Origin of the sequence: Streptomyces sp. NPDC048462 (assembly GCF_043200175.1) — a bacterium.
In the GTDB taxonomy this organism is placed as follows: Bacteria; Actinomycetota; Actinomycetes; order Streptomycetales; family Streptomycetaceae; genus Streptomyces.
In genome coordinates this window covers 167,424-282,766 of sequence record NZ_JBICXG010000007.1, presented here as the reverse complement: position 1 = coordinate 282,766, position 115,343 = coordinate 167,424, and the positions used below count along the sequence as shown (strand labels likewise).

96 protein-coding genes and 3 tRNA genes (1 of these 99 only partly in view) are annotated in these 115,343 nt (G+C 71.5%); 33 read left to right on the top strand and 66 right to left on the bottom strand.

The annotated features are described in order from the left end of the window. On the bottom strand, positions 1–805 hold the 5' portion of the coding sequence (locus ACGFU6_RS15560; protein WP_393611224.1) for an EamA family transporter. The gene continues 128 nt to the left of window position 1, outside the view; only the first 805 of its 933 coding nucleotides appear in the window; the start codon lies at positions 803–805; the stop codon falls past the left edge of the window. A gap of 75 nt (positions 806–880) precedes the next feature. Between ACGFU6_RS15560 and ACGFU6_RS15555 the strand changes: the two genes are divergently transcribed. Further along, on the top strand, positions 881–1,756 hold the full coding sequence (locus tag ACGFU6_RS15555) for a LysR family transcriptional regulator (RefSeq protein ID WP_393611123.1): 876 nt from the start codon (positions 881–883) through the stop codon (positions 1,754–1,756). 97 nt (positions 1,757–1,853) lie between these two features. Here ACGFU6_RS15555 and ACGFU6_RS15550 read toward each other — a convergent pair whose 3' ends face one another. The 5 genes from ACGFU6_RS15550 to ACGFU6_RS15530 form a co-directional block, all read right to left on the bottom strand. Continuing rightward, complete coding sequence (locus tag ACGFU6_RS15550; protein WP_393611122.1) at positions 1,854–2,468, bottom strand: class F sortase; 615 nt, start codon at positions 2,466–2,468, stop codon at positions 1,854–1,856. A 61-nt stretch (positions 2,469–2,529) separates the two neighbouring features. Next, a complete protein-coding gene (locus ACGFU6_RS15545; RefSeq protein ID WP_393611120.1) occupies positions 2,530–3,198 on the bottom strand; it encodes a hypothetical protein in 669 nt (222 codons plus the stop codon). Positions 3,199–3,640: 442 nt separating this feature from the next. After that, positions 3,641–3,717: transfer RNA gene (locus ACGFU6_RS15540), tRNA-Ile, on the bottom strand. 223 nt (positions 3,718–3,940) lie between these two features. Next, positions 3,941–4,013 (bottom strand) — tRNA-Asn (locus ACGFU6_RS15535). Positions 4,014–4,018: 5 nt separating this feature from the next. Next, a tRNA-Asn gene (locus tag ACGFU6_RS15530) sits at positions 4,019–4,091 on the bottom strand. A gap of 181 nt (positions 4,092–4,272) precedes the next feature. Here ACGFU6_RS15530 and ACGFU6_RS15525 point away from each other — a divergent pair. The 4 genes from ACGFU6_RS15525 to ACGFU6_RS15510 all read left to right on the top strand — a co-directional run bounded on the left by ACGFU6_RS15525 (position 4,273) and on the right by ACGFU6_RS15510 (position 9,920). Next, the gene (locus ACGFU6_RS15525; RefSeq protein ID WP_393611222.1) at positions 4,273–4,572 is read left to right on the top strand and encodes a YtxH domain-containing protein; all 300 of its coding nucleotides are present in this window, start codon (positions 4,273–4,275) and stop codon (positions 4,570–4,572) included. A gap of 69 nt (positions 4,573–4,641) precedes the next feature. Beyond that, positions 4,642–6,087 carry an FGGY family carbohydrate kinase gene (locus tag ACGFU6_RS15520; protein ID WP_393611118.1) on the top strand — a complete coding sequence of 482 codons (1,446 nt, stop codon included), beginning with the start codon at positions 4,642–4,644 and terminating at the stop codon, positions 6,085–6,087. A 168-nt stretch (positions 6,088–6,255) separates the two neighbouring features. Beyond that, entirely contained in the window at positions 6,256–7,989 is a 1,734-nt protein-coding gene (locus ACGFU6_RS15515; protein ID WP_393611116.1) for an ABC transporter ATP-binding protein, read from the top strand. Continuing rightward, entirely contained in the window at positions 7,989–9,920 is a 1,932-nt protein-coding gene (locus ACGFU6_RS15510; protein WP_393611114.1) for an ABC transporter ATP-binding protein, read from the top strand. The genes ACGFU6_RS15515 and ACGFU6_RS15510 overlap by 1 nt, the downstream gene beginning before the upstream one ends. A gap of 50 nt (positions 9,921–9,970) precedes the next feature. Here the strand turns inward: ACGFU6_RS15510 and ACGFU6_RS15505 are convergent, their stop codons facing one another. From ACGFU6_RS15505 to ACGFU6_RS15480, 6 genes are all read right to left on the bottom strand, one after another. Next, complete coding sequence (locus ACGFU6_RS15505; protein WP_393611113.1) at positions 9,971–11,095, bottom strand: RNA polymerase sigma factor; 1,125 nt, start codon at positions 11,093–11,095, stop codon at positions 9,971–9,973. Positions 11,096–11,288: 193 nt separating this feature from the next. After that, positions 11,289–13,205 (bottom strand): DNA primase, encoded by a 1,917-nt coding sequence (dnaG, locus tag ACGFU6_RS15500; protein ID WP_393611112.1) that lies wholly within the window; start codon positions 13,203–13,205, stop codon positions 11,289–11,291. 271 nt (positions 13,206–13,476) lie between these two features. Further along, positions 13,477–14,736, bottom strand: a complete 1,260-nt coding sequence (locus ACGFU6_RS15495; protein WP_393611111.1) for an NAD(P)/FAD-dependent oxidoreductase — start codon at positions 14,734–14,736, stop codon at positions 13,477–13,479. Between the two features lie 244 nt (positions 14,737–14,980). Then, entirely contained in the window at positions 14,981–16,318 is a 1,338-nt protein-coding gene (locus ACGFU6_RS15490; protein ID WP_393611109.1) for a deoxyguanosinetriphosphate triphosphohydrolase, read from the bottom strand. 36 nt (positions 16,319–16,354) lie between these two features. Further along, positions 16,355–17,311 carry a sirohydrochlorin chelatase gene (locus tag ACGFU6_RS15485; protein ID WP_393611107.1) on the bottom strand — a complete coding sequence of 319 codons (957 nt, stop codon included), beginning with the start codon at positions 17,309–17,311 and terminating at the stop codon, positions 16,355–16,357. Between the two features lie 89 nt (positions 17,312–17,400). Further along, positions 17,401–18,255 (bottom strand): Cof-type HAD-IIB family hydrolase, encoded by an 855-nt coding sequence (locus ACGFU6_RS15480; RefSeq protein WP_393611106.1) that lies wholly within the window; start codon positions 18,253–18,255, stop codon positions 17,401–17,403. 124 nt (positions 18,256–18,379) lie between these two features. Between ACGFU6_RS15480 and ACGFU6_RS15475 the strand changes: the two genes are divergently transcribed. Continuing rightward, positions 18,380–19,123, top strand: coding sequence for a vancomycin high temperature exclusion protein (locus ACGFU6_RS15475; protein ID WP_393611104.1), 744 nt, complete (start codon positions 18,380–18,382; stop codon positions 19,121–19,123). A 21-nt stretch (positions 19,124–19,144) separates the two neighbouring features. Here ACGFU6_RS15475 and cutA read toward each other — a convergent pair whose 3' ends face one another. Beyond that, positions 19,145–19,534 carry a divalent-cation tolerance protein CutA gene (gene cutA, locus ACGFU6_RS15470; RefSeq protein ID WP_393611102.1) on the bottom strand — a complete coding sequence of 130 codons (390 nt, stop codon included), beginning with the start codon at positions 19,532–19,534 and terminating at the stop codon, positions 19,145–19,147. Positions 19,535–19,602: 68 nt separating this feature from the next. After that, positions 19,603–20,235 carry an NADPH-dependent FMN reductase gene (locus ACGFU6_RS15465; protein WP_393611100.1) on the bottom strand — a complete coding sequence of 211 codons (633 nt, stop codon included), beginning with the start codon at positions 20,233–20,235 and terminating at the stop codon, positions 19,603–19,605. Positions 20,236–20,323: 88 nt separating this feature from the next. Here ACGFU6_RS15465 and ACGFU6_RS15460 point away from each other — a divergent pair, with 88 nt between their 5' ends. The 4 genes from ACGFU6_RS15460 to ACGFU6_RS15445 all read left to right on the top strand — a co-directional run bounded on the left by ACGFU6_RS15460 (position 20,324) and on the right by ACGFU6_RS15445 (position 23,714). Beyond that, on the top strand, positions 20,324–21,124 hold the full coding sequence (locus ACGFU6_RS15460; RefSeq protein ID WP_393611098.1) for an aminotransferase class IV: 801 nt from the start codon (positions 20,324–20,326) through the stop codon (positions 21,122–21,124). Positions 21,125–21,219: 95 nt separating this feature from the next. Then, positions 21,220–21,696: a DUF5990 family protein gene (locus ACGFU6_RS15455; RefSeq protein ID WP_393611220.1), complete on the top strand. Its 477-nt coding sequence runs from the start codon at positions 21,220–21,222 to the stop codon at positions 21,694–21,696. Positions 21,697–22,118: 422 nt separating this feature from the next. Then, on the top strand, positions 22,119–22,991 hold the full coding sequence (locus ACGFU6_RS15450) for a hypothetical protein (protein ID WP_393611097.1): 873 nt from the start codon (positions 22,119–22,121) through the stop codon (positions 22,989–22,991). A 99-nt stretch (positions 22,992–23,090) separates the two neighbouring features. After that, positions 23,091–23,714 (top strand): class F sortase, encoded by a 624-nt coding sequence (locus tag ACGFU6_RS15445; RefSeq protein ID WP_393611096.1) that lies wholly within the window; start codon positions 23,091–23,093, stop codon positions 23,712–23,714. 33 nt (positions 23,715–23,747) lie between these two features. Here the strand turns inward: ACGFU6_RS15445 and ACGFU6_RS15440 are convergent, their stop codons facing one another. Then, entirely contained in the window at positions 23,748–24,536 is a 789-nt protein-coding gene (locus ACGFU6_RS15440; RefSeq protein WP_393611094.1) for a sulfite exporter TauE/SafE family protein, read from the bottom strand. A 322-nt stretch (positions 24,537–24,858) separates the two neighbouring features. On the opposite strand from ACGFU6_RS15440, the gene nirB reads away from it, so the two are divergent. The 3 genes from nirB (at position 24,859) to ACGFU6_RS15425 (ending at position 28,836) form a co-directional block, all read left to right on the top strand. Next, entirely contained in the window at positions 24,859–27,456 is a 2,598-nt protein-coding gene (gene nirB / locus ACGFU6_RS15435) for a nitrite reductase large subunit NirB (RefSeq protein ID WP_393611092.1), read from the top strand. Next, complete coding sequence (gene nirD, locus ACGFU6_RS15430) at positions 27,456–27,827, top strand: nitrite reductase small subunit NirD (RefSeq protein ID WP_393611090.1); 372 nt, start codon at positions 27,456–27,458, stop codon at positions 27,825–27,827. The genes nirB and nirD overlap by 1 nt, the downstream gene beginning before the upstream one ends. 79 nt (positions 27,828–27,906) lie before the next feature. Then, on the top strand, positions 27,907–28,836 hold the full coding sequence (locus tag ACGFU6_RS15425; RefSeq protein ID WP_393611088.1) for an oxidoreductase: 930 nt from the start codon (positions 27,907–27,909) through the stop codon (positions 28,834–28,836). Positions 28,837–28,883: 47 nt separating this feature from the next. On the opposite strand, the gene ACGFU6_RS15420 is transcribed toward ACGFU6_RS15425, so the two are convergent. From ACGFU6_RS15420 to ACGFU6_RS15385, 8 genes are all read right to left on the bottom strand, one after another. Then, a complete protein-coding gene (locus ACGFU6_RS15420) occupies positions 28,884–29,294 on the bottom strand; it encodes a VOC family protein (protein ID WP_393611087.1) in 411 nt (136 codons plus the stop codon). 196 nt (positions 29,295–29,490) lie between these two features. Further along, positions 29,491–30,507: an ArsR/SmtB family transcription factor gene (locus tag ACGFU6_RS15415; protein ID WP_393611086.1), complete on the bottom strand. Its 1,017-nt coding sequence runs from the start codon at positions 30,505–30,507 to the stop codon at positions 29,491–29,493. Positions 30,508–31,083: 576 nt separating this feature from the next. Beyond that, positions 31,084–33,795: a pyruvate, phosphate dikinase gene (ppdK, locus tag ACGFU6_RS15410; protein WP_393611084.1), complete on the bottom strand. Its 2,712-nt coding sequence runs from the start codon at positions 33,793–33,795 to the stop codon at positions 31,084–31,086. Positions 33,796–34,136: 341 nt separating this feature from the next. Next, complete coding sequence (locus ACGFU6_RS15405; protein ID WP_393611219.1) at positions 34,137–34,799, bottom strand: HAD family hydrolase; 663 nt, start codon at positions 34,797–34,799, stop codon at positions 34,137–34,139. A 26-nt stretch (positions 34,800–34,825) separates the two neighbouring features. After that, positions 34,826–35,992 (bottom strand): ABC transporter ATP-binding protein, encoded by a 1,167-nt coding sequence (locus ACGFU6_RS15400; RefSeq protein WP_393611083.1) that lies wholly within the window; start codon positions 35,990–35,992, stop codon positions 34,826–34,828. A 6-nt stretch (positions 35,993–35,998) separates the two neighbouring features. After that, entirely contained in the window at positions 35,999–36,955 is a 957-nt protein-coding gene (locus ACGFU6_RS15395) for an ABC transporter permease (RefSeq protein ID WP_393611081.1), read from the bottom strand. Then, positions 36,943–37,857 carry an ABC transporter permease gene (locus ACGFU6_RS15390; RefSeq protein ID WP_393611079.1) on the bottom strand — a complete coding sequence of 305 codons (915 nt, stop codon included), beginning with the start codon at positions 37,855–37,857 and terminating at the stop codon, positions 36,943–36,945. The genes ACGFU6_RS15395 and ACGFU6_RS15390 overlap by 13 nt, the downstream gene beginning before the upstream one ends. Further along, positions 37,857–39,035, bottom strand: a complete 1,179-nt coding sequence (locus tag ACGFU6_RS15385) for an ABC transporter substrate-binding protein (RefSeq protein WP_393611078.1) — start codon at positions 39,033–39,035, stop codon at positions 37,857–37,859. Before ACGFU6_RS15385 ends, ACGFU6_RS15390 begins: the two co-directional genes overlap by 1 nt. Positions 39,036–39,337: 302 nt before the next feature. Between ACGFU6_RS15385 and ACGFU6_RS15380 the strand changes: the two genes are divergently transcribed. Then, entirely contained in the window at positions 39,338–40,093 is a 756-nt protein-coding gene (locus ACGFU6_RS15380) for a GntR family transcriptional regulator (RefSeq protein ID WP_393611077.1), read from the top strand. Between the two features lie 66 nt (positions 40,094–40,159). Here ACGFU6_RS15380 and dusB read toward each other — a convergent pair whose 3' ends face one another. After that, a complete protein-coding gene (dusB, locus tag ACGFU6_RS15375) occupies positions 40,160–41,308 on the bottom strand; it encodes a tRNA dihydrouridine synthase DusB (RefSeq protein ID WP_393611075.1) in 1,149 nt (382 codons plus the stop codon). 121 nt (positions 41,309–41,429) lie between these two features. On the opposite strand from dusB, the gene ACGFU6_RS15370 reads away from it, so the two are divergent. Next, a complete protein-coding gene (locus ACGFU6_RS15370; RefSeq protein WP_393611073.1) occupies positions 41,430–43,010 on the top strand; it encodes an MFS transporter in 1,581 nt (526 codons plus the stop codon). Here ACGFU6_RS15370 and ACGFU6_RS15365 read toward each other — a convergent pair. Beyond that, positions 42,980–43,942: a helix-turn-helix domain-containing protein gene (locus ACGFU6_RS15365; protein WP_393611071.1), complete on the bottom strand. Its 963-nt coding sequence runs from the start codon at positions 43,940–43,942 to the stop codon at positions 42,980–42,982. The two genes, ACGFU6_RS15370 and ACGFU6_RS15365, sit on opposite strands and share 31 nt — an antisense overlap. 101 nt (positions 43,943–44,043) lie before the next feature. On the opposite strand from ACGFU6_RS15365, the gene ACGFU6_RS15360 reads away from it, so the two are divergent. Beyond that, positions 44,044–45,516, top strand: coding sequence for an MFS transporter (locus ACGFU6_RS15360; protein WP_393611070.1), 1,473 nt, complete (start codon positions 44,044–44,046; stop codon positions 45,514–45,516). Between the two features lie 287 nt (positions 45,517–45,803). Here the strand turns inward: ACGFU6_RS15360 and ACGFU6_RS15355 are convergent, their stop codons facing one another. Beyond that, positions 45,804–46,058 carry a DUF6243 family protein gene (locus ACGFU6_RS15355; protein WP_393611068.1) on the bottom strand — a complete coding sequence of 85 codons (255 nt, stop codon included), beginning with the start codon at positions 46,056–46,058 and terminating at the stop codon, positions 45,804–45,806. A 283-nt stretch (positions 46,059–46,341) separates the two neighbouring features. On the opposite strand from ACGFU6_RS15355, the gene ACGFU6_RS15350 reads away from it, so the two are divergent. Both ACGFU6_RS15350 and ACGFU6_RS15345 read left to right on the top strand, forming a co-directional pair. Beyond that, the gene (locus ACGFU6_RS15350) at positions 46,342–47,367 is read left to right on the top strand and encodes an aldo/keto reductase (RefSeq protein WP_393611066.1); all 1,026 of its coding nucleotides are present in this window, start codon (positions 46,342–46,344) and stop codon (positions 47,365–47,367) included. 77 nt (positions 47,368–47,444) lie between these two features. After that, on the top strand, positions 47,445–48,032 hold the full coding sequence (locus tag ACGFU6_RS15345; protein ID WP_393611064.1) for a TetR family transcriptional regulator: 588 nt from the start codon (positions 47,445–47,447) through the stop codon (positions 48,030–48,032). Positions 48,033–48,148: 116 nt separating this feature from the next. On the opposite strand, the gene ACGFU6_RS15340 is transcribed toward ACGFU6_RS15345, so the two are convergent. Further along, a complete protein-coding gene (locus tag ACGFU6_RS15340; protein ID WP_123526083.1) occupies positions 48,149–48,355 on the bottom strand; it encodes a hypothetical protein in 207 nt (68 codons plus the stop codon). A gap of 91 nt (positions 48,356–48,446) precedes the next feature. Continuing rightward, positions 48,447–49,829: a glycine--tRNA ligase gene (locus tag ACGFU6_RS15335; protein ID WP_393611062.1), complete on the bottom strand. Its 1,383-nt coding sequence runs from the start codon at positions 49,827–49,829 to the stop codon at positions 48,447–48,449. Between the two features lie 157 nt (positions 49,830–49,986). On the opposite strand from ACGFU6_RS15335, the gene ACGFU6_RS15330 reads away from it, so the two are divergent. The 4 genes from ACGFU6_RS15330 (at position 49,987) to ACGFU6_RS15315 (ending at position 53,193) form a co-directional block, all read left to right on the top strand. Continuing rightward, on the top strand, positions 49,987–50,958 hold the full coding sequence (locus ACGFU6_RS15330; RefSeq protein WP_393611060.1) for a metal ABC transporter substrate-binding protein: 972 nt from the start codon (positions 49,987–49,989) through the stop codon (positions 50,956–50,958). 56 nt (positions 50,959–51,014) lie between these two features. Beyond that, a complete protein-coding gene (locus tag ACGFU6_RS15325) occupies positions 51,015–51,797 on the top strand; it encodes a metal ABC transporter ATP-binding protein (protein WP_393611217.1) in 783 nt (260 codons plus the stop codon). Positions 51,798–51,799: 2 nt separating this feature from the next. Then, complete coding sequence (locus tag ACGFU6_RS15320; protein WP_123526081.1) at positions 51,800–52,693, top strand: metal ABC transporter permease; 894 nt, start codon at positions 51,800–51,802, stop codon at positions 52,691–52,693. Between the two features lie 65 nt (positions 52,694–52,758). Continuing rightward, complete coding sequence (locus ACGFU6_RS15315) at positions 52,759–53,193, top strand: Fur family transcriptional regulator (protein WP_393611058.1); 435 nt, start codon at positions 52,759–52,761, stop codon at positions 53,191–53,193. A 44-nt stretch (positions 53,194–53,237) separates the two neighbouring features. On the opposite strand, the gene ACGFU6_RS15310 is transcribed toward ACGFU6_RS15315, so the two are convergent. The 7 genes from ACGFU6_RS15310 to leuA all read right to left on the bottom strand — a co-directional run bounded on the left by ACGFU6_RS15310 (position 53,238) and on the right by leuA (position 61,832). After that, on the bottom strand, positions 53,238–54,056 hold the full coding sequence (locus ACGFU6_RS15310) for an isoprenyl transferase (RefSeq protein WP_393611057.1): 819 nt from the start codon (positions 54,054–54,056) through the stop codon (positions 53,238–53,240). Positions 54,057–54,078: 22 nt separating this feature from the next. Continuing rightward, a complete protein-coding gene (gene recO / locus ACGFU6_RS15305; protein ID WP_393611056.1) occupies positions 54,079–54,825 on the bottom strand; it encodes a DNA repair protein RecO in 747 nt (248 codons plus the stop codon). Between the two features lie 58 nt (positions 54,826–54,883). After that, positions 54,884–55,567 (bottom strand): response regulator, encoded by a 684-nt coding sequence (locus ACGFU6_RS15300; RefSeq protein ID WP_393611055.1) that lies wholly within the window; start codon positions 55,565–55,567, stop codon positions 54,884–54,886. Beyond that, positions 55,564–56,733, bottom strand: a complete 1,170-nt coding sequence (locus ACGFU6_RS15295; RefSeq protein WP_393611215.1) for a sensor histidine kinase — start codon at positions 56,731–56,733, stop codon at positions 55,564–55,566. Before ACGFU6_RS15295 ends, ACGFU6_RS15300 begins: the two co-directional genes overlap by 4 nt. Before the next feature lie 89 nt (positions 56,734–56,822). Continuing rightward, positions 56,823–58,952, bottom strand: coding sequence for an MMPL family transporter (locus ACGFU6_RS15290; RefSeq protein ID WP_393611053.1), 2,130 nt, complete (start codon positions 58,950–58,952; stop codon positions 56,823–56,825). A 161-nt stretch (positions 58,953–59,113) separates the two neighbouring features. Then, complete coding sequence (locus ACGFU6_RS15285; protein ID WP_393611051.1) at positions 59,114–59,818, bottom strand: TerB family tellurite resistance protein; 705 nt, start codon at positions 59,816–59,818, stop codon at positions 59,114–59,116. 217 nt (positions 59,819–60,035) lie between these two features. After that, positions 60,036–61,832, bottom strand: coding sequence for a 2-isopropylmalate synthase (gene leuA / locus ACGFU6_RS15280; protein ID WP_393611049.1), 1,797 nt, complete (start codon positions 61,830–61,832; stop codon positions 60,036–60,038). 293 nt (positions 61,833–62,125) lie between these two features. On the opposite strand from leuA, the gene ACGFU6_RS15275 reads away from it, so the two are divergent. Both ACGFU6_RS15275 and ACGFU6_RS15270 read left to right on the top strand, forming a co-directional pair. After that, a complete protein-coding gene (locus tag ACGFU6_RS15275) occupies positions 62,126–63,202 on the top strand; it encodes a M4 family metallopeptidase (protein WP_393611047.1) in 1,077 nt (358 codons plus the stop codon). Positions 63,203–63,240: 38 nt separating this feature from the next. Beyond that, positions 63,241–63,507, top strand: coding sequence for a protealysin inhibitor emfourin (locus ACGFU6_RS15270; RefSeq protein WP_123526072.1), 267 nt, complete (start codon positions 63,241–63,243; stop codon positions 63,505–63,507). 179 nt (positions 63,508–63,686) lie between these two features. Here the strand turns inward: ACGFU6_RS15270 and era are convergent, their stop codons facing one another. The 5 genes from era to ACGFU6_RS15245 form a co-directional block, all read right to left on the bottom strand. Then, on the bottom strand, positions 63,687–64,661 hold the full coding sequence (era, locus tag ACGFU6_RS15265) for a GTPase Era (RefSeq protein WP_393611046.1): 975 nt from the start codon (positions 64,659–64,661) through the stop codon (positions 63,687–63,689). A 62-nt stretch (positions 64,662–64,723) separates the two neighbouring features. Next, positions 64,724–65,677, bottom strand: coding sequence for a WxL protein peptidoglycan domain-containing protein (locus ACGFU6_RS15260; RefSeq protein WP_393611213.1), 954 nt, complete (start codon positions 65,675–65,677; stop codon positions 64,724–64,726). An 89-nt stretch (positions 65,678–65,766) separates the two neighbouring features. After that, positions 65,767–67,131, bottom strand: coding sequence for a beta-xylosidase (locus ACGFU6_RS15255; protein WP_393611044.1), 1,365 nt, complete (start codon positions 67,129–67,131; stop codon positions 65,767–65,769). A 217-nt stretch (positions 67,132–67,348) separates the two neighbouring features. Further along, positions 67,349–67,702, bottom strand: coding sequence for a cytidine deaminase (locus ACGFU6_RS15250; protein ID WP_393611043.1), 354 nt, complete (start codon positions 67,700–67,702; stop codon positions 67,349–67,351). Between the two features lie 56 nt (positions 67,703–67,758). Beyond that, on the bottom strand, positions 67,759–68,631 hold the full coding sequence (locus tag ACGFU6_RS15245) for a helix-turn-helix transcriptional regulator (RefSeq protein ID WP_393611211.1): 873 nt from the start codon (positions 68,629–68,631) through the stop codon (positions 67,759–67,761). A 122-nt stretch (positions 68,632–68,753) separates the two neighbouring features. Here ACGFU6_RS15245 and ACGFU6_RS15240 point away from each other — a divergent pair, with 122 nt between their 5' ends. Continuing rightward, positions 68,754–70,226 carry an MFS transporter gene (locus ACGFU6_RS15240; protein WP_393611042.1) on the top strand — a complete coding sequence of 491 codons (1,473 nt, stop codon included), beginning with the start codon at positions 68,754–68,756 and terminating at the stop codon, positions 70,224–70,226. 45 nt (positions 70,227–70,271) lie between these two features. On the opposite strand, the gene ACGFU6_RS15235 is transcribed toward ACGFU6_RS15240, so the two are convergent. The 5 genes from ACGFU6_RS15235 to ACGFU6_RS15215 form a co-directional block, all read right to left on the bottom strand. Next, positions 70,272–70,625 carry an MmcQ/YjbR family DNA-binding protein gene (locus tag ACGFU6_RS15235; RefSeq protein ID WP_393611041.1) on the bottom strand — a complete coding sequence of 118 codons (354 nt, stop codon included), beginning with the start codon at positions 70,623–70,625 and terminating at the stop codon, positions 70,272–70,274. Then, a complete protein-coding gene (locus tag ACGFU6_RS15230) occupies positions 70,622–71,917 on the bottom strand; it encodes a hemolysin family protein (RefSeq protein WP_393611040.1) in 1,296 nt (431 codons plus the stop codon). Before ACGFU6_RS15230 ends, ACGFU6_RS15235 begins: the two co-directional genes overlap by 4 nt. Next, a complete protein-coding gene (gene ybeY / locus ACGFU6_RS15225) occupies positions 71,914–72,411 on the bottom strand; it encodes an rRNA maturation RNase YbeY (protein ID WP_207319655.1) in 498 nt (165 codons plus the stop codon). The genes ACGFU6_RS15230 and ybeY overlap by 4 nt, the downstream gene beginning before the upstream one ends. Before the next feature lie 9 nt (positions 72,412–72,420). After that, positions 72,421–74,550: a PhoH family protein gene (locus ACGFU6_RS15220; protein ID WP_393611039.1), complete on the bottom strand. Its 2,130-nt coding sequence runs from the start codon at positions 74,548–74,550 to the stop codon at positions 72,421–72,423. A 133-nt stretch (positions 74,551–74,683) separates the two neighbouring features. Then, complete coding sequence (locus tag ACGFU6_RS15215) at positions 74,684–75,787, bottom strand: carbohydrate kinase family protein (protein ID WP_393611037.1); 1,104 nt, start codon at positions 75,785–75,787, stop codon at positions 74,684–74,686. A 342-nt stretch (positions 75,788–76,129) separates the two neighbouring features. On the opposite strand from ACGFU6_RS15215, the gene ACGFU6_RS15210 reads away from it, so the two are divergent. Then, positions 76,130–77,488: an MFS transporter gene (locus ACGFU6_RS15210; RefSeq protein ID WP_393611035.1), complete on the top strand. Its 1,359-nt coding sequence runs from the start codon at positions 76,130–76,132 to the stop codon at positions 77,486–77,488. On the opposite strand, the gene ACGFU6_RS15205 is transcribed toward ACGFU6_RS15210, so the two are convergent. The 9 genes from ACGFU6_RS15205 to hrcA all read right to left on the bottom strand — a co-directional run bounded on the left by ACGFU6_RS15205 (position 77,452) and on the right by hrcA (position 88,201). Then, on the bottom strand, positions 77,452–78,444 hold the full coding sequence (locus ACGFU6_RS15205; RefSeq protein ID WP_393611034.1) for an adenosine deaminase: 993 nt from the start codon (positions 78,442–78,444) through the stop codon (positions 77,452–77,454). The two genes, ACGFU6_RS15210 and ACGFU6_RS15205, sit on opposite strands and share 37 nt — an antisense overlap. Positions 78,445–78,514: 70 nt before the next feature. Then, on the bottom strand, positions 78,515–79,423 hold the full coding sequence (locus ACGFU6_RS15200; protein WP_393611032.1) for a ribonuclease Z: 909 nt from the start codon (positions 79,421–79,423) through the stop codon (positions 78,515–78,517). A gap of 183 nt (positions 79,424–79,606) precedes the next feature. Beyond that, a complete protein-coding gene (locus tag ACGFU6_RS15195) occupies positions 79,607–79,966 on the bottom strand; it encodes a histidine triad nucleotide-binding protein (RefSeq protein WP_393611031.1) in 360 nt (119 codons plus the stop codon). A gap of 190 nt (positions 79,967–80,156) precedes the next feature. Continuing rightward, positions 80,157–83,384: a S41 family peptidase gene (locus ACGFU6_RS15190; protein ID WP_393611030.1), complete on the bottom strand. Its 3,228-nt coding sequence runs from the start codon at positions 83,382–83,384 to the stop codon at positions 80,157–80,159. Positions 83,385–83,461: 77 nt separating this feature from the next. Further along, positions 83,462–83,971 (bottom strand): hypothetical protein, encoded by a 510-nt coding sequence (locus ACGFU6_RS15185; protein WP_393611029.1) that lies wholly within the window; start codon positions 83,969–83,971, stop codon positions 83,462–83,464. A 133-nt stretch (positions 83,972–84,104) separates the two neighbouring features. Continuing rightward, positions 84,105–84,851 carry a 16S rRNA (uracil(1498)-N(3))-methyltransferase gene (locus ACGFU6_RS15180; protein ID WP_393611028.1) on the bottom strand — a complete coding sequence of 249 codons (747 nt, stop codon included), beginning with the start codon at positions 84,849–84,851 and terminating at the stop codon, positions 84,105–84,107. Further along, a complete protein-coding gene (locus ACGFU6_RS15175) occupies positions 84,848–85,921 on the bottom strand; it encodes a nitronate monooxygenase (RefSeq protein ID WP_393611026.1) in 1,074 nt (357 codons plus the stop codon). The genes ACGFU6_RS15180 and ACGFU6_RS15175 overlap by 4 nt, the downstream gene beginning before the upstream one ends. A 126-nt stretch (positions 85,922–86,047) precedes the next feature. After that, positions 86,048–87,184: a molecular chaperone DnaJ gene (gene dnaJ, locus ACGFU6_RS15170; protein WP_393611024.1), complete on the bottom strand. Its 1,137-nt coding sequence runs from the start codon at positions 87,182–87,184 to the stop codon at positions 86,048–86,050. Beyond that, a complete protein-coding gene (gene hrcA, locus ACGFU6_RS15165) occupies positions 87,185–88,201 on the bottom strand; it encodes a heat-inducible transcriptional repressor HrcA (RefSeq protein ID WP_393611023.1) in 1,017 nt (338 codons plus the stop codon). 186 nt (positions 88,202–88,387) lie between these two features. On the opposite strand from hrcA, the gene ACGFU6_RS15160 reads away from it, so the two are divergent. The 3 genes from ACGFU6_RS15160 (at position 88,388) to ACGFU6_RS15150 (ending at position 92,935) form a co-directional block, all read left to right on the top strand. Further along, on the top strand, positions 88,388–89,110 hold the full coding sequence (locus ACGFU6_RS15160) for an MBL fold metallo-hydrolase (RefSeq protein WP_393611022.1): 723 nt from the start codon (positions 88,388–88,390) through the stop codon (positions 89,108–89,110). Between the two features lie 25 nt (positions 89,111–89,135). Continuing rightward, a complete protein-coding gene (locus ACGFU6_RS15155; protein ID WP_393611020.1) occupies positions 89,136–89,954 on the top strand; it encodes a DUF3097 domain-containing protein in 819 nt (272 codons plus the stop codon). Between the two features lie 116 nt (positions 89,955–90,070). Then, complete coding sequence (locus ACGFU6_RS15150; protein WP_393611019.1) at positions 90,071–92,935, top strand: ABC transporter substrate-binding protein; 2,865 nt, start codon at positions 90,071–90,073, stop codon at positions 92,933–92,935. Between the two features lie 95 nt (positions 92,936–93,030). On the opposite strand, the gene hemW is transcribed toward ACGFU6_RS15150, so the two are convergent. From hemW to lepA, 4 genes are all read right to left on the bottom strand, one after another. Then, a complete protein-coding gene (gene hemW / locus ACGFU6_RS15145; RefSeq protein ID WP_393611017.1) occupies positions 93,031–94,272 on the bottom strand; it encodes a radical SAM family heme chaperone HemW in 1,242 nt (413 codons plus the stop codon). Positions 94,273–94,342: 70 nt separating this feature from the next. Next, positions 94,343–96,250 carry a SpoIIE family protein phosphatase gene (locus ACGFU6_RS15140; RefSeq protein ID WP_393611209.1) on the bottom strand — a complete coding sequence of 636 codons (1,908 nt, stop codon included), beginning with the start codon at positions 96,248–96,250 and terminating at the stop codon, positions 94,343–94,345. 304 nt (positions 96,251–96,554) lie between these two features. Beyond that, positions 96,555–98,444, bottom strand: a complete 1,890-nt coding sequence (locus ACGFU6_RS15135; protein ID WP_393611016.1) for an AMP-dependent synthetase/ligase — start codon at positions 98,442–98,444, stop codon at positions 96,555–96,557. Positions 98,445–98,723: 279 nt separating this feature from the next. Beyond that, a complete protein-coding gene (gene lepA / locus ACGFU6_RS15130) occupies positions 98,724–100,598 on the bottom strand; it encodes a translation elongation factor 4 (RefSeq protein ID WP_393611015.1) in 1,875 nt (624 codons plus the stop codon). 292 nt (positions 100,599–100,890) lie between these two features. Here lepA and rpsT point away from each other — a divergent pair, with 292 nt between their 5' ends. Next, positions 100,891–101,103: a 30S ribosomal protein S20 gene (rpsT, locus tag ACGFU6_RS15125; protein WP_393611207.1), complete on the top strand. Its 213-nt coding sequence runs from the start codon at positions 100,891–100,893 to the stop codon at positions 101,101–101,103. Positions 101,104–101,431: 328 nt separating this feature from the next. On the opposite strand, the gene holA is transcribed toward rpsT, so the two are convergent. Next, on the bottom strand, positions 101,432–102,418 hold the full coding sequence (gene holA / locus ACGFU6_RS15120; protein ID WP_393611014.1) for a DNA polymerase III subunit delta: 987 nt from the start codon (positions 102,416–102,418) through the stop codon (positions 101,432–101,434). Between the two features lie 75 nt (positions 102,419–102,493). Between holA and ACGFU6_RS15115 the strand changes: the two genes are divergently transcribed. Continuing rightward, positions 102,494–102,739, top strand: a complete 246-nt coding sequence (locus tag ACGFU6_RS15115) for a hypothetical protein (RefSeq protein WP_393611013.1) — start codon at positions 102,494–102,496, stop codon at positions 102,737–102,739. Between the two features lie 145 nt (positions 102,740–102,884). After that, on the top strand, positions 102,885–103,412 hold the full coding sequence (locus tag ACGFU6_RS15110; RefSeq protein ID WP_393611012.1) for a hypothetical protein: 528 nt from the start codon (positions 102,885–102,887) through the stop codon (positions 103,410–103,412). A 191-nt stretch (positions 103,413–103,603) separates the two neighbouring features. Here the strand turns inward: ACGFU6_RS15110 and ACGFU6_RS15105 are convergent, their stop codons facing one another. Both ACGFU6_RS15105 and ACGFU6_RS15100 read right to left on the bottom strand, forming a co-directional pair. Continuing rightward, the gene (locus ACGFU6_RS15105) at positions 103,604–104,488 is read right to left on the bottom strand and encodes a YceI family protein (RefSeq protein ID WP_393611205.1); all 885 of its coding nucleotides are present in this window, start codon (positions 104,486–104,488) and stop codon (positions 103,604–103,606) included. Between the two features lie 187 nt (positions 104,489–104,675). Then, entirely contained in the window at positions 104,676–105,506 is an 831-nt protein-coding gene (locus ACGFU6_RS15100; protein ID WP_393611010.1) for an arylamine N-acetyltransferase, read from the bottom strand. A gap of 101 nt (positions 105,507–105,607) precedes the next feature. Between ACGFU6_RS15100 and ACGFU6_RS15095 the strand changes: the two genes are divergently transcribed. Next, complete coding sequence (locus tag ACGFU6_RS15095) at positions 105,608–106,063, top strand: pyridoxamine 5'-phosphate oxidase family protein (RefSeq protein ID WP_393611009.1); 456 nt, start codon at positions 105,608–105,610, stop codon at positions 106,061–106,063. 140 nt (positions 106,064–106,203) lie between these two features. Here ACGFU6_RS15095 and ACGFU6_RS15090 read toward each other — a convergent pair whose 3' ends face one another. The 5 genes from ACGFU6_RS15090 to leuS form a co-directional block, all read right to left on the bottom strand. Further along, complete coding sequence (locus ACGFU6_RS15090) at positions 106,204–108,864, bottom strand: ComEC/Rec2 family competence protein (protein WP_393611007.1); 2,661 nt, start codon at positions 108,862–108,864, stop codon at positions 106,204–106,206. Then, positions 108,861–109,571, bottom strand: a complete 711-nt coding sequence (locus ACGFU6_RS15085) for a helix-hairpin-helix domain-containing protein (RefSeq protein ID WP_393611006.1) — start codon at positions 109,569–109,571, stop codon at positions 108,861–108,863. Before ACGFU6_RS15085 ends, ACGFU6_RS15090 begins: the two co-directional genes overlap by 4 nt. Before the next feature lie 590 nt (positions 109,572–110,161). Next, on the bottom strand, positions 110,162–111,010 hold the full coding sequence (locus ACGFU6_RS15080; protein WP_393611005.1) for a DegV family protein: 849 nt from the start codon (positions 111,008–111,010) through the stop codon (positions 110,162–110,164). Positions 111,011–111,182: 172 nt separating this feature from the next. Further along, positions 111,183–111,944: a hypothetical protein gene (locus ACGFU6_RS15075; protein ID WP_393611003.1), complete on the bottom strand. Its 762-nt coding sequence runs from the start codon at positions 111,942–111,944 to the stop codon at positions 111,183–111,185. Between the two features lie 149 nt (positions 111,945–112,093). Next, positions 112,094–114,967, bottom strand: a complete 2,874-nt coding sequence (gene leuS, locus ACGFU6_RS15070) for a leucine--tRNA ligase (protein ID WP_393611001.1) — start codon at positions 114,965–114,967, stop codon at positions 112,094–112,096. Positions 114,968–115,343 lie beyond the last annotated feature (376 nt).

Here is a 115,343-nt window from a genome sequence, read left to right as displayed (position 1 = left end):
CGCCGAGGGAGGCGGCGACCAGGGGCGAGAGCAGCCCGAGGAGGGCGGTCGCGGTGACCGGGAGCGTGCGCAGTCCCCTGAACCAGAGGGTGTACGCGATCAGCCCGCCGAACGTGCCCAGCCACAGGTACCCGGCGACGGCCCGGCCGTCCACCCCGCCCGGCACGCCCTCGACGAGCAGCGCGGGAGCCAGCAGCACCAGCCCGCCCGCCGTGAGTTGCCAGCTCGCGAACCCGACCGCGCTGACACCCTCCGGGCGGCCCCAGCGTTTGGTGAGCACGACGCCACCGGCCATGGCCGCGGCCCCGGCGAGCCCGGCGAGAATCCCGGGGGGATCGAGGCCCGCACCGGGGCCGAGCACGACGAGCCCGACGCCCGCGACTCCGACGACGCCCCAGGCGAGGCGCCACGGGGACGGCCGCTCGGAGAGGACCAGGACGGCGAGGAGCGCCACCAGGATCGGCTGGCAGGCCCCGAGCGTCGCGGCCACCCCGCCGGGGAGACGTTCGGCGGCTATGAACAGCAGCGGGAAGAAGGCCCCGATGTTCAGGGTGCCGAGGAGCGCGGCCTTCCACCACCACACCCCGCGCGGCAGGGTGCGCGCGATGAGGAGCCCGAGCAGGCCGGCCGGCAGTGCGCGCATCAGCGCTGCGAAGAGGGGCGAGCCGGGCGGCAGCAGTTCGGTGGTGACGATGTAGGTCGTACCCCACACCGCCGGTGCGAAGGCCGTGGCGATGGTGAGCCCGGCTCGCCGGGCCGGTGACGCGGATGCCGGTGTCGGACGAACTGTCGTCGTGGTCACCACACCACTCTCGGCCCGCCCCACCCATGAGTCCAACACATGGTTTTCATCACACCGATCACGATGCAAGATTGATGGATGGAACTGCGTCAACTGCGATACGTCCTGGCCGTGGCAGAGACCCGGAACTTCACGCGCGCCGCCGAGCAGTGCTACGTGGTCCAGTCGGCGCTGAGCCACCAGATCAAGGCCCTGGAGGACGAGCTCGGGGTGCGCCTGTTCGCGCGTACCAGCAGAAGGGTCGAGCTCACCTCGGCGGGCCAGGCGTTCCTGCCCTCCGCGCGGGCGAGCGTGGAGGCCGCCGAGCGTGCGGCCGCCGACGCCACGGCGGCCGTCGGTGAGCTGCGCGGCCCGGTCGCCCTCGGCATCGTCCCGACGGTCACCGCCCTCGACATCCCCCGGGCGCTGCGCACCTTTCACCGGGCCCACCCGGCCGTCCGCGTCACCCTGCGCACGGCGGGCAGCGACGAGCTCATCTCCGCCGTTGAGGCCGGCACGGTGGACCTCGCCGTCCTGGGTCTCCCGGAGAACGCCGCCCCCACGGGCATCCGCACGCTCGAACTGGCCAGGGCCCGGCTCGTCGCCGTCGTCTCGCCGGAGCACCACCTGTCCGGCCGACGCCGCCTGCGCCTGGCCGATCTGTCAGGGGAGACCTTCGTCGACTTCCCGGCCGGCACCCCCGGCCGCGCCCAGAGCGATCTCGCGTTCGAGGCGGCGGGCATCCAGCGGGACGTGACCTTCGAGTCGATGTCCCCCGCCCTGATCCTCGACCTCGTCGGACAGAACCTCGCGGTGGCCCTGCTGCCACCCGCGGTCCTGTCCCCGGACGCCCCCGCGGCAGCCATCCCCGTAACGGACGGCCCGACCCGGATCGAGTACCTGGCCTGGAGCGACTTCAACCCCGCCCCGGCCGCCACCGCTCTGCTGGCGGTGCTGCGCGCCTCGGCCGCCTGACACGCCGCCGCCGTACCACTGGTGGCGAGGCCCCGGACGCGCGGACGGCTGGTACCTCGCCCCCGAGGTACCAGCCGCTCCCGACCGCTGCCGGCCTTCAGGCCGGCTGTTTCTTCAGTGACTTCAGGTGTGCGAAGACGACGACATTGGCCGAGTAGCCGGATTTCTTGTCGAAGCGTCCGCCGCACGTCATGAGTCTGAGTTCCGGACGGTCGGTGCTTCCGTACACCTTGTCGTCCGGGAACTTGTCCTTCGTATAGGTCTTGACCTCATCGACGGCGAACACCGCTGTCCGCCGGTCCGCCCGGGTGACTTTCACCGTGTCGCCCCGGTGCAGTGCGTTGAGGTTGAGGAAGATCGCCGGCCCTGTCTCGGTGTCGCGGTGACCGACGATCAGAGAGGTTCCCGCGTCTCCGGGTGACGGCCCGTTCCGGTACCAGCCCACCACCCTCGGCTTGTTCAGGGGCGGGGCACCGAGGTGCCCCTTGCCGTCGAGCCCGAGACCCAGGACCGGGGCCTCGATGAAGATGCCGGGTACCGCGATCTTCACCGGTCGTGAGGGCGACAGGGGTGCGTCCGGGCCCCGCCGCACCGGCAGATCGCCGCCGCCTGCGGAGTCGCCCCCGTGAGCGGCGGCCGACAGGTCCTCGGACGAGTCCGAACTCGCCCAGACGATGCCGGTCAGCAGCGAGGAGACCACGCCCAGTGTCATCGTGAGACGGCACGCCCGGCTCGGCCCCCGTCGCCTTCGCCGTCGCCGTCGGCTGTGGGCCCTATGCCTCGTTGCGGGCACGGCGGCGTGCGGCTCGACGGACCATGATCAGCCCCGCGGCTCCGGCCGTCCCTGCAGCCAGCGCGGCGGTGGTCCCCATGTTCCAGTCGCTCTCGGAGCCGGCGTCCATCATGTCCGGCACGCCACCGCCGCCGGCGGGCACCCCACCGGACGGCTTGTCGTAGTTCGACTCGGAGGCCCCCACGGACGAGTCACGGCTGTCGCCGTCCGCACGGCCGCCGTTGTTGCCGGGCTTGGAGCAGTCGACCCGGAAGCTCTTCTGCTTCGGGCCCGCCGGGACGATCCACACCAGCTGGTACGTGCCCTCCGGGAGCAGGTACTGCTGGCTGCGCGCCGAGCCGTTCACGAGCGGCAGCGTGCTCTGCAGGGTGTCGCCCGGGGGAACGGTCGGGGGCTGCGCGGTGATCGTCCAGGGAACGGCCGGGAGCGACTCGAAGTTGCTGGCGGAGAGGACGAACTTGCAGACCTCGACTCCGTCGCCGCCGCGCGAGTTCCAGCCGACCGAGCGGACATCGATGTCGCCGCTGTCGCCGGGGATGGCGTAGGCGGCGGAGGCCCCAGCCAGCGTCGCTCCGGCGATGGCGACTACGGCGGCCACGGCGCCACCCGCACGGAGACTGCGGGAACGGACGGAAGCGGAAATGTGCATGCTGAACTCCTTCAAACCGGGATGATTGTCGTACTAGTCGGTTGATCGACTAAGAAATGGCATGGATCAGCAAAGAAACGCGCCATAACACTCTGAAAAATCCGATAAGCACCCTGAGTAGCCGATATCGGAGCCGGGAGAGGGGGCCCGGTCTGCGCCGGCCCTCCGGGAGCGGGCGTCGGGCGATGAGGGAGTGGCGCGGAATCGCCCCCGCACTGAAGCTTCGCCATGGGTAACCCCGCACCACCGCGAGGCAAGCACCTGTACGAATCCGGGTCGGCCCCGACGACGCCCCGCCGCCTCCCGGTACCAGCGGCCGCCCCCCTGACACTTCGGGAGAGCCACGGCCGAGCCAATGACCTCACAGGCAGCAAAAAGGCCCCCGCCGGAGCGGGGGCCTAGCTGTTCGTGCTGGTCAATCAGGGGAACCGGTTCTGCACCGTGGTGGGGCGGGTGGGACTCGAACCCACGGCCGACGGATTATGAGTCCGCTGCTCTAACCGGCTGAGCTACCGCCCCTTTTCGGCGTGGCGCGTACAAGTGTGCGCGCCGTCTGCCGCAGCATAGCCGGTCATACGATCTCTCGCTCCGCATGCCCGGGTACTCGTGACCATGAAGACCGCGCTGCTCCCTGCCCGGTTCCGGGTGACGTGAAGTTGACGCGAAAGAGTCACGCCCGCCTCACACGCACCACGGATGCGGGCACACGAAAAAGGACCCCGCAGGGCCCTCTTCCGTTCCGCTCCCCCGACTGGACTCGAACCAGTAACCCTCCGGTTAACAGCCGAATGCTCTGCCAATTGAGCTACAGGGGATCGCGCTCCCCCGACTGGACTCGAACCAGTAACCTGCCGGTTAACAGCCGGCTGCTCTGCCAATTGAGCTACAGGGGATTGCTGCGTTGCCTCGGACGACACCTGCCTGGCGGATGCCGGGCGGCGGACGTTCGCTGCGACACATACATTAGCGCAAGCAGGGGGGTGCTTTGCCAATCGGTATCGGCCGGGGTGATCTCCGGTGCCTGCGGGTAGGCGAGCAGCACATGTCGCGCGGAGTGAAGGAAGGGTGGCAGCCATGCGGTACCGGCTCACGTTCATCGCCGGAGTGGCCCTCGGTTACGTGCTCGGCACTCGTGCCGGGCGGGAGCGTTACGAGCAGCTGAAGAAGTCCGCACGCCAGGTCGCCCAGAACCCGGCCGTGCGCAACACCTGCGAGTCGGCGGCCCAGAGCGGCCGCCAGTTCGCCGGGAAGGCGGCCCACGCGGTGGGCGAGAAGGTCGGCGACAAGGTGCCGGCGTCGGTGGCGGACCGGGTGCGGTCGATGCGCGGGCGCGGGGCGAACGGTGAGGACGACTGGGGTACGACCAACACCTGAGGCCCGGTCCTGCACCTGTCTGCCGCACCGCCGTGCGGGAATACTCCGGCGGTGCGGCAGAATCTGTGTATGGGCATAGTCGCCGGCTTGGACAGTTCATCCGCCTTCACGCACATCGTGGTCTGCGATACGGACACGGGTGCCGTACTGCGCCAGGGGTACGCCGCACACCCCGTGGAGGCGAAGGCCACCGAGGTCGATCCGCAGGCGTGGCTGCTCTCACTCGGTGAGGCGGCCGCCGGCGGGCTGCTCGAAGGCGTGCAGGCCATCGGCGTGTCCGCGCAGCAGCACGGGCTGGTACCGCTGGACCGCCAGGGCAATCTCGTACGGCCCGCGCTGCTCGGCAACGACAAGCGGGCGCAGGTCGCCGCGGCCGATCTGGTCGACGGGCTGGGCGGGCGGCAGGCCTGGGCCGAGGCGGTCGGGGCGGTGCCGCAGGCGGCGCAGCCGGTGTCGAAGCTGCGCTGGCTGGCGCGGACCGAGCCGGAGATGGCGCAGCGGGTCGCCGCCGTGCTCCAGCCGCACGACTGGCTGGTCTGGCAGCTGCTGGGCCGTCCGGCCCGGCGGACCACCGACCGGGGTGCCGCGTCCGGGACGGGTTACTGGTCGGCGGGCAGCGAGTCCTACCGGCCGGATCTGGTGGAGCTGGCGCTGGGACGGCAGGCGGCGCTGCCCGAGGTGCTCGGGCCGTGCGAGGCGGCCGGAACGACGCCGGAGGGCCTGCTGATCTCGGCGGGTACCGGCGAGACGATGGCGGCGGCGTTCGGCCTCGGGGTCGGGGTCGGGGACGCGGTGGTGTCGCTCGGGGCCTCGGGCTCGGTGATGGCGGTGCACCACGAGGCGCTGGCCGATCCGACCGGGATGATCACCTCGTTCGCGGATGCCACCGGGATGCACCTGCCGGTGGTGCACACCTCCAACGCGGTACGCGCGCTGCGCGGGAGCGCCGAGATGCTGGGCGTTGACGGGCTGGAGGAGCTGTCGGCGCTGGCGCTCAAGTCGACGCCCGGTGCCTCGGGGCTCGTACTGCTGCCGTACCTGGAGGGCGAGCGGACTCCGCAGCTGCCGCACACCGCGGGGACGCTGAGCGGGCTGCGGCGCGAGTCGATGAAGCCGGAGCACCTCGCGCGCGCCGCGTTCGAGGGGATGCTCTGCTCGCTGGCCGACGCGCTGAACGTGCTGCGCGACCGGGGGGTCGAGGTGCGGCGGGTGTTCCTGCTGGGCGCCGCCGCCGAGCTGCCGGCCGTGCAGGCGCTCGCGCCGATGCTGCTGGGGACGCAGGTGGTGGTGCCGGAGCCGGCGCAGTACGCGGCGCTGGGTGCGGCCCGGCAGGCGGCCTGGGCGCTCGGGGTCTCGCGGGGGGCGCTCGATCCGCGCACTCCCCCGGTCTGGCAGGACGCGGCGGCCCAGGTGCTGGATCCCGGCGAGGAGCTGGCGGTCGGCCAGGCGGTGCGCCAGCAGTACGTGGCGACGCGGGACCAGATCCACCCGGGGGCGTTCGACGCGGCGCAGTGAGGCGCCTGCCTTCGGTGGCCCGCCCGGGTCACCGGAGGACGGTCGGCGGCAAAATTATGGACCGGGTCTGTTTTTTGACCTGGACTTGAATAAAAACGTTCGCGGTCCCGGTGCGCGGTGCCTGAAAATGGGTCGACTCCCGCCCTACGCCGACTCCGAGAGACACGCGTGCTCATAAAACTCCTGCGGGCCTATCTCGGTCCGTACAAGAAGCCGATCGCGCTGCTGGTGGTATTCCAGCTGCTGCAGACCTCCGCCGCCCTCTATCTGCCCACCCTGAACGCCGACATCATTGACAACGGTGTCGTCAAGGGCGACACGGGCTACATCCTCCAGTACGGCGGCGCCATGATCGTCGTCAGCATTGCCCAGGTGGTCTGCAACATCGGGGCCGTCTACATCGGTGCCCGTACCGCGTCCGCGCTCGGGCGCGACGTCCGGGCGTCGGTCTTCGACCGGGTGCAGTCGTTCTCCGCGCGTGAGCTCGGCCGGTTCGGTGCTCCTTCGCTGATCACCCGTACGACCAATGACGTCCAGCAGATCCAGATGCTGGTCCTGATGACGTTCACGCTGATGGTCTCGGCACCGATCATGTGTGTCGGCGGCATCATCATGGCGCTCGGCCAGGACGTGCCGCTGTCCGCGGTGCTCCTCGCGGTGGTGCCGGTCCTCGGGATCTCGGTGAGCCTGATCGTGAAGCGGATGCGTCCGCTGTTCCGGACGATGCAGGAGCGGCTCGACACGGTGAACCGGGTGCTGCGCGAGCAGATCACCGGCAACCGGGTCATCCGCGCCTTCGTCCGTGACGGCTACGAGGAGAAGCGTTTCCGGGGCGCCAACACCGAGCTGACCGATGTGGCGCTGTCCACGGGCCGGCTGATGGCACTGATGTTCCCGACCGTGATGACGGTCGTGAACGTGTCGTCGATCGCCGTCGTCTGGTTCGGTGCGCACCGGATCGACAGCGGCGGGATGCAGATCGGGGCGCTGACCGCGTTCCTCTCCTACCTGATGCAGATCGTCATGTCGGTGATGATGGCCACCTTCATGTTCATGATGGTGCCGCGCGCCGAGGTGTGCGCCGAGCGCATCCAGGAGGTCCTGGAGACCGAGTCCAGCGTGGTGCCGCCGGTCGAACCGGTGACCGAACTGCGCGCCCACGGGCACCTGGAGATCCGGGGCGCCGACTTCCGCTACCCCGGCGCCGAGGCGTCGGTGCTGCGGTCGGTGGACCTGGTGGCCCGGCCGGGCGAGACGACCGCGATCATCGGGTCGACGGGCAGCGGCAAGTCGACGCTGCTCGGTCTCGTACCCCGGCTGTTCGACGTGACGGACGGCCAGGTGCTGGTCGACGGGACGGACGTACGGACGCTGGCCCCGGCGCTGCTGGCGAAGACGGTGAGCCTGGTCCCGCAGAAGCCGTACCTGTTCTCCGGAACGGTCGCGACCAATCTGCGGTACGGGAATCCGGACGCGAGCGACGAGGAGCTGTGGCACGCGCTGGAGGTCGCCCAGGCCAAGGAGTTCGTCGAGGGTCTGGAACACGGGCTGGACGCGCCGATCGCGCAGGGCGGCACCAATGTCTCCGGCGGGCAGCGGCAGCGGCTCTCGATCGCCCGGACGCTGGTCCAGCAGCCGGAGATCTACCTCTTCGACGACTCGTTCTCCGCGCTGGACTACGCCACGGACGCCGCGCTGCGCGCGGCGCTGCTGCGGGAGACCGCCGCGGCGACCGTGGTGATCGTCGCGCAGCGGGTGTCCACCATCCGCGACGCCGACCGGATCCTGGTGATGGACGAGGGCCGGGTCGTCGGCTCCGGCAGCCATCACGAGCTGATGGACGGCAATGAAACATACCGGGAGATCGTGCTCTCCCAGCTGACGGAAGCGGAGGCCGCGTAATGGCCGGGCCTGGCGGACGCATGATGGCGGGCGGAGCGCCGACCGAGCGGTCCATGGACTTCAAGGGCTCCACGAAGCGGCTGCTCAAGCGCTTCGCCGCGGAGCGGACCACGCTGTACGTGATGCTGGTGGCCGGTGCGCTGAGCGTGGCGCTCTCGGTGGTCGGCCCGAAGATCCTCGGCAAGGCCACCGACCTGGTGTTCGCCGGGGTCGTCGGCCGGCAGATGCCGGAGGGGACGACCAAGGAGCAGGCCCTCGCAGGCCTGCACAAGAGCAACAGCGGCCTGGCCGACATGCTCTCGAAGGTGGACTTCACCCCGGGCAAGGGCATGGACTTCGACGCGATCGGCCATGTGCTGCTGGCCGCGCTGATCACGTACGTCGGTGCCGGGCTGCTGATGCTGGTGTCGACGCGGCTGTCGATCCGGGTGATCAACCGGGTCGTGTTCCAGATGCGCGAGGACATCCAGACCAAGCTGTCGCGGCTGCCGCTGTCGTACTTCGACCGGGCCAAGCGCGGCGAGGTGCTCAGCCGGGCGACGAACGACATCGACAACATCTCGCAGACGATGCAGCAGACCATGGGCCAGCTCATCAACTCGGTGCTGACCATCGTCGGCGTACTGATCATGATGTTCTGGATCTCACCGCTGCTGGCGCTCGTCGCACTGGTGACGGTGCCGCTGTCGGTGGTCGTGGCGACGAAGGTGGGCAAGCGCTCGCAGCCGCAGTTCGTCCAGCAGTGGAAGGTGACGGGCAAGCTCAACGCCCACATCGAGGAGATGTACACCGGGCACACCCTGGTGAAGGTCTTCGGCCGCCAGGAGGAGTCCGCGCGGGACTTCGCCGAGCAGAACGACGCGCTGTACGAGGCCGGGTTCAAGGCCCAGTTCAACAGCGGGATCATGCAGCCGCTGATGATGTTCGTGTCGAACCTGAACTACGTGCTGATCGCCGTGATCGGCGGGCTGCGGGTCGCCTCCGGCGCACTGTCGATCGGTGATGTGCAGGCCTTCATCCAGTACTCCCGGCAGTTCTCCATGCCGCTGACCCAGGTCGCCTCGATGGCGAACCTGGTGCAGTCCGGAGTCGCGTCGGCCGAGCGGATCTTCGAGCTGCTCGACGCCGAGGAGCAGGACGCCGGCCCGGCGAAGGGCGAGGGCGCGCACCCGGAGGAGCTGCGCGGCAGCGTCTCACTGGAGAACGTGTCGTTCCGCTACGACCCGGAGAAGCCGCTCATCGAGAACCTGTCGCTGAGTGTCGAGCCGGGTCACACGGTCGCCATCGTCGGACCGACCGGTGCGGGCAAGACGACGCTGGTCAACCTGCTGATGCGGTTCTACGAGGTGACGGGCGGGCGGATCGCCCTGGACGGGGTGGACGTGGCGACGATGTCGCGCGAAGACCTGCGGTCGGGGATCGGCATGGTCCTCCAGGACACCTGGCTGTTCGGCGGGACCATCGCGGAGAACATCGCGTACGGCGCCTCCGGCGAGGTCGGCCGGGAGGAGATCGAGGAGGCGGCGCGGGCGGCCCACGCCGACCGCTTCATCCGCACCCTGCCGGACGGCTACGACACGGTGATCGACGACGAGGGCACCGGCGTCAGCGCGGGTGAGAAGCAGCTGATCACCATCGCGCGGGCGTTCCTGTCCGACCCGGTGATACTGGTGCTGGACGAGGCGACCAGCTCGGTCGACACCCGTACCGAGGTGCTGATCCAGAAGGCGATGGCGCAGCTCGCGCACGGCCGTACGAGCTTCGTGATCGCGCACCGGCTCTCCACCATCCGGGACGCCGACGTCATCCTGGTGATGGAGAACGGCTCGATCGTCGAGCAGGGCACGCACGACGAGCTGCTGGAGGCGGACGGCGCCTACGCGCGGCTGTACGCGGCCCAGTTCGCGCAGGCGGTAGCCGAGGTCGACTGACCCCGGGCCGTCCGCTTCGCGGCTGCCCCGGCCCGTGCGCTTCGCGTGCGTCAGTCGAGGTAGCCGCGGAGCTGGTCGGCGAAGGCGTGGTCCCGGAGCTTGTTGAGGGTCTTGGACTCGATCTGGCGGATCCGTTCGCGGGTCACTCCGAAGATCCGGCCGATCTCCTCCAGCGTGCGGGGCCGCCCGTCGGCCAGCCCGTACCGCAGCTGGACCACCTTCCGCTCGCGCTCGTTGAGCGTGGAGAGCACCACTTCCAGGTGCTCGCGCAGCAGCAGGAACGCGGCGGACTCCACCGGGGACGCGGCGTCGCCGTCCTCGATCAGGTCGCCGAGCGAGACGTCGTCCTCCTCCCCGACCGGGGCGTGCAGGGAGACGGGTTCCTGGGCCAGGCGCAGCACCTCGCCCACCCGCTCCGGGGTCAGGTCGAGCTGGGCGGCGACCTCCTCGGGCGTCGGTTCGCAGCCGCGTTCCTGGAGCATCCGGCGCTGGACCCGGATGACGCGGTTGATCAGTTCGACGACATGGACCGGGACCCTTATGGTGCGCGCCTGGTCGGCCAGCGCGCGGGACATGGCCTGCCGGATCCACCAGGTCGCGTACGTCGAGAACTTGTAGCCCCGGGCGTAGTCGAACTTCTCGACGGCCCGGATGAGGCCGAGGTTCCCCTCCTGGACCAGGTCGAGCATGGTCAGCCCTCGGCCCACATAGCGTTTGGCCACGGAGACGACGAGGCGGAGGTTGGCCTCGATGAGGCGGCGTTTGGCCATCCGCCCCATGACGACGAGGCGGTCCAGGTCGACGGCGAGGCGGGTGTCGGGGTCCGGGGTGCGGGCGAGGCGCTCCTCCGCGAACAGCCCGGCCTCGACGCTGCGGGCGAGCTCCACCTCGTCGGCGGCGGTGAGCAGCGGGACGCGGCCGATCTCCCGCAGGTACTGCCGGAACAGGTCGGACGACGGCCCGCCGGTGTCCGGCCGGCCACGCGGCGCCGTCGGCTCGGGCAGCTCCGCCGACTCCTCCATGACCGCCTCGGACGGCTCGGACGGCTCGGGCAGCTCGGACGGCTCGGACGGTTCGGGCGGCGGGTCCGCCTCGGCCTCCGGATGATGTACGGCCCGGGCTTGCGCGGGGATCGCCGAGACATGCTCGGTCTTGCTCACGGTCCGGGTCTGCACGGGGGCGACCTCCAGGTGATCGCTGCCGGACCGCGGGGATGGAGGACCACCGGTCGGTGGGCCGGCCGCGCTCCGATGACTCAGGCACCGCCACCCAGTGTGGGGTACGACACACAGCTGCCACGAGGGGCGTGCGGGTACTTTCTGAGTCCGAGCGGTTACCGAGGGGTTACCCGGGACGCTCGCGGCGCGGTCAGAGCGCGTCGGCTCCGCTGTTGCGCAGGGACTGGGCGTACTGCTGGAGGACCCAGACCTCGTTCTGCGCGGCGGCCAGGTGGTCCGGGGCGACATTGCTGCCGAGCCGGGCGAGGCTGCCCTGGACGTCGTCGATCCGGCGGTCGACGGCCCGCAGCCGGACCTTGACCAGGTGCTCGCCCGCGTAGGCCTCGTCGATGGACTTGCCGTGGAAGACCTCGACCGCCAGCTCGGTGACCAGCTTGCGCACCGTTTCGTTGGGGGTCGCGTCGAGCACCTGGACGAGATACTCGCGGGTTTCGGGGACGCCCAGTTCGGCGCCGCCCGCCTCCGCGATGCACTGGCGGACGGCGGCGTACGGCGGGGCGGTGAACTCGTCCACCCCGTAGGCGTCGAAGGCCGGGGAGACCAGGGCGGGCTTCTGCAGGGCGAGCTTGAGCAGCTCGCGCTCGGTGCGGTGGGCCGGGCTGCGGAGGTTGAGCGCGGGGCCGGAGGGGCCCGAGGGGCCGGTGGGGGGCTGGGTCTGCTGGTGCTGCGCGCCGGCGCGGGATGAGGAGCGGGCGGGGCCGCGCTGGTCGCCCCGGCCCCGGGCCCACTGGGCGAGCTGGTTGACCCGGTGCACGACGTACTCCTGGTCCAGGATGCCGACGAAGCCGGCCAGCTGGACGGCGACCTCGCGCTGCACGCTGCCCGTCTTGATCTTGGCGACGACGGGGGCGGCCTCGTCGAGCGCGGCGGCGCGGCCGGCCGGGGTCTCCAGGTCGTAGCGGCCGACGATCTGGCGGAGCGCGAACTCGAAGAGCGGGGTGCGGGGTTCGACCAGGTCACGGACGGCCTCGTCGCCCTTGGCGAGGCGCAGATCGCAGGGGTCCATGTTGTCCGGGGCGATCGCGATGTAGGTCTCGGCGGCGAACTTCTGGTCGTCCTCGAAGGCGCGCAGGGCGGCCTTCTGCCCGGCCGCGTCACCGTCGAAGGTGAAGATCACCCGGGCGCTGCCGTTGTCCATCAGGAGGCGGCGCAGGATCTTGATGTGGTCGCCGCCGAACGCGGTGCCGCAGGTGGCGATGGCGGTGGTGATCCCGGCGAGGTGGCAGGCCATCACGTCGGTGTAACCCTCGACGACGACGGCGCGGCTGGCCTTCGCGATGTCCTTCTTGGCCAGGTCGATGCCGTACAGCACCTGGGACTTCTTGTAGATCACGGTCTCGGGGGTGTTGAGGTACTTCGGGCCGTTGTCGTCGTCGCGCAGCTTGCGGGCGCCGAAGCCGACGATGTCGCCCGCGGTGTCGCTGATCGGCCACATCAGCCGCCCCCGGAAGCGGTCGATGGGGCCGCGCCTGCCGTCCTGGGAGATCCCGGAGGCGATCAGCTCCTTGTCGCTGAAGCCCTTGCCGCGCAGGTAGCGGGTGAGGTGGTCCCAGCCGGCCGGGCTGTAGCCGACACCGAAGTGGGCGGCGGCGGCCTGGTCGAAGCCGCGCTCGGCGAGGAACTTGCGGCCGATCTCGGCCTCGGGGCCGTCCAGCTGCTCGACGTAGAACTGGGCGGCCGCCTTGTGGGCCTCGACCAGCCTGATCCGCTCGCCGCGCTGGTGGGAGGGGTTGTACCCGCCCTCCTCGTAGCGCAGGGTGATGCCGGCCTTGGCGGCGAGCCGCTCGACCACCTCGGAGAACTGGAGGTGATCGATCTTCATCACGAAGGCGATCGTGTCGCCGCCCTCCTGGCAGCCGAAGCAGTGGAAGAGACCCTTGCTCGGACTGACCTGGAAGGAGGGGGATTTCTCGTCGTGGAAGGGGCACAGCCCCTTGAGGTTCCCCCCGCCGGCGTTGCGCAGCTGGAGGTACTCGGAAACGACGGCGTCGATCGGGACCGCGTCCCGGACCGCCTTCACGTCGTCGTCATTGATCCTGCCTGCCACGAGTGAAGTCTACGGGTGGGATACGACAGCCCTCGGCCGGGCGGGCGCGCGAGGCCCGTGCGCCGGTCTCCTTGGTACGGGGTTCCTGGGTACGGGGTTCCGTCCTCAAGCGCCGGACGGGCTTGGTGTGCGGGTCCCCCGCGGGTGTGCCCATGTCCGGTGGGTGGGGGTTCGGGGTCCCACCGGACCAGGCGCACCCCACAGCGCGGAGCACCCGCACCACTCAAGCCCGTCCGGCGATTGAGGACGGAACCCCGGACCCGAGGGCCCTTCAGATCAAGGACTCCAGCCGCACCGACGGATCGGCCAGGGCGTCCGGGTCGACCGGCTGACCGGCCTTGATCAGTTCCTGCACGGTGTCGGTGACGTCCCACACGTTCACGTTCATCCCGGCGAGCACCTTGCCCTCCTTCAGCCAGAACGCGATGAACTCGCGCTTGCCCGCGTCGCCTCGGATCACCACTTGGTCGTAGCTGCCGGGCGGTGCCCAGCCCGAGTACTCCAGGCCCAGGTCGTACTGGTCGGAGAAGAAGTACGGCACCCGGTCGTAGGAGACCTCCTGGCCGAGCATGGCGCGGGCCGCCGCCGGTCCGCCGTTCAGCGCGTTGGCCCAGTGCTCCACCCGCAGCCGGGTGCCGAGCACCGGATGCGCGACGTTGGCGACGTCACCGGCGGCGTAGATGTGCGGGTCGCTGGTGCGCAGCGAGGCGTCCACGGCGATGCCGCCGCCCTGGGCGCGAGGGGCGATGTCCAGTCCGGCCGCCTCGGCGAGGGCGGAGCGCGGGGCGGCCCCGATCGCGGCGAGGACGTCGTGGGCGGGGTGTTCCTCGCCGTCGTCGGTGCGGACGGCGAGGACCATGCCGTCCTGGCCGACGATCTCGGTGAGGCGGCCGCCGAAGTGGAAGCGGACGCCGTGGTCGCTGTGCAGGTCGGTGAAGATCTGGCCGAGCTCGGGGCCGATGACCCGGTGCAGCGGGGTCGCCTCCGGTTCGACGACGGTGACCTCGGCGCCGTATCCGCGGGCCGCGGCAGCGACCTCCAGGCCGATCCAGCCGGCTCCGGCGATCACCAGGTGGCCGTTGTCGCGGCCGAGCGCGGCCAGCACGTTGCGCAGCCGGTCGGAGTGGGCGAGGCGGCGCAGGTGGTGGACGCCGGCCAGGCCGGTGCCGGGGATGTCGAGGCGGCGCGGTTCGGCGCCGGTGGCCAGGAGCAGCTTGTCGTAGTGGATGACGGTGCCGTCGCCCAGCTCCACGGATCGGGCGTCGCGGTTCAGTACGGTGACCGGCTGGCCCAGGTGCAGCTCGATGTCGGCCCCCGCGTACCAGGCCGTCTCGTGGACGAAGACGCTGTCGCGTTCCTCCTTGCCGGCCAGGTACCCCTTGGACAGGGGCGGGCGTTCGTAGGGATGGTCGCGCTCATCACCGATCAGGATGACCCGGCCGCTGAATCCCGCCGAGCGGAGCGTCTCCGCCGCCTTCGCTCCGGCCAGTCCTCCGCCGACAATGACGAACGTCCGATGTGCGTCGACCACTTGATGCCTCCTCGGTGCTTGCTGCGCGGCGCCAACTGCGAGCGTCCCGCACGCAGCGTGATGGCGAAAGAGGGTGTGACCCGATCAGGTCACGCCCAGTGGTCGTGGGCCGGTCCGCAGGGCGGTGCCGCGCCACGGGGAAAGGGTGGCGGGTACGCGGTGGGACCACGCGGTACGTCCACCCCAGCACACCATCTGCTCCTTCGTCGGCGGCGCAGCCGCGCGGGAGGGGTGCGGTGCGGGGTCATCGGCCGGGCGCGGTGAGCGAGTGGTGCAGGGTACGGGCGGAAGCGTCGGTCAGGGCGGCGATCTGGTCGACCAGGACGCGCTTGCGGGACCGGTCGTCGGGCGCGGCCTCGTACAGCGCCCGCAGCTGCGGCTCCAGCCCCTCGGGCGCACGGGCGGTCAGGGCCGCGGCCAGTTCCGCGATGACGATGCGCTGGCCGGCGCGGATCGCCTCCTGCTCGGCGCGCTGCATGACGTAGCGGTCGGCGACCGCCTTGAGCACCGCGCATTCGTTGCGGGCCTCGCGGGGCACGACCAGCTCGGCGCCGTACCTGGTGAGCCGGCCGGTGCCGTACGCCTTGCGGGTGCCGGTCTCGGCGGCGAGGCAGAGGCGGCCGATCAGCTGGCTGGTGGCGTCCTTCAGCCGGGCCTGGGCGACGGCCGAACCGTCGTAGCCGTGCGGCCACCAGTCCTGGCCGATGAGCCGGTCCAGGGCGTCGGACAGCTCCTGCGGGTCGGTGTCCGCCGGGACGTACCGTCCGATGGCGACCTGCCAGATCTCCTGCCGCTCCGGCTCGGCGTCCAGGCAGTTGGGGTCGATGTGCCCGGCGTGCAGGCCGTCCTCGAAGTCGTGGACGGAGTACGCCACGTCGTCGGACCAGTCCATCACCTGGGCCTCGAAGCACTTGCGGTCCTGCGGTGCGCCCTTGCGGAACCAGTCGAAGACCGGCACGTCGTCCTCGTACACCCCGAATTTCGGTGAGCCGGGGTCGGTCGGGTGGCCGCCCCGGGGCCAGGGGTACTTGGTGGCGGCGTCGAGGGCGGCGCGGGTCAGGTTGAGCCCGACACTGAGCAGCTCGCCGGTACGGGGATCGGGCACGAACCGCTTCGGTTCGAGCCGGGTCAGCAGGCGCAGCGACTGGGCGTTCCCCTCGAAGCCGCCGCAGTCGGAGGCGAAGTCGTTGAGCGCCTGCTCGCCGTTGTGGCCGAAGGGCGGGTGGCCCATGTCGTGGGACAGGCAGGCCGTCTCGACCAGGTCGGGGTCGCAGCCGAGCGCGGCGCCGAGTTCGCGGCCCACCTGGGCGCACTCCAGGGAGTGGGTGAGCCGGGTGCGGGGGCTGGCGTCCCAGGCGTAGCTGCGGGTGCCGGGGGTGACCACCTGGGTCTTCCCGGCGAGCCTGCGCAGTGCGGCGGAGTGGAGCACCCGGGCGCGGTCGCGCTGGAAGGCGGTGCGGCCGGGCCTCTTGTCCGCCTCGGTGTCCCAGCGCTCGGCGTCGGCGGCGCCGTAGGGCGCCGTGTCCGGCCAGTGGGTGCTGTGCGGGTGGTCCGTGCCGTGCGTGCCGTGCGTGCCGTCCATGGGGTCGACATTAATCGGCCGCGCCGACAAGAGTGCTCAGGCGGATGCCAGGAAATGTGTGTTCATCGGAGTTTCCTGTGCCGGGGCACCGGCGGCCGCCCGTGCCTGGTCGTAGCGGTGCAGCAGCAGCCGGGCCATCGCCGGGTGCGCGCCGAGCGGGGCCGCGGCGATCCACGGCGCGGCCTCGGACGCGGCCGAGGCGAAGCGCCCGGGGGCGGTGAAGTACGAGGCGACGGCGACCCGTCGGCGGCCCCGGGCGGCCAGCGCGCGCACGGCGGCCGGGACGGTGGGCGTCGCGGCGCAGGCGTACGCGGGAACGACCGGCACCCCGCCGAGCCGTTCGCTGAGCAGGTGCGCGGTGCGGCGGGTGTCGGCGGCCGATTCGGGATCGCGCGAACCGGCGGCGGCCAGGACCACCGCGCTGCTGCGGCTCCCGTCGTCCTCGGGCTGCCACCCGGCCTCGGCGAGCCGCCCGTGCAGCGCCTCGACCAGCAACGGGTGCGGCCCGAGCGGCGCGGCGATCCGGGTGCGCAGGGCCGGGGCACCGGCGACGGCTTCCGGGATGTCCTGTTTCACGTGGTACCCGCGGCCCAGCAGCAGCGGCACCAGCACCGCCTCGCCGTCGCCGAGCGCGTGCAGGGTCGCCGGCAGGAGGGGTGCGTTCAGCTCGATGTGCCCGAGCCGGACGTCGAGCCCCGGCCGCAGCTCACGCACCCGGTCGAGCAGCCGCGTCACCGTGTGCAGCGCCCTCGGGTCCCGGCTGCCGTGTGCGACGGCGACGAGGGCGGGAGCGGGGACGGGGGTGGTGGGGGCCGGCGGGCGGGCCCGTCCCGGTGCGGGCTGGTGCCGGGTGCGGTGCATGGGGCGTCGGGTTCCGTTCAGGGAGACCAGGCCGAGCTGGGTGTCGAGCTGTGCGGTGATACGGCTCAGCAGTTGCGCCGTGCTGTCGAGGGGCAGGGATTCCTGCGGGCGTTCCGGTGCCGGCTCCGTCATGGACCGATGGTGCCGGGCGCACGTTGCCGCGTCGTTGCGGGCCGGTCACGGGTTTTTTCCGGCGCCTCACGGCCCGGACGGGGATGCTGTCAGACGGGGTCGGCTTCGGCTTCTGCTTCGGTCCCTGCCTCAGCTGCGGCTTCGGCGAGCAGGCGTTCGATGACGCGGGCGACTCCGTCCTCCTCGTTACTGACGGTGTGCACCGGAACGGCGGCCAGGACGGCCGGGTGCGCGTTGGCCATGGCGTAGCCGGTGCCGGCCCAGTCGAGGACGGTCAGGTCGTTGGGCATGTCCCCGAAGGCGATGACCTCGGCCGCTTCGATGCCCCGCCCCGCGCACAGCAGCGCAAGGGCGCCGGCCTTGGTGACGCCCGGCGCGCTGATCTCCAGCAGTCCGCGCCCGCCCGAGTGCGTGAGCTGTACCTCGTCGCCGGCGCCCGGCAGGGCCGCCGCCAGCAGGGTGTCCGCGTCCAGCCGGTCCGACCAGGCGAGCAGCTTGGTGACCGGGGCCTCGGTCAGCCACAGGTCGGCGAGGGACGGTACGGGGAGCTCGGCACCCTCCTCCTCGGAGAACCGCATCCGGTAGGCCGGTTCGTACAGCACCTGGTTGCCGGTCTCCAGGGCGAAGCCCACCTCGGGCACCGCGGCGGCCAGTGCGGTGGCCACCCGCCGGGCGGTGATCAGGGACAGCAGGCGGGAGGAGACGACGGTGCGCGTGGCGATGTCGTACACGAGGGCACCGTTGCTGCAGACCGCCGTACCGACGAGTCCGGTGGCGGCCGCGAGCCGGTCGACGAACCTGGGCGGGCGGGCGGTGACTATGACGATCTCCGCACCGGCGCCCTCGGCCGCGCGCAGGGCGCGCAGCGTGCGGGGCGAGAGCGTGCCGTCGTTGCGCAGCAGGGTGCCGTCGAGATCTGACGCGATGAGCCGTGGGAGCAGCATCGGCCGATGCTACCGACGGCCCTGCGCGGAGAACCCTTCGGGCCGTTCTGTCGTCAAGTCACAGGGGACGGTTCGGCCGGGCGGTCCGGCACAGCACAGGACAGACAGGAACGGGGGCGCTCCCATGCGGCTGGGACGACGAGGAGCAGCGGCGGACGGCCGGGGCCGGGCCGGGCCGGGGAGGGCGGCCGCCCGGCTGCGGCCCCGGCTGCCACGGACCCCGCGGGGGCGGCGCCGGGCCGTGCAGGGGGTGATGGTCGCCTGCGTACTGGGGCTGGCGCCCGCCACCTGGATGCACTCGGTCGCGGACGCCCGGGTCAGGACGGCGGCGGACGCGCCCGTACGGCAGGTCGCCGTGGTGTTCGGGGCGGGACTGTGGGACGGGAAGCCGTCCCCGTATCTCGCGAACCGGCTGCGGACCGCGGCCGGGCTGTACCGGGACAAGAAGGTGAAGGTCGTGCTGGTGACCGGTGACAACAGCCGGGAGGAGTACGACGAGCCGGACGCGATGCGCACGTTCCTGGTCCGGCACGGGGTGCCGGACAGCAGGATCGTCAGCGACTTCGCCGGTTTCGACACCTGGGACTCCTGCGTCCGGGCCAAGAAGATCTTCGGGGTGGACCGGGCCCTGCTGGTGACCCAGGGCTTTCACGTCCGGCGGGCGATCGCGCTGTGCCGGGCGGCGGGCATCGACGCGTACGGCGTCGGGGTCGACGCCAGACACGACGCGACCTGGTACTACGGCGGGACACGGGAGATCGCCGCGGCGGGGAAGGCGGCCCTGGACGCGCTGTTCAAGCCCGACCCGCACTTCCTGGGCCCCCGGGAGCCGGGAGTGGAGACGGCCCTCGCGGCGGACGCCGGGTGAACCCGCCCGGCCCCGGCTCCCTTACGAGGGGCCCGAAGTGCCAAAGGCGCCTGCGGTCCCCGGGGCAGCTGCGGCGCCCGAGGTGAACGGCGACGTCTGCGCCGACACCCAGCCGAGGTAGCCGGCGCTGCCCCGTACCACGGGGATCGCGATGATCTCCGGGGTGTCGTAGTCGTGCGCCTCCTGGAGATGGGCCTCCAGTTCGTCGTACCGCTCAGCGGTCGTCTTGAGGAGCAGCTGCCACTCCTCGGTGGTCTCGATGGCGTTCTCCCACCGGTAGACCGAGATGACGGGCGCGGAGATCTGCACGCAGGCGGCGAGCCGTGCCTCCACCACGCCCTGTGCCAGCAGCCGGGCCTTCTCCTCGCTGTCCGTCGTGGTCAGAACGGTCAGCCATGCGGGCGAAGTCACCTTCGGTCTCCTCGGGTTCGGCAGCGGTCCTGCCCCGATTGTCGGGTACGGGGCCGGCCGGTGCCCGGTCAGCTGCCGTACGGCCGAACCTCTTTCGCGTCCCGCAGTGCCCGGCCCCACCAGACCAGCTGGTCGAGCTGCGACTTGACGGCGGCGTCGGCACCGGCCGGGTCGCGGTGGTTGCCCTCGTCGTCGAACAGCGCGCCGGCGTTGTGGAAGGAGACGGAGTCGCGGATCGAGACTGCGTGCAGTTCGGCGAAGACCTGCCGCAGGTGTTCGACCGCGCGCAGGCCGCCGGAGACCCCGCCGTAGGAGACGAAGGCGACGGGCTTGGCCTGCCACTCGGCGTGGTGCCAGTCGATGAGGTTCTTGAGCGGGGCCGGGTAGGAGTGGTTGTACTCGGGGGTGACGACCACGAAGGCGTCGGCGGCCGCCAACCGGCCCGCGACCTCGGCCAGTCGGTCCCGCGCCCCGGGTTCGGGGCGGTAGGAGTGCACGGTCGGGAGGTCGACCTCGGCGACATCGACCAGGTCGGTCACGACATCCGGGTGGCCGTCGGTGTGGGAGAGGAACCAGCGGGCGACGACGGGCGCGAAGCGGCCCTCCCGGTTGCTGGCGAGAATGACCGCGACCTTCAGCGGGGCGTCGGCGGTGGCGGTGTCCGTGGTGGCGGCTGTGGTTTCAGCAGTGGTGAGGTCCATGGGACGAGACTCACGCCTCAACCGTGGTTGAGGTCAAGCGCCGGTCCGTCGGCCGCTCCATCCGGCGTGTCGGCATACGGTGGAAGGCATGACGACTCCAGCAGCCGCACCGGTCCCGTACGCCGAGTTCGACGGACGTCCGGCCACCGAGGACGATCTGCGGACGGCCGCCTTCTTCAACTACGGCCACTTCACCGCCATGCAGGTCAGGCAGGGCCGGGTCCGCGGACTCGGGCTGCACCTGGACCGGCTGGACAGCGCGAACCGGGCACTCTTCGAACTCCCTCTGGAAGGGGACTCGGTGCGCGAGCTGATCCGGCACGCGCTGCGGGGCGCGGGGGTCGCGGACGGCTCGGTGCGGGTGCACGGATTCCTGCCGCCGGGCGCCACCACGACGACCGTCATGGTCACGGTGCGCGGACCGGTGACGATGCCCGCCGAACCGAAGAGCATGATGTCGGTGCCGTACGCCCGTGCTGTGCCGCATCTCAAGCGGCCCGGCGAGTTCGGCCAGACGTACTACGGGAATCTCGCCTCCCGCGCGGGCTTCGACGATGCGGTGCTGACCCTGCCGGACGGCTCGGTGACCGAGGGGGCGTTCACCAACATCGGCTTCTGGGACGGCGAATCGGTCGTCTGGCCGCAGGCTCCCGCGCTGCTCGGCACCACGATGGCGCTGCTGGAGCAGGAGTTCCCCGGCGCGGGTATCCGGTCTCGGCGGAGTCCGGTGACACTGGACGGGCTGGGGGCCTACAGGTCGGCGTTCGTCACCAACTCGCAGGGCATCGCGCCGGTCCGGCGGATCGACGACACCGAGTTCGTGGTGGACGGGGAGCTGATGGGCCGGCTGGACGCGGCCTGCGCGAGGGCACCCTGGGACAGGGTCTGAGACGCCCGGCGCCAACGGGGGCGGGGACTGGGGCGGGCCGCCGGGAGGGGACCATGGGGCACATGGAGAACTCCACCGAAGGCCCCCAGTCGCGCATGCAGATCCATATCGAGGGCTCCCGCCTGCCCGGCCGCGCCTGCGGGCCCGGCGGCGACTTCGACGGCTACGAGAACATCCACGTGGGCGTCCAGCGCAAGGACCGGCCCGGCGAACTCCTCGGACTGCTTCCGGGCGACGCCCCGTCCGCTTCCTGGACCCTGGACTGCACGGCCGCCGTCACCGACCCCGGCGACCTCGTGGGCGGGGTGGAGATCAGCGGGCCGTACGTGCAGAACAGGCTCGGCGGGCGGTTCGTCTACCTGTCATGGGGCACGGTCGACGAGGACGGCCTCTTCTCGATGTTCCGGCGGGCCAAGCTGATGTTCTCCGACATCGGGACGGACACCCTCCGCGCAGCCGTACGCTCCGGTCACCTCACCGCGCGGCTGCCGCTCTCCGACGCGAAGGGCCAGCCGCTCTGCGCACGGGTCCGGCCGCCCGTCGTCGAGTGGTCCGCCACCGGCCCGGAGTAGGCACACCAGAAGCCGGAAGCAAGAGGCGAGAGGAGCGGCGCCGGGGGCGGGGCGCCGGACAAGGAGCCGCCCTCATCGGGCCCAGGGGGGGGCGAGTCCGATGAGGGCGACGGCCGGGGGCGACGAGGGGACGCCGTCCCGTGGGGGGTGTGATGCGTGTGCCCCTCGGCCACAAGGTCATGCATGTGATGTGCACCACATTCACTTCGAGGGGCGTCACCCGATCGGCACCGAATGCCGAAGGGGGCCGCACCTCCCCCGCCATCACCGCGCTGACCTGCACGCATGCCCCATGGCAAGGAGGCTGCGCCGGTCCGGACGGGTGACAGCTGACTCGGTGTCAGCAGGCGTGCGCGGTCGCCCGGCCGTTAGCTCGGAGCCAGGACACACCCGCCAGCGCCCCTTGCTCGGAGGAACCCCCCATGCGCAGTCCTGCTCGCCTCGTGACCGGCACAGCCGCCGCGGCCCTCGCCGCAGCCGCGCTCGGCCTCTGCGCAGCCGCCCCGTCGGCGTTCGCGGACGAACCGGTTCCGCTGGAGATCACCCCGGCGAGCGCGGCCCCGGGCGCCACGGTCACCGTGAACACCGATGCCTGTGGGAGCGACACCGCGGCGACGGGCGACGCGAGCGCCCTGGAGGCCTCGCGCTTCGCGCTGGCACCGGCCACCCTCAAGGAGGTCCTGGCCGGTTCGTTCCGGGTGCCGGGCAACGTCGAGCCCGGCCCGTACGACATCGACGTGGCCTGCGAGAACGGCAAGAAGGCCAGCGGCGAGATCGAGGTGAAGGCCGCCGGCACCACGGGCAAGGACAGTGCCGCATCCTCCCGGACGGCCCCGGACGGTTCCGACGACAGCTCCCCCGCGGACGCCGACGACTCCTCGGCGTACGACTCCGCCGCCGACGCCTCGTCCTCCGATCCCTCGGCGTACGACTCCACCGGGCTCGACGAGGCCGAGGCGGCCGGTTCCGCCCTCGTGCCGGACGCCCCCACGACTCCGGGCCGGGGTGACTCCGGCGAGCGGCCGAGCCCGTCCGGACACGAGAGCTCCGGCACGCACGACAGCTCCGCCGGGCGGGACAGCCGCGAGAGCCCGTCGGACCGCGATTCCCCCTCCGGCCACCGCTCCTCGGCCGCACCCACCGCCCCCACGGGGCACGTCAAGACCGGTATCGGCGGCAGCGTCGGACCGGACACCACCCAGATCGCGGCGGGCGCCGGCGTTCTCGCCGCGACCGCCGTCGGCGGAGCCTGGCTCCTGCGTCGCCGGGCGAGCGGCACGCAGGACGACAGCTGACGGAGGTTCCACCTCTCCGTACCGCCTGGTTTCCGTCCCGGTGGCCCTGCGCCACCGGGACGGGACCGCATCCACCTTCGTTCACCCCGGAGGACGACCGTGTCCCAGAAGGCCAAGGGCTGGCTGCTCGTCGTCGCGGCGCTGGCCGGTGTCTGGCTGATCCGCAACGGCGCCGGCACCCGGCTGACCCCGCCCGGCCCGGCCGCCGCCCAGGCCTTCGCCGCCGGACCTGAACTGCTGCCGGGGTCGCCGGTCGCCCAGCCGCTGCGCCCGTCGGCCCCCGTCCGCATCCGGATCCCCGCCATCAGGGTGGACGCCCCGATGATGCGGCTCGGGCTCGGCCCGGACGGCAGCCTCGACGTACCGCCGGCCGGGAACACCGACATCGTCGGCTGGTACAAGGACGGCACCCCGCCCGGCGCCAAGGGCAGCGCGATCGTCGCCGGTCATGTCGACAACGCCCAGGGCCCGTCCGTCTTCTACGACCTCGGCTCGCTGAAGAAGGGCAGCACCGTCGAGGTGGACCGGCAGGACGGGCGCACCGCCGTCTTCGCGCTGGACGCCATCGAGGTCTACGACAGCGAGGACTTCCCCGACAAGCGGGTGTACGGGGCCTCGGAACACGCCTCGCTGCGGCTGATCACCTGCGGCGGCGGATTCTCCGCGTCGACGGGTTACGAGGGCAACGTGGTGGCGTACGCGCACCTCACCTCGGTGCGCTGACCCCGGACGGCGCCTCGGATCCGGCCGGGGCGCTCACGCGTTCCACTGGTCGAAGGCGAGCTTCGCCACCAGCGAGAACACCACGACCAGCAGCACCCCCCGGACGAACTCGCTGCCCCTGCTCAGGGCCATCCGCGCCCCCATCAGGCCGCCCGCCAGGTTGAACACCGCCATCAGGCCGGCCAGCTGCCACATCACGTTGCCCTGGTACGCGAACATCGCCAAGGCGCCGCCGTTGGTGCAGACGTTGACGATCTTCGCGGTGGCGGAGGCCGTCACCAGATCCAGGTGGAGCACGGCGGTCAGCGCCAGCACCAGGAAGGTGCCGGTGCCCGGTCCGAACAGCCCGTCGTACAGGCCGATGCCGCCGCCCACCAGCACGATCGCGGTAACGGTGCGGGCCCGGGTGACCTGCGGCGCCGTACCGTCCTCGGGCGCCCTGCCGAACCGGGGCCGCAGCATCACGAACCCCGCGACCGCCAGCAGCACCACCATGATCACCGGCCGGAGCACCTCGCTGCTGATCCCGGCGGCGAAGAAGGCACCGGTCATCGATCCGGCCAGGGCCGCGAGACCGATCCGCAGCGCCGTGCCGACCTTCACCGGCGCCTTGCGGGCATAGGCGACCGCGGCGCCGGACGTACCGACGATGGCGACCGCCTTGTTGGTGCCGAGGATGTGCGCGGCGGGGAGGTTCGGCAGTCCCAGCAGCAGCGCGGGCAGCAGAAGCAGTCCGCCGCCGCCGACCACCGCGTCGATCCAGCCGGCCGCGCCCGCGGCGAGGCACAGCACGACGAGGGTGGTCAGGGTTATGTCAGGCATGATCGCGACACTAAGGAAACGGCACGTGTCGCGTCCAACCGTCCGGCCCGTACGGCGAAAAGTTGAGCGAATCCAGAGCGTGCGGCAGAGCCCGCGGCGCCCCTCCGCCTCGGGCGTCCTCGCGCCCTCCCCTCGGGCATCCTCGCCCCCTCGCTCCCCTCACAGACCGCGTCCGCCGGCGCTGAGCGCAAGGTTCCCCCCGGGAAACAGCGGGGAACCGGACGGGTAACACCCACCGGACACGCTTCCTTCATGAGCACACGGGCCGGGGCTCCCCCGCTCCGGCCGCTCCACCCGCTCACCAACGACGGAGGCTTCCGAGATGCCGGTGTCCACTCCCCCGACCGCCCGCGCCTCCCGCTCCACGACCGCCGTGCCGACCCTCGTGGTCGTCGGGCACGGGATGGTCGGCCAGCGGTTCCTGGAGGCGCTCGCCGACCGGGGGCTGACCGCCGCAGCCGGTACCGCCAGGGTCGTCGTCCTGTGCGAGGAGCCGCGCGCCGCCTACGACCGGGTCCAGCTGACCTCGTACTTCTCCGGGCGCACCCCGGACGAACTGTCGCTCGTCGAGCCCGGCTTCATGGAGCGGCACGGCTTCGAGCTGCGCCTGGGTGACCCGGCGGAGTCCGTGGACCGGAAGGCGCGCACGGTCACCGCGCGCTCCGGCGAGACCTTCGTCTACGACGCGCTGGTGCTGGCCACCGGCTCCTGCCCGTTCGTCCCGCCGGTACCCGGCAAGGACACCGAGGGCTGCTTCGTCTACCGCACCATCGAGGACCTGCTCGCGATCGAGGAGTACGCGAGGACGGCGACGACCGGCGCGGTCGTCGGCGGCGGGCTGCTCGGCCTGGAGGCCGCGGGCGCGCTGAAGGGCCTCGGGCTCGACACACACGTGGTGGAGTTCGCGCCCCGGCTGATGCCGGTGCAGGTGGACGAGGGCGGGGGCGCGGCACTGCTGCGCACCATCGAGAACATGGGCCTGACCGTGCACACGGGTGTCGGCACCCAGGAGGTGACGGCGGGCGAGGACGGCACGGTGAACGGGATGTCGCTCTCCGACGGCTCCGCGCTCGCCACGGATCTGGTGGTCTTCTCGGCCGGGGTGCGGCCCCGCGACCAGCTGGCCAGGGACTGCGGCCTCACGGTCGGGCAGCGCGGCGGCATCGTCGTGGACGAGGAGTGCCGCACCTCGGATCCGGCGGTGTTCGCGATCGGTGAGTGCGCGCTCGCCACGGACGGCCGGGTGTACGGCCTCGTGGCGCCCGGCTACGAGATGGCGCAGACCGCGGCCGGGGTGATCGCGGGCGAGAAGGCCACGTTCACCGGTGCCGACATGTCGACGAAGCTGAAGCTGCTCGGGGTGGACGTCGCCTCGTTCGGTGACGCGCACGGCACCTCGGACGGCTGCCTCGACGTGGTGTACGCGGACTCCCGCTCCGGCGTCTACAAGAAGCTGGTGATCGGGCAGGACGGCACGCTGCTCGGCGGGGTGCTCATCGGGGACGCCGACCAGTACGGCACCCTGCGGCCGATGACGGGCACCGTCCTGCCGGTCGCCCCCGAGCAGCTGGTGCTGCCGGCCGGCACGGGCGGCCCGGCCGTCCTCGGCCCGTCCGCGCTGCCCGACGACGCGGTGATCTGTTCCTGCCACAACGTCACCAAGGGCGCGGTCCGCGAGCACGGCACGCTGCCCGAGGTGAAGAAGTGCACCAAGGCGGGCACCGGCTGCGGCAGCTGCGTCAAGGTCATCGGCCAACTGCTGCCGCAGAGCCAGGACAAGGGCCTGTGCGGCTGCTTCCCGTACACCCGCAGCGAGCTGTACGAGATCGTCCGCGCCCTGGAGGTCACCTCGTACGCCGAACTGCTCGACTCGCACGGCCGCGAGGAGGCCCGGGGCGGCGACGGCTGCGAGGTCTGCAAGCCGACGGTCGGTTCGATCATCGCCTCGCTGGCCCCGACGGTCGGCGCGAGCGGCTATGTCCTGGACGGCGAGCAGGCGGCCCTCCAGGACACCAACGACCACTTCCTCGCCAACCTCCAGCGCAACGGCTCGTACTCGATCGTGCCGCGCATCCCCGGCGGTGAGATCACTCCGGAGAGACTGATCGTGATCGGTGAGGTGGCCCGGGACTTCGGCCTCTACACCAAGATCACCGGCGGCCAGCGCATCGACCTGTTCGGCGCCCGCGTCGAACAGCTGCCGCTGATCTGGACCCGGCTGGTCGACGCGGGGTTCGAGTCCGGGCACGCGTACGGGAAGTCGCTGCGGACGGTCAAGTCCTGTGTGGGGCAGACCTGGTGCCGCTACGGCGTGCAGGACTCGGTGAAGATGGCCATCGACCTGGAGCTGCGGTACCGGGGCCTGCGCTCCCCGCACAAGCTGAAGTCGGCGGTGTCGGGGTGTGCCCGGGAATGCGCGGAGGCCCGCGGCAAGGACTTCGGGATCATCGCCACCGCCGGCGGCTGGAACCTGTACGTGGGCGGCAACGGCGGCGCCACCCCGCGCCACGCCGACCTGCTCGCCCAGGACCTGTCCGACGCCGAACTGGTCCGCCTCATCGACCGGTTCCTGATGTTCTACATCCGCACCGCGGACCGGCTGGAGCGCACCTCCACCTGGCTGGACCGGATCGAGGGCGGCCTGGACCACGTGCGCGATGTCGTCGTGCACGACTCGCTCGGGCTCTGCGACGAGCTGGAGCGGCTGATGGCCGACCATGTCCGCGGCTACCGCGACGAGTGGGCCGAGACCATCAACGACCCGGAGCGGCTGCGCCGCTTCGTCACCTTCGTCAACGCACCCGACGCACCCGACCCCTCGGTGAGGTTCGTCCCGGAACGCGACCAGGTCAAGCCCGACCTGGACATCCTCGCCGGACCGGTCCTCGCCATCCGCACTCTCGAAGGGACAGCCTCCTGATGACGACCCGGACGATGAACGCGACACCGGACACCGCGCGGGACACCCGGGTCATCCGGCTCGCCACCGGGGGCGACTGGCTCGCGGTCTGCGACCGTTCGCTCCTCACACCCGGCCGCGGGGTCGCGGCGCTGCTCCCGGACGGCAGGCAGGTCGCGCTGTTCGTGGACCGGTCCGGACGCACGTACGCGATCGACAACCGCGACCCGTTCACCGGGGCCTACGTCCTCTCGCGCGGCCTGGTCGGATCGGACGGCGGGCAGCCGTTCGTCGCCTCCCCGCTGCTGAAGCAGCGCTTCGACCTGGCGACGGGTGCCTGCCTGGACGACGACGAGGTCTCCGTCCCGGTCTTCGAGGTCCGCGCGGACTGAACGGACCGGGAGAGGTGGGGGCCTGGCGGGCGGACCGGCCCCTTCCGGCCATCGGGCCGACCGGTCGTACGCTTGATCCATGACGCAGCGCCGGTACGCGAACGACCTTCCCGACCAGAGCGGCCGTACGGCCGTGGTGACGGGAGCCAACAGCGGTATCGGGCTGATCACCGCACGGGAGCTGGCACGACACGGCGCGCGGGTGCTGCTCGCCTGCCGTGACGAGCGGCGCGGCAAGGAGGCGGCGGCCCGCATCCGCAGCGCGGTGCCGGACGCGGACGTGGAGTTCGCCGGGCTGGATCTGGCCGATCTCTCGTCGGTACGGGAGTTCGCCGCCGCGTACACCCCGGACCGGCTCGATCTGCTGATCAACAACGCCGGGGTGATGGCCCTCCCCTACCGGCGGACCGCCGACGGTTTCGAGACGCAGTTCGGTGTGAACCACCTCGGGCACTTCGCCCTCACCGGGCTGCTGCTGCCGAAGCTGCTCGCCACCCCGGGCGCCCGGGTGGTGACCGTGTCCAGCGGCCTCCATGTGCTGTCCAACATCGACATGGGCGATCTCAACAGCGAGCGCAACTACCGCCGCTGGATCGCCTACGGCCGCTCGAAGACGGCCAACCTGCTGTTCGTCCACGAGCTGGCCCGGCGGACCGCGTCCGTCGGCAGCGGGCTGGTCGCCGCCGCCGCGCACCCGGGCTACGCGTCGACCAACCTGCAGACGGCGGGAGTCCGGATGGAGAACCGCAGGGTGGCGGAGCGGGTCATCGAGCTCGGCAACAGGATCGTCGCCCAGCCGGCGGCCACGGGCGCCCTGCCCACCCTGTACGCGGCCACCGCACCCGGCATCCGGCCCGACTCGTTCACCGGTCCGAGGCTGCTGGGGTGGCGCGGTGCGCCGGCGCCGTCCTGGCGGGCGGGCTGGACGCTCAACGATGTGGCGAGCGAGCGGCTGTGGGTGGCGTCGGAGCAGCTGACCGGGGTCGCGTTCGCGGGCCTCGGGGTCTGATCCGGCCGAGGCCCGCTCCCTCCGGCGGCCGCCGTGTGCCCGTGGGCTCAGCCCTGGCCCTCGACGGCGGACGGGTCCATCCACACGACCTCCCAGATGTGGTGGTCGGGGTCCTGGAAGGACCGGCCGTACATGAAGCCGAGGTCCTGGGGCTCGTTGGCGGGAGAGCCGCCGGCGGCGAGCGCCGCGTCCGCCAGCTCGTCCACCTTCTCGCGGCTCTCGGCGCTCAGCGCCAGGAGCACCTCGGTGGTCTTCGAGGAATCCGCGATCTCCTTCTTGGTGAATTCCTTGAAGCGCGGCTCGGTGATCAGCATGGCGAAGATCGTGTCGCTGATGACGAGGCAGGCGGTGTTGTCGTCGCTGAACTGCGGGTTGAAGGAGAACCCCAGCTTCCCGAAGAAACCCTTGGTCGTCTCCAGGTCCTTGACCGGCAGGTTGACGAAGATCATCTGAGGCATGGCCGTCTCGCTCTCTCGGTGGTGAATTCGGTGCGGGGACGCGTTGCACGGGTGCGCTGCGCGATCCGATGGGCGATCCGGTGGTCGAACCGCCGCGTGTTCCGCGAACTCGTTACGACAGGTAGACGGCGGGGCCACCGGAAACTCATCGGTGCCCCGACGACCAACCCGCCCCGGCCATCGCGGCCGCCGCGCGCTACACGGCGAGCGGCGCACCGCCCCGCAGCAGCGAGCCGCCCAGCGGGGTCACCGTGTGCAGGACCGAGCTGCCGTGGCGCAGGGTGTGCACCAGGCCCGCCTCACGCAGCACGCAGGCGTGCTGGCTCGCCGAGGCCAGGGAGACCCCGGCGCGGCGGGCGAGCTCGCTGGTCGTGCAGCCGTCCCCGATGGTCCGCAGGACCGTCGACCGGGTGTGGCCGAGGAGCCGGCCGAGCCAGGGGCCCGGTTCGGCGAAGACCGGGGCACTGGGGTGGCCGACCGGGTAGACGAGGACCGGCGGCAGCAGCGGATCGCGCAGGACAACCGGCGCGCCCCGGCAGAAGAACGACGGCTGGAGGAGCAGCCCCCGGCCGTCCAGACGCAGTTCGCGGTCGACCGGGTAGTCGGCCTCCAGCACCGGCGCCCGCCAGCGGATCACCGGCGGAAGCGAGGCGAGCAGCTCCTCCGGACCACCGTCCAGGAGGGCGCGTCCCCGGACGGCGCGGTCGGCCTCGACGCTCGCCTGGATATGCGGCCAGTACGGCTCGACCGCGGCGCGGTGGTAGCCGCGCAGGGCCCCGATGAGGCGGCCCAGGGGCTCGGAGCGCCCTTCCCGCAGCGCGTCCAGCCGCACCGGCCGTACCGCCCGCCGGGCCGTGGCGATCCGGCCGTCGACGGGCCCCTCGGAGCCCAGCATCGCCAGTTCGGCCCGCAGCCGCTCGGGCGGGGTGTCGCGCAGGGCCTCCGTTCCGGTGCCGAAATCCAGGGGTTCCGAACCTTCCTGAGAAGGCGTCAGAAAGTCGGGGAAATAGCCGCGCGGTGGAACCACGGCGGACAGCAGGCGTACTTCACCATTCAACCGCGGACGGGTTTCCGTGCGCCATTTCCCGAACACCGTGGAAGCACGCCGGTCCCTCAGTCGATGAAAACTGAGAATGGTCTCCCACAATGCGTCCGGCCCGGTGGCCATCCGCACCTTGGAAAGGTCCCATCCGGATATATGGATACGCAGCACCGAACCCCCACCCGCTTGCACCTGCAATTGCCCCCACGCAAGGGTATGCGAGTCGTCACGCCACGTCACCACGGGGTTTCGGCCAGAGGTGAAACGTCTCGCCCCGACCTGGTGTCACCCGAAAAGCTGTACGACGTCGGGATGCGATCCAGAGCCACCGGAAGAGCGAGTGAAGGCCGTGGGGGGTTTTGCTCGCTCGGCGGCGGTCGGCAATGGTGCGGCTCCGTACCCGATGGGGGTAAGCGGGGTGCGGTTCATGGGTGGGGATCCATGAACCGCACCCCGGTCCGTTCCGGGCCATCTCTTTGCGCATTAAACGAAGCAATGGGGAGCCGGAAAGACAGAAAGCGCTCGCTGTGCCCGCCGACTCGCCGCGTCCGCAGCCCGGTCCGCGAGCCCACGGCCCGGCGGACATGACGAGGCGGCGGCACCCCCGCACAGGGTGCCGCCGCCTCCGGGGAATTCCGCGCCGGACGCCGGTCCGGTTGAGGGTCGCCCCGACCGGCGGCCTCTGCGGAATCAGTGGTTCTGGTGGATCGGTGGAGCAGTGGTTCCGGTAGCTCAGCGATCAGCGGATCAGCGGCTGTCGCTGCCGCGTGACTCCGCCGCCGCCCGGCCCGCTTCGAGACGGGCCACCGGGATGCGGAAGGGCGAGCAGGAGACGTAGTCCAGTCCCACCTCGTGGAAGAAGTGCACCGACTCCGGGTCGCCGCCGTGCTCGCCGCAGATGCCGAGCTTCAGGTCCGGGCGGGTGGCCCGGCCGGCCGCGACGGCGCTGCGCACCAGCGAGCCGACGCCGTCCTTGTCGATCGTCTCGAACGGCGACACCCCGAAGATGCCCTTCTCCAGGTACGCGGTGAAGAACGAGGCCTCCACGTCGTCGCGGGAGAAGCCCCACACCGTCTGGGTCAGGTCGTTGGTACCGAAGGAGAAGAACTCCGCCGCCTCCGCGATCTGACCGGCGGTCAGCGCGGCGCGCGGCAGCTCGATCATCGTGCCGATCTTCAGCTTGAGGTTCGTGCCGGTGGCGGCCTGGACCTCCGCGATCACCCGGTCCGCCTCGTCGCGGACGATCTCCAGCTCCTGGACCGTGCCGACGAGCGGGATCATGATCTCGGCGCGCGGGTCGCCCTTGGCGTTCTTCCGCTCGGCGGCGGCCTCCGCGATCGCTCGTACCTGCATGGCGAACAGACCGGGGATGACCAGGCCGAGCCGGACCCCGCGCAGACCGAGCATCGGGTTCTGCTCGTGCAGCTTGTGCACGGCCTGGAGGAGCCGCAGGTCGTTCTCGTTGGCGTCCTTGCGGGACTCCGCGAGCGCCACCCGGACCGACAGCTCGGTGATGTCGGGCAGGAACTCGTGCAGCGGCGGGTCGAGCAGCCGCACGGTGACGGGCAGCCCGTCCATCGCCTCGAACAGCTCGATGAAGTCGGCCTTCTGGAGCGGCAGCAGGTGCTCCAGGGCCGTCTCGCGCTCCTGGTCGGTGTCGGCCAGGATCAGCTTCTCGACCATCTCGCGGCGCTCGCCGAGGAACATGTGCTCCGTGCGGCACAGCCCGATGCCCTGGGCGCCGAAGCGGCGGGCCCGCAGGGCGTCCTCGGCGTTGTCCGCGTTGGCCCGTACCCGCAGCCGGCGCACCCGGTCCGCGTACGCCATGATCCGGTGCACCGCGGCGACCAGTTCGTCGGCGTCGTCGGCGCCCGCGTGCATCCGGCCCTCGAAGTACTCGACGACCGGCGACGGTACGACGGGTACCTCACCGAGGTAGACCTTGCCGGTCGACCCGTCGACGGAGACGAGGTCGCCCTCCTCCACGACGGTGGTCCCGACCGTCAGCCGGCGCCGCTTGGTGTCGACCTCGATCTCCTCGGCGCCGCAGACACAGGTCTTGCCCATGCCCCGGGCGACGACGGCGGCGTGCGAGGTCTTGCCGCCGCGCGAGGTCAGGATGCCCTCGGCGGCGATCATGCCGTCGAGGTCGTCGGGGTTGGTCTCGCGGCGGATCAGGATGACCTTCTCGCCGGACCGGGACCACTTGATGGCGGTGTACGAGTCGAAGACGGCCTTGCCGACCGCCGCGCCCGGGGACGCGGCGATGCCCCGGCCGAGCAGCTGCACCTTGGCCTCGTCGTCGAAGCGCGGGAACATCAGCTGCGCCAGCTGTGCGCCGTTGACCCGCTGGAGGGCCTCGGCCTCGTCGATGAGGCCCTGGTCGACGAGCTGGGTGGCGATCCGGAAGGCGGCACCGGCGGTGCGCTTGCCGACCCGGGTCTGCAGCATCCACAGCCGGCCGCGCTCGATGGTGAACTCGATGTCGCAGAGATCCTTGTAGTGGGTCTCCAGCGTCTCCATGATCGCGATGAGCTCGTCGTACGACTTCTTGTCGATCGACTCCAGCTCGGCGAGCGCCACGGTGTTGCGGATACCGGCGACGACGTCCTCGCCCTGCGCGTTCTGCAGGTAGTCGCCGTAGACGCCCTGGTGGCCGCTGGCGGGGTCGCGGGTGAACGCGACGCCCGTACCGGAGTCGGGGCCGAGGTTGCCGAAGACCATGGAGCAGACGTTGACCGCGGTGCCGAGGTCGCCCGGGATGCGCTCCTGGCGGCGGTAGAGCTTGGCCCGGTCGGTGTTCCACGAGTCGAAGACGGCCTTTATGGCCAGGTCCATCTGTTCGCGCGGGTCCTGCGGGAAGTCACGTCCGGCGTCCCGCGTGACGATCTTCTTGAACTGCTTGACCAGCTTCTTGAGGTCGGCCGCGTCGAGGTCCACGTCGACGCTGACGCCCTTGGCCTCCTTGGCGGCCTCCAGCGCCTCCTCGAAGAGCTCGCCGTCGACACCGAGGACCGTCTTGCCGAACATCTGGATGAGGCGGCGGTAGGAGTCCCACGCGAACCGCTCGTCGCCGGACTGGGCGACGAGGCCGACGACGGAGGCGTCGGAGAGGCCGATGTTGAGGACCGTGTCCATCATGCCGGGCATCGAGAACTTGGCGCCGGAGCGGACGGAGACCAGCAGCGGGTCGTCGCACTGGCCGAGCTTCTTGGCCATCCGCGTCTCAAGGGCGTCGAGGTGCGCACTCACCTCGTCGCGCAGCGCGGCCGGCTCCTCACCGCTGCCGAGGTAGACCTTGCACGCCTCGGTGGTGATCGTGAAGCCCGGAGGGACGGGGAGCCCGAGGTTGGTCATCTCGGCGAGGTTGGCACCCTTCCCGCCGAGCAGGTCCTTCAGATCCTTGTTGCCCTCGGTGAAGTCGTAGACGAACTTCTGAGGGTCTTCGTTTTCCGACACGGGTCTCGACTCCTCGACGACGCGGTGGCTGCCCTGACGGCGAGGAACATACCCAGATCGAAGGTGTCTGGGGTACGTCCACCTGGCCGTCTTGCGGCTGCAACCACCTGTCCGCCAGCAGATCCAAAGAATCTCTGCGGCGATCAAGCGGAGGCGCCATGTTCGGGCCTTGAAGGCGGCATGGCCATTCCTTGAGCCTCGACGCTCATGTGAGCTGACCTCCTCGCATCTGAGTACACTTCTTGAAGGTTGCCACGTGGCACTGAGTGCCAGATCTTCCAGAAGTGCAGCCATCGCTGTCGCGCTCACCTGAGCGCCACACCGATCAGACGTGGCGCGAATCACGCTGATTTCGGACCCCGGATTTCAGGATCCGGACGCCTCAGGCACTCGCTCAGCACCCCGAGGTCCACCTCTTCCAGGCTACGGGCGAACGTCCGCCCCTGCCCGGGGGCCACGGGCAGCAGCGACGGGACCACCAGCACCGCACACCCCGCCGCGTCCGCCGACGCGGTGCCGTCCGGGGAGTCCTCCACCGCGACACACGCCGAGGGTGCCGCCGCGAACCGCTCGGCCGCCGCCCGGTACGGGTCGGGGTGGGGCTTGGTCCGTACGGTGTCGTCGGCCGACAGCGTGAAGGCGAAGTCCACCCCGGCCAGCGACCCCGCCACCACCGCGTCCACCACACTCCTGGGTGAGGCGCTGACCAGGGCGAACGGCACTCCGGCGGCTTCCATCGAGGCCAGCAGCGCGGCGGCCCCGGGGCGCAGCGGCACTCCGGCGTCGACCTTCCGGAAGAAGGAGCCGGTCAGCTCGGCGGCGGTCCGGTCCAGCGCGGCGGCGGCCTGGCCGGTCACCCCGATCAGATGAGCGGCAGTGTCCGCGACGGCCCGGCCGACGACTTCCGGCGCGTCGGCGTCGGTCAGCTGGTGGCCGAGCCCGGCCGCGACCTCGCGGGCCGTCTCCCACCACAGCACCTCGGTGTCGACCAGGGTGCCGTCCATGTCGAAGAGGACGGCTGCGGGGGCCTTCACGCGTCCACCCGGCTGTCCCGGTCCACGGCTCCGGGCACGGCCGCGTCCCCGGCGGGCACGACGAGCACCGGGCGCCGGACCGGGGTCACCCGCGCCCGTACCCCCGGAGCGAGCTCTGCGGCGTCCCGCGAGGGGAGGTCGGCCTTCACCGAGACACCGCCGGGCAGATCGAGCAGGACCCGGGTGACCGAGCCGAGGAAGGCGGCGGAGACGACCGTGGCCGTGCCGTCCGGGTCGGCCGCGGCGCCGATGTTCTCGGGCCGGATCAGGACGTCGGCCGCTCCCCTGCCCGCCGGCACCTCGCCGTCGACCGGGAGGGTCACGCCCGTGACCTCGACGCGGCCGTCGCCGGTCAGCCGGCCGGGCAGCCGGTTCATGGTGCCGACGAACTCGGCCACGAAGGGGGTGGCGGGGCGTTCGTACAGCTCGGCCGGGGGCGCGCACTGCTCCAGGCGGCCCGCGTTGAGGACGGCGACCCGGTCGGCCATGGAGAGGGCCTCCTCCTGGTCGTGGGTGACGAAGATGGTGGTGATGCCCAGCGACAGCTGGAGGCGGCGGATCTCCTCGCGCAGCGTCAGCCGGACCTTGGCATCGAGTGCCGAGAGCGGTTCGTCGAGCAGCAGCACCCTGGGGCGGAGGGCGAGCGCGCGGGCCAGCGCGACGCGCTGCTGCTGGCCGCCGGACATCTGGTGCGGGAAGCGGTTGCCGTGGTCGGGCAGCCCGACGAGTTCCAGGAGTCCGGCGGCGGTGGTGTGCCGTTCGGCGGTGGCGACGCCCCGCATCCGGGGGCCGAAGGCCACGTTGTCGCGGGCGTTCAGGTGCGGGAAGAGGCTGTAGGACTGGAAGACCATCCCGGCGTCGCGCCGGTTGGCGGGGACCGGAGTGATGTCCTCGCCGTCGACCAGGACCTCACCTGAGTCCGGCTGCTCGAACCCGGCGAGGACCCGAAGCGCGGTGGTCTTGCCGCAGCCGGACGGCCCCAGCAGGGCGAGGAGTTCGCCCGGTTCGGCGGTGAGGTCGAGTCCGTCGAGGGCCACGGTGGGGCCGAACGCCCGGCGCAGCGAGCGGAACTCCACCCGGGCTCCGGTGGCGGCGCGTCCCTGCGGCGCGGCGGACCTGGCCGGCTCCGGGCGTCCTGCGGTGGCGGTGGGCAGGGCTGACATGGGTGGCTACTCCTTGCCGGGTACGGGTGTGGGGGCGGTGCCGGGTGCAGTTACGGGTGTGGGGGCGGTGCCGGCTGCGGACGCGGCCGGCACCGAGGTGGAAGGACCGGTTCCGGCGCGCGAGAGGACGAGCAGCAGGGCCCAGGTGATGAGCAGGGAGAGCAGCGAGACGGCGACCGACATCCGCGCCTCGGCGCCGGAGACGCTGACGATCCACACCGCGAAGGGCCGGAAGCCCAGCAGGGAGGCGATGGTGTATTCGCCGAGCACCAGCGCCAGGGTGAGGAAGGAGGCCCCGGCGAGCGAGGAGCGCAGGTTGGGCAGGATGACGCGCAGGATCACCTGCGCCCGGCCCGCCCCGCAGTTGCGGGCCGCCTCCACCAGGGTCGGTACGTCGACGGCGCGCAGCCCGGCGTCCAGCGAACGGTGCACGAACGGCAGCGCGAGCACGGTGTAGGCGAGCACCAGGACCACCGGGAACGACTCGTCCTGTACGGCGAGGAACGTCTGGTAGAGCGGGGTGCGCGAGAAATAGTCCGGTCCCCAGCGCAGCACCGTGGTGATGCCCGTGACCAGCGCGATCGGCGGCACCACCAGCGGCAGCATGCAGACGACCTCGACGACGGCCCGCAGCCGGGGCGGGCCGAGCCGTACCGCGACGAGCGCGGGGACGACGAGCAGCAGGGCGAGGGCGATCGTGGCGGCGGCCAGCGAGAGCGAGAGGAACAGGCTGTCGGTGAACCCGTCGGCCGACAGGATTCCCCGGTACGCCTCGAAGGTGACGCCCTGGCCCGGTACATGGACCGTGAAGACGAACGAGGAGAGCAGCGGGGTGACGAAGTACAGCCCGGCGGCCGCCAGCACGGCCCCGCGCCAGTAGCGCGGCCTGCGGCGGGCCGCCTTCGCCGCGGCGGCGACGGGGGCGGGTGCGGGGGCCGTGGAGACGGTGGTCAGTGCAGCCATCGGGAGCTCCGTCGCTGGAGGGGCAGGTAGACCGCCATCACCAGTCCGGCGATCACGATCATGTCGAGGCTCAGCGCCAGCGCCACGTTCTCCTGGCCGACCAGGACGTTCCCGGAGAGCGCGTCAGCGATCTTCAGGGTGACCAGCGGTACGGAGCCGCCGACCAGGGCGGCGGCCGTGGCGTGCGCGGCGAAGGCGCTGCCGAAGAGCAGGACGAACCCGCCGAGCAGGGAGGGCGCGAGCACCGGCAGTCCGACGTGGCGCCAGAACTGCCAGGTGGTGGCGCCGGTGTTGCGGGCGGCCTCGCGCCACTGCGGGCGCAGCCCGTCCAGCGCGGGGACGACGACGAGCACCATGAGCGGGATCAGGAAGTAGAGGTAGATGACGGTGAGTCCGGTGAAGGAGTAGAGGTTCCAGCCGAGCGTGTCCAGATGTCCCAGCTGGGTGACCACACCGGAGATGCCGAGGGTGGCGACGAAGGCGAAGGCCAGCGGGATCCCGCCGAAGTTGGCGAGCACCCCGGAGGCGGTGAGCACGGCCCCGCGCAGCGTGCCGCGACGGGAGGTGACGACGGCCTGGGCGATCAGTACGCCGAACACGGTGGCGAGGCCCGCGGTGAGCGCGGACAGTTCGACGCTGCCGGTGAGCGAGGCGAGGTAGGGCCCCTGGAGCGAGCGTCGCAGGTGCTCGCCGGTGATCTCGGTGGCGCCGGCGGGGACGGTGCGGGTGACCGCCCCGTACAGCAGGGCGCCTGCGGGCAGCCCGAAGCAGAGCCCGGCGAAAGCGAGCAGCGGGAGGGCGCCGAGCCAGGGGCGGGGCGGGCGGCGCCGGCGGGTGCGGCCGCCGGTCTTCGGGGCGGCCGCACTGGGGACCGGGGCTGCGGAGGGATGGGCGGCGGTCATCAGGAGACGGCCTTGTCCCAGTTCTCGGAGAGCGTGGCGTTGGCCTTGTCCAGCTCGGCGGAGGACGGGAAGGCCGGGGTGCCCTCGACCTCGGGGAGCTTGGCGACGAAGGACTTGTCGGCGGTGCCGTCCTCGGTCATGGCGGGCAGCAGGACCGGGCGGGCGTAGCCCTTGAGCCAGAGGTTCTGGCCCTCGGCGCTGTACAGGTACTCCATCCAGAGGCGGGCGGCCGCCGGGTGCGGGGCCTCCTTGTTGACGGCCTGCGAGTAGAACTGGGCGTACACGCCGTCGGAGGGCACGGAGACCTTCCAGTCGACGCCCTTGCCCTTGAACTGGTCGGCGTACCCGGCGTTCAGGTAGTCCCAGTCGATACTGATCGGTGTCTCGCCCTTCTCGACGGTCGCCGGGGTCGACTCGACGGGGATGAAGTTGCCGCTCTTCTTCAGCTTGCCGAAGAAGTCGATGCCGGGCTGGATGTCACCGAAGGAGCCCTTGGCGGCGAGGGACGCCGCGTACACGCCGCCGAACGCGGAGCCGGACTTGGTCGGGTTGCCGTTGAGGGCGACCTTGCCCTTGTACTCGGGCTTGAGCAGGTCGGCGAAGGTCTCGGGGCAGTTCTTGATCCGGGCGGCGTCGCAGCCGATGGAGACGTAGCCGCCGTAGTCGTTGTACCAGCGGCCGTCCGCGTCCTTCTGGCTGTCGGGGATCTTGTCCCAGGCGGTGACCTTGTAGGGGGCGAAGAGGTTCTCGGCCGCGCCACTGCGGGCGAAGGCGATGCCGAGGTCGAGGACGTCGGGGGCGCGCTTCTGCCCCTTGCGGGACTTGACGGCGGCTATCTCGTCGGCGCTGGCGGCGTCCGGGTTCTCGCTCTTGATCTTGATCTTGTACTTGGCCTCGAAGGCCTTGGTCAGCTCGCCGTAGTTCGCCCAGTCCGGCGGCAGGGCGATCACGTTGAGCTCGCCCTCCTTCTCGGCGGCGGCGACCAGCTTGTCCATCCCGCCGAAGTCCGCTGCCGCGGTGGCCTCGGCGGGCTTCACACCGGAGGCCGCGCTCCCGGCCTTCTCCTCGGGTGCGGCGCCACAGGCGGTGAGCGCGGTCAGGGCCGCCGTACCGAGGGCGACGGCGAGGACCGTACGGCCGTTGGCGCGGATGCGGGGACGGGGAAGGTGTCTGCGCACGGTGTGTCTCCTGGAAGCGAAGCGAGTGCCACTTGTTCATACAAGCTGGCACCAGTTCGCCCGGTCCAGGTGTCCTGGGAGTTAACGTCCGATGTCCGGTGCGGCAAGAGGCGAGGAAGAGGAAAGCCGACTATTCAGCGGCCGTGGTAGATAACGACCCTGCATCGGAACACTTCGCACCGGCATTAGAGTGAGCGTCAGGACCGCGATCGATGAGCGGACCTGTACACAGTCCATGATCTGTAGAGATCCATCTTCCGCAACCGGTCCGGGACCCGGGACCGGCCGGCCGAGGAGAGCCCATGGGACATTCACGCTATCGGGAGATCGCGGAGTCGCTGCGGCACTCCATCCGCAGCGGGGCCTACCCGCTCGGCTCACTGCTGCCCTCGGAGAGCGATCTCGCCACCGCCTGGTCCGCCTCGCGCGGCACGGTCCGCCAGGCGGTGGCGCTCCTCGCGTCCGAGGGGCTGATCGGCTCCCGGCAGGGGGCGCGGCGGGTCGTCCTGCGCCGGGAGCGCCGCCAGAGCTTCCAGCAGCTCAACAGCTTCGCCCAGTGGGCCCAGGCGATGGGGTGCGAGGTCTCCAGCCGCATCCTGACCCGCACCACGCGGACCGCGACCGCCGAGGAGGCCGACCGCCTGGACGCGGAACCGGGCAGCGACGTGCTGTACGTGCTGCGGCTGCGACGGCTCGACGGGGAGCCGGTGATGGTCGAGCGGACCGTGTACGCGGACTGGGTGGCCCCGGCCGTCCTGGCGCTGCCGGAGGACTGCGTCTCGATCATGAACAGCATCGCGGAACGTGCCGACATCGTCGCGCATTACGGCGAGCACCTGATCGACGCGGTCGCGGCGGGCAGCGAGGACGCCCGGCTGCTGCGGGTGCGCCGGGCCAGCCCGCTGCTGCGGCAGCGGCACCTGACGTACACGGCGGCGGGCCGCGCCATCGAGTGGACGGACGACCGCTATCGGGCGGGGAGCATGGTCTTCAACGTCATGAACTCCGTGGCGGCGGCCCCGCTGGAGCGCCGACCGGGCCCGGACGTCCGGGGCTGAGGCTCATCCCGGGCCCGTACGTACAGGCCTGAGGCCGGCCCTGGCCCGGACCGCCGGGACCGGAGCTCAGCCGCCCGAGGTGTCCAGCTCGGCGTCGGCGGAGATGCCCGCGCAGTCGTACGGGTCCTTCAGCCAGCCGTCCGGGAGCACCACCCGGTTGTTGCCCGAGGTGCGGCCGCGCGGGCCGTCGGCGCCGTCCGGCCACGGCTGGTCCAGCCGCAGCTCGTTCAGCTGCGCGCCCAGCTCCTCCAGCGAGGAGGTGACCGCGAGGTTCCTGCGCATCTCGGAGCCGACCGCGAAGCCCTTGAGGTACCAGGCCACGTGCTTACGGAAGTCGATCACGCCCCGGGTCTCGTCGCCGATCCACTCACCGAGCAGCGTCGCGTGCCGCAGCATGACGTCCGCGACGGTGCGCAGGGAGGGCGTCTGCCTCGTCTCCGTACCCTCGAACGCGCTCACGAGGTCGCCGAAGAGCCAGGGGCGGCCCAGGCAGCCGCGGCCCACGACCACGCCGTCGCAGCCGGTCTCGCGCATCATCCGCAGCGCGTCGTCCGCGCACCAGATGTCGCCGTTGCCGAGGACGGGGATCTCCGGGACGTGCTCCTTCAGCCGGGCGATGGCATCCCAGTCGGCGGTCCCGCCGTAGTGCTGGGCGGCGGTCCTGCCGTGCAGGGCCATCGCCGTCACGCCCTCCTCCACGGCGATCCGGCCGGCGTCGAGGTAGGTGAGGTGGTCGTCGTCGATGCCCTTGCGCATCTTGATGGTGACCGGCAGGTCGCCCGCGTTGGAGACGGCCTGCTGGAGGATCGCGCGCAGCAGCGGCCGCTTGTACGGGAGCGCCGAGCCGCCGCCCTTGCGGGTGACCTTGGGGACCGGGCAGCCGAAGTTCAGGTCGATGTGGTCGGCGAGGTTCTCGTCGACGATCATGCGGACGGCCTTGCCGACCGTGACCGGGTCCACTCCGTACAGCTGGATGGAGCGCGGCGTCTCGCTCGCGTCGAACCGGATGAGCTGCATGGTCTTCTCGTTGCGCTCGACCAGCGCCCGCGTCGTGATCATCTCGCTGACGAACAGCCCCTTGCCGCCCGAGAACTCCCGGCACAGCGTGCGGAAGGGCGCGTTGGTGATGCCGGCCATGGGGGCGAGGACCACCGGCGGCTGCACGGTGTGCGGGCCGATGCGGAGCAGCTGGGGCGCGGGGGCGAGCGTGGTCATTGCCCCATTGTCGCGCACCCGGGGAACTGCTCCGGGCGCGCGTCCGGTCCGGAGCGGGCCCGGGGCCCCGGGTGCGGTGCCACCGTCAGCGAGGGTCGTTAGTTAGTCGTACTATCCATGCATGCCCGAGCTCAGCCACCGGAGACGGATGCTGGTGCTGGCGATCTGCTGCATGAGTCTGCTGATCGTCAGCCTGGACAGCACCGTCCTGAACGTCGCCCTCCCGTCCATGCGCCAGGACCTGCACGCGAGCGTCGCGGGGATGCAGTGGACGATCGACGCGTACACCCTCGTCCTCGCCTCCCTCCTCATGCTCGCCGGGTCCACCGCCGACCGGATCGGCCGGCGCAAGGTCTTCATGGCCGGACTCGTCCTCTTCACCCTGGGCTCGGCGCTCTGCTCCATCGCGCCCAGTCTGGAGACACTGATCGTGTTCCGGATGGTGCAGGCCGTCGGCGGCTCCATGCTCAACCCGGTCGCGATGTCGATCATCACCAACACCTTCACCGACCCGCGCGAACGCGCTCGGGCGATCGGCGCCTGGGGCGGTGTCGTCGGCATCTCGATGGCCGCGGGACCGGTGGTCGGCGGCAGCCTGGTCGATTCGGTCGGCTGGCGGTCGATCTTCTGGATCAATCTGCCGGTCGGCATCGCCGCGCTGCTGCTGACCTTGAAGTACGTCCCCGAGTCGCGTGCCGCGAAGGCCCGCCGCCCCGACCCGGTGGGCCAGTTGCTGGTGATCGCGCTGCTGGGCTCGCTGACGTACGCGATCATCGAGGCGCCGCAGAAGGGGTGGACCTCCGCCGAGATCCTGCTGTTCGCCGCAGTCGCGGCAGCCTCGCTCATCGGCCTGCTGGTGTACGAGCCCCGGCGCGCCGATCCACTGATCGACCTGCGGTTCTTCCACAGCGCCCCGTTCAGCGGGGCCACCGTCATCGCGGTCAGCGCCTTCGCCGCGCTCGGCGGCTTCCTCTTCGTCAACACGCTCTATCTGCAGGACGTACGGGGGATGAGCGCGCTGGGCGCCGGCCTGTACATGCTCCCGATGGCGGCGGTGGTCTGTGTTCTGCCGCCGCTCTCGGGGCGCGTCGTCGCCACCCGGGGGCCACGCATCCCGCTCCTGGTCGCGGGGGTGGGGATGGCGGCGAGCGGTCTCATGTTCGCGCTGTTCGACGCGGAGACCGACAACGCGCTGATGTTCACCGGCTATGTGCTGTTCGGGCTGGGCTTCGGCGCGGTGAACGCGCCCATCACCAACACCGCCGTCTCCGGCATGCCCCGCTCCCAGGCGGGCGTCGCCGCGGCGGTCGCCTCGACCAGCCGCCAGATCGGGCAGACGCTGGGCGTCGCCGTGATCGGCGCCGTGCTGGCGGCCGGTGTGTCAGGCGCCGGCTCGTCCGGCGGCATCGGGCCGGCCGGCGACTTCGTGGCGGCGAGCAAGCCCGCCTGGTGGATCATCACCGGCTGCGGTGTGTGCGTCCTGGTGGTCGGGGCGCTGAGCAGCGGGCGCTGGGCACGGGGCACCGCCCGCCGGACCGCGGAACTGCTGGAGGGCGCGGCGACGGCGGGACACGGACCGGCCGCCGGCCGGCCGGGGGCCCGTCCCGACGGCAAGTCCGACGGCAAGTCCGGTGGCGGGCCCGACGGTCAGTCCGGTGGCGGGCCAGGTGGTCAGTCCTCGTCCGCGAGCACCAGGGCCTGAAGCCGCTGGAGCCGCTCCTGGGTCTCCTCGTCGCGCGGCACGTAGGTGACCAGGCGCGGACCGGCCGCCGGGCCCAGCCACAGATCCGAGGTCTCCAGCCGCAGCAGCCCCACGTACCGGTTCCGGAAGACCTTGGACCGGCCGCCGGAGCCGACCACCTCATGCCTCGCCCAGGTCTCCCGGAACTCGGGCGACGCCGACTCCAGCCGCTTGAGCAGGGCCTTCCACGCGGGATCGGCCAGGTGCTCAGCCATCGCGGCACGGAATTTGGCCGTCAGGAAGCGGGTCACCTCGGCGATGTCCATGACGGTGGAACGCCACTGCTCGTTCGTGTAGGCGAGCAGCATGATGTTGCGGTCCTCGGGTGCCACGGCGTCCAGTTCGCAGAGCAGCCGGCCGTAGGTCCGGTTGTGGGCGAGCACGTCGTAACGGCTGTTCTGGACACATGCGGGGATCGGCTCCAGCTGCCGCAGCATCGCGCGCAGCGCCGGGGTGATGCTCGGGCAGTCCGTGCCGGGGGCCGGGTCGATGGCTCCGGCGAGTGAGAAGAGGTGGCTGCGCTCGCTGCGGTCGAGCAGCAGCGCACGGGCGAGCGCGTCCAGGACCTGGGGCGAGACCTGGATGTCACGGGCCTGTTCGAGCCACGTGTACCAAGTGACGCCGACGGCGGAGAGCTGCGCCACCTCCTCGCGGCGCAGCCCCGGCGTGCGCCTGCGACGGCCCCGGACCAGGCCCACCTGCTCGGGGGTGATGCGCTCCCGGCGGCTGCGCAGGAAGTCCGCGAGCTCGTGGCGCCGGATGTCGGTCTCGGAGGTCTCAAAGGTGGCGGCGGTCTCGGCGGTCGTGGTCGTCCCGGAGGCCTCGGGGGCCGCGGGGGTCGTGTTCGCGGCTGCTCCGGCGGTTTCGGGGGCTACGGTCGCCATCGTCGTCATTCCTCCAGCGTGCGGCACGGCCCGGCGCCATGCCGGGTGCTACTTGTACCAGGATAAAGACACTCTGGTACCAGGCTTCGAGAAGAGCCATCGTCGATGCCGTGAGTGAATCCCCTGTACGGCCGAAGACATCCGCCCCCACTGCCGCGCCGGTGGTACGGCACGACCACCCCACGCCGGTGCTCGGCGCGCTCGGGCTGTTCACCGTGCTGCTCGGTGCGGCGCTCCCCCTGATCGACTTCTTCATCGTGAATGTCGCCCTGCCCACCATCGACCACGACCTGGCCGCGGGACCCGCGCTGCTGGAGCTCGTCGTGGCGGGGTACGGGCTCGCGTACGCCGTCCTGCTCGTACTCGGCGGCCGGCTCGGCGACATGGCCGGCCGGCGCCGGCTGTTCCTGCTCGGCATCGCGGCCTTCGGGCTCACCTCGCTGGCCTGCGGGCTCGCGCCGAACGCCTGGACGCTGGTCGGCGCGCGGGTCGCCCAGGGCGCCGCGGCGGCGCTGATGCTGCCGCAGGTGCTCGCCACCATCCAGGCGGCCACCTCGGGGCACCGGCGGGCCAGGGCGATGAGCCTGTACGGGGCGACGGCCGGGCTCTCCATGGTCGCCGGCCAGATCCTCGGCGGGGTGCTGGTCGCCGCCGCGCCGCTGTCGTCGGTGTTCGGCGAGAGCGCGGGCTGGCGATCGGTGTTCCTGGTCAACGTCCCGGTGGCGGCGGTGGGGCTGGTACTGGCGGCCCGCTCGGTCCCGGAGACGCGTTCGGAGCGGCCCGCTCCGGTCGACGTGCCGGGCACGCTGCTGCTGGCCGCGTCACTGGTCACCCTGCTGGCCCCGCTGACCGAGGGCCGGGCGGCGGGCTGGCCGCTGTGGACCTGGGTCTCGCTGGCACTGTTCCCGTTCGCCGCGGCCGCCTTCTACCGGGTGGAGCGGCGGGCCGACCGCAACGGCCTGATCCCGCTGGTCCCGCCGAGCCTGCTGCGGCTCGACTCGCTGCGGCGCGGGCTGTCGCTGGTGCTGCCCTTCTCGGTGGGCTTCGGCGGTTTCATGTTCGTCATCGCGGTGGCCCTCCAGCAGGGCCTGAAGCTGGGTCCGGCGGCGTCCGGCCTCTCGATGGCCCCGATGGCGGCGGCCTTCTTCGCCGCCTCGCTGGCCGGCCCGGGGCTGGTACGGCGCTACGGCAGCCGGGTCGTGACGGCCGGCGGGCTCATCCAGGCGGTCGGCGTGGTGGTGCTGGCGCTCACCGTGTGGCACAGCTGGTCCGGGCTGGAGCTGCTGGGGCTGCTGCCGGGAATGGCGATCGCCGGTCTCGGCCAGGGGCTCCAGTTGCCCGTCCTGTTCCGCATCGTGCTCTCCGACGTACCGCCGGAGCGGGCCGGGGTCGGCGGCGGAGTCATGACGACGACTCAGCAGGCGGCGCTGGCACTGGGTGTGGCGACGCTCGGTTCGCTGTTCCTGTCGCTGGCGCCGGGGTCGGGGATGCGGGACGCGCTGGTCGTGACGCTGCTGGTGCAGTTGGGCGCGGTGGTGCTGACGACACTGCTGAGTCTGCGGCTGCCACGCACCGTCGCATGAGCCCGGGGCGTGCGGGGCGTCCGGGGAGCCCAGGGCGTCCGGAACGGCGGGGGGGGGCGGCGGGCCCGCGGGGTGGGTGTTGGCGGGGCCGCCGGGCGGGGGGGCGGGGGGGGGGCCGGGGCCCCCGGGGCCTCCGCACGGGGGGGGCCCCGAAACACCGGGGGTTCCCGGCCCCCCCGGCCGTACGCGTGGTGCCCTGGGCTCCCGCGCTCGACTTCCTGTTCTGTCCCTGCTGACCGGGTTCGGCGAGCAGGTGTCCCTGCTGACCGGGCTGGGCGAGCAGGGGGTCAGCTCTGCGCCGGGGCGTCCTGCTCGGTTGCGTCCTTGGCGGGTGCGTCCTGGGCCTGGGCGTCCTGCTCGGCGGCCTCGTCCGACGGTGCGTGACCGGCGCGCTCCCGCATCTTGCGCAGCAGCTCCTGCTTCTGGTCGGCCGCCGTCTTCCGGTTGGCGTTGCGCTCGGGACCTGTGCCCTGCTGCTCGGCACGGGACAGCTTCTTCCGCTGTCCGCCGACGCCGAGAAGGTTGTTACGGCTTTTGGCCACGGGGTTCTCCCATCCTTGGTGAAAGTGAGGTCTGAAACGACCCTGGATCGATCCGGTGGGCGGCGGGTGCTCGGACCCGCCGCGCACTCACTCGTAGATCTGGAAGAACGAAGCCATGCCGGAACGGTACCCCGCGCCGAGCGGCTCCCGCACCGGATTTTCGGTCGACCGGAATCACCCCACAGAGGGAACATGGACTGACAGATATTGAAATCTGTCATCACCTATGTCATGGTCGGTATGTACCCATGACGCCTGGCCCCAGCACACCCGGGAGTTCCCTATGACCGCCCTCCGCACCCACACCCTCGGCTCCACCGGCCCGCAGGTCTCCACGCTCGGCCTCGGCTGCATGGGCATGTCCGCGCTGTACGGCGAGGCCGACCGCGCCGAGTCGATCGCCACCGTCCACGCGGCGCTCGACGCCGGAATCAACCTGCTCGACACCGGCGACTTCTACGGCATGGGGCACAACGAGCTCCTGATCAACGAGGCCCTGCGCACCGCGCCCGCGTCCGCCCGGGAACGGGCGCTGACCAGCGTGAAGTTCGGCGCGCTGCGGACGGTCGAGGGCGCCTTCAGCGGATACGACGGCCGCCCGGCGGCGGTCAAGAACTTCGCGGCCTACTCGCTCCAGCGACTGGGGCTCGACCACATCGACGTCTACCGCATCGCCAGGCTCGACCCCGACGTACCGGTCGAGGAGACCGTCGGCGCCATCGCCGAGCTGGTCGAGGCCGGGCACGTCCGGCACATCGGCCTCTCCGAAGTCGGTGCGGAGACCATCCGGCGGGCGGCGTCCGTCGCCCCGATCTCCGATCTGCAGATCGAGTACTCGCTGCTCTCCCGCTCCATCGAGGCGCAGATCCTCCCGGTCTGCCGCGAGCTGGGCATCGGCGTCACCGCGTACGGGGTGCTCTCCCGAGGACTGATCAGCGGCCACTTCACCCGCGACCGCGAGCTGGCCGCCGGTGACTTCCGGAGCATGAGCCCGCGCTTCCAGGACGAGAACCTCCGGCACAACCTCGACCTGGTCGAGGCGCTCCGGAAGATCGCCGGGCAGAAGGGCGTCACGGTCGCGCAGATCGCCATCGCCTGGGTCCTGGCCCAGGGTGCGGCCCAGAGCACGGACATCGTGCCGCTGGTCGGCGCCCGCAGGCCCGACCGTCTGACCGAGGCCCTCGGCTCCCTGGACGTGGAGCTGACCGAGGCCGACCTCGCGGCGATCGAGGAGGCCGTCCCGGCCGGCGCCGCGGCGGGCGCCCGCTACCCCGACAGCCAGATGGCCCACCTGGACAGCGAGCGCTGACGTCCGGGTACGGTCGAAGCCGCCCGACGGCGACCTGAGCCGCTCGACGCCCCGCCCCGAAAGGCAGCACACCCACCATGACGCCGCCGCCCGACCCGCTGACTCCCGAGCGCATCCTCGAAGCCACCGAGGACGTGCTGCGCCGCTACGGCCCCGCCAAGGCGACCGTGGTCGACGTGGCTCGGGCGCTCGGCGTCAGCCACGGCAGCGTGTACCGCCACTTCCGTACGAAGGCCGCCCTGCGCGAGGCGGTGACCGGCCGCTGGCTGACCCGCACGGAGCTGGCGCTCACCGAGATTCTGCACGCCTCGGCCCAGCCCGCCCCGGCGAAGCTGCGGCAGTGGCTGGAGACGCTGTTCGAGGCCAAGCGGCACAAGGCGGGTGACGATCCGGAGCTGTTCGCCACCTATGAGGTGCTCATGGGCGAGAGCACGGTGGTCGAGGAACACATCCGCGAACTGGTGGGCCAGCTGCGGGAGATGATCGAGGAGGGGGTGTCCGACGGCCAGTTCGCGGTGGCCGACCCCGCGTCGGCCGCCCAGGCAGTCTTCGACGCGACGGCACGCTTCCACGACCCGGCGTATGCCGCCGAGTGGCAGAAACCCGCCATCGCCGCCGAGTTCACCGCCGTCACGGACCTGCTGCTGCGAGGCCTGCGGGCCTGAGACCGCGCCCGTACCGGCCGAACGGGACCGGCGGCGGTACCGGAAGCGAGACCGGGACCGGAAGCGGGATCAGAGCCGGCGCCGGCCCCGGATCGGGGCCGGAATCGGAGGCCGGGCTACGTCGCCGTCGGGTCGACCGTCGCCTGGTGCGCCTCCGCGAGGTGTTCCTCGGCCTTGAGCCAGGGCAGGAACTGCACCCCCTTGCGCCAGTCGCAGGTGTCGCAGCTCAACTGCCGCTGCATCCCCGACTTCCGTACGTGGACTATGTGTTCACGGCCGTGCTGGTCCCATCTGCTGACCTTGCTCGTGGTCATGGACGGCATCCGAGCCTCCTGTGGACGATTGTGCCCAGTGTGCACGAAGCCCCCGGTTCCGTTCGGGGAACCGGGGGCATCGTGCAGCGGATGCGAGGCGTCAGCAGCCGAGCAGCCGTGCGCCCAGGTACGCCTGGATCTGGTCCAGGGAGACGCGCTCCTGTGTCATCGTGTCGCGCTCGCGCACCGTCACCGCGTTGTCGTCGAGGGTGTCGAAGTCGACGGTGACGCAGAACGGCGTACCGATCTCGTCCTGGCGACGGTAACGGCGGCCGATGGCGCCCGCGTCGTCGAACTCGATGTTCCAGTTCTGCCGCAGGTCGGCCGCGAGGCCCTTGGCCTTCGGCGAGAGCTGCGGGTTGCGGGACAGCGGCAGGACCGCGACCTTCACCGGCGCCAGGCGCGGGTCGAGGCGCATCACGGTGCGCTTCTCCATGACGCCCTTGGCGTTGGGCGCCTCGTCCTCGATATAGGCGTCCAGCAGGAACGCCAGGACCGAGCGGCCCACACCGGCGGCCGGCTCGATGACGTAGGGGGTCCAGCGCTCGCCGGCCTCCTGGTCGAAGAAGGACAGGTCCGTGCCCGAGGCCTTGGAGTGCGCCTTCAGGTCGTAGTCCGTGCGGTTGGCGACGCCTTCCAGCTCGCCCCACTCGCTGCCGCCGAAGCGGAAGCGGTACTCGATGTCAGCGGTGCGCTTGGAGTAGTGGGAGAGCTTCTCCGCCGGGTGCTCGAACCACCGCATGTTCTCCTCGCGCATACCGAGGCCGGTGTACCAGTTCCAGCGCTGCTCCATCCAGTATTCCTGCCACTGCTCGTCCTCGCCCGGCTTGACGAAGAACTCCATCTCCATCTGCTCGAACTCGCGCGTGCGGAAGATGAAGTTGCCCGGAGTGATCTCGTTCCGGAAGGACTTGCCCATCTGCGCGATGCCGAACGGCGGCTTCTTGCGCGAGGTCTGCTGCACCTGGCCGAAGTTGGTGAAGATGCCCTGAGCCGTCTCGGGACGCAGGTAGGCGACCGAGCCGGAGTCCTGGGTGGGGCCGAGGTGCGTGGAGAGCAGGCCGGAGAACTGCTTGGGCTCGGTGAAGGTGCCCTTGTTGCCGCAGTTGGGGCAGTTGAGGTCGGCGAGGCCGTTGACCGGCGGCTTGCCGTGCTTCTCCTCGTACGCCTCCTCCAGGTGGTCCGCGCGGTAGCGCTTGTGGCAGGAGGTGCACTCGGTCAGCGGGTCGGAGAACGTGGCGACGTGACCGGAGGCCACCCACACCTCGGGGGCCAGGATGACCGACGAGTCGAGCCCGACCACGTCCTCGCGCGAAGTGACCATGTAGCGCCACCACTGGCGCTTGAGGTTCTCCTTGAGCTCAACGCCCAGCGGTCCGTAGTCCCAGGCGGCGCGCTGACCACCGTAGATCTCACTGCAGGGGAAAACGAAGCCACGGCGCTTGCTCAGGCTGACGATGGAGTCGATCTTGTCGGCGGCCACGGTGCTCTCTTCATTACGACGACGGCGAACGGCGAAGTCCTCAGATTACCGGCGGGCACGCCCCTTCGATCAAATCGGTATCGGACCGGTCCGCCGGGCCGTGTGCCCGAGGTCATCCCATCGACCTTGTTGACAATCGTTTCCACTTTTGTTGAAAATGACTGTCATGAACAAACGCCGCCGCCTCATACCCACCGCTGTCGCCGCCGGAGCAGTCGTCCTCGGCCTCACCGCGCTCTCCGCCTGTTCGACGTCCGACGCCGCCGGCCACAAGAGCGGCGGCAAGCTGAAGGTGGTGGCGTCGTTCTACCCGATGCAGTTCCTGGCCGAGCGAATAGGCGGCGGCCACGTCTCCGTCTCCACTCTCACCAAGCCGGGCGTGGAGCCGCACGACCTGGAGCTCAGCCCTCGGCAGATCGGCGGCCTCAGCGACGCCGACTACATCCTCTACCTCAAGGGCATCCAGCCCGCGGTGGACGACGCGATCAAGCTCTCCGAGTCCAAGCACACCGTCGACGCCGCGAAGCTGACCACGCTGGAGGACCACGGCGCCGAGGTCGGCGGCGAGGACCACGAGCACGGCCACGAGCACGAGGGCGAGGAGGCCGGCGCCGACCCGCACATCTGGCTCGACCCGGTGAAGTACGCGGAGGTCGCCAAGGGAGTCGGCAAGTCCCTGGAGAAGACCGACCCGGACCACGCCGCGGACTACCGCAAGAACACCGACACCCTGGTCAAGGAACTCGGCGCGCTCGACACGGCGTACAAGAAGGGGCTGGCGGACACCGCCACCAAGACGTTCATCACCACCCACTCCGCCTTCGGATACCTGGCCGAGCGCTACGGCCTCACCCAGGAGGGCATCGCCGGCATCGACCCCGAGGCCGAGCCCAGCCCCGCCCGGATCAGCGCCCTGCACTCCATCGCGGAGAAGAAGAAGGTCACCACGGTCTTCTTCGAGACGCTCGCCAGCGACAAGACGGCCAGGACCGTCGCCCGCGACACCGGCCTGCGGACCGACGTCCTGGACCCGCTGGAGGGAATCACGGACAGGTCCAAGGGCGATGACTACATCGAGGTCATGAAGTCCAACCTCGCCGCGCTGCAGAAGGCGCTCGGCGCGAAGTGAGCGACGACCCCACCGAACCGGCCGGCCCGAACCCCGCAGCAGCACCGGAGGCGCTCATGCCCGAGCCCGCGAGCTCCACCCCCGAACCCGTGATCGTCCTGCGCGACGCCACGGCCACCCTCGGAGCGCGCCCCGTACTGCGCGGCGTCGACCTGACCGTGCACCGCGGCGAGGTCGTCGCGCTGCTCGGCGCCAACGGCTCCGGCAAGTCGACCGCCGTGCGCTCCGCCATCGGCCAGGTCCCGCTCACCGGCGGCGCCGTAGAACTCTTCGGCACCCCGCTGCGCCGGTTCCGCGACTGGGCCCGGGTCGGCTACGTACCGCAGCGCACCACCGCGGCCGGCGGCGTACCGGCCACCATCCGCGAGGTCGTCTCCTCCGGGCGGCTCTCCCGCACAAAGCTCGGCCTGCCCCGCAAGGCCGACCGCGCCGCCGTCGACCGGGCGATCGGACTCGTCGGCCTCACCGACCGCGCCAAGGACTCCGTGAACGCCCTCTCCGGCGGCCAGCACCAGCGCGTCCTGATCGCCCGCGCGCTCGCCGCCGAACCCGAACTGCTGATCATGGACGAGCCGATGGCCGGCGTCGACCTGGCCAGCCAGGAGATCCTCGCCGCGACCCTGCGCGACCAGGTCGCGGCGGGCACCACCGTGCTGCTCGTCCTGCACGAGCTGGGCCCGCTGGAGCCGCTGATCGACCGCGCGGTCGTCCTGCGCGACGGCTGCGTGATGCACGACGGACCGCCCCCGAAGGCGCTGGGCCAGCACGCGCTGCCCGGCCACGACCACGTACACCCCCACGCGGCTTCCGAGCCCGTCCGGACGGGACTGCTGAGCTGATCATGGAATTCCTCACCCCTCCCTTCATGCAGCGGGCGCTGATCGCCGCCGTACTGGTCGGCGTCATCGCCCCCGCCGTCGGCATCTACCTGGTGCAGCGCCGGCAGGCCCTGATGGGCGACGGCATCGGCCACATCGCGATGACCGGCGTCGGCCTCGGCTTCCTGCTCTCCACCAGCCCGGTCTGGATGGCCACCGCCGTCGCCGTCGTCGGCGCGGTCGTCATGGAGCTGATCCGCTGGTACGGACGCACCCGGGGCGACATCGCGCTGGCGATGCTCTTCTACGGCGGCATGGCGGGCGGTGTCCTGCTGATCAACCTCTCCGACACCGGTTCCAACGCCAACCTCACCTCGTACCTCTTCGGCTCGCTGTCCACGGTCTCCTCCGAGGACATCACCGCGATCGGCCTGCTGGCGGCGTTCGTGCTGCTGGTGACGGTCGGGCTGCGCAGGCAGCTGTTCGCGGTCAGCCAGGACGAGGAGTTCGCCCGGGTCACCGGACTGCCGGTGCGGGTCCTGAACCTGCTGATCGCCGTCACCGCGGCGGTCACCGTCACCGTCGCGATGCGGGTCGTCGGGCTGCTGCTGGTCAGCGCCCTGATGGTGGTCCCGGTCGCCGCCGCGCAGCAGATCAGCCGGTCCTTCAAGGTGACCTTCGTGCTCTCGGTCGTCATCGGGGTGGCGGTGACCCTGGCCGGCACCGTGACCTCGTACTACCAGGACGTACCGCCCGGGGCGACGATCGTGCTGCTGGCCATCGGCGTCTTCATCGCACTGACCCTGCTCGCCGCCCCGCTGGGAAGAAGGCGTGCGCGCATCGGCGAATCGGCCGCCGAACGGTGCACCCTGGAGGTACCGGCGACCCGCCGCGCCGCGGACGACGTCCGCGTCTGACCCCGCGGCCGGTCCGGGCTGGCACAATGGCCCGACAAACGTACGGGCGACACGAGGAGGCTCCTGTGGCGACGGCGCCGATCAGCGGCACGAACGCGGCCCCGGTACGCGGCCGCTCGACCCGGCAGCGGACTGCGGTGGCCGCGGCGCTCGACGAGGTGGACGAGTTCCGCAGCGCGCAGGAGCTGCACGACGTGCTCAAGCACCGCGGCGACTCGGTCGGGCTGACCACGGTCTACCGCACCCTGCAGTCCCTCGCGGACGCGGGCGAGGTAGATGTGCTGCGCACCACCGAGGGCGAGTCCGTCTACCGGCGGTGCTCGACCGGCGACCACCACCACCATCTGGTCTGCCGGGTGTGCGGCAAGGCCGTCGAGGTCGAGGGCCCGGCGGTCGAGCAGTGGGCGGAGACGATCGCGGCGCAGCACGGCTACGTCAACGTGGCGCACACGGTGGAGGTCTTCGGTACCTGCGCGGAGTGTGCGAGCGCCGGGAAGTAAGTGATCCTGCGGCTACGGGGGCGGCGCCCCCGTAGCCGTCCCGCTCAGCTGCCGGATTCCTCGGCCTCCACCGCACCGCCGAAACGCCGGTCGCGCTGGGCGAATTCGAGGCAGGCCCGCCACAGGTCACGGCGGTCGAAGTCCGGCCACAGCACGTCCTGGAAGACCATCTCGGCGTACGCGCTCTGCCAGATCAGGTAGTTGGACGTGCGCTGCTCGCCGCTCGGCCGGACGAAGAGGTCGACGTCCGGCATGTCCGGGTAGTAGGTGTACTTCGCGAAGGTCTTCTCGTTGACCTTCGACGGGTCGAGCTTCCCCGCCGCGACGTCCTGGGCGATCCGCTGTGCGGCGTCGGCGATCTCGGCGCGGCCGCCGTAGTTGACGCAGAAGTACAGCGTCATCTTGTCGTTGTCCTTGGTCTGCTCCTGCGCGACCTGGAGCTCCTGGACGACGGACTTCCACAGCTTCGGCATGCGGCCGACCCAGCGGATCCGGATGCCGAGCGCGTCCATCTCGTCACGGCGGCGGCGGATGACGTCCCGGTTGAAGTTCATCAGGAACTTCACCTCGTCCGGGGACCGCTTCCAGTTCTCGGTGGAGAAGGCGTACAGCGAGAGGTTCTTGACGCCCATCTCGATGCAGCCCTTGAGCACGTCCATGACGACGCCCTCACCGACCTTGTGGCCCTCGGTGCGCGGCAGACCGCGCTCCTTGGCCCAGCGGCCGTTGCCGTCCATCACCACGGCGACGTGCTTGGGCACCAGCTCACCGGGGATCTTCGGGGGCGTGGCACCGGAGGGGTGCGGTTCCGGGGTCTTGTGGTCCCGCCGGTTGCGTCCGCCGAGGATTCCGCGTACTGCCATGAGCTTTTCCGTCTCCCTGTGTCTACTTTTCCACGTACCGCAGCGAACGCAGGCCGCGCTCCAGATGCCAGTGCAGATAGGCGGACACCAGCCCGCTCCCCTCCCTGGCGTGACGCGCCTCGCACGCGTCCGCCGTCGCCCAGTCGCCGGTGAGCAGTGCGCTCAGCAGGGTGACGGCCTGAGCCGAGGGTACGACGCTGCCCGGTACCCGGCAGTCGCCGCATATGACGCCGCCCGCCGCGACGGAGAAGAACCGGTTCGGTCCGGGCATTCCGCACCGGGCGCAGTCGTCGAAGCTGGGTGCGTAGCCGTTGACGGCGAGGGAGCGCAGCAGGAAGGCGTCGAGGATGAGGTGGGGGTCGTGTTCCCCTCGGGACAGCGTGCGCAGTCCGCCCACCAGCAGCAGGTACTGCTGGACGGCGGGTTCGCCCTCGTGGTCGGTGAAGCGCTCGGCGGTCTCCAGCATCGCGGTGCCCGCGGTGTAGCGCCCGTAGTCGGTGACGATGCCGCCGCCGTAGGGGGCGATCGTCTCGCTCTGGGTGCAGAGCGGCAGGCCGCGTCCGATCAGTTCGCTGCCGCGTGCGAAGAACTGGACGTCCACGTGGGAGAACGGTTCGAGGCGGGCGCCGAACTTCGACTTCGTGCGTCGCACGCCGCGCGCGACGGCCCGTACCCGGCCGTGGCCGCGGGTCAGGATCGTGATGATCCGGTCGGCCTCGCCCAGCTTCTGCGTGCGGAGCACCACGCCGTCGTCCCGGAACAAGCTCATGGCTCCATTGTCCGGTACGCGGCCGGCCGGCCGGGGCCGCCCCCCGAACCCGGGCGGCTCAGTTTCCGGCCGCCCCGCCGCCTGCGGCGACGACCAGCCCGGATTCGTACGCGATGATCACCAGCTGGGCGCGGTCGCGGGCGCCGAGTCTGCCCATGATCCGGCTGACGTGGGTCTTGGCGGTGAGCGGGCTGAGGCTGAGGGTCTCGGCGATCTCGGTGTTGTTCAGGCCGCGTGCGACGAGGCCGAGGACCTGGCGTTCGCGGTCCGAGAGCGCCTCGGGGCCGCCCGTTCCGGAGGCGGTCGGCGCGCTGGGGGTGCTGAGGACCCGGGCGATCAGCCGGGCGGTCGGGCCGGGTGAGAGCAGGGCCTCGCCGGCGGCCACGGTCTTGATGGCGGCGAGCAGATCGGCGGGCCGGGTGTCCTTGACCAGGAAGCCGGAGGCGCCGGCGCGCAGCGCGTCCACGACGTGCTCGTCGGTGTCGTACGTGGTCAGGACCAGCACCTTCACCCCGGCGAGGTCCTCGTCGGCGGCGATGCGGCGGGTCGCCCCGATGCCGTCGAGTTCGGGCATCCGGATGTCCATGACGACCAGATCGGCCCGTTCCGAGCGGGCGAGCGCGACCGCTTCGAGGCCGGTGGCGGCCTGTCCGACGACCTCCATGTCCGGGTCGGAGCCGACGAGCATCGCGAACGCGGCGCGGACGAGCGTCTGGTCGTCGGCGAGCAGCACGCGGATCATGAGAGGGTCTCCGATTCCTGTTTCTGGAAGGGCAGCAGCGCGGACACCTCGAAGCCGCCGCCGGGGCGGGGGCCGGCGTCCAGGGTGCCGCCGGTGCTGCGGGCGCGCTCCCGCATGCCGAGGATGCCGAACCCGGGCGGGGAGCCGTCGCCGGCCGGACCGGTCCCGTCGTCGGTGACGGTGACGCGCAGGGCGCCGGCGGTGGGCTCGACGACGACGCCGACGCGGACGCCGGAGCCGGCGTGCCGTACCGCGTTCGTCAGGGACTCCTGCACGATCCGGTAGGCGGCCGCTCCGGTCGCCGGGGCGAGCCGGCCGTGGGGCGGGCGCACCCGGAGGTCGACCCGTGCCCCGGCCGCCTCCGCGGCGCGTACGAGGCCGGGCAGGGCGGCCAGGTCGGGCAGCGGTCCGTCCGCGTCGTCGCGGCCCGCCTGCCCGGTGTCACGCAGTACCTGGAGGGTGGTGCGCAGTTCGGCGCGGGCCTCCCGGCAGGTGCCGGCGATGTCGTCCAGCGAGGCGGCGATGGCCTTCCGGTCGAGCCGGTCCGGGTCGACGGTGAGGATGTGCGAGGCCACCGAGGTCTGCACGCCGATGAGGGTGATGCTGTGGGCCAGCAGGTCGTGCAGGTCGCGGGCGATCCGCAGCCGTTCCTCGGCGACCCGCCGCCTGGCCTCCTCCTCCCGGGTGCGCTCGGCCCGTTCGGCGCGGTCCAGCATCGAGGCGACGTACTGGCGGTAGATGCGTACGTCCACCCCGCAGAACAGGACCGCGACGATCCAGCCGGAGATCCGCAGGAGTTCGAGCCCGTCGTGGGTGCTGATGCCGACGACCACGGTCATCATCACGGCCAGCACACCGATGCCGGTGAACAGGGTCCGCAGCGGGCGGCCGGTGACGGCCACCGTGTAGAGCGCGATCCAGGTCTGCGGCATCGGGGCCGTGTGGTCGTAGTCGAGGCCGTGGTAGAGGGCCAGCAGCGGGACCATGGCGGCCACCACGAGCACGGGTGCGCGCCGCCGCCACACGAGCGGGAGCACGCCGGCCGCCAGCAGGAGCAGGCCGAGCGCGTCGGGTGTGCGGCCGCCGAACAGGGCGAGGGCGGCCGAGAGCGCACCGGCGCCCACGGCGATGAGGGCGTCGGTGCGCGTCTTGTGCGGCGCGTGCATGGGGTCGCGGTTGACGACGGCCAGGATGCGCTCGCGGCGGCGCGTGGTTCGGGACACGCGGCCATCCTCCGGTACGGGGCGTGGCACTGTCAGGGCGCCCGGACGAGTTCCGGTTCCTGCGGCCCGGGGGCGGCGGGGGTGCGGCTGAGCGCTCCGGGCCACCACATCCGGCGCTGCAGGGCCACGGCGGCCGAGGTGACCAGATAGGTGCGGACGAGGAAGGTGTCGAGGAGCACACCGACGGCGATGACGAAGCCCATCTCCACCAGGGCGGTCAGCGGCATGTTCGTCAGGACGGCGAAGGTGGCGGCGAGCACCAGGCCCGCCGAGGCGATCACGGCGCCGGTGGTGCGCAGGGCGGTGAGCGCGGCGGCGGTCGGTCCGGCGCCGGCCAGGGACTCCTCGCGTACCCGGTGCATCGGGAAGATGCCGTAGTCGACGCCGAGTGCGACCAGGAAGACGAAGGACAGCAGTGGCAGTCCGGGGTCGGTGCCCTTGAGTCCGAGGAGCGGTTCGAAGAGCAGTCCGCCGATGCCCAGCGCGGCGCCCCAGACGGCGACGACGGCCGCGACGAGCAGCAGCGGGGCGACGAGGCTGCGCAGCAGGAGGATCAGGACGATCAGGACCGACAGCAGGACGAGCGGGACGACGGTCCGCAGGTCGCGGGAGCTGGAGCGCTCCAGGTCCATCTGCTGGGCGCCGGGTCCGCCGACGTGGGCCCCGTCCAGGTGCGCGCGCAGGGCGTTGACGGTGTTCCGCTCCCCCTCGGACTCGGGCCCTGCCGTGGCGAGGACGGACAGTTCGGTCCAGCCGCCGCCGCTGCGGCCGCGTTCGGCGGAGGCGACGCCCTCGGTGGCGCGGGCTCCGGCCAGCACCTGGTCGGCCCGGCCGGTGGGTGCGAGGACGGTGATCGGCTGGCTGGAGCGGCCGGGGTAGGCGTCGGCGAGTGTCTCCATGGCGGCGACCGAGTCCGGCTTGCTGGTGAAGGAGTCCGCCTGCTTGAGGTCGCCGGGCAGGTTGAACACGCCGAGCGACAGCGCGCCGAGCAGTACCCCGCCGGTCACCAGTACCGCGACGGGCCGGCGGCCGGCGGAGCTGCCCACGGCGGCGAGGAGGGAGCGCCGCCGCACGGGTTCGCTGCCGTACGCGGGGACGATCGGCCAGAACACCCGGCGGCCCAGGAGCACCAGGAGCGCCGGGAGCAGCGTCAGCATGGCCAGGAGGGCGCACAGCACCCCGACGGCGGCGATGGGTCCCATTCCGCGGCTGCTGGTGAGATCGGCCGCCAGGAGGCACAGGAGGCCCGCCGCGACCGTTGCCGAGGAGGCCACGACGGCCGGGCCGCAGCCGCGCAGCGCTGCCGCCATCGCTTCCTGCGGCCGGGCGTGGCGGGTCAGCTCCTCCCGGTAGCGGGAGACGAGCAGCAGCGCGTAGTCGGTGCCGGCGCCGAAGACGAGGATGGTCATCACGGCGGAGCTCTGGCCGGTGACGGTGATGTCGAAGCCCCGGTTGAGTCCGTAGACGACGGCCATCGACAGGGCGTCGGCGACGCCCGCGACGACGAGCGGTACCAGCCAGAGCAGCGGGCTGCGGTAGATGAGGATCAGCAGGATCGCGACGACGGCGACGGTCGTGTAGAGCAACGGGCCGCCGAGCGAGCCGTATACCTTCTGCGCGTCGGTGTTGAGCGCACCCGGGCCGCCGACCAGGACGCTCAGCCCGTCGCCGCCCTTCGCGCTCTCGCGCACCTCGTCGACGAACGCGGTCCTGGCGTCGTCGTCCTGGCCGGGCCCGGTGGTGGAGACGGGGTACATCAGGGTCGTGCCGTCCTTGGAGGGGACGGCGCGCGGGGGTGCGGTGAGGGGGTGACCGGCGGCCACCTCGGCGGTCTGCCGGGCTGCCGTGGTCCGGTCGGCCGGGGTCAGCCCGCCGTCGCGGTGGTAGACGAGGACGAGGTCGGTGGACTCGCCGCCGGGCAGCGTCTCCTGGATCTTCGCGACCTGGGTGGAGTCGGCGCTCGCGGGCAGGTAGTCGACCGCGTGGTTGGCCTGTACGTCCGAGAGTTTCCCGGCGAGGGGCCCGGCGATCGCGATGACGGCGACCCAGAGCGCGACGACCGCCCAGGGCAGCTTGCGCCACCGGCTCCGTGCCCGTTGCCGCGGCTGTGGCTGTGGCTGTGGTTGTGGCTGTCTGCCCTTGTTCTGCGTCGCGGCCCGCATACGGGCCCCCTTCCGTCCGGGTGTCTGGATTCATGTCCAGACTCCCGTCGGGCCGGGGCCGGTTCATCGCGCCGGAGACCGACATCCCCGTTACTGCCGGGGAGGGTGCGGTGCGCCGGCTTACTCCCGCGGGAGTAGCGGCCGGTGGACCGGGAGCGGGTTCAGGAGGGCGTACGGGCCGCGGCGGCGAGCAGCCGGGCGGTGTCCTCGGCGCGGAGCTGGAGCGCCCCGCCGACCGTGGTCAGCACCTCGCGTTCGGCCTGGCTGTACGGACCGTCGGCCAGCGCGATCCTGGCGCCCTGGAGCAGAATCGATTCCCGGCCGGCCGGGGCCAGGTGCGGGGCGAGGGGCTCCAGCGCCTCGTGGAGCTCGATGGCGAGAGCCGCGCCGCAGGCCTCGGCGGCCGGGTCGAACGCCGAGCCGTGGCCGATGTCGACGGAGAGGACCTCGACGACGGTGGCGAGCTGTTCCTGCGTGCAGCCGTCGAACCCGGCGCCTCGCACGGTGGCGACGGCCGTCTCCAGGACGGTGCGGGAGGTGGTGCCGCCGGCCGCGAGGACGCCGAGCGCGACGGTGTGGACGCCGTCCTTGAGCATCGCGGAGAACCGGTTGGTGGTGGGGTGGTCGAGGGTGTCGGTGCCGAAGTGGTCGTGGCACGCGGCGCATTCGACGACCGGGCCGACGGTGCCGCGCCGCAGCAGCGGTACGCCCAGGAAGGTGAACCGGCGACGTCCGGTGAGGCGGCGGTAGTTGCGGTCGCCTCCGCAGCCGGTGCAGAAGAACTCGCCGTCCCCGACGGTGTCCCACATCGTGCGGATGCCGCAGATACGCAGCTTCGTTGCGCGTTGTCCCAGGGCTGACCGCACGTCGCACACCTCCGTAACTCCCCCGTAGCCCTGCGGACACGGGAGGTACCCCCACGGCAACATTGCCGTGTTGGACGTGATGTTAACCACATCCACGAAGCGGCGTCAGCACCTCGCCCGTCACAACCGCTCCGAGATGGCCGAACCCCGCCCCCCGGGTGCGGGGGGCGGGGTTCGCGGACCGTGTGGATTCATACCCTTTCGGGCGGGCGCGGGGTCAGCGGGTGGCGCGGTTGACGGCCGAGACGACCGCCTTCAGCGAGGCCCGGGTGGTGTTGGCGTCGATGCCGATGCCCCACAGGACCTTTCCGTCGATCGCGCACTCGATGTACGAGGCGGCCTGCGCGCTCGCACCCTCGCTCATGGTGTGCTCGGTGTAGTCCAGCAGCCGGGCGTCGATACCGATGGCCTGCAGCGCCTCGAAGAACGCCGAGATCGGGCCGTTTCCGGTGCCGGTGAGCACGGTGTCCGCGCCGTCCACCGTCGCCTCGACGGTGATCGTGTCCTGGCCGTCGGAGCCGGTCGTCGTCTGGCCGGAACGGATCTGTACGCGCCCCCACTGAGCCGCGGTGTTCTCGGGGTTGGGCAGGTACTCGTCCTGGAACGTGGTCCAGATCTGCGCCGGCGTGACCTCGCCGCCCTCGGCGTCGGTCTTGGCCTGAATGATCCGGGAGTACTCGATCTGCATCCGGCGCGGCAGGTCCAGCTTGTGGTCGTTCTTCAGGACGTAGGCGATTCCGCCCTTGCCGGACTGCGAGTTGACCCGGATGACCGCCTCGTAGCTGCGGCCGACGTCCTTCGGGTCGATCGGCAGGTAGGGCACCGCCCACTCGATCTCGTCCACCGTCTTGCCCTGGGCGGCCGCGTCGGCCTCCATGGCGTCGAAGCCCTTCTTGATGGCGTCCTGGTGGGAGCCGGAGAAGGCGGTGTAGACCAGGTCACCCGCGTAGGGGTGGCGCGGGTGGACCTCCATCTGGTTGCAGTACTCGCTGGTGCGGCGGATCTCGTCGATCTGCGAGAAGTCGATCTGCGGGTCGACGCCCTGCGAGAAGAGGTTCATGCCCAGCGTCACCAGGTCGACGTTGCCGGTGCGCTCGCCCTGGCCGAACAGGCAGCCCTCGATCCGGTCGGCGCCTGCCATCAGGGCCAGTTCGGCGGCGGCGACGGCGGTGCCCCGGTCGTTGTGCGGGTGGACGGACAGGCAGACGAACTCGCGGCGCGACAGGTTGCGCGACATCCACTCGAACCGGTCGGCGTGCGTGGACGGCGTCGAACGCTCCACGGTGGCGGGCAGGTTGAGGATGATCTCGCGGCCGGCCTCGGGCTGCCAGACGTCACAGACCGCCTCGCAGACCTCCAGGGCGAAGTCCAGCTCGGTGTCGGTGAAGATCTCCGGGCTGTACTGGTAGCCGAAGATCGTCTCCTCGCCCAGGATCTTCTCGGCGTACTCCATGACCAGCCGGGTGCCGTCCACGGCGATCTGCTTGACCTGCTCCCTGGAGCCGCGGAACACCACGCGGCGGAAGGTGGGGGCGGTCGCGTTGTACAGGTGGACGGTGGCCCGGTGGGCGCCGCGCAGCGATTCCACGGTGCGCTCGATCAGTTCCTCGCGGGCCTGCGTCAGGACGGAGATCGTCACGTCCTCGGGGATCGCGCCCTCTTCGATGATGGAGCGGACGAACCCGAAGTCGGTCTCGCCGGAGGACGGGAAGCCGACCTCGATCTCCTTGTAGCCCATGCGCACCAGCAGGTCGAACATCTCGCGCTTGCGGGCCGGCGACATCGGGTCGATCAGTGCCTGGTTCCCGTCACGCAGGTCCGTGGAGAGCCAGCGGGGTGCGACGGTGACGCGCTTGTCCGGCCAGGTGCGGTCGGGGATGTCGACGGCCTCGTACTGCCCGTACTTGTTGATCGGCATCCCGGACGGCTTCTGCAGTCCCGTGGTGTTGGTGATCGGCGTGGGGCGGCCGACGGCGTTCTCGACGGGGGTCTGGGCGGGATTCACTGCGGTCATGGCGTAGGGCTCCTCGGGGTCCGGCAAGGGGAGGCCGACTGTGTCGCTGCAACACAAGACTCCGCGGGGAGGGGGTCGGCCTACGACTACAGACCCTCGCCGCGGCAGCTAAGAAGAAGCAGCCCGAAACGCATGATGCGAAGACACTAGCCCAGCGACACCCGAGGCGTCTGTGCCGTATCAGTATGCGGGACCGGACGCCGGTAACGGGTGAACAGTGATCGATCACTCTATTTCGTCAATCCTGGTGGCAACCAGTGACAGGACGATCACGCGCTGCCACAGTCGAGTGCATGCAGCCTCGAATTCAGCACGGAATCCACCCCGTCTTCTGCACCATCGTGCCGCCCCACGTCCTCGACAAGCTGTCCCAGTCCGACGATCCCGTCCTGGCGGGCCCGGCCCGCCGCACCCTGGAGGCCGACGCCGCCCGGCGCACCCGCCGCCAGGTGACGACCCCCGTCCCGCCGCGCGTCGCCCCGGCCCCCGAGGACGACCGCTCCGGCAAACCCGACCGCACCCTCTACGACTGCCGGCACGGCACCGAGCTGCCCGGCACCAAGGTCCGCGCCGAGGGCGAGGACCCCACGGGCGACGCCAGCGTCAACCGCGCCTACGCGGGCCTCGGCGCCACCTTCGAACTGCTGCTCAAGGCCTATGGGCGGCGTTCGATCGACGGCAAGGGCCTGCCGCTCATCGGCTCCGTGCACTACGACGAGAAGTACAACAACGCCTTCTTCGACGGCGAGCAGATGGTGTTCGGCGACGGGGACGGGGAGATCTTCCTCGACTTCACCGTCGCCATCGACGTCATCGCCCACGAGCTGGCACACGGCCTGACCCAGTACACGGCCAACCTGAGCTACTACGGCCAGTCCGGCGCGCTCAACGAGTCCGTCTCGGACGTGTTCGGCTCGCTGGTCAAGCAGTACACGCTGAACCAGACCGCCGAGCAGGCCGACTGGCTGATCGGCGCGGGCCTGCTGGCACCCCGCGTCCAGGGCGTGGCGCTGCGCTCGATGAAGGCGCCCGGCACCGCGTACGACGACGACGTGCTCGGCAAGGACCCGCAGCCCGCGTCCATGGACGACTACATCCACACCGGCGACGACAACGGCGGTGTGCACCTCAACTCCGGCATCCCGAACCGGGCGTTCTACCTGCTGGCGACCGCGCTCGGCGGCAGTTCCTGGGAGAAGGCCGGACAGCTCTGGTTCGATGTCCTCACGGGTGGTGAACTGGCGGTGGACGCCGACTTCGCGGCCTTCGCCCGGCTGACCGTCGCGGCGGCACGCAGCCGCTTCGGTGCGGGCGACGAGGTGGAGGCGGTCCTCAAGGCCTGGTCGGAGGTGGGCGTACCGACCGCGTAGGCAGCTGACAGGGCCCGTCCGCAGGGGAAGGACACCGTATGCGGATCCAGGTGAGCAGGACCGGCGGCTTCGCCGGTATCGCACGCCACCGCGAGATCGACACCTCGGGGCGGGCCGACGCCCGTGAATGGGAGGCCCTGGCCGAATCGGCGCTCACCGGCGGCCGGGACACCCCGCCGGCCGGCGTTCCGGACGGCTTCGGCTACCGGATCACGGTCGGCGACCGGACGGTGCACTGCGCGGACCCCCGGCTGACCGACGCCCAGCGCTCGCTGGTCTCACGCGTCCTGAAGGAGGGCGCGTGAGACCGGCGCACGGCTGAAGGCGCGGACACGCGGGCCGGGGCCGCTGCCGAGGGTCAGAACCCCAGCTTGCGCAGCTGCTTGGGGCCCACTCCCACGGCCGTCCTCGCACCCTTCGGCCCGGGGGCCTCAGCGGCTTCGCACGGCTGCGCCGGCCTCCGGCCGTCGGTGCGTGCTCCCGGTCAGAACCCCAGCTTGCGCAGCTGCTTGGGATCGCGCTGCCAGTCCTTGGCGACCTTCACGTGCAGGTCCAGGAAGACCGGCGTGCCGAGCAGGGCCTCGATGTGCTTGCGGGACTTGGTGCCGACGTCCTTGAGCCGCTTGCCCTTCGGGCCGATGATGATGCCCTTCTGGCTGGGCCGCTCGATGTAGACGTTGGCATGGATGTCGAGCAGTGGCTTGTCCGCCGGACGGTCCTCGCGCGGCAGCATCTCCTCGACGACGACCGCGATGGAGTGCGGCAGCTCGTCGCGTACGCCTTCGAGCGCGGCCTCCCGGATCAGCTCCGCGACCATGACCATCTCGGGCTCGTCCGTGAGGTCGCCCTCGGGGTAGAGCGGCGGGCTCTCGGGGAGCAGCGGGGCGATCAGGTCGGCGAGCAGGCCGACCTGGTCGTCCTTGACGGCCGAGACCGGGATGATCTCCGCCCACTCGAAGCCGAGCTCCTCGCCGAGGCGGGAGACGGCCAGCAGCTGTTCGGCGAGCTGCTTGGACTCGACCAGGTCGGACTTGGTGATGATCGCGATCTTGGGCGTCTTCTTGATGCCCGCGAGTTCCTTGATGATGTACTTGTCACCGGGGCCGAGCTTCTGGTCGGCGGGCAGGCAGAAGCCGATGACGTCGACCTCCGCCCAGGTGGTGCGTACGACGTCGTTGAGACGCTCGCCCAGCAGGGTGCGCGGCTTGTGGAGGCCGGGGGTGTCGACCAGGATCAGCTGCGCGTCCGGCCGGTGCACGATGCCGCGCACGGTGTGCCGGGTGGTCTGTGGCCGGTTGGACGTGATCGCCACCTTCTGGCCGACCAGAGCGTTCGTAAGGGTGGACTTGCCCGCGTTGGGACGGCCCACGAAGCAGGCGAAGCCGGCCCGGTGCGGGGCGGTGTTCTCTGCCTGCGGCGCAGCAGCTTCTGGGTTAGGTCGAGCGCTCATGGCGCCCATTGTCCCCGATCCCGGCGGCACTGCCGCACCAATGCGGCCGGCGGCGCCGCCGGGGCCCCGTCTCAGGCCGTGCGGCGACGGCTGCGGCGGGCCCGTATCCACAGTCCCGCGCCCCCGGCGAGGATCACCAGGAGTACCCCGGCGACCAGCCAGGGCAGCGCGAAGTACCCGGCGGCGGCGGACTCGCGGGTGTCGCGGGCGCTGGCGGTCAGCTTGACCTCGCCCCACTCCAGCTGCGGCGCGCCCTTCCACTCCTCGGTGAGCCGGACCTCCTGGCGGGGCAGCAGCTCGGCCGGGATCCGTTTCAGGTCACGGGCGAGCAGGGTGCGGCCGAACAGTCCCTCGGCCTTGAGCGCGACCTCGGGGCTGAGTGTGACGTTGCCTCGGTTGTGCAGCGTGTACGAGATGACGGCGCGGGACTTCCCGGTGCCCGGTACGAGTGGCTGGGTGTGCTCGACGTGGACGTCGTCGACGGAGAGCGCGGGCATCGTCGGGCCGTTGATCCGCAGGTAGATCCGGGCGCCGACGGCCTTCTGGATGCCGACGGCCACCGCGCCCGCGTCGGCGGGGTCGATGCGCTCGTCCAGGGCGACGAGGGCGCCGGGGTGGTCGCCCGGTTCGGCGTCCTCGGGGACCTTGATCGTGACGGGCACGGTGACCGAGCCGTGCGGTCTGACCGTGACCCGGTCGCGGTCGGTGGTGGCCCAGGCGCCGACGGAGCGCTGTTTCTCGTTCCGCGCGCGGACCGCGAACCCGCCGTCGCGTTCGGTGTTGTACGCGTCGGCCGCGTACAGCCGGAAGGTCAGTGGGTCCGCGGTCTTGTTCTTGACGGTGACCTTGTCGGTGAGGGTGGCTCCGGGGTCGGCCGAGAGGTAGAAGTACGGCCGGGTGCCGGTGGCGGTGGTGGCCGGGAAGACCGACCAGCTGCCGTTGTCGGCGGCGCCGGCCGCGGGGGCGCCCAGCAGGAGCAGGGCTGTGGACAGCAGGGACGACAGGAGAACGGACAGCTTGCGCACGGTGCGGGCCCCCAGGGTGCACGCGTTGGCGGGGTGGGTGGACCGGCCGGGTGCGCGCCCGGCCCACCGGTGGATCACTGCTCACGGGCTCACGTCAGGGTGAGCGTGAGCACTCCGGAGTAGGTGCCGGTCGCGGAGTACGCCGGCACGTCCAGCGACAGCCCGGCGTCGACGGTGAACTCGCCGCCGGTGAAGGCGCCGTTCGGCGTGGAGGCCAGGGTGGCTCCCGCGCTGCCGACCGGCCCCTCGGAACCCGCCGCGCAGGTGCTCGGGCTGCCGGCCTTCGCCGTACAGGCCGGGCTCCAGCCGAGCGCGGAGGCGCCGATGGCGGCACCGGCCGGGCCCTTGAAGTCGGTGACCTTGCCGGTCAGCGACCAGCCTGCGGGGCCGCCCCGGAAGTCCTTGACCGTCACTGTCCGCAGGGCGCCGGTGGATGCGCCGCCCTCGCCGAAGTCGACCGCCGAGAGTTCGACGGAGTCCCCGGCCTGCGTCATGGAGAGCGTGCCCGCCTTGACAGTCGAGGTCAGCTTCTGGCTGCCGTCCGGTGTCTCCCCGCCGCCGGTGACGGTGTAGGCCTGGGGGCCCGCACCCTTGGCGGCGTCCCAGGCCTCGCCCTCGTAGGCGACGATTGCGGTGGTCGCCGGGTCGTTGACGGTGAGCTGTCCGGTGAAGGCGCCCGAGCCGTCCGCTGTGGCCGTCGCCGTGTCGCCGGTCGGGGCGTCCCCGGCCCGGCCCCCGAGGGTGACGGACGCGCCCGGGGTGAACTTCGACCCGGTCACGCCGACCTGGTCACCGGCCGCGCCGGAGGCTGCGGCGAGCTGGATGGCGCGTTCGTTGACCTGGCCGCCGCCGTCCGTCGCGAGGATCGTCTGGGAGACGGGCGCGGGCGGATCGGTGACCGTGCAGGGCGTGTCCAGCTCCATGATGTAGCTGGTGTGGATGTTGTAGTCGCCGGGCGACAGCGTGATCTGGCCGGGCGCGGTGACCGTGAAGGTGCCGGTCATGGAGAACGACGGGAATTCGCCCTTGCCGGGCACCGGGTCGTTCTTCTTCGGACCGGCCACCGTGATGTCGGCGGACTGCGCTCCGGCGACGGTGACCTTGCCGGTCGGCGTCATGATGTCGGCGGGCAGCGCCAGATCGACCGGATTGCTCGCGGCCGGTTTGACGACCGTGTACGTCACCGTGACCGTGTCGCCGACCTTCGGGGCCGCGTTGTCGACGCTGATCTGCGCCGACGTCGTGCCGTCGATCGGCGGGATCCCGGCGATGGCGGGCGGGATGCAGTGGGTCGGGAAGTCCACCGCGACGGAGGCCGTCGCCATGGCCTGGGCGGGGCCTGCGAGGAGCCCTCCCCCGGTGACGACGAGCGCGCCCACCCCCAGCGCGGCGGCCCAGCGGCGGCTTCGGCGCCGCGTTCCCGGGCTGTCGGATCTTCGAACGGCTGGACTCATGGAGCCCCCTCCTGCGGAATGTGCGGCGCGGCGGCTCTTCCGCGCCGGCAGGGGGCCATTGATGACTGGGGCCGAAAAGAAGTCAATGGGATCGAAACGCGCTGACTGATGGACCATCAGATAGTGTCAAGATCCATGTTTCCCGCACTTCGTGTGCGAACGCCCGGCGCCGGTGGGACGCCGGGCGTTCGCACACGATGTGCCGGTCCCGCGAAGGTCAGCCCGCCGTCACGGTGAGCCGCAGCACCCCGTCCGGGCCGGCGAGCAGCACCGGCGTTCCCGCCCCTCCCAGGTCCCGTACCGCGGCCCGGTCCTCCGGCGAGGGCTCGTCGGCCTCGGAGACGACCGCGGCCGCCTCCAGCGAGGTGGCGCCGCTCGCCACGGCCATGGCGACGGCCGTCCGCAGCGCGCTGAGGCGCAGCGACTCCAGCTCCACCGTGCCCGCCACGTACGTGCGTCCGGTCTCGTCCCGTACGGCCGCGCCCTCCGGCACTCCGTTGCGGGCGCGGGCGCTGCGCGCCAGCGTGACGATCTTGCGGTCCTCGGCGCCGAGTTCGGTGCTATCGCTCATGTGCCGAGCATACGAAGCGGGCGGCCGGGTGCGCGGCACCGGGGCGCCCGGCCCCCTCAGCCCCGGACCTGGCGCATCATGCCCCGGCGGCCCTCCGGGGAGGCCAGCAGGCGGAACTTCTCCTCGGTGCCGGTGCCGGGCCACGGGTTGTGCAGCACGATGACCAGGTCCGGGCGGGCCGGGATGCGCAGCTGGGTGGCCTCCACGACCAGCGAGCCCACCACCGGGTGGTGCAGCTCCTTGCGCATCTGGCCGCCGGGCGCGATGTCCCGCCGCTCCCAGAGCTCGGCGAACTCGGAGCTGCGCTCCCGCGCCTCGGCCACGATCTCCCGGAACCCCTCGTCGTCGGGGCATTCGGAACAGGCGGCCCGGAACTGGGCGACGACCTGCGCCGCGATCTCCTCCCAGTCCTTGCGCCGGGCGCGGTGGACCGGGTCGGTGAAGAAGTCGATCACGCAGTTCTGCGTCCGGCCCGGCCCCATCCCCATCACCGTCGCGGCCGCGTCGTTGTACAGGATGACGTTCCAGTACGCGTCCATGATGTGGGCCGGGAACGGCATCCAGCGGTCCAGCAGCCGCTGCAGCCCGTCGCACATGTCCGCATGGGCCGGATCGACCTGCGCGGCGGGCGGGTTGAGTCCGGCGAGCACGTAGAGGTGACGGCGTTCGGCGCTGCTGAGCCGCAGCACCCGCGCCACCGAGTCCAGCACCTGCGGCGACACGGTGATGTCCCGGCCCTGCTCCAGCCACTGGTACCAGGAGACGCCCACTCCGGCGAGGACGGCGACCTCCTCGCGGCGCAGCCCCGGGGTGCGGCGCCTGGCACCGCCGTCCGGGAGGCCCGCATCGGACGGGCTGACCCGCGCCCGGCGGCTCATCAGGAACTCCCGCAGCTCGCCGAGGCGGTGCGCCTTGCCCGTGTCGGCCATGATCCGGGCCGGTGCGCCCACGTGCTCCCCCTGGTGTCCGGGCGCGCCCCTGCCTGGTGGTGCGGCCAACAGGATAAGTTCCCGCTCCCCACGGATATTCCGGCGGCCGCAGGCTCATGGGCATGGCGATCCATCCCCCGGCTCAAGAAGCTGTCATCCCTCCCGCTCCCACTCCTCCTGCCCAGGACCGGCTCTCCGGCCGGGCCCGGCTGGTCCTCCTCGTCCTGTGCGCCGCCCAGTTCATGGTGTCGCTCGACTTCTCCGTACTGAACGTGGCGCTGCCCGTCCTCGGTGACGACCTCGGCCTCAGCCGGTCCGGTCTGCAGTGGGCGATCACCGCTTTCGCGCTGCCGTCCGGCGGCTTCCTGCTCCTGTTCGGCCGGATCGCCGACCTCTACGGCCGCCGCCGGATGTTCCTCACCGGCCTCGCCGTGTTCGGGGCCGCCTCGCTGCTGGCCACCCTCGCCTGGAACCCGGCCGTCTTCCTCACCGGCCGGGCGCTCCAGGGCCTCGGTGCCGCGGTGATCGTCCCGACCGGGATGTCCCTGCTCACGACCACCTTCCCGGAGGGGCCGCTGCGCGACCGCGCGCTCGGCATCAGCGGCACGCTGCTCTCCCTCGGCTTCACCGTCGGCATGGTGGCCGGCGGGACCCTCACCGACACCCTGGGCTGGCGCTCCACGATGGGGCTGCTGACGGTGACCGCGGTGGCGGTGCTCGCGACGGCCCCCGCGCTGCTCACCGAGTCCCGTACGCCCGACCGGCCGAGGCTCGACATCCCGGGTGCGGCGACGGTCACCGGCGGGCTCCTCGCCCTGATCTACGCCCTCTCCACGGCCGCCGAGCACGGGTTCGGGCGCACGGACGTGCAGGTGTCACTGGTGGCCGGCATCGCCCTGCTCGCCGCCTTCGCGGTCGTCGAGTCGCGTACCCCGGTCCCGCTGGTCTCGCTGCCGATGCTCCGCCGCCGCACGGTGGCCTTCGGCAATCTGGGCGGGCTGCTCACCTTCTCGATGATGACCACCGTCGTCTTCGTGCTGACCCTGTACCTCCAGGAGGTGCTCGGCCTGTCGGCGTTCGGGACCGGGCTGGTCTTCGGGGTGCAGGGCATCGCGTCGGTGGCGGCCGGGGTGTACGCCCCGAAGGTGATCGGGCGGATCGGTGCCCGGCGGACCCTGTCCTTCTCGCTGCTGGGCCAGGGGCTGTTCATCGCGGCGCTGCTGGGCCTCGGCGCGGACTCGGGCGTCTGGCTGGCGACCGTCGCGGTCTCACTGGCCAGCGTGTGCCACCTGGGCGCGATCATCGCGTACGGGCTGACCGTCACCTCGGGCGTGCCGAACGAGGAGCAGGGCCTGGCGACGGGCCTGGTCACCACGACCCAGCAGGTGGGCCTCACGATCGGCATCCCGGTGCTTGGGGTGATCGCGACGGCCGACAGCTCGCTGTACGACGGGGTCCGCACCGTGGTGGCGGTGACCGCGGGCCTGCTGATCGTCACGGCGGGAGTGGTGGCAACGGGTCTGAGGACCGTCTCAAGCCCCGCCGCGGCAGAATCAAGCCCGGCTGCGGCAAAATCAAGCCCCTCCGGCGATTGAGGAGCGGGGGCCCGGGGGCAGCGCCCCCGAAACCACCTGCACCACCTACCCCCGGTCCAGCCGCAACCGCTCCGCCCTGGGCAGCCCCGCCACCACCAGGTCGTAACTGTCCTCGATCAGCTCGCGCACCTTCGCGGCCGGCAGCCCCGACACCGTCACCGTGTTCCAGTGCCGCTTGTTCATGTGCCACCCCGGCGCCACGGCCTCGTGCTCCTCCCGGAGCCGCACCGCGTCGTCGGGGTCGCACTTGAGGTTCACCGTCAGCGGCCGCCCGTCCAGGGAACTCAGCGCGAACATCTTGCCGAGCACCTTGAAGACGGACGCCTCCGGCCCGAACGGGAACTCCTCGGTACTCGCGTTGAACCCGAGGCAGAACGCCCTCAGCTCCTTCGGGGTCATGCCACCGCCTCCTCCTCGGGCGGAGCCACCGGCTCCACCAGCACCGTGACGATCTTGTTCCGGCGGCCCGCCGGGGACTCGGCGGTCAGCAGCAGCCGTCGCCCGTCGGGCAGCTCCACCTCGGAGGACGCACCGGCGATCGGGACCCGGCCCAGCGCCTTCGCGAGCAGCCCGCCGACGGTCTCCACGTCCTCGTCGTCGTACTCGTCGAGGCCGAACAGCCCGCCGAGGTCCCCGATGTCGAGGCGCGCGGTCACCCGGAAGCAGCCGTTCTCCAGCTCCTGGACCGGCGGGAGTTCGCGGTCGTACTCGTCGGTGATCTCGCCGACGATCTCCTCCAGGATGTCCTCGATGGTGACGATGCCCGCCGTACCGCCGTACTCGTCGATGACGACCGCGACGTGGCTGCGGTCCTGCTGCATCTCGCGCAGCAGGTCACCGGCGTTCTTCGTGTCGGGCACGAACGCCGCGGGCCGCATCGCCGTGGAGACCAGGTCGGCCTCCGACTCCCGGTTGATGTGCGTCTTGCGGACGAGGTCCTTGAGGTAGACGATCCCGACGATGTCGTCCTCGTTCTCCCCGGTGACCGGGATCCGCGAGAAGCCGGAGCGCAGCGCGAGGGTGAGGGCCTGGCGGATCGTCTTGTAGCGCTCGATGCAGACCAGGTCGGTGCGCGGCACCATCACCTCGCGCACGAGGGTGTCACCGAGCTCGAAGACGGAGTGCACCATGCGGCGCTCCTCGTCCTCGATCAGCGACTCCTGCTCCGCGAGGTCGACCATCGCCCGCAGTTCGGCCTCGCTGGCGAACGGGCCCTTGCGGAACCCCTTGCCCGGCGTCAGCGCGTTGCCGATGAGGATCAGCAGCTGCGGGATCGGGCCCATGATCCTGGCCAGCGGCAGCAGCACGTACGCAGCCGCCGTGGCCGTGTTCAGCGGGTGCTGGCGGCCGATGGTGCGCGGCGAGACCCCGATGGCGACGTAGGAGACGAGGACCATCACCCCCATGGCGACTGCCAGCGCCTCCCAGGTCTCCGGGAGTTCCTTGAGGCAGGCGTAGGTGACCAGCACCCCGGCCGACATCTCGCAGGCCACCCGCACCAGCAGGGCGACGTTGAGATAGCGCGTGGGGTCGGCCGCGACCTGTTCCAGCTTCTCGCTGCCGCGCCGGCCCGATCGGACCGCCTCGGCGGCCCGGAAACTCGACGTCCGCGCGATACCGGCCTCGGCACAGGCCGCCAGCCAGCCGACGACGACCAGTACCACGGCCCCGAGGACGAGAGGCAGGCTCACGAGACGGTGGGGGCGGGCGACGGGCCGGTCATGCCGCGCTCACCGCGCCAGCCGTCCACGATCGCCGCCTGGAGGCCGAACATCTCGGCCTTCTCGTCCGGCTCCTCGTGGTCGTAGCCGAGCAGGTGCAGCACCCCGTGGACGGTGAGGAGCTGGAGCTCCTCATCCATGGAGTGCTGCGTCTCGGCGTCCTCGCCCTGCTTCTTGGCGACCTCCGGGCAGAGCACGATGTCACCGAGGAGCCCCTGCGGGGGCTCCTCGTCGTCCTTGGCCGGCGGACGCAGCTCGTCCATCGGGAAGGACATGACATCGGTCGGACCCGTCAGGTCCATCCACTGGATGTGGAGCTGTTCCATGGCGTCGGTGTCCACCACGATCACCGAGAGCTCGGAGAGCGGGTGGATCCGCATCCGGGCCAGTGCGTAGCGGGCGATGTCGAGGATCGCCTGCTCGTCGACCTCGGTTCCGGACTCGTTGTTGACGTCGATCGACATGGTGCGCTGCTACTGCTTCCCGTTGTGACGGCCCCGGTCCTTGCCGGCCGGGCCGTTCTGCTCGCCTTGGCTGTCGTACTTCTCGTACGCGTCGACGATACGGCCGACGAGCTTGTGCCGGACGACATCCTGGGACGTGAGCCGGGAGAAGTGCACGTCGTCGATGCCCTCCAGGATGTCCTGCACCTGGCGCAGACCGCTCTTGGTCCCGTTCGGCAGGTCGACCTGGGTGACGTCACCGGTGACGACGATCTTCGAGTCGAAGCCGAGCCGGGTCAGGAACATCTTCATCTGCTCGGCGCTGGTGTTCTGCGCCTCGTCCAGGATGATGAAGGCGTCATTAAGGGTGTTGTGCGTCAGCAGATGGTCCTGGGTGACGTACAGCGAGTCCTCGGCCGCGACCTGGATGCAGACGGCTTCCTCGCGGCCGGCCGGTTCGATGCTGTCGATGAAGCGCACAGGACGGCCACCACCTCCTGCCTCGCGGTACTTCTCCGCCTTACGAGCGAGGCGGAAGGGCTCGATGCCCTCGGGGAGCCGGATCTCGACGATGTGTGCGTCGTAGCGGTGATGGACCTCGCGGCCCTTCGCGAATCCCGGTGCACGGCCTTCAGCGGCCCTCCGGCGGGTGTACGCGACCCCACCCAGGGACTGTACGAGGGCGATCACGTCGTCGCGCAGCATGATCGATGCCGTCGAGTACTGGACGCGGCATGTCCGGTCCGTCTGAGTGACGGGCCCCCCGTCCGCGTCGAGCAGTCCTTGAAGAACGGCAAGACGGACGTCGACGGAGTTGAAGAGATATGCGTCCGGTACGAACTTGGAGTGCGAGCGCGTGCCCACCAGGTCGAGTTCGCGCAGCGAACGAGTGACCGGGTTCTCCAGCGTGACCACATCGCCCGGAGCCTTCACCCGGTTCAGAACGTAGTCGGGCCCGCCCTTGTGCCGTACGGAAACGCCCGGGAGCGCGCTCTCCAGCGCATCGGCGAGCTCAGGATCCTCGGTGGCGAACGACGGAGTCGTCGACCCGGTCAGACAGCCGTCGCCGAGCAACAGACCCAACGCGTACGGGTCCATCGGAACCCCGCGCTCGGGGAAGCCGACCGGAGCGGTGAGCATCGGCAGCTCGTAGCGCCGGGCGTGCGCCGCGCGAAGGTTGCCGATCATCTCCTTGGTCTCCATGACCCGCCACGGCTTGTCCCGCCGCTTGTCCGCCGCCGTACGGACCGTCCACAGGTGCTCACCGCAGCACAGGGTCCAGGAGCCGTCCTGGGCACTGACGCGGTAAATGTCCTTCTCGCCTTGCGCGTACACCCCGAGCACGGGCGTGGGCGCGCCATCGGAGCCGATGACGAGGTCGCCCACCTCCAGGGTGCCGATCGGACGCCAGCCGTCCGGTGTCAGCACGTTGGTGAAGACCGGCTGGGCACGCCCACGCATGTATGCCAGCGGCGCGACCTCGATCGTGCCCGCCGCCATCAGGCGCGGGATCGAGTCGGGGTCGAGCATGTCGTGCAGCGCGTCGTAGAGCGGGCGCAGGTACGGGTCGATCTTGTCGAAGAGGGTGCCGGGCAGGAAGCCGAGCCGCTCGCCCGCCTCGACCGCCGGCCGGGTCAGGATGATCCGGCTGACCTGCTTGGACTGCAGGGCCTGGACCGCCTTGGCCATGGCGAGGTACGTCTTGCCGGTACCGGCGGGGCCGATGCCGAACACGATCGTGTGCTTGTCGATCGCGTCGACGTAGCGCTTCTGGTTGAGGGTCTTGGGGCGGATCGTGCGGCCCCGGCTGGAGAGGATGTTCTGGGTGAGCACCTCGGCCGGGGTCTCCGCGCCGTCCGCCTGGCCGTTGTCACTGGCCCTGAGCATCGCGATCGAACGTTCCACAGCGTCCTCCGTCATCGGCTGACCGGTGCGGAGCACCAGCACCATCTCGTCGAACAGGCGCTGGATCAGGGCGATTTCCGCCGCGTTCCCCGTTGCGCTTATCTCGTTGCCCCGGACGTGGATGTCGGCTGCCGGGAACGCCGCTTCGATCACGCGCAGCAGCGAGTCGCCCGATCCCAGGAGCATCACCATGGGGTGTGCGGCCGGAATCCTGATCTGGGCACGCGCCTGCGGCTGTGTTGGTGTCTGAGTCATGGGCCGGCCCTCGGGCCTGCGCATACCTCCCGTTGCAGGGTTCTCGCTGCTCGACAACCTCTGGAGTACCAAGCCTACGACTCCGCAACGACAACACCGAGAGGTTTTCGCGGGCGGAGCGCGGCCCGTCCGGTCACGGCCGGAAGCCGATCGTCGGGACGGCCCGGCGCAACGGCCAGTGGCGGGCCGTCGCCGGCAGCAGGTCCTGGAGGAACGCGTAGCGCTGGAGCGCCGCCGGGTCCTGGTCGGCGCAGGTGCGGACCTGCTGCCACCAGGCGGCGATCTCGGCCCAGCCGGGGGCCGACAGGGAGCCGCCGAACTCCTGGACGGAGAGGGCGGCGGTGAGCCCGGCGAAGGCGAGCCGGTCGGCGAGCGGCCAGTTGGCCAGGGTGCCGGTGACGAACCCGGCGACGAAGACGTCGCCCGCACCGGTCGGGTCGAGCGCCTCGACGGCGATCGCGGGGACCTCGGCGGCGGTGCCGGTGGCCGAGTCGACCGCGTAGGCGCCCTCGGCACCGAGGGTGACGACGGCGAGCGGTACGTGCTCGGCGAGGGCGTGTGCGGCGGCGCGGGGGCAGTCGGTACGGGTGTAGCGCATGGCCTCCTGCGCGTTGGGGAGGAACGCCTGGCAGTGCTCCAGGTCGGTCAGCCCCGCCAGGTCCCAGCGGCCGGTCTCGTCCCACCCGACGTCGGCGAAGACCATGGCGCCGCGTCGGGCGGCCGAGGCCACCCACGGCTCGCTGCGGCCCGGGGCGAGTGAGGCGACGGCCGCGCGGGCCCGGGGCGGGCACTGGGGGAAGGCGGCGGTGGCCGGGCCGGGCACGGCGGGCGGCGGGGCCTCGTGGCCGTGCGAGACCATCGTCCGCTCGCCCTCGTACGCCATGGAGACGGTCACCGGGGAGTGCCAGCCCCGGACGGTGTGCGACATCGAGAGGTCGATGCCCTCGCCCTGCTCCAGGGCATCCCAGCAGTACTCGCCGTAGTGGTCGTCGCCGAAGGCCGCCGCCAGTGAGGTGTGCAGGCCGAGCCGGGCCAGTGCGGTGGCCATGTTGGCGACGCCGCCGGGGCTCGATCCCATGCCGCGCGCCCAGGACTCGGTGCCGCGCACGGGGGCGCTGTCCAGGCCGGTGAAGATGATGTCGAGGAAGACCGTGCCGGTGAGGAAGACGTCGCAGTCCGGGTCCTGCGGCGCGCGCAGTCCGCCCAGTGGGTCGATTCCTGGCATCCCAGTGCTCACCTTGCACTCCCCGGTCGTGGCAGTTCCGGCCAGTGTGCCCGATTCACTCCGCCGTCCGGGGGGTCCACGCCGAGTCGGTTCACACAGAGCCTGACCTGCATAAACATGCGTTGCTACCCGCATATAGACGCTGCAAACACATAAGTGGCTTAGATCACAGCGAGGCGACTTTCGGTCAGGCGGGGGCGCTTGATACAAATTGGCCCGCGAGCACCGCTGGAGGCGTTTTCCGGCGAGTGTGTCGACTTCTTCGCATTTCCCTCATTTCTCGCATTTTCGCAGGTCTGCCTTACCCCCTCGCTGTCTTCTTCCGCCTCTTCTGGCATGTCTTCAGGAACGCCCATGTCCTCGCGCCCTCGCGCCGCGTGGCCGCTGGTTACCGTGTTCACCGCCGGTTACCTCGCCGCTTATCTGCTCCCCACCATCGTGGGGAGGCTCTCCGTCTATCTGGGCCTCAGCGCGGCCCAGGCGGGCCTGGTCGGCAGTGCTCTGCTGCTGAGTTCGGCCTCCGCCGGGTTCTGCCTGGCGGGCCGGGTCGAGACGTACGGGCCGCGCAGACCCGCGCGGATCGGGCTGCTGCTCGCCGCTCTCGGCTACGGCTGCGCGGCGCTGGCCGGTTCGGTACCGCTGGTGGTCATGGGTGTGATGGTCGGCGGCTTCGGCTCCGGTACGGCGACCGCGGTCGCCGCGGCGGGCATCGCCGCCCAGCGTGATCCGCACCGGACCTCGTCGCTGGGGCTGCTCAGTGTCTCCGCGACCGCGGGCCTCCTGTATCTGACGATCCCTCACCTGGGTGGCGGGCACCGGCTGCCGTTCGCCTCGATCGCCCTGGTCGCGCTCCTCGTGTGGCCCGCCACGTCACGGCTGGGCGGCGCGGTCCCCGCAGGTCCCGCCGTCCCCGCCTCCGGGCGGCTGCCGCACCGCCGTTCCGGTCTGGTGCTGGCGGGCGGCATGCTCGTCTGGTCGATGGCGCAGAACGCGCTGTGGGGTGTCAGCAGCCGCATCGGAGTGGTCCAGGCCGGGCTGTCCGAGGTCACCATAGGAGCGGTCTTCGCCGCCGCGCTCGGCGCCGGTCTGCTCGGGGTGATGGGCGCCGGAATGCTGGGCTCCCGGCTCGGACGCGCCGTCCCGATCGGTCTCGGCACCGTGATCATCGCGGCGAGCATCGTGCTCAGTTCGTCGGCGGGCGACCTCGGCTCGTTCGCGACCGGCGAGATCATGTGGAACACCTTCTACCCGGTGGTCCTGTCGTACCTGATCGGGCTGGCCGCGTCACTGGACGTACGCGGCCGCTGGGCGGTCCTCGCCGGCTCGGCCTCGTCGGTGGGCGTGGCCTGCGGGCCGCTGCTGGGCAGCGTGCTGTCCGAGGAGTCCGGCTACCGGGCGATGGGGCTGATCCTGGGCGCGGTGACCCTGCTGGTCGCGGTCCCGGTGACGGCCGTCGCCCTGCACACCGGCGGCCGCCCGCTGGTGCCGGGATCGGTGCGCCGCAGGGGCGGTGCTCCGGCGGCCCTGCTCGCCGTGACCACCGGCGCGGTGTCCGGCGCCGTGCCGAGGCTCGGCGCGCCCGAGCAGGCCATCACGGAACTCAGCCTGCCCGAGCTGCGCCGCAGGCGCCTGGTCCGGAGTGCGTTCCGGACGGCGGGCCCGGCCGGCGGGGACGGTCAGTCGAACGCGTACGCCTCGACCTCGGACAGGTAGCGCGCCCGCCGCTCCTCGTCGTGGTCGAGGAAGGCCGCCTCGAAGGAGTTGCGGGCCAGGGTGCGCAGCTGTTCGCGCTCCAGGCCGAGCGCCTCGTGGACGGCGTGGAAGGTGTCCCCGACGTACCCGCCGAAGTAGGCGGGGTCGTCGGAGTTCACCGTGCAGAGCAGCCCGGCGTCCATCATGGCCCGCAACGGGTGCTCCTCCAGGGTGTCGATGGCCCGCAGCCGTACGTTGGACAGCGGGCACAGGGTGAGCGGTACCCGGTCCGCGACCAGCCGCTCCACCAGTTCCGGGTCCTCCATGCAGCGCAGCCCGTGGTCGATGCGCTCCACCCCGAGCACGTCCAGGGCCTCCCGGATGTAGGCGGGCGGGCCCTCCTCGCCGGCGTGCGCGACCTTGCGCAGTCCGAGCGCCTCGGCCTCGGCGTACACCTCGCGGAACTTGGCCGGCGGGTGGCCGACCTCGGCGGAGTCCAGGCCGATCGCGCTGATGCGGTGCAGATGCGGCTTCGCGGCCTGGAGGGTCTCCAGCGCCGATTCGGCGGACCGGTCGCGCAGGAAGCACATGATCAGCTGGGTGGAGACGCCGTGCTTCTCCTCGCTGCGCTCCAGCGCCCGGCCTAGTCCTTCGACGACCGTGCCGATCGGGACGCCACGGGCGGTGTGCGCCTGCGGGTCGAAGAAGATCTCCGCGTGCCGCACGCCCTGGGCCGAGGCGCGGGCGAGGTAGGCGTCGGCGAGCTCGGTGAAGTCGTCCTCGGTCCGCAGCACCGCCATCAGCGCGTAGTACAGGTCGAGGAAGCTCTGCAGATCGTCGAAGAGGTAGGCGGTGCGCAGCTCCTCGGTGTCCGCGTAGGGCAGCCGCACGCCGTTGCGGGCGGCGAGCTCGAAGGCCAGCTCGGGTTCGAGGGTTCCTTCGATGTGGAGGTGGAGTTCTGCTTTGGGGAGGTGCACGGGTGTCTCGCTAACGCGTGTGGTGCTGGTGCTGTTGCTTTTACTGGTGCTGGTGCTGGTGCTGGTGCTCTTACTGGTGACGGGTGGGGACCGGGACCGTGATCAGGTCCTGGGCGATGGTCAGCTCGCCCTCGAATCCGGCGGCGCGGGCCTGCGTCTCGAAGGCCTCCGGGTCCGGGTAGCGCTGCGAGAAGTGGGTGAGCACGAGGTGCCGTGCGCCCGCTTCGCGCGCCACCCCGGCCGCCTGGCCGGCGGTCAGGTGGCCGTGGTCGGTGGCGAGCCGTTCGTCCTCGTCGAGGAAGGTCGACTCGATGACCAGCATGTCGCATCCCTCGGCCAGGGCGTACACGCCGTCGCAGAGCCTGGTGTCCATGATGAACGCGAACCGCTGTCCGCGCCTGTGCTCGGAGACGTCGTCGAGGGTGACCGGCCCGAGGGAGCCCTCGCGCTGGAGCCGGCCGATGTCGGGTCCGGCGATGGAGTGCTCCGCGAGCCGGGCGGGCAGTATGCGCCGCCTGTCGGGCTCCACGAGGCGGTAGCCGTACGACTCGACGGGGTGGGACAGCTTGTGGGCGCTGAGTGTGTACGCGTCCGTGGTGGCCAGCGGCCCGTCGGCGGCGACCGGGGCCTGGTGCAGCTCGACGGACTCGCGGTAGGCGGTCGCGTACCGTAGCCGGTCGAAGAAGTGCTGTCCGCTCGCCGGGTAGTGCGCGGTGACGGGGTGCGGGACCTGGTCGAGGTTGATCCGCTGGATCACCCCGGCCAGGCCCAGCGAGTGGTCGCCGTGGAAGTGCGTGACGCAGATCCGGTTGATGTCGTGCGCGGCGACGCCGGCCCGCAGCATCTGGCGCTGGGTGCCCTCGCCGGGGTCGAAGAGGAGGCCCTCGCCGTCCCAGCGCAGCAGGTAGCCGTTGTGGTTGCGGTGCCGGGTCGGGACCTGGCTGGCGGTGCCCAGGACGACGAGTTCACGTGCGGACACGGTGTGCGGCGGTCCGTTCCAGTGCCGCGTCAGTCAGGGTTTGCCCGTCAAGGAGCGGCGTCAGGTGCGTGCTCTCGGCGTGCCGGCCGGAAGCCCTTGTACTGGATGTACTTGGGTTTTCGGCCGGTGCGGCGAGAGTGCGTGCCGGGCGTCGCGACGGGGCGGACCTTGGCTGCCGCGGCACTAGCCGGGGGGCCACTGGAGGCCGCGGCCGCCCAGGACGTGGGCGTGCGCGTGGAAGACGGTCTGCCCGGCGCCCGCGCCGGTGTTGAACACGACCCGGTAGCCGGTGTCCGCGATCTTCTCGTCGGCGGCGACCTGTCCGGCCTCGCGCAGGACGTCCGCGAGGACCTGCGGTTCGGCGACGGCGAGGGAGGCGGCGTCCGGGTGGTGGAGGCGCGGGATGACGAGTACGTGCGTGGGCGCCTGGGGGTTGATGTCGCGGAAGGCGACGGTGGTGTCGGTCTCCCGGATGATGGTGGCCGGGATGTCACCCGAGACGATCTTGCAGAACAGGCAGTCGGGCTGGGGTTCCCCCGCCATTTGGTGCTCCTTCGGTCTCGGTGATCCGTCAGGGAGCAGCCTAGCCGGGCGGGCCCGGCCGTTTCCGGGGGCTCCGCCCCCGGGCTCCCCGCGCCTCAGACGCCGGCGAGGCTGGTTCCTGCCCCTCGCCGGCGTTCCGGGCACGAGGCGGTGTACGGGCTTCCGCACCCCGCCCCGCTCTCCTCCGACGTCACTCCGGCAACGAGGGCGCCGTCTTCGCCGGGGTGCGGGTCAGGGTCTCCAGAGCGATCCGGATCGCCTCGTCCAGCTGCGGATCGCGCCCCGCGGCACGGTCCTGCGGCGTCATGACGACTTCGACGTCCGGGTCGACGCCGTGGTTCTCGACGCCCCAGCCGTACCCGTCCATCCAGAAGGCGTACTTCGGCTGGGTGACCAGCGTGCCGTCCACCAGCCGGTACCGGCTGTCGATGCCCACCACGCCGCCCCAGGTGCGGGTGCCGACCACCGGGCCGATGCCCATCAGCTTGATCGCCGCGTTCACGATGTCGCCGTCCGAACCGGAGAACTCGTCCGCCACCGCGACGACCGGCCCGCGCGGCGCGTCGCCCGGGTAGCTCTGGGCCTGCCTGCCGCGGGGCAGGTCCCAGCCGACGATGCGGCGGCCCAGCTTCTCCACGATCAGCTGCGAGGTGTGGCCGCCCCGGTTCTCCCGGACGTCCACCACCAGCCCCTCGCGGGCGACCTCGGTGCGCAGGTCGCGGTGGATCTGGGCCCAGCCGGGGCCGGCCATGTCGGGGACGTGGACGTAGCCGAGGCGACCGCCTGAGTGCTCGTGGACGTAAGCGCGCCGGTCGGCGACCCAGGCGTGGTAGCGCAGCGGTTCCTCGTCGGCGATCGGTACGACGACGACATGGCGCGGGTCGCCGCCGTCGACGGGTGAGACGGTCAGCTCGACCGGGTGGCCGGCCGAGCCGGTGAGCAGCGGTCCGGGGCCGGTGACCCGGTCGACGGGGTGTCCGTCGACGGCCAGGATCGCGTCACCGGCGCGGACGGCGACGCCCGGTGCGGCGAGCGGCGCGCGGGCGGCGGGGTCGGAGGTCTCCGAGGGCAGGATCCGGTCGAGGCGCCAGCTGCCGTCATCGGCGCGGGAGAGGTCGGCGCCGAGCAGGCCCTGGCGGGCGTAGTCGTCGTGCCAGCCGCCGGCCGGCCGTACGTAGGCGTGGGAGGTGCCGAGTTCGCCCTGTACCTCCCACAGCAGGTCGACGAGGTCGTCGTGGGTGGCGACGCGCTCCAGGACCGGCCGGTAGCGGTCCAGGACACCGTTCCAGTCGATGCCGCCCATGTCGGGGCGCCAGAAGTTGTCCCGCATGATGCGGCCGGCCTCGTCGTACATCTGCCGCCATTCGGCGGCCGGGTCCAGGGTGCGGCGGATCCGGGAGAGGTCGACGGTGACGCTGCCGTCGCCGTCGTGGTCGTCGTCGGAGCCCGCCGCCACCCGGGTGTCGGACGGTACGACGCGCAGGGAGCCCCGGCTGTGCAGCACCAGCCGCTTGCCGTCGCCGCTGACCGCGAACCGGGTGACGTCGGAGGCGAGTTCCTCGCAGCGCAGCTTCTCCAGGTCGTACCGCTCCAGCACGGTCTCGGGGCGCCGGGCGTCGGGCGTGGCCGCGCTCGTGCCGAGGACCCCGACGACCGGGTGGCGCAGCCAGAGCAGGCCGTCCTTCGCGGCCCGGAGCGAGGAGTAGCTGGCCGCCTCGACGGGCAGGGCGACGATCCGGTCCGCGAGGCCGTCCAGGTCGATGCGGGTGACCGGGAGCGCGGTGGGGTTGTCGTCGCCCTCGCCGCCCTTCTCCCGCTCGGTCGGGCGGCCGTGGAGCTGCGGCCCGAACGGGGAGGGGGTGGTCGCGGCGAGGGTCAGCAGGTGCGGCCGGCAGCCGCCGATGAAGGCGAGGTCGAAGACGTGTGAGTCGTAGACCGGGTCGAAGGCCCGCTCGGAGAGGAAGGCCAGGTGCTTCCCGTCGGTGGTGAAGGCGGGTGCGAAGTCCCGGAACCGCAGCGGGGTCGCCTCGGTGACCGTCAGGTCGGCCAGGTGGGCGAGCTTGAGCCGGCTCAGCGGTTGGGGTCCGGGGTGGGACCAGGCGAGCCAGGAGGAGTCGGGTGAGAAGGCGAGCCCGGAGGCGTCGCCGTGCTCGCTGCGGTCCACCTCGTGGACCTCGCCGCTCTCCCGTTCGACGATCAGTACGCGTCCGTCGTGGGCGGCGACGGCGAACCGGCTGCCGTCGGGGGCGGGGGCCAGGTCGAGGACCCGGCCGAGCCGGCCGGCGGCGAGGCGGCGCGGTACGGCGTCGGGCGCGGTGCCGGTGGCGGGTGCGCACTCCAGCGCGTCGTCGCCCTCGGCGTCGGTGACCCAGACGACGTGCTGGTCGCCGTCGGCCTGGAAGGTGCGGGGCAGCCTGGCCCGTACGCCGGGTTCGACGGCGAGTGCGCGGGCGGGGCCCTCGCGATGGGTGACCCAGTGGACGGCGCCGCGGGACCCGACCGCGCTGCCGCGTCCGGTGCGGTCCGGGGACGCGGCGCTCAGGTGGCTGCCGGCGTGCACGGGGTGGGGCTGGAGGTCGGCGCGCTGGCCGCCGAGCCGGATGTCGAGGCGGCGGGGCTCGTCGCCGTCCAGGCCGTCCAGGAGCCAGAGCTCACCGCCCGCGGCGTGCACGACCCGGGTGCCGTCGGTGGCGGCGTGCCGGGCGTAGAAGCCCTCGACGCCGGTGTGCCGGCGCAGTCCGGTGCCGTCGGGGAGGGAGGAGTAGAGGGCCCCGACGCCTTCGTGGTCGGAGAGGAACGCGATGCGCTCGCCGACCCACATCGGGCACTCGATGTTGCCGTCGAGCTCCTCGTTGACCCGGACGAACTCCTGCGGCTCCGCCGGTGCCTCCTCGGCGGCGATCCAGAGCTTGCCGGCCGTGCCGCCCCGGTAGCGCTTCCACTTGGCGGCCTCGCGCCCCATGGTGGCCGAGAGCAGCAGGATCCGGCCGCCGGGCCCGTAGGCGAGGGAGCCGACCGGTCCGTACGGCAGGGTGCGCGCGGGGCCTCCGTCGACCGGCAGGGCGCGGGCCCAGGTGCGGCGCAGCGAGACCTGGCCCTGGGTGCTGAGGACCAGCACCTCGCCCTCGGGTGTCCAGCCGTGCACGGCTGTCTGCGCGTCGCCCCAGTAGGTCAGCCGCTTGGAGGGGCCGCCGTCGACCGGGGCCAGGTGCACCTCGGGTGCCCCGTCCCGGGTGGACGCCCAGGCGACGAGGGTGCCGTCGGGAGAGATCCGCGGCTGGGCGACGGGGCGGTTGTCCGCGCTGACCCGCCAGGCCCGGCCGCCGTCGAGTGGCGCGAGCCAGACGTCGTCCTCGGCGGTGAAGGCGATCAGGTCGCCCTGGACATGGGGATACCGGAGGTAGGAAGGCTGTGTCACAGCGATCACCCTAGGCCGAGGCCGGGCCCGGGGAAACGGAGTTGGCCGGAGTCCGACACAGTCGGTGCCCCGCACACTCACTTGCCCCGGGGCGACTCGGTCACGGTGACCGTGACCGTCACGGTCGGCCGGGCGCCTGACCCGCCGTCGTCCGCACCGCCGCCCGCCGGGGGCCGGGACGGCGCGGACGGCGTGGACGGCGAGGGCGCGGCGTCGCAGTTGCCGAGCATCGTGGCGCGGAAGACGGTCTCGCCGCCCGCCTTCGCGGTCATGTCACCGCTGACGCAACGGCCTTCGACCTCCCGGTCGACCTTGCCGTCCAGACTGATGTCCTTACCCTCCTTGGTGCGGCCGTTGCAGTCCACGTCCGCGACCCGGCTGGTGGCGGGGGTGGCCGAACCGGTGCGGGAGCTCGCGCCTTGGCCGGTCCGTGCGGTGCAGGTCAGCCACTGCACGTGCACCCCTTCGTGCTCCAGCGCGCGGGTGGCGGTCCGGTCGGTGGTCACGGCGATGGACGCGGAGTTCAGGCCGTTGACCGGATCGCAGGCCGCCAGTCCCGCGACGACCGTGCCGGTGAGGCAGATCACGGCCGGAAAGCGACGGATCCCTCGACTGCTCCATGCCCTTGATGTCCCCATACGGGCAGCTTCCCACCGCTCCTGACGGTGCGGTAGACCGCTCGCGGCCACAACCGGCCCGAGTGGCGGAAAACAGCGGGGTTCATGACCAGCGGCCGGTGCGGCCCAGCAGCAGGGCCGTTGCCGCCGTACCGGCCGTCGAGGTGCGCAGCACGGTAGGTCCGAGCCGGCAGGTCCGGGCCCCGGCTGCGGTGAACGCGGCCAGTTCCTCGGGCGAGACACCGCCTTCCGGTCCGACGACCAGCACGATCTCGCCCGCTTCGGGCAGGGCGACGGTGGCCAGCGGCTCGCTGCCGTACTCGCGGTCCTCGTGCAGTACGGCCGCGAAGTCCGCCTCGGCCAGAAACGCGGCTACCTGCTTGGTCGTCATCGCGTCGGCCACCTCCGGGAACCGCACCCGGCGCGACTGCTTGCCGGCCTCGCGGGCCGTGGCGCGCCATTTCGCCAGGGCCTTGAGGCCTCGCTCGCCCCTCCACTGGGTGATGCAGCGTCCGGCCTGCCACGGCACGATCGCGTCGATGCCGGTCTCCGTCATCGTCTCGACGGCGGGCTCTCCGCGGTCGCCCTTGGGCAGCGCCTGGACGACGGTGATGCGGAGCCCCGGGCGGGGTTCCTCGTGGACGGGCTCCAGGCCGGTGAGGACCAGCCGGTCCTTGCCCTCCGCGGCGGAGACCACGCCCTGCGCCCAGTGGCCCCGGCCGTCCGTCAGGACGACTTCCTCTCCGGCGTGCAGGCGTCGCACCGAGACGGCGTGCCGTCCCTCCGGGCCCTCCAGGACGAAGCCGGGCCCCGTGGGCATCTCCTCGACGACGAAGACGGGTGCCGTCACTGCGTGCTCCTTGTGCTCACTGCCGCGCGTGCGGCGTCCAGTTCCCCGGCGAGCAGGGCGACGAGCCGGCCGGCCGTCATCTCGCGCGCCATCCGGTGCCCCTGGCCCGCCCACAGCGCCATGCCCTGCGCGTCCCCGGCCTTGGCCGCCGCCTTGCGCAGCGGGGCGGTCAGCTGGTGGATCTGCGGGTAGGCGGCGGGGGCGTACGGCCCGTGCTCGCGGACGAAGCGGTTGACCAGGCCGCGGGCCGGGCGCCCGGAGAAGGCCCGGGTCAGGGTGGTGCGGACGAACAGCGGGTTGGTCAGGGCCTGCTTGTGCAGCAGGTGGGCGCCGGACTCCGGGCAGATCAGGAAGGCGGTGCCGAGCTGTGCGGCGTCGGCCCCGGCCGCGAGCACCGCGGCGATCTGGGAGCCGCGCATCAGCCCGCCGGCGGCGATGACCGGGATCTGCACGGTCTCGCGGACCTGGGCCACCAGGCTGAGCAGCCCGGTCCCGATGCCGTCGGCCTGCGGGTCGTCGCGGTGGGTGGACTGGTGGCCGCCCGCCTCGACGCCCTGGGCGCAGACCGCGTCGGCGCCGGCCCACTGCGCGGCCTGGGCCTCCTCGGGCGTGGTGACCGTCACGACGGTGTACGTGCCCACGGCGGCGAACGCGTCGAAGGTGTCGCGGGTCGGGCAGCCGAAGGTGAAGGAGACGACCGGGACCGGGTCCTCCAGCAGGATGGCGAGCTTGGCCTCGTAGCCGTCCCCGCCGTCGGACTCGGTCTCGCCGAGCGGGGTCTCGTACCAGGTGGCCTCGCCCGCGAGCTGGTGCCGGTAGACCTCGACGGCGCTCGGGTCGGCGAGGTTGGGCTGGGGCATGAAGAGGTTGACGCCGAAGGGCTGGCCGGTCAGTCCGCGGACCTGCTTGATGTCGTTGTACATGCCGTCCGCGGTCTTGTACCCGGCGGCCAGGAAGCCGAGCCCGCCGGCCTCGGCCACGGCGCCGACGAGCTGCGGGCAGGAGACGCCACCCGCCATCGGGGCCTGCACGATCGGATACCGGCAGAGATCGGTCAACGCGGATGGCATGACGGCATCGTGTCATGTCCTTCCTGTCCCGTGATGCGCACCCCGGGGCCGCGCTGGGCCGCGGTTATGTCCGCAAATGCCGTACGGGCCCGGAAACCCGGGCCCGTACGGTGTCGAAGCGTGGGACTAACGCCCGTTGAAGGCGTCCTTCAGGCGGGAGAACAGGCCCTGCTGACCGGGCTGGAACTGGCCGGTGGGCCGCTCCTCGCCGCGCAGTTTCGCCAGCTCCCGCAGCAGGCGTTCCTGCTCGGGGTCCATCTTCGTCGGGGTCAACACCTCGACGTGCACGATCAGGTCGCCGCGCCCGCCGCCCCGCAGGTGCGTGATGCCGCGCCCGTGCAGCGGGACCGACTGGCCGGACTGGGTGCCCGGCCTGATGTCGACCTCCTCCAGGCCGTCGAGCGTCTCCAGCGGCACCTTGGTGCCGATCGCCGCCGCCGTCATGGGGATGGTGACCGTGCAGTGCAGATCGTCGCCGCGCCGCTGGAACACCGCGTGCGGCAGCTCGTGGATCTCGACGTAGAGATCGCCGGCCGGGCCGCCGCCGGGGCCGACCTCTCCTTCGCCCGCGAGCTGGATGCGGGTGCCGTTGTCGACACCTGCGGGGATCTTCACGGTGAGGGTGCGCCGCGAGCGGATGCGGCCGTCGCCGGCGCACTCCGGGCAGGGGGTCGGCACGACCGTGCCGAAGCCCTGGCACTGCGGGCAGGGCCGTGAGGTCATGACCTGGCCGAGGAAGGACCGGGTGACCTGGGAGACCTCACCGCGGCCGCGGCACATGTCACAGGTCTGGGCCGAGGTGCCGGGTGCGGCGCCCTCCCCGCTGCAGGTCGTACAGACGACGGCCGTATCGACCTGGATGTCCTTGGTCGTGCCGAAGGCCGCCTCGGAGAGGTCGATCTCCAGCCGGATCATGGCGTCCTGGCCGCGCCGGGTACGCGAACGGGGTCCGCGCTGCGACGACGTACCGAAGAACGCGTCCATGATGTCGGAGAAGTTGCCGAAGCCGCCCTGTCCGAATCCGCCCGCGCCACCTCCGCCCGAGGCGGACAGCGGATCCCCGCCGAGGTCGTAGACCTGCTTCTTCTGCGCGTCCGAGAGGACCTCGTAAGCGGCGTTGATCTCCTTGAACCGCTCCTGGGTCTTCGGATCGGGGTTCACATCCGGATGCAGCTCGCGTGCGAGCCTCCGGAATGCCTTCTTGATCTCGTCCTGAGAAGCGTCGCGGCGCACGCCGAGTACGGCGTAGTAGTCCGTGGCCACTTACGACTCCGCCAGGATCTGTCCGACGTAACGTGCCACTGCGCGTACCGCTCCCATCGTTCCGGGGTAGTCCATGCGGGTCGGTCCGACCACGCCGAGTTTGGCGACTGCCTCGTCGCCCGAACCGTAGCCGACCGCGACGACGGACGTGGAGTTGAGGCCCTCGTGGGCGTTCTCGTGCCCGATTCGTACGGTCATGCCCGAGTCCGTGGCCTCGCCGAGCAGCTTCAGCAGCACGACCTGCTCCTCCAACGCCTCCAGCACCGGCCGGATCATCACAGGGAAGTCGTGCCCGAAGCGGGTGAGGTTGGAGGTGCCGCCGATCATCAGCCGCTCCTCCGTCTCCTCGACGAGGGTTTCGAGCAGGATCGAGAGCACGGTGGACACGGTCGCCCGGTCCTCGCTCTCGAAGGATTCCGGCAGGTCCTGCACCAGCTGCGGGACGTCCGCGAACCGGCGTCCCACCACCCGGCTGTTGAGCCGGGCCCGCAGATCGGCGAGAGAGGTCTCACCGAACGGCGTCTGGCAGTCGACCAGCCGCTGTTCGACCCGGCCGGTGTCCGTGATCAGCACGAGCATCAGCCGGGCGGGTGCCAGCAGCAGCAGTTCCACGTGCCGCACCGTCGAGCGGGTCAGCGAGGGGTACTGCACGACGGCGACCTGCCGGGTCAGCTGCGCGAGCAGCCGTACGGTGCGTCCCACGACATCGTCGAGGTCGACCGCGCCGTCGAGGAAATTCTGAATGGCACGGCGCTCCGGCGACGACAGGGGCTTGACGCCCGCGAGCCGGTCGACGAAGAGCCGGTAGCCCTTGTCCGTCGGGATGCGTCCCGCACTGGTGTGGGGCTGGGCGATGAAGCCCTCGTCCTCCAGCACCGCCATGTCGTTGCGGACGGTGGCCGGGGACACCCCCAGCGCGTGCCGCTCCGTGAGCGCCTTGGAGCCGACGGGCTCCTCGGTGCCGACATAGTCCTGGACGATGGCGCGCAGCACTTCGAGTCTGCGTTCGCTGAGCATCGCGCACACCTCCAGCTGTCTGCCTCGGTCGATCTCGGGTCGTTCCCGGGACTTCTCCTGGCACTCTGTCCATTCGAGTGCCAGCGATCTCCCCGGTCAGTGTACGGCGACGGGGTGGGCCCCTAGCAAGGGCGACCGGCCACGCTACCGCGAGAGCGCGCAGGTCGTTGCCGATAGCGTCGCCGCATGGACGTCACTTGGGAAGAGTTCGGCTGGGAGCGGTTGGGTGACGGAGTGGGCAGACGGCGGCTGCCCGGCTGGGACGCGACGGCCGCACTGGTGGCCGGAGCGGACGGGGCGCTGCTCTGCGACACCGGCTCGACACTCCGGGAGGGCGTCGAACTGCGCCGGCAGATCGAGGGGCTGACCGGCCGGAGGGTGACACATATCGCACTGAGCCATGCGCACTTCGACCATGTGCTGGGCACGGCCGCCTTCGCCGGGGCGCAGGTGTACGGGGCGGCCGGCCTGGCGGAGCTGCTGAGGGGCGGGGCCGACGACCTCCACCGCTCCGCCGTCGCGCACGGGGTCCCGGAGCGGGAGGCGGCGGAGGCCGTGGACGTGCTGGTGGTCCCGCACCACGAGGTGTCCGGGGAGTGGACGCTGGACCTCGGCGGCGGCCGCCGCGTGCTGCTGGCCGACGTGGGCCCGGGGCACAGCGGGCACGATCTCGCGGTGCTGGTGCCCGGCTCGCCCCCGGTCGTCCTCTGCGGCGATCTGGTCGAGGAGTCCGGCGAGCCGCAGGCCGGCCCGGACGCGTTCGTCTCCCGTTGGCCGGCCGCCCTCGACCGGCTGCTGGCGCTGGGCGGTGAGGACGCGCTGTACGTGCCGGGCCACGGAGCGGTGGTGGACGCCGCTTTCGTACGGGCGCAGCGCGACGCGTTGGCGCGGGGCCTCGGCGTGTCGTGAGGCCGGCGCGTCCTATCGTCGTGCGATGCGCAGCTATCAGCCGGACCTGACCCCGCCGTGGAAGAAGTCCGCCCCCGCCCCCGAGGTGCCCGCCGATCCGGATCTGGTCGTGGAGGAGGCGGTCACCGGCTTCTGCGGTGCGGTGATCCGCTGCGAGAAGACGGCCGAGGGGCCGACGGTGACACTGGAGGACCGGTTCGGCAAGCACCGGGTCTTCCCGCTGGTGCCGCGCGGCTTCCTGCTGGAGGGCCGGGTGGTGACGCTCGTGCGGCCGTCGGCCGGCGGCCCCGTCCGGCCGGCCCGTACGGCCTCGGGCTCGGTGGCGGTCCCCGGGGCGCGGGCCCGGGTGGCGCGGGCCGGGCGGATCTACGTGGAGGGCCGGCACGACGCGGAGCTGGTCGAGCGGGTCTGGGGCGACGACCTCCGGATCGAGGGGGTGGTCGTGGAGTACCTGGAGGGCATCGACGACCTCCCGGCGATCGTGCGCGAGTTCTCCCCGGGCCCGGACGCGCGCCTGGGCGTGCTGGTCGACCATCTGGTGCCGGGTTCCAAGGAGTCCCGTATCGCGGCGCGGATCTCGGACGGGAACGTCCTGGTGGTCGGCCATCCCTACATCGACGTGTGGGAGGCGGTGAAGCCGTCGTCCGTGGGGATCGGCGGCTGGCCGGTGGTGCCGCGCGGCCAGGACTGGAAGACCGGGGTGTGCCGTTCGCTGGGATGGCCGGAAAACACCGGCGCGGCCTGGCAGCGCATTCTGGCCTCGGTCCGCTCCTACCGGGATCTGGAGCCCGAACTCCTGGGCCGCGTAGAGGAATTGATTGATTTCGTCACGCTTCCCGCCTGATGTCCGGCGGGTCTTCCCGCCAATCCCGGGCTGATCCCTACAATTGCCTGCGCCTCGCACGCATCATCGGTTATTGAGTGTTTCCTGGCTCTTTTCGCGAGGGAAGGCACGGGGCGATGGCGCGCGAGGTATGGCGGGACAGTGCGGACAACGAGGCGGCCTCGGCCGTCTTCCACTTCGTGCAGCAGCTCATCGACCGGCACCGGGACAACCGGCCGGTGATGCCGTTGGTGGTCCTTCAGGCCGCCGACGCCGACGTCCCGTCCGACGTGGATGCCAGGGTCGAGCAGATCGTGCGCCAGATCCACCACGCCAATCAGCTGCGCCGGGTGCCGCTGAAACTGCTCGACGGCCGTGGCGAGACGCCGTACGAGGCGGCCCTCGACATGGTCCGCACGCTGGCCGAGAAGCCGTGGGAGACCCGGAGCAGTTCGCAGTACAAGCCCTTCGCCTTCCCCCGCTCGCGGCTGCTCGGCGCCATCGAGCAGGCCACCGCGTCGGTGGTCCGGGAGCCGGACCGGGGCGGCACGCCCGAGGAGCGCGAGATACGGATCCTGGAGCAGCTGAGCACGCTGCGCTGGCGGGTCAGCCGGCACGGGCCGCGCAACTGGCTGGGCGCGTTCAGGGAGTCGGTGCGGCCGGAGACGTTCCTCGGGGCCGTCGTCATCGCGGTGCTCGGTGTGCTGCTCGGCGAGATCGGCTGGGTGCCCACCATGCTGGTGGCCGTGGCGGCGGTGCTGGGGCTCGCCGTCGTACGGCTGGTGACGACGTCGGCGCCGCCGCTGCTGTGGCTGCGGCGGGCCAGCAGGTGGTTCGCGACCACCTCCTCGCTGGCGGCGGCCAGTACCGGCTATCCGTCCGACGGCTGGTCCCGGTTCTCGCCCAGCGGGTCCTGGCGGGTCATCCGGGTCCGGGCCTCGGTGGTCGCCGGGCGGGTGGCCGACGCGGCGGCGGGCGACGAGCAGTCCCGCCAGTTCCACCTGGAGCTGCGGGTCCAGGCACTGCTGGAGGACCTGCGGAACAACTACCGTCCCCACGCGCTGGACTGGCGGCGCGGGAAGCGCACCGTACCGCCGGTGGTGTTCCTGCCCACCGCCTGCCAGAGCAACGGCGGCATCCAGCTGGTCAACGCCATCAACAACGTCCGCTCCCGGCGCAGCGAGGTCGATCCGCTGCTGCTCCTGGCCTCGCTGCCGGCGGCCGAGATCCTGCGGCACACCCCGCCGCTGCCCGCCGATCCGCTGCCCACGCACACCGGTGCGGCCAGGGCCCGTTACGACAACTGGATCAGCCATCTCAGCATCGGCCAGTCCCCGACGGCCGCCGCCACCCTCGCCTGGGTGCTGCGGCTGCCGCTCTCGACCGAGCAGCTGACCCATGAGCACGCGCACGCGCAGCTGGTCACGGAGCGCGTGCGCAGGACGTGGGTCTGGTGGGTGATGTCGCGCACGACGCTGGCCTGCCTGCTGGTCGGCGCCCTGCTGGCGACCTTCCTGGTGAGCAGCCGGCTGGCCGACCGGTACTGCCACGGTCCGCTCACCGACGTGAACACGGCCTCGGTGAGGCTCGCGGGCCCCGGTGGCGGGCCGAAGGAGTGCATAGGCGTGTCGACGACCACGCAGGTGCGGTTCGCGGCGGGCAACGGCCTGTCGCTGGCCGGCTCCGGCAAGGGCCTCACGTTCGACCGGATCGAGCGGGCGGTGGAGGAGGAGAACGCCGGTATCGCGCCCGGGGACGACTACGTCACCGTCATCTACGCGGGCCCCTTCACCGCCACGTCCCCGGAGGGCACCCGCAAGGCCCTGGAGGAGCTGACGGGTGTGTACCTGTACCAGCACCACACCAACAAGCTGGACTTCTCCGTCAAGCTCAAGGTGCTGGCCGCCAACGGCGGGCAGGACATGCTCCAGCAGATACCGGCGGTGAAGAAGATCATCGAGGTGGCCGGGGAGGACCCCACGGTCGTCGGTGTGATCGGGCTCGGGCGCGACACGACCGACAGCCCCCTGGCCACCGAGCTGCTCCAGCAGGCCGGTCTCCCGGTGGTGGACACGACCAACTCCGGCGGCTACCTGGCCAAGAGCTACTCGAACTACTTCGGCATCGCGGCGACCGACCAGGAGCAGGCGGACGCGATGGGACTGGTGGCCCGGCAGGTGGCCGGGAAGTCCGCGCACCCGCGGGCCCTCGTGCTCTCCCGGAAGCTGGACAACAACGACAAGGACCGCTACACGAAGGAGCAGCGCGAGGTGGGCGACGCGATGCTGAAGAAGGCCGGCTTCAAGCTGTCCGAGCTGGCCGAGTACAGCCTCGGCCGCCGCAACAGCGCCGATCTCGACAAGCCGGTGCAGAAGATCTGCGAGGCGGACCCGGCGCCGGATGCCCTGTACTTCGCCGGCCGGGTCGAGGACGTCAACAACCTGATGGGCCGGCTCGCCCAGGGCTGCGCGGGCAAACCGATCACGGTCTTCACCGGTGACGATCTGACCAAGGCGCGTTTCGACGACAGCACCGACCTCGCGGAGGACGTCACGCTCTACCACACGGCGCTCGCCCCGATGGGCCGAGGCCGGGTCGGCGGCTTCTACGCGGAGGCGCACCGGACCCTGGAGGGGCTGCTGCCCGCGGGCAGGACCCTGCCGCGGCTGCCGGCCGCCAGGCCGTACGAGGACGGCCTGTTCGCCAGCGGGCAGTCGGTCATCTCGTACAACGCGACGGCTGCCCTGTACGACGCCGCCAGCCACAACGACACGATGAACAGCGCCGCCGAGACGTGGGCGAACCTGTACGCGGTGAACCTGCGGTCGATGCCCACCGGCACCGTCACCTTCCGCGGTTTCATCCCGTACGAGGCCCAGGCCGGCCACGGTCTCGACGTCGTCGAGATCACCTATCCGGACGGCCGGATCCACAGCAGGGTGATCTGCGGCCGGCCCGCCGGTTCCGACAAGCTCACCCCGGCCGGCTGCCCGGTGGGGTGAGATCCCGGCCAGGGCCTGTCGTTTGGATCGTGCCGGGCCCGCGGGGTCCGGCCTGATCCAAAGAAAGTCCCTGGGGCCTGTGGCGCCGGGCCGCGTCAGTCCACCAGGTCCCGCACCACCGCGTCGGCCAGCAGCCGTCCGCGCAGGGTCAGCACGGCCAGGCCGTCCGCGAACGGGCCGGGCTGCAGCAGACCGTCGTCCACGGCCCGCCGGGCGGCCGTGAGCCCGGCCGGGGCCAGCAGGGACAGCGGGCAGCCGTCGGCCAGCCGCAGCTCCAGCAGGATGCGCTCGACGCGCCGGTCCTCCGCGGAGAGGATCTCGCGTCCCGCGCCCGGCGAACGCCCCTCGGCCAGTGCCTGCGCGTACGCCCCAGGGTGCTTCACGTTCCACCAGCGCACGCCGCCGACGTGGCTGTGCGCCCCCGGTCCGGCGCCCCACCAGTCGGCGCCGCGCCAGTACAGCTCGTTGTGCAGGCAGCGGCCCTCGGGCGTGCGGGACCAGTTCGACACCTCGTACCAGGAGAAGCCCGCCGCGGCCATCGCCTCGTCCGCGATGAGGTAGCGGTCGGCGTGCGCGTCGTCGTCCGTCATCGGGATCTCGCCGCGCTTGATCCGGCGGGCCAGCCGGGTGCCCTCCTCGACGATCAGGGCGTACGCGGAGACGTGGTCGGGCCCGGCGCCGATCGCCGCGTCGAGGGAGGCCCGCCAGTCGTCGTCGGACTCGCCGGGGGTGCCGTAGATCAGGTCGAGGTTGACGTGCTCGAAGCCGGCCGCCCGCGCCTCGGCGACACAGGCCTCCGGGCGGCCCGGGGTGTGTGTGCGGTCCAGGATCTTCAGCACGTGCTGCCGGGCGCTCTGCATCCCGAAGGAGATCCGGTTGAAGCCGCCCTCGCGCAGCTCGGCCAGGTAGGCCGGGCCGACCGACTCCGGGTTGGCCTCGGTGGTGATCTCTGCGTCGTCCGCGAGGCCGAACTCCTCGCGGATCGCGCCCAGCATGGCGACGAGATCGGCGGCGGCCAGCAGCGTCGGCGTACCGCCGCCGACGAAGACGGTGCGGACCCGCCGGGGGTCGTCACCGAGGACCTTGCGGGCCTGGCGGACCTCACCGATCAGGTGGGAGGCGTAGTTGTCCCGGGAGGCCAGGGCGCCGCCGGAGCCGCGCAGCTCGGTGGCGGTGTAGGTGTTGAAGTCGCAGTAGCCGCAGCGGGTCGCGCAGTACGGCACATGCAGGTAGAAGCCGAGCGGCCGGCCGGCCGCGCCTTCCAGGGCATGGCGGGGCAGCGCCCCGTCGTCGGGCACGGGCTCACCATCGGGCAGTACGGAAGGCATACCGTCCATTGTCGCGCGCCGCCCGGCGACCGGACGCCACCCCGGATTCCTGCACGGTCCCGGCAGCCCGTACGGGGGCCTAGAGGGCCTGGAGGACCAGCAGCGCCAGGTCGTCGTCCGGCGGGCGCTCCGCGAAGGAGTGCACCGCCTGGTTGATGCGGTCCGCGATCCCCTCGGCGGTCAGCCCGGTGCAGTCGGCCAGCGCCCGCGCCAGCCCGTCGCCGTCGTCGAACATCACCGGGCCCGAGCGCCGCTCCGTCACCCCGTCGGTGACGCACAGCAGGCTGTCGCCGGGGGCCAGGTCGAAGCTCTGGCTCTCGTACGTGGCGTCGTCGACGACCCCGAGCAGCAGCTGCGGTTCGGCGGCGATCCGCACCGTGCCGTCGGGGCGCAGCAGCAGCGGCAGCGGGTGGCCCGCGCTCGCCAGGGTGCAGCGCGCGCCCCCGTCCGGCAGCGGCACGAGCTCCCCGTACAGCAGCGAGAGGAAGCGCGGTCCGCTCTCCGCCGAGTGCTGGCCGCCCGCGGCGGCGACCATCAGCGCGGCCGCCTCGGCGGCCTCCATCGCGTCGTCGAGGAGCAGCCGGTTGAGCCGGACCAGCACCTCGCCGACCTGGAAGCCCTCGCGGGCCAGCAGCCGCAGCCAGGGACGGGCCAGGCCGGTGACGACGGCGGCCTCCGGGCCGCTGCCCTGGACGTCGCCGAGGACGAAGCACCAGCGGTCGTTCGGGCACGGGAAGATGTCGTAGAAATCACCGCCGACCACTCCGTCGTCGCTCGGTTCGTACACCAGCGAGCTGGCCACTCCCGGTATGTCGGCGACCTTGCTGGGCAGCAGTCCGCGCTGCAGGATGCGGCTGATGGTGGCCTGCCGGGTGTAGGCGCGGGCCGCGCCGACGGCGAGACCGACCCGGCGCACGAAGTCCTCTATGAGGGCGGTCACCTCGTCGGGAACGCGGGCGATGCCCTCGCGGCCGACGAGCACGGCGCCCAGGTTGCGGCCGCCCGAGGTGATCCGGTACGCGAGGGCGACGCCGTCGCTGCCGTCCGCCGGCTCGGCGTCCTCCGCGCTGCCGGGCCACGGGATCGAGACGGGTCCGGTGCCGACCCGCTCGGGGAGCCGGAGCGGGTCGCCCTCCAGCACCTCGCGGAGCGGGTCGGTGCGGGTCTCGTCGATGTGCCAGACCTTGGCGAGCCGGGGGACGGCGGCCCGGCCGCCGCTCTCCGGCTCCAGCCAGATCGCACACCAGTCGGCGAGCCTGGGAACCAGTAACTGGCCGGCGAGCGCGGCGACGATGTCCTCGTCGAGCTGCCCGGCCAGCAGGTCGGAGGCCTCCGCGAGGAACGAGAGCGCGCCGCGACCGGCCCAGTCCGCGTCGTCCCGCAGGGCGCGCCGTGCGGTGGGGGCGAGGAGTTCGGCGGCGCGCAGGCCCTGCTGGAAGCCGGGTTCCGTGCGGGCGTCCGTGAAGGGGTTCCAGTCGTCGACGGGGAGCCTGGCCCAGACGGTCTTGAGGCCGGTGCGGTAGGTGATGCCCCAGCGTTCGGAGAGGGTGGCGACCAGTTCCAGTCCGCGCCCGTACTCGGCGGGCTCCCCCGGTCCGCCCGCGCCCTCGGGCCCGGCGTCCTTCTCGCTGCCGTCGCTGCGCACGGCGCGGGCCGGGTGGTGGTCGGAGACCTCCAGCACCAGTGCGGAGGCCTCGTCCTCGGTCGCCTCCTCCAGCCTGAAGAGCAGTTCGACGTTGGTTCCGGCGTGCACGACAGCGTTGGTGACCAGTTCGCTGACGATCACCGCCGCGTCGTCGGACAGCCGGTCGCTGAACCCCACCGCTGCGGGCAGTCCGAGCCCGCTCCACTCGGCGAGCGCCGCCGCGACGAACCGCCGGGCCGCGGCGGGCGCGAGCAGGTTCCCGGGCAGACTCGTACGGGCGACCGGCTGGGTGCCCGTGGACGCGGCACTGGTTCCGGGACGTTGCACGATGTCCCGCTGCAAGGGAATGGACCCCACCGGGCGGCTCCTGACCTGTTCTCGCTCTGCCTGTTCTCGCACTTGCGCCGCTGACGACAAGGGACAGAGTGACAGATCGGCCAACCCCATACGCGCCGAGTTACCGAAGTGAGCGGAGAAGCGAGCGCCGGAGCGCACGCCGGAGCGGGCGCGGTAGCGATGTCCGTGCCCCCGCGCCGGAGCGCGGGGGCCGACCGGCCTGAACCCGGTGCCGGGACGGCCGGAACCCGTCGTCGGGCAGGTGGGAACCCGTCAGGGGCCGGTGTGGAGGCAGGTGTGGGGGCCGCTCTCAGGCCTCGCGGGAGCCCGCGTACATGTCCTCGATCAGGTTCTTGTAGGCGCGCTCGACGACCGGCCGCTTCAGCTTGAGGCTGGGCGTCACTTCACCGTGCTCGATGTCCAGGTCGCGCGGCAGCAGCCGGAACTTCTTGATGGTCTGCCAGCGCTGGAGCCCCTCGTTGAGGCGCTTCACATAGCCGTCGATGAGCTCGACGGTCTGCGGGGCGGCCACGACGTCCGCGTACGACTTTCCCTCCATGCCGTTCTCGGCGGCCCAGCCGAGGATGGTCGGCTCGTCGAGGGCGATCAGCGCGGTGCAGAAGTTACGGTCCGCGCCGTGCACCAGGATGTTGGAGACGAACGGACACACCGCCTTGAACTGGCCCTCGACCTCGGCCGGTGCGATGTACTTGCCGCCCGACGTCTTGATCAGGTCCTTCTTGCGGTCGGTGATCCGCAGGTAGCCGTCGACGGACAACTCGCCGATGTCGCCGGTGTGGAACCAGCCGTCGGCCTCCAGCACCTCGGCGGTCTTGTCCGGCAGTCCCTGGTAGCCCTGCATCAGACCGGGGCCGCGCAGCATGATCTCGCCGTCGTCCGCGATCCGGACCTCCGTGCCGGGGAGCGGCTTGCCGACCGTGCCGGTGCGGTAGGACTCACCCGGGTTGACGAAGGAGGCGGCGCTGGTCTCGGTGAGGCCGTAGCCCTCCAGGATGTGGATGCCGGCGCCCGCGAAGAAGAAGCCGATGTCGGGCGCGAGGGCCGCTGAACCGGAGACGCAGGCGCGCAGCCGGCCGCCGAAGGCCTCGCGGATCTTGGCGAAGACGAGAGCGTCGGCGACCTTGTGCTTGGCACCGAGCGCGAAGGGCACGGAGGCGGTGCCGGTGCGGCGGAAGTTGTCCTGGGAGACCTTGGCGTACTCGCGGGCGACCTCGGCCGCCCACTGGAAGATCTTGTACTTGGCCGCCCCGCCGGCGCGGGCCTTGGCCGCGACGCCGTTGTAGACCTTCTCGAAGATGCGGGGGACCGCGGCCATGTACGTCGGCTGGACGACCGGCAGGTTCTCGATGATCTTGTCGACCCGGCCGTCGACGGCGGTGACGTGTCCCACCTCGATCTGGCCGGAGGTGAGGACCTTGCCGAAGACGTGCGCGAGCGGCAGCCAGAGGTACTGGACGTCGTCCTTGGTGATCAGCCCGGTGGAGACGGTGGCCTTGGCCATGTACGACCAGTTGTCGTGCGGCAGCCGCACCCCCTTGGGGCGGCCGGTGGTGCCGGAGGTGTAGATGAGGGTCGCGAGCTGCTGGGCGGTGATCGCGTCGACCCGCTCGGTGATCGCGGCCGGATTCTTCGCCAGGTGCTCGGTGCCCCGGGCCTCCAGCTCGGCCAGCGTGAGCACCCAGCCCTCGGGGTCGCCCTCGGCGGGTCCGGCGCCCTCGGCGTCGATGACGACGACATGGGCGAGGTCCGGCAGCTCGGCGCGGCGCTCACGGGCCTTGGCCAGCTGCACGGCGTCCTCGGCGATCAGCACCCGGCTCTGGGAGTCGGAGAGGATGAACGCCGACTCCTCGGCGTTGGTGGAGGGGTAGATCGTGGTGGTCGCGGCGCCCGCGCACATCACGCCGAGGTCGACGAGGATCCACTCGACCCGGGTACTGGCGGCGAGCGCGACGCGCTCCTCCGGCAGCACTCCGAGCGAGATCAGCCCGGCCCCGATGGCGTACACGCGCTCGGCGGCCTGCGCCCAGCTGAGTGACTTCCACTCGTCGGCGCCCCGGCCGTCGGCCGCGGGGACGGGGTAGCGGTAAGCCTCCCCGTCCGGAGTGGCGGCCACCCGGTCGATGAAGAGGGTCGCCACGGACGGCGGACGGTTCTCGATCATGGTCTGTGCGTCGCTCACGACATCCTCCGGGCCTACGGCAGTGCTTCACGACCGGCTGCTGGTTCGCGGTTCGCTCTCCCCGTGCGGGTTCGCTCTCCGCTTGTGTCTGGTGCTTGATCCTGCTTGTTTAACTCACGAGTAACTACGAAGTCGTGATCAGGGTAGAGCGCCCGCGTCCGCCGCGTAAGGGGCAATCGAACCCCGCTTCATAACGAACGGACCCCCGCGCCGCAGCGTTCTGCGATGCGGGGGCCCATGGGTCTACCGATCAGTAGGGTCGGCGGGCGCGCGGAAGGGTCACTTCTTGGCCTTGCTTTCCCCGGCGGACTCGTCGGTCGACAGTACGGAGATGAACGCGTCCTGCGGCACCTCCACGTTGCCGACCATCTTCATCCGCTTCTTGCCTTCCTTCTGCTTCTCCAGCAGCTTCCGCTTACGGGAGATGTCACCGCCGTAGCACTTGGCGAGGACGTCCTTGCGGATGGCGCGGACCGTCTCACGCGCGATGACCCGGGAGCCGATCGCCGCCTGGATCGGCACCTCGAAGTTCTGCCGCGGAATGAGCTTCTGCAGCTTGGCGACGAGCCGTACGCCGTACGCGTACGCCTTGTCCTTGTGCGTCACGGCGGAGAACGCGTCGACCTTGTCGCCGTGCAGCAGGATGTCGACCTTGACGAGCTCGGCGGACTGCTCGCCGGTGGGCTCGTAGTCGAGCGAGGCGTAGCCGCGGGTCTTGGACTTCAGCTGGTCGAAGAAGTCGAAGACGATCTCCGCGAGCGGCAGGGTGTAGCGGATCTCGACCCGGTCCTCGGAGAGGTAGTCCATGCCGAGGAGGCTGCCGCGGCGCTGCTGGCACAGCTCCATGATCGCGCCGATGAACTCGCTGGGCGCCAGGACCGTGGCCCGGACGACCGGCTCGTGCACCTTGTCGATCTTGCCCTCGGGAAATTCACTCGGGTTGGTGACGGTGTGCTCGGTGCCGTCCTCCATCTCGACCCGGTAGACCACGTTGGGCGCGGTGGCGATGAGGTCGAGGCCGAACTCCCGCTCCAGCCGCTCGCGGACCACGTCGAGGTGGAGCAGGCCGAGGAAGCCGACACGGAAGCCGAAGCCGAGCGCCGCGGAGGTCTCCGGCTCGTACACCAGGGCGGCGTCGTTGAGCTGGAGCTTGTCCAGGGCCTCACGCAGGTCCGGGTAGTCCGACCCGTCCAGCGGGTAGAGACCCGAGAACACCATCGGCTTGGGGTCCTTGTAGCCGCCCAGCGCCTCGGTCGCGCCCTTGTTCAGGGAGGTGATGGTGTCACCGACCTTGGACTGCCGGACGTCCTTCACACCCGTGATGATGTAGCCGACCTCACCCACGCCGATGCCGTCGGACGGCGTCATCTCCGGGGAGGAGACGCCGATCTCCAGCAGCTCGTGGGTGGCGCCGGTCGACATCATCCGGATCCGCTCGCGCTTGTTCAGCGAACCGTCGACGACACGGACGTACGTCACGACACCGCGGTACGAGTCGTAGACCGAGTCGAAGATCATCGCGCGGGCCGGGGCGTCGGCCTTGCCGATCGGCGCCGGGACGTCCCTGACCACCCGGTCCAGCAGCGCGTCCACTCCGACACCGGTCTTGGCGGAGACCTTGAGCACGTCCTCGGGCTGGCAGCCGATGAGGTTGGCAAGCTCCTCGGAGAACTTCTCGGGCTGGGCGGCCGGCAGGTCGATCTTGTTGAGCACCGGAACGATGGTGAGGTCGTTCTCCATCGCCAGGTAGAGGTTGGCGAGGGTCTGGGCCTCGATGCCCTGCGCGGCGTCGACCAGCAGGACCGTGCCCTCGCAGGCCGCGAGCGAGCGCGAGACCTCATAGGTGAAGTCGACGTGCCCCGGGGTGTCGATCATGTTGAGGACGTGGGTGCTGCCCTGGCCCTCGCCGGCGGTGGGCGCCCAGGGCAGCCGTACCGCCTGGGACTTGATGGTGATGCCACGCTCGCGCTCGATGTCCATCCGGTCGAGGTACTGAGCGCGCATCTGCCGCTGGTCGACCACACCGGTCAGCTGGAGCATCCGGTCGGCAAGGGTCGACTTGCCGTGGTCGATGTGCGCGATGATGCAGAAATTGCGGATCAGCGCCGGGTCGGTACGGCTCGGCTCGGGCACGTGGAGAGGAGTCGCGGGCACGCAGGGTCCTGATTCTTGAGACGCCGAACGCCGTGTCTCGGGTCGATGTCGGGTCGGGTCGGATCTGTACTCGGATCTGCACTCGGATCTGTACGTAGCTCCCATCGTCCCACGCCTGCGGAGCGGAGACCGGTTTGGGCCGGTCGGAGCGCGGCTGCTACCGTGGACAGCTGTGCCTCGTGGCTTTCCGGCCACAGGGCGCACATCGAAGATCCAACGAACCTGAAAAGGCTCTTTCGTGGCGAACATCAAGTCCCAGATCAAGCGGAACAAGACCAACGAGAAGGCGCGCCTGCGCAACAAGGCCGTCAAGTCGTCGCTCAAGACCGCAGTCCGCAAGGCCCGCGAGGCCGTCGTCGCGGGTGACGTCGAGAAGGCCACTGTGGCCGTCCGCGACGCCTCCCGTGCGCTCGACAAGGCTGTCTCGAAGGGTGTCATCCACAAGAACGCCGCCGCCAACAAGAAGTCGGCGCTGGCCACCAAGGTTGCCACCCTCCAGGGCTGAGCATTCTGATGTGATCGCCGGAACGGGACCAAGCGGGCCCTCTCTCCCGCTCCCGACCGGCACCCCGCGCCGCACACCGAACCTGCGTTCGCCACGCGGGTGCGGCGCACCAAGCACAGAACGAAGGCCCCTGTCATCCCCCTCCCCAGGGCGACGACAGGGGCCTTCGTCATGCGGTGGTCACGCGCGGGCATCACGCGGGCATCGTGCGGGCGCCGTGCGGGCGCCGTGCGGACAGGATCAAGGCCGTCCGGCGATTGGGGGCGAGGCCTGCGCGAGGCCTGCGCCGGACGAGCCCGGGCCCATCGCCGCCGTCCCCGCCCGACAGCTACCGCCCCGCCCGTGCGGCCCGTGCCACCGCCACCACGGCCTTCTCCAGCGCGTACGCCGGATCGTCCCCGCCCCCCTTGACCCCCGCGTCCGCCTCCGCGACCGCTCGCAGCGCCACCGCGACCCCGTCCGGTGTCCACCCGCGCATCTGCTGACGCACCCGGTCGATCTTCCACGGCGGCATGCCGAGCTCACGGGCGAGATCCGCCGGCCGGCCCCCGCGCGCCGACGACAGCTTGCCGATCGCCCGCACGCCCTGCGCGAGCGCGCTGGTGATCAGGACGGCCGCCACTCCGGTCGACAGCGACCAGCGCAGGGCCTCCAGCGCCTCCGCCGCCCGGCCCTCGACCGCCCGGTCGGCGACCGTGAAGCTCGACGCCTCGGCGCGCCCCGTGTAGTAGCGCGCGACGACGGCCTCGTCGATCGTGCCCTCGACGTCCGCGACGAGCTGTGAGACCGCACTCGCCAGCTCCCGCAGATCGCTGCCGATGGAATCGACCAGCGACTGGCACGCCTCGGGAGTGGCCGAGCGCCCCAGCACCCGGAACTCACCCCGCACGAAGGAGAGCCGCTCCGCCGGCTTGGTGGTCTTCGGGCAGGCGACCTCCCGCGCCCCCGCCTTGCGCGCGGCCTCCAGCAGCGCCTTGCCCTTGGCGCCGCCCGCGTGCAGGAGTACGAGCGTGATCTCCTCGACCGGGTCGTCCAGGTACTTCTTGACGTCCTTGACCGTGTCGGCGGAGAGGTCCTGTGCGCCGCGCACGATCACCACCTTGCGCTCGGCGAAGAGCGACGGGCTCGTCAGCTCGGCGAGCGTGCCCGGCTGGAGCTGGTCGGAGGTGAGGTCACGGACGTCCGTATCGGCGTCGGAGACGCGGGCCGCGGCCACCACCTGCTGCACGGCGCGGTCCAGGAGCAGGTCCTCCTGGCCCACGGCGAGCGTGAGCGGGGCGAGCGGGTCGTCGGTGGAATTCCTTCTGGTGGCCATCGCCGTCCAGCATCCCACGGGCCACTGACAGCCCGGCCGGCCACTGCACCGCTGCCCGTGCCGGAGAATGGGCGGGTGAGCGATGTGAGACATGTACTGGTGCTGCCCGACCGCGATACGGCGCAGGAGGTGGCGGACGAGTTGTCCGACCGGTTCGGGGTCGCCGAGGAGCCGCAGCTCGTGCGCGACGCCCTGGCCGGCGAGGACGATGCCGAGGACGCCCAGTGGCTGGTGGTCGTGGAAGACCCGGACCGGCGGCTGGACGCCGCGGCCCTCGACGGGTTCGCCGCTGAGTACGAGGGGTGGCTGGAGACCCCCTAGGGGTGTCGAAGAGGCGCTTCAACGCATGTGGTCCGCTCCCAGTGACTACGCGAGCGGCTTGACCTCAAGTGCACTTGATGCTTGAGCGTCAACGTCCATGACACGCTTTCTGGATCTCGTTCACCCTGCCGCTGGAACAGCTTTGATGAGTGAGTGGCTCACTGGCACCACCGAGCGGTCCCGCTCGGCCGCTGACGCTTTGACGGACGAGTGGGCGGCGGCCAAGACGCCCTCCGGGCGCCTGGCTCAGCACATCTTCCTGTCCACCGATGGCACCGGTCTGCTCTTCTACGCGCAGTGGACCAGCGACGAGGACCACCTGACATGGGCTCGCGCCCACCGCGCCAGGGCCGTCAGTCACATCGACGCGCTCGTGCCCGGCATCGAGCGCCCCGGACTGACCCGAACACGCCTCACCCGCAGCGTCGTTCATGACGCGGAGCGACCGGCCGGTGTCTTCGTGGTCAGCACGGTGGCGGTGGACGAGGTGAACGTCACCGTCGCGCCGGCGTCGGGGCTGCTCGCGGCGCATGTCCACCTGACCTCAGACGGTGAGCGAGCGACGATCGTCGCGGAATGGACCGACGCGGCCTCCCATGAAGCCGTCATCACCGGTGACGTCAGCGACAAGCGGTACACGCTGTACCGTGCCTTCGCCGATGACCGCCGCTAGGTGTACTGACCCGTGAGGTTAGGGACGCGGCTGGGGAAGTGCCAGACGCCGCCACGCAGACGGGACTTTCGAAACCGCCCTGGTGTCCTGCGCCCGGAATCCTGGCGCGGGACACCAGAACACAACGACTTCGAGGCATCGGGCATGAGGCATGTGGCGTCAGGCATGGGCCATGGGGCTTCGGGGTGGGCTCAGCCCTTCGGGACGATCTGGATGTCCATGTCGATGGAGATGCTGGGGCCGACAACGGCGATCCCACGGGCCAGCATGGTCTGCCAGGTGAGGGTGAAGTCCTCTCGGTGCAGTTCGGTGGTGGCCCGGCAGGCGGCCCGTGTCTCACCCTCCAGTCCGCTGCCGAGGCCGAGGTAATGGGTGTCCAGCGTGACCGTACGGCTCACGCCGTGCAGGGTGAGGGCGCCGCTCACCCCCCAACGGGTACCGCCTCGGTGGACGAACCGGTCGCTGTAGAACTCCAGCGTCGGATAGCGGCCCACGTCGAGGAAGTCACCGGAGCGCAGGTGGTCGTCCCGCATCTGGACGTTCGTGTCGATCGACGCGGCGTCGATGATCACGTGCATGGCCGAGTTCTCCATGCGGTCGGCGATCCGGACCGCGCCAGCGAAGGTGTTGAACCGGCCATGGATACGGGCCATCCCGATGTGCCGGGCCGTGAAGCCGATCTGAGAGTGCATCGGCTCAATCTCCCACTCGCCCGGGTCTGGCAACTGCGGGGGCACGGACGCCTGAAGAGTCACATGGCCCGGACCCGACCGCTCGCCCTCGGCCACCGATACCGAACCGTGGAACGGAGTGAAACCCTCGGCCGTGACAGCCAACCGGTACTCCCCCGCCGGAACCGTGGCGAGGACGTTGCCGTACGGGTCCGTCTCACCGGCGACGATCTTGCGCCCTGAGGAGTCCGTGACCCCGAACTCGGCCCGTCGCACGGCCTCACCGACCGGGTCGAGCACCCGGCAGCTGAGGACTCCGGCCGAGTCAGGCAGCGCGAGTCCGGCGACGGCGCTGCCGTGCGCGGCACCTGTCGCTCCCTTGTTTCCGAACCAGCGGCCGAACATCTTCACGTACTCCCCGGGGGCGCATTCACCTTGGGGCCGGATGGCTGGACTTCGTTGTCGGAGCAGCGGCCCGCCGACGATCATGCATTCGATCACCCTTGTGGCGTTCGAGGCAAACAGAGCATCTCGCCGTCGCTTGGGCGGAGGTGTTACCGAAGGTCCGAATTGACCGCCCCCTCCGCGCGCGTCACCCGTCCGACGTGGAAGTGCCGCTCCCACGGACCGTGGGCAGCCGGTCGAGGCGCAGCCCGAAATGCTCGCGGTAGGCGGCGAGCACCTCGTCGTCGCTCCCCAGCGGGGTCTCGTGGCGCTCGGCACCGACCGTCGTGATGAGCTTTCGGCCGCTGAGCGTGATCCGGCCCGTGGTGGTGAAGCGGGAGCAGACCGGGGAGCGGGTGAAGCCGGAGTCGGGTGAGGTGCGGTGGTACCAGGCGCCGGCCCGGAAGTCCGCCAGCGCCCGGGGCCGCAGGTCCAGCAGGAGCTGCGGCGCTCCGTCACGCAGCACCTCGACGTCCCCGTAGTGCTCAGCGCCCAGCGTGGTGGCCTGCCTGATCCGGAAGGTGCCGCGCGGGTCCTCCTGGTCGCTGCGGTCGTCGAGTGCGAGCGGCTGCTGGGCGTGGTCACCGAAGCCGACGTCCGCGAGCCACGGGCCGGTGCCGTCGTCCGTCTCCACCCGGAGCGCCAGATGGTCGTAGGGGATGCCGAGCTTCCCGTCCCCGCCGTGGACCCGGGCCTGGAGCAGCGTGACGTCGAAGCCCAGCTCCCGCAGCAACGCGGCGAAGGCGCCGTTGAGTTCGTAGCAGAACCCACCGCGGCGGCGGACCACGATCTTGTCGAGGAGCGTCCCTTCCTCCAGCACGATGTCCTCGCCGAGATGGATCGAGAGGTTCTCGAAGGGCACGGCGGTGAGGTGGCGCAGTTGCAGCTCACGGAGTGCCGCCGCGTCGGGGCGGCCGGGCCTGGTGGCGCCGATGCGTGCCAGGTAGGAGTCGACGGTGTGCGGCAGGTGCGGGTCCATCCCAGCAGTCTGTCCCGGGGCGCGGCGCCCCGCCATGAGCCGGTGGTCCTAGGACCGGTGGCCGAGGCGCGGCGCCGGGCGCACTGGCTAGCGTGCCGGACATGACGAAGCACGAGCCGGCCCGCAGCCGGCAGCAGCGCAAGCAGGATGTGCTCGACCGCCTGGAGAAGGACGAGGACGCGTGGGTGTCCACCGCCTCGCCGGACGGCGTACCGACCCTGGTGCCGCTGTGGTTCGTTTGGGACCGGGGGACGCTGCTGATGGCCACCCGGCGCACCAACCCCACCGCGGTCAACGTGACACCGGCGGGGCAGGCCCGGATCGCGCTGGGCCACACCCGCGACGTGGTCCTGATCGAGGCGACGGCCGAGGTGATCGAAGGGGTGGACCTCGCCGCGGAGTCGGGCGACGCGTTCGCCGCCAGGTTCGACTGGGACCTGCGCAACAGCCCCGCCTGGGTGTACCTGCGCTTCACCCCGACGGCGGTCAGGGCGTGGCGCGAGGCCAACGAGCAGAGCGGCCGTGACCTGATGGCCGACGGGCAGTGGCTGGACTGAGCGCGGCACGGTGTACCTGCTTCCGTTGCGGGACGGCGGGGCCGGGTGCGGCACGGTGTACCTGCTTCCGTTGGGGGACGGCGGGGCCGGGTGCGCCGCGAGCCGGCGCCCCTCTGACGGTCGCTGAGCTGTGTGCCGGGTCATGAGCGGCCCACCGCCCGGAGTCCCCGCCCGGCGCCCGTCACCGCGATCGCACCGTCACTGTCGGTACGGAGCACCACCGCTCCCCCGGCCCTGAGCGCCTCGACCGTGCCGGCGGCCGGATGACCGTACGGGTTGTCCCGGCCCACGCTGACCAGGGCGAACCTGGGATGCACGGCCCGCAGCAGGGCTGCGTCCTGATACGCCGAGCCGTGATGGGCGACCTTGAGCACATCCACCTGAGGGAGGGCCGGGTAGCTGCGCAGCAGGCTTTGCTGGGCCGGGGGTTCGAGATCGCCGGGGAGCAGCAGGGTGAGTCCGCCGGTCCGCACGAACAGGGTGACGCTGGCATCATTGGGCCCCTGCGGCAGGGGCCCGGCCGCCCGGCCCGCCGGCGCACCGCCCACCGGCCACAACACCTGCCAGTCCAGCGTGCCGATCCGGCGTCGCTCTCCGGGGACGGCCCGCACCACGGGCACTCGGGCCGCGGCTGCGGTTCTCGTGACGAACGCGGCCTGTTCGGGCGGCTCGTCCAGGCTCGTCGTCTGGATCGCGCCCACCGCCCTGCCCCGCAGCACACCGGGCAGACCTCGCACGTGGTCGGCGTGAAAATGGGACAGCAGCAACAACGGGACTCGGGTGATCCCCAGGTCCCGCAGGCACCGGTCGGCGAGCCGGGGATCCGGACCGGCGTCGACGACGACGCCCGATCCGGGCCCCGCCGCGAGCACCAGGGCATCGCCCTGGCCCACGTCGCACATCGCGAACGCCCAGCCGGGCGGCGGCCATCCGGTGAGCACCCGGGTCAGCGGTACCGGGCGCACCACCGCGAGCACCAGGAGCAGCGCCGCGGCGCAGCACACCCAGGGGCGGCGTCCGATCCGGCGGGCGAACAGCACCAGCAGCCCGGTCAGTGCGGCCAGCAGCAGCGCGCCCGTCCGCCCGTCGGGCCAGCCGATCTCCGCACCGGGCAGCGCCGCCCCGGTCCGGGCCACCGAGGCGATCCACCCGGCCGGCCACCCCGCGACCCGGGCGAGCAGTTCGGCCACCGGCATGGCCACCGGGGCCGCGGCCAGCGCCGCGAACCCGAGCACCGTGGCCGGCGCCACCGCGAACTCGGCCAGCAGGTTGCACGGGATCGCCACCAGGCTCACCCGGGAGGCGAGCAGCACCACGACGGGCGAGCACACCGCCTGCGCCGCCGCCGCGGCGGCCAGTGCCTCGGCCAACCGGGGCGGTACGCGGCGCCGTTGCAGCGCGTCGCTCCACCGCGGGGCGATGGTCAGGAGCGCTCCGGTGGCCAGTACCGACAGGACGAATCCGTAACTGCGCCCCAGCCAGGGGTCGTAGAGCACCAGCAGCAGAACGGCGGCGGCCAGCGCGGGGATCAGTGTTCTGCGCCGCCCGGTGCCGATGGCGAGCAGTGTGATCAGGCCGCAGGCAGCGGCCCGCAGCACACTGGGTTCGGGCCGGCAGACCAGGACGAACGCGAGTGTGAGCCCGCCGCCGAGCAGGGCGGTCATCCGCAACGAGATCCCCAGCCCGGGTGCCAGTCCTCGGCGTTCGGCCCGCAGAGCGCTGCCCGGCGGGCCGATGAGCAGGAAGAGCAGGATCGCCAGGTTGGCGCCGGAGACCGCCATCAGATGAGTGAGGTCGGTCGCCCGGAACGCCTCGTGCAGTTCCGCCGTGACCCGGGTGGTGTCACCGACGACCAGTCCGGGCAGGAGCGCCCGCGCATCGGGGCCGAGCCCCTCGGTCGCGGTGCGCAGCCCCGCGCGCAGCCCGCCCGCCGTGCGCTGGACGAGCGTGGGCGGGCCGGTGATGCGGGGCGGGCTCTTGCCGGTGGGGCGGAGGACCGCGGCGGCCCGCTCCCCGTCGTGCAGCGGTGGCGCCAGCCGGCCGCTGATCCGTAACCGGGTGGAGGGGAGCAGCCGCTGCCACTGCTCCGCCGCACCGCCGGGTGTGACGATGACCAGGACCGGCGTGCGCAGCCGGGCGGCCGAGCCACCGGGCCCTGTCAGCAACCGGGTGATCTCGGCATTCAGTAGCAGGGCGGCGGGAGTGCTGTGGTCGCCGCGTACCCGGGGGAAGGTCTGCCGGGCATCGGAGGTGAGCGTGACCTCCGCCTCGACCCTGGCGAACTGCCGGGCCAGCCCGGGTACCGGACCCTGCCGGGTGTCGGCGCTGTGCAGCCCGGCCGACGCCGCTCCGGCGGCCGCGCAGAGCAGCACCGCCGCAGCGGCCGTCGCGTGCGGACGCCACCGCCCGTCGCCCGACGTGTGCCCGCGCCGTCGAAGGAAGCCCAGGGAACGGACGGGCGGAGACCACCCCGGCACAGGCGGGACTCCAGAAACGAGCCGTGGTCCGCCTGGCACGAGCCGTGGTCCACCTGGCACGGTCCGTGGTCCTCCGGGAACGGGTTGTGGTCCTCCAGGCGCAAGCCGTCGTCCTCCAGGCACGGCCAGCAGCACCATGGCCGCCCCGAGGCAGAGGACCGCCCCCACCGCCACCCACCGGCCCGGCGCTCCCACCGTCAACGCGGCCGCCGCCCAGGCCGCGAGGGCCGGGGGAACCAGTCGCAGATCGGGCGGTCCCTCCTGCCGGGGATCGGCGGCCCCGAGCCGCCGCCCCGACGCCGTGTGGACGTCCCCGGCGCTCACGGTCGCACCAGGGGCTGGAGGTCGGCGAACCGGCGGTCGCCGATCCCCGTGACCTCACGGAGTTCGTCGACGGACCGGAAGCCACCGTGCTGGGTGCGGTAGTCGACGATGTGCTGGGCGAGGACGGGGCCCACTCCGGGCAGGGTTTCGAGCTGATCGGCGGTCGCGCTACTGAGGCTCACCGGTCCGGTGGCGGCGCCCGTGGCTGTCGGACCCGGGCCGGCTCCACCCGTACCGCCTGCGGCGACCGTGCCGGGCGGGACGCCCACCAGGATCTGTTCACCGTCCACGAGCACCCGGGCCCGGTTGAGGCCGCCGAGATCCACGCCGGGCCGGACCCCGCCCGCCGCCTGCAGCGCGTCGGTGACCCGGGAACCCGACGGCAGCCGGTGGATCCCGGGCCGCCGTACCTTCCCGCTCACGTCCACCACGATCCGCCCACCGACGCCTCCGACGCCTGCGACGCCTGCGACGGCGGGCGGCGGCCCCGGGGACGGCTCGGGTGTACCGGAACTGCCGGCGGCCGGGGCAGCGTCGCCCTGCGGCACCGGCGCGTGCCCGGCCGCGCTGACGGGATCCGGGGCGCGGACGCCCTCGGGGCGCGCGGACCAGAAGTGCATCCCGGCGAAGACCGCAGCCGCCACCAGGACAACGGCGAGTGCGGCGAGGGCCCTTGGCTCCAGACCGCATCTGAGCTGCACCCACATCGGCAGCCGCTCCCGCAGCGCGGGGCCCGTCCGCGCCCACCACCCCTCGGGTGCCCTACTCGGCGCGGGCTCGACCGGTGAGTCCGAGGCGGCAGTCTCCACCACGTTGTCGGCCCGGGACGGAGTCGTGGCCGGAGCCGGAGCCGGAGCTGAACCCGGGGCCATGCCCACCGCGTGCCGGGCCACCGCGTGCCGGGGACCCGACGGCCCGTACCCGCCGGCCATGAGCGCGTCCGCGCGGGAGCGTGAGGCCGCAGCGGCGGCGGACCGGTCAGGCGCGTGTCGCCGCCGGCCCGGCCCGGAACCCGCACCGCTCCGGGCGGCACGCCCGTCCGAGGCGGGAACGCGACCGGGCCCGCTGCCGGGTCCGCTGATTGCACGATGTGATCGGGAAGCCATGCCTCATGACGCTAGGCACTTCCGCCGGAACCCGCTGAGGGCACCCAATTCTGGTGGAAAACCTGCCCGTTGTGGATAACTCCACCACTCCGGACGGTGACTCCGATGCGATGCAACCCGTGCCTGAAACCAGTGCAGCGAACCCCGTGCGTGAAACCGGTGCGGTGACATCCTCCGCGAGGCCGGCCCGGTTACCAGCGCGGTGAGATCACTGCTCCCAGCAGTCCGGGCCCGGTGTGCGCGCCGATCACCGCGCCCACCTCGCTGACATGCAGATCCACCAGTCCCGGAACCCGCTCGGCCAGCCGCTCGGCCAGCCGCTCGGCTCGTTCCGGGGCCGCCAGGTGGTGCACCGCGATGTCCACCCGCCCGCTGCCCGCCCGCTCGGCGACGATCTCCTCGAGCCGGGCGATGGCCTTCGAGGCCGTCCGGACCTTCTCCAGCAGTTCGATGCGGCCGCCGTCCAGCTGGAGCAACGGTTTCACGGCCAGGGCCGAGCCCAGCAGTGCCTGCGCGGCACCGATCCTGCCGCCGCGGCGCAGATAGTCCAGAGTGTCGACGTAGAAGTACGCGGACGTGGCCTCCGCGCGCTTCTCGGCCGCCGCCACCGCATCGTCCAGGCTTCCGCCCGCATCCGCGGATTCCGCCGCTGCCAGGGCACAGAAGCCGAGGGCCATGGCGACCATCCCGGTGTCCACCACCCGCACCGGAACGGGCGCGTCCTTCGCCGCGAGCACGGCGGCGTCGTACGTGCCGGAGAACTCCCCGGACAGGTGCAGCGAGACGATGCCGGTCGCCCCGGCGTCGGCGGCCGCACGGTAGGTGGCGGCGAACACCTCGGGGCTGGGCCGGGAAGTCGTCACGGGGCGGCGCTTCTGGAGCGCAAGCGCGAGGGAGCGGGCCGAGATCTCGGTGCCCTCCTCCAACGCCTGGTCACCGAGGACGACGGTCAGCGGCACCGCGGTGATGCCATGCCGTTCCATCGCCTCGGGCGGCAGGTAGGCCGTTGAATCGGTGACGATCGCGACATGGCGGGACATGAGCGGGAGGTTACCTTCCGGGGCGGTGGCTCGGCAGTCCGACCCCGACCGATTGATCAGTTCCGGTCGCTTCGAGCCGCATCCTGCCATGCCCGGTCCTGTTCGACGCATCGGTCATGCCGTGACCCGCCCCGGCACCGCACATGCGTGCCGACGCCGGGGAGACTCGGCTTCAGTTCGTGGTCTCGGGCCGTGCCGTCTTCTGCCACGGGTATTCGGTCCGCTGCCTCGGATCCGCAGCGGTGATGGCCTCCGCGATCCCGGCGTCCCCCGGCCCGGTTCCCTGCGCCTGTCCCGGACCCGGCCACTGCCCCTGCCGCCGGGCGGCTCCGGGCCCGCCGGGGGCTCCCGGCACTCCCGCCTGCTCCTGGTGCCCCGGCACGGGCTCCTCCGTCGTCCAGTGCCGCAGCGCACCGGCCTCCACGTCGATCTGCTCGTTCAGCGTCGCGAGATCATCGTCGGCGAACTGACGGGCCCGGTCACGCGCGGCCCAGCGCAGCGACTCGGCGGAGCCGGTGATCTGCCCGGTGCGCTTCTTCAGTCCAGGCAGCAACGAGGCCACCGTCGTCTTGTCGGGCTCCCGCTCCAGCCTCTTCAGCTCGTCGTCCAGCTCACGGCCGTGCACGCTCAGCCGCTGGAAGAGGCCCAGCGACTCGGACAGCGAGGCGTCCTCGGTCACGCCCGTCTGCAGCGCCTCCTGCGTGGCCCGCATCGAGGTGCGCAGCGAGAGGCGCAGCTGTGCCAGCTCCCCGACGACGCCCATCTGTCCGTAGCTCTTGGCCCGGAGCGTGGTGTCCTCCACGGCTCGCCGCGCCTGCGTGATCGTACGGTCCACCCCGCGACTGGCCGCGCGGATGACCTTGACACTCACATAGATGCCCAGGGCCACGAACGCGACGACGAGCAGCCCCAGGATCAGGATCACGGCTTCCATGAGCGCCCCTCGGATGGTGTGACGGCTGCCGACACGTGTTTACCGGCCCTTCCACCGTAAACGGAACGGGCAGGCCGCGGGTTCCATCGGAACCCCCAACCTGCCCGTAGGGGAAAGCCCTCACACCCTCGCCGAGACGTCCGCGGGCCCTAGGCCGGAACGATGTTCACCAGCTTCGGCGCCCGGACGATCACCTTCCGGATGCCTGCCCCGCCCAGCGCGGCGACGACGGCCGGGTCGGCCAGGGCCAGGGTCTCCAGCTCCGCGTCCGTGATCGACGGGGAGATCTCCAGGCGCGCCCTGACCTTGCCCTTGATCTGCACCACGCAGGTCACGGTCTCGTCAATGACGTACGCCGGGTCGGCCACCGGGAAGTCCTGGTGCACGACCGAGTCGGTGTGGCCCAGCCGGCGCCACAGCTCCTCGGCGATGTGCGGCGCCAGCGGCGCCACCAGCAGCACCAGCGGCTCCGCGACGGAGCGCGGCAGCGGGCCGCCCGCCTTGGTCAGGTGGTTGTTCAGCTCGGTGACCTTGGCGATGGCCGTGTTGAAGCGCATTCCGGCCATGTCGCCGCCGACGCCGTCGATCGCCTTGTGCAGGGCGCGCAGCGTGTCCTCGCCGGGTTCGGCGTCGACGACGGTGACCTCGCCGCTCTCCTCGTCCACGATGTTGCGCCACAGCCGCTGCAGCAGCCGGTACTGGCCGACGACCGCGCGGGTGTCCCAGGGGCGCGACACGTCCAGGGGGCCCATCGCCATCTCGTACAGGCGCAGGGTGTCCGCGCCGTACTCGCCGCAGATCTCGTCGGGCGTCACGGCGTTCTTCAGGGACTTGCCCATCTTGCCCAGGACGCGGGAGACCTTCTCGCCCTCGTAGTAGTACGCCCCGTCGCGCTCCTCGACCTCGGCCGCCGGGACCGCGATGCCGCGGCTGTCCCGGTAGACGAAGGCCTGGATCATGCCCTGGTTGTACAGCTTGTGGAACGGCTCGGCCGACGAGATGTGCCCCAGGTCGTGCAGCACCTTGGACCAGAAGCGGGCGTACAGCAGGTGCAGTACGGCGTGCTCGGCGCCGCCCACGTACAGGTCGACACCGCCGGTCGGCTGTCCCTCGCGCGGGCCCATCCAGTACTGCTCGATCGCCGGGTCGACCAGCTTGTCGCTGTTGTTCGGGTCCAGGTAGCGCAGCTCGTACCAGCAGGAACCGGCCCAGTTGGGCATGGTGTTGGTCTCGCGGCGGTACTTGCGCGGGCCGGCGCCGTCGCCCAGGTCCAGCGTGACGTTGACCCAGTCGGCGTTGCGGGACAGCGGGGTCTCGGGCTGGGTGTCGGCGTCGTCCGGGTCGAAGGTGCGCGGCGAGTAGTCGTCGACCTCCGGCAGTTCCAGGGGCAGCATCGACTCGGGCAGCGGGTGGGCGATGCCGTCTTCGTCGTAGACGATCGGGAAGGGCTCGCCCCAGTAGCGCTGGCGGCTGAACAGCCAGTCGCGCAGACGGAAGTTGACGGTGCCCTCACCGACGCCGTGCTCCTTCAGCCAGTCGGTGATGCGGGCCTTCGCGTCGACGACGCCCAGGCCGTCCAGGGAGATCTCGTCGTTCGCGGAGTTGACCAGCTTCGCTTCGTACGAGGCGAAGGCGTCCTCCCACGTCGAGGGGTCGGTGCCGCGGTCGTCCGACGGCTCGACGACACAGCGCATCGGCAGCTCGAAGGCGCGCGCGAAGGCAAAGTCGCGCGCATCGTGCGCCGGTACGGCCATGATCGCGCCGGTGCCGTAGCCCATCAGCACGTAGTCGGCGATGAAGACGGGGACCTGCTCGCCGCTGACCGGGTTGGTCGCGTACGCGCCGGTGAAGACACCGGTCTTGTCCTTGGCCTCGGCCTGCCGCTCCACGTCGGACTTGGCGGCGGCCTGCTTGCGGTACGCGGTGACGGCCTCGGCCGGGGAGGCGTGTCCGCCGGTCCAGACCGGGTGGGTGCCCTCGGGCCAGGCGGCCGGGATGATCCGCTCGACCAGCTCGTGCTCGGGTGCCAGCACCATGTAGGTGGCACCGAACAGGGTGTCCTGGCGGGTGGTGAAGACGGTGATGTCACCTGCGCCGTCGACCGGGAAGTCGACCCGCGCACCCTCCGAGCGGCCGATCCAGTTGCGCTGCTGCAGCTTGATCGCCTCGGGCCAGTCCAGCCCGTCCAGGTCGTTCAGCAGCCGGTCGGCGTAGGTGGTGATGCGCATGTTCCACTGGCGCAGCTTGGCCTTGAAGACGGGGAAGTTGCCGCGCTCGGAGCGGCCGTCGGCCGTGACCTCCTCGTTGGCCAGGACGGTGCCCAGGCCCGGGGACCAGTTGACGGGCGCGTCGGAGGCGTAGGCCAGGCGGTGGCCGCTCAGCACGTCGGCACGCTCGGCCGCGCTCAGCGCGCTCCAGTCGCGGCCGTCCGGGGTCGGGCGCTCACCGCTCTCGAACTGGGCGACCAGTTCGGCGATCGGCCGGGCACGGTCCGCCTCGGCGTCGTACCAGGAGTTGAAGATCTGCAGGAAGATCCACTGGGTCCACTTGTAGTACTCGGACTCGATGGTGGCGAACGAGCGGCGCTTGTCGTGGCCCAGGCCCAGCCGGCGCAGCTGCGCCGTCATGTTCTCGATATTGGACTCGGTGGACAGCCGCGGGTGGGTGCCGGTCTGTACGGCGTACTGCTCCGCGGGCAGGCCGAAGGCGTCGAAGCCCAGGGTGTGCAGGACGTTGTGGCCGGTCATCCGCTGGTGACGGGCGAAGACGTCGGTGGCGATGTAGCCCAGCGGGTGGCCGACGTGCAGGCCCGCACCCGAGGGGTACGGGAACATGTCCATGATGAATTTCTTCGGCTTGGCGGCCAGCTCCGGGTTGTCCGCCAGGTCGCCGGACGGGTTGGGTGCCTCGTACGTGCCCTCGGCGTCCCAGAAGTCCTGCCAGCGTGCCTCGATGTCGGCGGCCATCGCTGCCGTGTAGCGGTGCGGCGCAGCAACGTCGGCTGCGGAATTCGTCTCGCTCATGATCCTCAAAGCTCCATCGATCGTCATCTGCCGGCGCCCACGTCTACGGACACGCGTCTACGGAAACGAAAAATCCCCTCGCACAGGAGGGGACGCCGCGCCGATGCCGACCAGGCATTCTCACCGGTCGGGAGTGATCAGCGCGGCTCGCTAAGCAGAAGGCGTACGGCACGCATGGCGTCAGGGTACCGCAATGGCCCGGCAGCGGTGGGCCGGGGCCGCTCACCACCGCGACCGGACACATACGAGCAGCGGGGCCAACCAATAGGATTTCCCCCGGCTCGCTATTAACTGTGGAGCTAAAGAGTATTTTAATACTTACCACAAGCAATACATGCAGGAGCTATAACAAAAGAGCGATATCCCCCAGAGGCGC

Coding starts and splice junctions, on each gene's coding strand:
- ACGFU6_RS15245 (WP_393611211.1), bottom strand. CDS start 68,631: ATGGCCGACACGGGCAAGGCGCACCGCCTCGGCGAGCTGCGGGAGTTC.
- nirD (WP_393611090.1), top strand. CDS start 27,456: ATGACGACCCGGACGATGAACGCGACACCGGACACCGCGCGGGACACC.
- leuA (WP_393611049.1), bottom strand. CDS start 61,832: ATGACCGCAGTGAATCCCGCCCAGACCCCCGTCGAGAACGCCGTCGGC.
- ACGFU6_RS15290 (WP_393611053.1), bottom strand. CDS start 58,952: ATGCGGGCCGCGACGCAGAACAAGGGCAGACAGCCACAACCACAGCCA.
- ACGFU6_RS15080 (WP_393611005.1), bottom strand. CDS start 111,010: ATGTCCCGCCATGTCGCGATCGTCACCGATTCAACGGCCTACCTGCCG.
- ACGFU6_RS15155 (WP_393611020.1), top strand. CDS start 89,136: ATGCGCAGCTATCAGCCGGACCTGACCCCGCCGTGGAAGAAGTCCGCC.
- ACGFU6_RS15525 (WP_393611222.1), top strand. CDS start 4,273: ATGCGGTACCGGCTCACGTTCATCGCCGGAGTGGCCCTCGGTTACGTG.
- ACGFU6_RS15400 (WP_393611083.1), bottom strand. CDS start 35,992: ATGTCAGCCCTGCCCACCGCCACCGCAGGACGCCCGGAGCCGGCCAGG.
- ACGFU6_RS15370 (WP_393611073.1), top strand. CDS start 41,430: ATGCCCGAGCTCAGCCACCGGAGACGGATGCTGGTGCTGGCGATCTGC.
- ACGFU6_RS15345 (WP_393611064.1), top strand. CDS start 47,445: ATGACGCCGCCGCCCGACCCGCTGACTCCCGAGCGCATCCTCGAAGCC.
- ACGFU6_RS15490 (WP_393611109.1), bottom strand. CDS start 16,318: ATGGACGGCACGCACGGCACGCACGGCACGGACCACCCGCACAGCACC.
- hemW (WP_393611017.1), bottom strand. CDS start 94,272: ATGGACGGTATGCCTTCCGTACTGCCCGATGGTGAGCCCGTGCCCGAC.
- ACGFU6_RS15545 (WP_393611120.1), bottom strand. CDS start 3,198: ATGCACATTTCCGCTTCCGTCCGTTCCCGCAGTCTCCGTGCGGGTGGC.
- ACGFU6_RS15300 (WP_393611055.1), bottom strand. CDS start 55,567: ATGATCCGCGTGCTGCTCGCCGACGACCAGACGCTCGTCCGCGCCGCG.
- ACGFU6_RS15465 (WP_393611100.1), bottom strand. CDS start 20,235: ATGGACCTCACCACTGCTGAAACCACAGCCGCCACCACGGACACCGCC.
- ACGFU6_RS15460 (WP_393611098.1), top strand. CDS start 20,324: ATGACGACTCCAGCAGCCGCACCGGTCCCGTACGCCGAGTTCGACGGA.
- ACGFU6_RS15350 (WP_393611066.1), top strand. CDS start 46,342: ATGACCGCCCTCCGCACCCACACCCTCGGCTCCACCGGCCCGCAGGTC.
- ACGFU6_RS15150 (WP_393611019.1), top strand. CDS start 90,071: ATGGCGCGCGAGGTATGGCGGGACAGTGCGGACAACGAGGCGGCCTCG.
- ACGFU6_RS15095 (WP_393611009.1), top strand. CDS start 105,608: ATGACGAAGCACGAGCCGGCCCGCAGCCGGCAGCAGCGCAAGCAGGAT.
- ACGFU6_RS15425 (WP_393611088.1), top strand. CDS start 27,907: ATGACGCAGCGCCGGTACGCGAACGACCTTCCCGACCAGAGCGGCCGT.
- hrcA (WP_393611023.1), bottom strand. CDS start 88,201: ATGCTCAGCGAACGCAGACTCGAAGTGCTGCGCGCCATCGTCCAGGAC.
- ACGFU6_RS15405 (WP_393611219.1), bottom strand. CDS start 34,799: ATGGACGGCACCCTGGTCGACACCGAGGTGCTGTGGTGGGAGACGGCC.
- ACGFU6_RS15390 (WP_393611079.1), bottom strand. CDS start 37,857: ATGACCGCCGCCCATCCCTCCGCAGCCCCGGTCCCCAGTGCGGCCGCC.
- ACGFU6_RS15475 (WP_393611104.1), top strand. CDS start 18,380: ATGCGGCTGGGACGACGAGGAGCAGCGGCGGACGGCCGGGGCCGGGCC.
- ACGFU6_RS15455 (WP_393611220.1), top strand. CDS start 21,220: ATGCAGATCCATATCGAGGGCTCCCGCCTGCCCGGCCGCGCCTGCGGG.
- ACGFU6_RS15555 (WP_393611123.1), top strand. CDS start 881: ATGGAACTGCGTCAACTGCGATACGTCCTGGCCGTGGCAGAGACCCGG.
- ACGFU6_RS15085 (WP_393611006.1), bottom strand. CDS start 109,571: ATGTGGGTGCAGCTCAGATGCGGTCTGGAGCCAAGGGCCCTCGCCGCA.
- dusB (WP_393611075.1), bottom strand. CDS start 41,308: ATGACCACGCTCGCCCCCGCGCCCCAGCTGCTCCGCATCGGCCCGCAC.
- ACGFU6_RS15195 (WP_393611031.1), bottom strand. CDS start 79,966: ATGGCGGGGGAACCCCAGCCCGACTGCCTGTTCTGCAAGATCGTCTCG.
- ACGFU6_RS15255 (WP_393611044.1), bottom strand. CDS start 67,131: ATGAGTCCAGCCGTTCGAAGATCCGACAGCCCGGGAACGCGGCGCCGA.
- ACGFU6_RS15395 (WP_393611081.1), bottom strand. CDS start 36,955: ATGGCTGCACTGACCACCGTCTCCACGGCCCCCGCACCCGCCCCCGTC.
- leuS (WP_393611001.1), bottom strand. CDS start 114,967: ATGAGCGAGACGAATTCCGCAGCCGACGTTGCTGCGCCGCACCGCTAC.
- ACGFU6_RS15160 (WP_393611022.1), top strand. CDS start 88,388: ATGGACGTCACTTGGGAAGAGTTCGGCTGGGAGCGGTTGGGTGACGGA.
- recO (WP_393611056.1), bottom strand. CDS start 54,825: ATGAGCTTGTTCCGGGACGACGGCGTGGTGCTCCGCACGCAGAAGCTG.
- ACGFU6_RS15520 (WP_393611118.1), top strand. CDS start 4,642: ATGGGCATAGTCGCCGGCTTGGACAGTTCATCCGCCTTCACGCACATC.
- ACGFU6_RS15320 (WP_123526081.1), top strand. CDS start 51,800: ATGGAATTCCTCACCCCTCCCTTCATGCAGCGGGCGCTGATCGCCGCC.
- ACGFU6_RS15220 (WP_393611039.1), bottom strand. CDS start 74,550: ATGACTCAGACACCAACACAGCCGCAGGCGCGTGCCCAGATCAGGATT.
- ACGFU6_RS15240 (WP_393611042.1), top strand. CDS start 68,754: ATGGCGATCCATCCCCCGGCTCAAGAAGCTGTCATCCCTCCCGCTCCC.
- ACGFU6_RS15485 (WP_393611107.1), bottom strand. CDS start 17,311: ATGACGGAGCCGGCACCGGAACGCCCGCAGGAATCCCTGCCCCTCGAC.
- ACGFU6_RS15105 (WP_393611205.1), bottom strand. CDS start 104,488: ATGTTCGGCCGCTGGTTCGGAAACAAGGGAGCGACAGGTGCCGCGCAC.
- ACGFU6_RS15210 (WP_393611035.1), top strand. CDS start 76,130: ATGTCCTCGCGCCCTCGCGCCGCGTGGCCGCTGGTTACCGTGTTCACC.
- ACGFU6_RS15310 (WP_393611057.1), bottom strand. CDS start 54,056: ATGGCAGTACGCGGAATCCTCGGCGGACGCAACCGGCGGGACCACAAG.
- ACGFU6_RS15110 (WP_393611012.1), top strand. CDS start 102,885: ATGAGTGAGTGGCTCACTGGCACCACCGAGCGGTCCCGCTCGGCCGCT.
- ACGFU6_RS15325 (WP_393611217.1), top strand. CDS start 51,015: ATGCCCGAGCCCGCGAGCTCCACCCCCGAACCCGTGATCGTCCTGCGC.
- ACGFU6_RS15270 (WP_123526072.1), top strand. CDS start 63,241: ATGCGGATCCAGGTGAGCAGGACCGGCGGCTTCGCCGGTATCGCACGC.
- ACGFU6_RS15295 (WP_393611215.1), bottom strand. CDS start 56,733: ATGCACGCGCCGCACAAGACGCGCACCGACGCCCTCATCGCCGTGGGC.
- ACGFU6_RS15075 (WP_393611003.1), bottom strand. CDS start 111,944: ATGGAAGCCGTGATCCTGATCCTGGGGCTGCTCGTCGTCGCGTTCGTG.
- ACGFU6_RS15550 (WP_393611122.1), bottom strand. CDS start 2,468: ATGACACTGGGCGTGGTCTCCTCGCTGCTGACCGGCATCGTCTGGGCG.
- ACGFU6_RS15365 (WP_393611071.1), bottom strand. CDS start 43,942: ATGACGACGATGGCGACCGTAGCCCCCGAAACCGCCGGAGCAGCCGCG.
- ACGFU6_RS15275 (WP_393611047.1), top strand. CDS start 62,126: ATGCAGCCTCGAATTCAGCACGGAATCCACCCCGTCTTCTGCACCATC.
- ACGFU6_RS15250 (WP_393611043.1), bottom strand. CDS start 67,702: ATGAGCGATAGCACCGAACTCGGCGCCGAGGACCGCAAGATCGTCACG.
- era (WP_393611046.1), bottom strand. CDS start 64,661: ATGGGCGCCATGAGCGCTCGACCTAACCCAGAAGCTGCTGCGCCGCAG.
- ACGFU6_RS15340 (WP_123526083.1), bottom strand. CDS start 48,355: ATGCCGTCCATGACCACGAGCAAGGTCAGCAGATGGGACCAGCACGGC.
- nirB (WP_393611092.1), top strand. CDS start 24,859: ATGCCGGTGTCCACTCCCCCGACCGCCCGCGCCTCCCGCTCCACGACC.
- ACGFU6_RS15100 (WP_393611010.1), bottom strand. CDS start 105,506: ATGGACCCGCACCTGCCGCACACCGTCGACTCCTACCTGGCACGCATC.
- ACGFU6_RS15450 (WP_393611097.1), top strand. CDS start 22,119: ATGCGCAGTCCTGCTCGCCTCGTGACCGGCACAGCCGCCGCGGCCCTC.
- ACGFU6_RS15330 (WP_393611060.1), top strand. CDS start 49,987: ATGACTGTCATGAACAAACGCCGCCGCCTCATACCCACCGCTGTCGCC.
- ACGFU6_RS15420 (WP_393611087.1), bottom strand. CDS start 29,294: ATGCCTCAGATGATCTTCGTCAACCTGCCGGTCAAGGACCTGGAGACG.
- ACGFU6_RS15175 (WP_393611026.1), bottom strand. CDS start 85,921: ATGCCATCCGCGTTGACCGATCTCTGCCGGTATCCGATCGTGCAGGCC.
- holA (WP_393611014.1), bottom strand. CDS start 102,418: ATGGCCACCAGAAGGAATTCCACCGACGACCCGCTCGCCCCGCTCACG.
- ACGFU6_RS15440 (WP_393611094.1), bottom strand. CDS start 24,536: ATGCCTGACATAACCCTGACCACCCTCGTCGTGCTGTGCCTCGCCGCG.
- ACGFU6_RS15380 (WP_393611077.1), top strand. CDS start 39,338: ATGGGACATTCACGCTATCGGGAGATCGCGGAGTCGCTGCGGCACTCC.
- ACGFU6_RS15480 (WP_393611106.1), bottom strand. CDS start 18,255: ATGCTGCTCCCACGGCTCATCGCGTCAGATCTCGACGGCACCCTGCTG.
- ACGFU6_RS15510 (WP_393611114.1), top strand. CDS start 7,989: ATGGCCGGGCCTGGCGGACGCATGATGGCGGGCGGAGCGCCGACCGAG.
- ACGFU6_RS15235 (WP_393611041.1), bottom strand. CDS start 70,625: ATGACCCCGAAGGAGCTGAGGGCGTTCTGCCTCGGGTTCAACGCGAGT.
- ybeY (WP_207319655.1), bottom strand. CDS start 72,411: ATGTCGATCGACGTCAACAACGAGTCCGGAACCGAGGTCGACGAGCAG.